Source organism: Serratia sp. FGI94 (assembly GCF_000330865.1).
GTDB classification, from domain to species: domain Bacteria; phylum Pseudomonadota; class Gammaproteobacteria; order Enterobacterales; family Enterobacteriaceae; genus Serratia_B; species Serratia_B rubidaea.
Genome location: NC_020064.1, coordinates 692,058 through 807,400, shown reverse-complemented (window position 1 = coordinate 807,400; position 115,343 = coordinate 692,058). Strand labels below are relative to the sequence as shown.

The following is a 115,343-nucleotide window of genomic DNA, read 5'->3' as shown; positions in this document are numbered from 1 at the left end:
GCTGTCGGTCAGCACCACGATATTGCGGGTAAAATAGGCGCCGTGGGCGCCGCCGATATTCAGCAGCATGCTGTCATAGCCAGCGACCGGGATCACGCGCATGGCGGTGATGGTTGGCGTACTCTGCGTATCGCTCATCATGCCTCCCGCGTCATTGGTTGCAGTTCGATGCGTTTGATTTCACCGACGATAAACAGATAGCTGACCACCGCCAGCAGCGCATGGATACCAACGTACAACAGCGCGCCGTTGAATGAGCCGGTGGTGCCGATGATGTAGCCGATGGCGATCGGCGTGACGATGCCGGAAATATTGCCGAACATATTGAACAGCCCGCCGCTCAGGCCGCTGATCTCCTTCGGCGCGGTATCGGCCATCACCGCCCAGCCCAGCGCCCCCAGCCCCTTGCCGAAGAACGCCACCGCCATAATGCCGACCACCATCCATTCGGCACTCACGTAGTTACAGAAAATCATCGACATCGACAGCAGCATGCCGATCACGATCGGCGCCTTGCGCGAGAAGGTCAGCGAGTTGGTGCGGCGCATCAGATAGTCGGAGATCACCCCGCCCAGCACGCCGCCGGCAAAGCCGCAGATGGCCGGCACCGAGGCGACAAAGCCGGCTTTCAGGATCGACATGCCGCGCGCCTGCACCAGATAGACCGGGAACCAGGTGATAAAGAAGTAGGTCAGCGCGTTGATGCAGTACTGGCCGATATAGACGCCGACCATCATGCGCGAGCGCAGCAGCTGTTTGATCTGCTGCCATTTCTCACCTTTCACCGGCTGCACCTGCGGCTGTTGCTGATCCATATTGGTCAGCGCGCCGCCGGCCTCGATATAGTCCAGCTCAGCCTGATTGATGCGCGGATGATCCTTCGGGTTGTGCACCACCTTCAGCCAAACAAAGCTCAGTACGATCCCCAGCCCGCCCATAAAGAAGAACACGTGCGACCAGCCGACGGCGTGCGTCAGCCAGCCCATAATCGGCGCGAAGATCACCGTGGCGAAATACTGCGCCGAGTTGAAAATCGCCACCGCGGTGCCGCGCTCATGGGCGGGGAACCAGGCGGCGACGATGCGGCTGTTGCCCGGGAACGACGGCGCCTCCGCCAGCCCGACCAGAAAACGCAGGGCAAACAGCGCCACCACGATGCCGAAGCCGCTGAAGATATCGACAAAGCCCTGCAGCAGGGTGAACAGCGACCAGATAAAGATGCTCCAGAAATAGACGCGCTTTGAACCGAAGCGGTCAAGCAGCCAGCCGCCGGGGATCTGGCCGATAACATACGCCCAGGAAAAGGCGGAGAAGATATAGCCCATCCCGACCGGATCCAGCCCGATATCCTGAGCCATTGACGAGCCGGCGATCGACAGCGTGGCGCGGTCGCCGTAGTTGAATGACGTGACGATAAACAGCATCACCACAATCCAATAGCGCGTATTGGTTCTTTTTATTGCGCCGGTTGCGGAACTGATTGTTGACATGGTGTTCTCCTGAATCTAGCGGGTGCTATCTTCATCCTGAACTGCATGAATATCTCAGAACGAATATGGGTTGAATTAAATAAACCTCACCTGTGAGCAGTGCGATTAATTCCGTTGCGGTAATATCAAAGCCCAATAATTTTGCTCTGCGAAAAGTATATGCAGCTCATTTACGAAGCTCATCGGGCAATATTCCAAGGATCGGCACGATATGGCCGTTAGTTTGGGGCATCTGCCCAAGATAACGCCGGACGGCTCACGAAACCCCGCCGGGCCGTGATCGGCCTCACGCACCGTTGGCACAATGCCAAAGAATTGAGCGCCGTCGCCGCGTAATACCGGTCATTTGCATAATGTCGCCGTCTGATAGCTAAACCTATACTGATTAGGTGAGCACATCTGCCGATTAATCTCGTAGCAAAAATAATAATGAAGGCAAGTGAGGTTGGAATGTCTGAAATAAATACCCGTCACGACGCGCCGTTATATATAAAGGTTCACGCCAATGATAATGTCGCCATCGTGGTTAATCCGCAGGGATTAGCCAAAGGCACGCTATTTCCCTGCGGCTTACGGTTAATTGAACACGTGCCGCAGGGACACAAGACGGCATTAATTAATATCGCCGCCGGCGAGGCGATTATTCGCTACGGCGAGACGATCGGCTATGCGCAGCGCGATATCCCGCGCGGCGGCTGGATTGATGAATCGCTGGTCACGCTGCCGGCGGCGCCGGCGCTGGACAGCCTGCCGCTGGCTAACCGCGTGCCGCCGCCATTACCGCCGCTTGAGGGCTACACCTTCGACGGCTACCGCAACGCCGACGGCAGCGTCGGCACGAAAAACCTGCTGGGGATTACCACCAGCGTGCACTGCGTCGCCGGCGTGGTCGACTTCGTGGTGAAAATCATCGAACGCGACCTGCTGCCGCAATACCCCAACGTGGACGGCGTGGTGGCGCTGAATCACCTCTACGGCTGCGGCGTCGCCATTAACGCGCCCGCCGCGGTGGTGCCGATCCGCACCATCCATAATCTGGCGCTCAACCCCAATTTCGGCGGCGAAGTGATGGTGGTCGGCCTTGGCTGCGAAAAGCTGCAGCCGGAGCGGCTGCTACAGGGCACCCCGGATGTGCAGCCAATTTCGCTGGACGCCGGGCAGATCGTGCGCCTGCAGGATGAGAAGCACATCGGCTTTAAATCGATGGTGGACGATATTCTGGCGCTGGCGGAACGGCACCTGCGCAAGCTCAATCAGCGCCGACGCGAGCCTTGCCCGGCGTCAGAGCTGGTGGTCGGTATGCAGTGCGGCGGCAGCGACGCTTTCTCCGGCGTCACCGCCAACCCGGCGGTGGGCTTCGCCTCCGATCTGCTGGTGCGCTGCGGCGCGACGGTGATGTTCTCGGAAGTGACGGAGGTGCGTGACGCCATTCATCTGCTGACGCCGCGCGTCGCCGACCAGGAAGTGGGCCGGCGCCTGCTGGAGGAGATGCGCTGGTACGACGATTACCTCAGCCAGGGCCAGACCGACCGCAGCGCCAATCCGTCGCCCGGCAATAAAAAAGGCGGGCTGGCGAACGTGGTGGAAAAGGCGCTGGGGTCGATCGCCAAATCCGGCGCCAGCGCGATTGTCGAAGTGCTCTCCCCCGGCCAGCGCCCGAGCAGGCGCGGCCTGATCTTCGCCGCCACGCCCGCCAGCGACTTCGTCTGCGGCACCCAGCAGCTGGCCTCCGGCATCACCCTGCAGGTGTTCACCACCGGACGCGGCACGCCGTACGGCCTGACCGCCGTGCCGGTCATCAAAATGGCGACCCACAGCGCGCTGGCCGAACGCTGGCACGATCTGATGGATATCGACGCCGGCAGCATCGCCAAGGGCGAGGCCACCATCGAGCAGGTGGGCTGGCAGCTGTTTGAGCTGATATTGGCCATCGCCAGCGGGCGCAAGAAAACCTGGTCGGATCGATGGGGATTACATAATGCGCTGGCGGTGTTCAACCCGGCGCCGGTCACCTGAGCTATTCGTCCAACTGCAGGCCGATATACAGCAGTAAGCGGGCGTCAAAGCTCGACAGGTTGAGACCGGTCAGTTCGGAGATGCGGTTCAGGCGGTATTCCAGCGTGTTGCGGTGAATGTACAGCGCCTTGGCGGTGGCGCTCGGCTGCACGTTATTCAGAAACCAGGCGCTGAGGGTGCGCCGCAGCAGGCCGTTGCCGTCCATCGCCTTCAGGCGCGCCAGCGGCCTGACCAGCTCGTCCGCCTGCCAGCCGCCGCGCAGGCTGTCCAGCAACACCGGCAGCATCAAATCCTGGTAGTAGTAGGCGCGCTGCTCGAACATGCGCTGCTTACCCACCGCCATGGTGGTGCGCGCGGTGCGGTAGGAGCGGGCGATACTGCCCGGCCCGGTAAAATAATTGCCCAGCGCCACCCGCACCCGCAGGCGGCTGCTCTCTTTCATGCGCGACAGCAGGTTTTCCACCCGGCGGCGGTGGTCTTCGGCGTCCCAGCGGCCGTGGCCGTTAAGCGCCGGCTTCAGCACCACCATTTCGCTGAGCGAGACGATGGCGATCAGGTTGTCGCGCTCCGGCAGCGTCAGCAGCGCCTGCAGCTGCTGCAGCTCCGCCATCGCGCTGTCGACGCCCAGCTGTCCGCTATCCACCTCAACCACCGCCGCCACCCGCGGCTCCTCCGGGTCGATGCCCAGCCGCTGCGCCCACTCCATCAGCGCCGGCGACAGCGCCTCCGCGCGGATCAGGTTCAACACCAGCTCTTCGCGGAAGCGGCTGTCCTGCGCCAACAGGTGCATCAGCCGCGCCTGCTCCAGCATCATTTCGGCCGCCATGCACACCAGTTCGCCGTATTGGCGCAGCTGCGCCGGATTGCCGGTCAGGCCGATAACCCCGACGATGCTGCCGTCGATGCGCAGCGGCAGATTGATGCCCGGCCGCACGCCGTGCAGATGGCGGGCCACGGCCTCATCAATATCCACCACCCGGGCCTGCGACAGCACCAGCAGCGCCCCTTCGTGCAGCTCGCCGACCCGTTCACGGTCGCCGCTGCCGATGATTCTGCCGCGCGCGTCCATCACATTGACGTTGCCGTCAATGATTTGCATGGTGCGCGCCACGATGTCCTGCGCCAGCTTGCCGTCAAGATGGTATTCCGCCATTCAATTCGCCCCAACCCGATTTTAGATAATCGCCCAGCATACCGACGCGCCGAGAGCGGCACATTGTGCAGATGCCCAAAGCGTTTCGGCAGCGCCGGGAGTTGTGGCAGGCTTCACAATTTAGCAACACGAAAAAGGCACGCCGTAGCGTGCCTGTTTGAAAAAAAAACGGAGACGGATTACTGCATCAGCAGGTACAGCGTGCTGTCACCGCGCAGGATGTTCAGCGCCAGAACCGGCGGCTTGCTGTCGATGATTTTGCGCAGCTCGCCCAGGTTCTGCACCGGCTGCTGGTTGACCCCCAGGATCACATCGCCTTTCTTCAGGCCGATGCTGGCGGCGGCGCTGCCGGCCTTCACGCTGTCGACCCTGACCCCTTTATGGTTGCCGGCCTGCACGTTGCTCAGTTCGGCCCCTTCGATGCCGGCGTTGATATTGCCGGCGTCTACCTGCGTCTGTTTGCTCTGCTCCAGCGTCACATCCACGGTCACCGGCTTGCCGTCGCGGATAATCCCCAGCGACATTTTACTGCCGGCCGGCAGCGTACCAATCTGCGCACGGAACGAGGCGAAGCTGGAGATGGCTTTACCGTTCATGGTAACGATCACATCGCCCGCCTTGATGCCCGCCTTGGCGGCAGAGGACTTCGGCATCACCTGGCTGACAAAGGCGCCGCGCTGGGCGTCAACCTTCATCGCCTGCGCCAGCTCCGAGTTCAGCTCGGTGCCCATAATGCCCAGCTCGCCGCGTTTGACCTGGCCGTATTGCACCATCTGCGCCGCCAGGCTTTTCACCATATTGCTCGGAATGGCGAAGCCAATACCGATATTGCCGCCGTCCGGTGCCAGAATCGCGGTGTTGATGCCGATCAGCTCGCCGTTCAGGTTCACCAGCGCGCCGCCGGAGTTACCGCGGTTGATCGCCGCATCGGTCTGGATAAAGTTTTCGTAGTTTTCCAGGTTCAGGCCGCTGCGCCCCAGCGCCGAAACGATGCCGGAAGTGGCGGTTTCACCCAGACCATAAGGGTTGCCGATCGCCACCGTGTAGTCGCCGACCCGCAGCTGATCGGAATCCGCCATTTTGATCGCGGTGAGGTTCTTGAAATTCTTCAGCTGGATCAGCGCAATATCGGATCGCGGATCCTTGCCGATGATCTTGGCGTCAAAGCGACGGCCATCGCTCAGCTGCACCTGGATCTTGTTGGCGTTGTCCACCACGTGGTTGTTGGTCACCACGTAGCCCTTCGCCGCATCGATCACCACCCCGGCCCCCAGCGCCTTAAAGCTCTCTTTGGCGCTCTCGCCGCCCGCCCCGCCCTGACACATCGGCGAGCCCTGGAATGGCGACCCGTCCTGGCAGAACGGCGAATCCTCGCCAAAGAACTGTTGGAACTGCTGCGGCATACGCGGCGTATTAACGGCGGCGCTGCCTTCCACGTTGATGCTGACCACCGACGGCATCACCTTTTCCAGCATCGGCGCTAGGCTTGGCAGCTGCGCCGACGGCGTACTGGCGGAGGCCGTCTCTGCGGCGGAAGCGTTTGCCGGGCCAAGGGCCATGCCCATGCTGAAAGCCAGGGCGCTCAGAACTAATGCGGTTTTTTTCATCTGTGTGTCTCTATAAAGTCGGTCAATGCAGGGACATACCCCATTCAGCAGGCGCCGTAGGGTATCGCGCTTGTTGTACACAATGAGAACCTATTAATAACCTGAAGTTCAGCCGCGGAGTATTGAGAAGCGTAAAAAATTATTCCTCGCCTTTACACTTCTCTAAATAATAAACCGCGCCGGCAAGGACGCGGCCGGATAAGGCAGAGGGTTGCGCCGGCGTTATTCCGCCGCCATTAAACGGCGATATTCATCATAGGCATAAAGGTCGGTCATACCGCTGATATAATCCTGCAACAGCCGCGCGCGGAAATAATACTCGCGAATCTCCCGTTGCTCCGGGGATAAATACTGTATCCTCTCGACGGCTTCGATATAAGCCAGCCGATGCTTGGTGGAAAGTTTATGGAACAACCGCGTCTCCATTCGGAAATCACGGTGGCTGTCTTCCCGCACCAGCTGGCTGAAGTCTGCCTGCGACATCGCCAGCAGCGGGCTGTAGATATCCAGCAGGCCGCTGATAACGCGGTAGCCCTGCAGCTCCAGCTGCTCCACCTCCGGGTGGTTGAAGACGTATTTAAACGCCACCTTTTTAAATACTTTCAGCAATCGGTACGCCGGGCTGGAATCCTCCAGCAGCGCCTGATTAAAGTTGCCCTGATAAATGGCGTCCAGATTATCAATAAAACGCCCGGCGGCATGAGGCACCAGTTTAGCAACGGTAAATACCCGCAGGTACATAAAGAACTGATCTTCCGAACTGCGTCGCGCACCGCCCTGCGCTATTTTGCCAAACGCGCCGGCCACTGTTTTATCAAACAGATCGCCCGGTTCTATCGCCCCCCACTCCTGGCTCAAATAATGGTAAAGCTGCTCGACGGTGAAAATGTTTTTTTCCACCGCGTCTTCCAGATCGGCGATGCAATAAGAAATATCATCGGCGGCCTCCATGATATAGGTCAGCGGGAAGCGGTCGAACTCGCCCATCTGCAACTCACGCCGCAGGCGGTCGACAAACGCCTCCTCCGCCAGATAGAAACCCGGTTTTTTCATCAGGTAGCTGTGGCTGGCGGGGATAGCCTGCGCCCAATACGCCGGGCGGGTATATTTCAGGATGCAGCCCACCTGGGCATAAGTCAGGTTCAGTTTCAGCAGCGTATGCACCAACCGGATCGCCTGCGCGTTGCCTTCAAAATGGCTCAGATCGTGGCGGATGCGACTGCGCAGCCGGTTCAGATCGCCGTCCCCTTCACGCAGGCGCAGCACCTCAACCTGGCAGCCGTCCTGGCTGCTCGGCTCGCTGCCGCAGCTGTCCGGGTCGAGGCGCTGGCTGAACCAGTCGTTGATCGCCGACTCCCCGAAGTGGCCAAACGGCGGGTTGCCGATATCATGCATCAGGCAGGCCATTTCAACGATGCTTTCAAACGGATCCAGCAGGTTGGTCAGGCCGAGCGCATCAATACGCTGCTCTTGCTTAAAGCGGTTGAGGATCTCTTTGGCAATGTGCCGCCCCACCTGCTGCACTTCCATCGAGTGGGTTAACCGGCTGCGCACCGCTGCGTTGCGCTCCAGCGGGAAGACCTGAGTTTTCTGCTGCAGCCGGCGAATCGCCGCCGAGTTGACGATCCGCCCGCGATCGCTTTCGAACTGGCGGACAATATCGTACTCCTGCTCCGCCGAGATCGGATCGCCGAACCGGCGCTGAAAGCTGATTTTCTGTTTAAAGTCGATCCCGGACATCTGCGGCTCTCCTGTTTTGGCCCTGGCGCGTCTGCCTCCGTGATAGCAATTCCGCACGGCGGATGCAATGGATTATCTCTGTTTAACAGCCATGATAGACTATGCGGCACTTCTTCCCCCTACCAGCGAGTATTATTTATGAAAGTAGGCATCATTGGCGCCATGGAGCAGGAAGTTACCCTGCTGCGCGATCAAATCGAAAACCGTCAGACCATCCAGCGCGCGGGCTGTGAAATTTACACCGGCCAGATCAACGGGGTGGAGGTCGCGCTGCTGAAGTCCGGCATCGGTAAAGTCTCTGCGGCGATGGGCACCACCCTGCTGCTGGAGCATTGCCAACCGGATCTGGTGATCAACACCGGTTCCGCCGGCGGTCTGGCCGCCACGCTGAAAGTCGGCGATATCGTAGTGTCCGAAGAGGTCCGCTACCACGATGCCGACGTCACCGCGTTCGGTTATGAACCAGGCCAGATGGCGGGCTGCCCGGCGGCGTTCGTCGCCAACGATGCGCTGATCGCCCTGGCGGAACACTGCATCCGCCAGCTGGATCTTAATGCGGTGCGCGGCCTGATCTGCAGCGGCGACGCCTTTATCAACGGCGCCGAACCGCTGGCGCGCATTCGCGCCACCTTCCCGAGCGTGGCGGCGGTAGAAATGGAAGCGGCGGCGATCGCCCACGTCTGTCACCAGTTCGGCACGCCATTTGTGGTGGTGCGCGCCATCTCCGACGTGGCCGACAGCGAATCGCACATGAGCTTCGACGAGTTCCTGACCGTGGCCGCCAAACAGTCCTCGTTGATGGTCAACGCCATGCTGCAGATGCTGGCCAAGCGCGACTAAGGTGAAACGACGTTTTTGCTGCCTGCCGTGGCTGCTGGCGCTGGCGCTTTCCCTGCCCGCCGCGGCCGCGCAGCGGGTGATCAGCCTGGCGCCCAATACCACGGAGCTGGCGTACGCCGCCGGCATGGGGGATACCCTGCTGGCGGTCAGCGCCTTTTCCGATTATCCGCCGCAGGCCAAACGGCTTGAGCAGGTGGCATCGTGGCAAGGGGTCAACCTGGAGCGGATCCTGGCGCTCAAGCCGGATCTGATCCTGGCCTGGCGCGGCGGCAACCCGCAGCGGGTGCTGGATCAGATCGCCGCGTTCGGCATTCCGATCTTTTACGCCGACGCCAAAACGCCGGAGGAGATCGCCGGCCTGCTGGACGATCTGGCCGCCTACAGCCCGCACCCGGCGCAGGCGCATCAGGCGGCCGCGCAGGTGCGCCAACAGCTCGCCCGGCTGAAGAGCCGCTATGCCGATAACCCGCCGCGCCGCGTGCTGCTGCAGTTCGGCACCCAGCCGCTGTTCACCAGCTCCGCCGCAACGCTGCAAAGCCGGCTGCTGAGCCTGTGCGGCGGCGAGAACATTTTTGCAGACAGCCGCGTGCCCTGGCCGCAAATCGGCCGCGAGCAGGTGCTGGCGCGTCGGCCGCAGGCGATCGTCATCAGCGGCGGCGCCGAACAGATCGCCAGCGTCAAGGCGTTCTGGGCGCCGCAGCTGCAGGTGCCGGTCATTGCGCTGAATGAAGACTGGTTCAACCGCGCGGGGCCGCGCATTATGCTGGCGGCGCAGCAGCTGTGCAGCCAGCTGGCGGAGATCCGCTGATGCTGGTGTTCTGGCTGGATATTCTCGGCACCGCGGTGTTTGCCATCTCCGGCGTGTTGCTGGCCGGCAAGCTGCGGATGGACCCTTTCGGCGTGCTGGTGCTCGGGGTGGTGACCGCCGTCGGCGGCGGCACCATCCGCGATATGGCGCTGGCTAACGGCCCGGTGTTCTGGGTGCAGGACCCCACCGATTTGGTGGTGGCGATGATCACCTGCGTGATGACGCTGATGCTGGTGCGCCAGCCGCGCCGCCTGCCGAAGTGGGTGCTGCCGGTGCTGGACGCGGTCGGGCTGGCAGTGTTCGTCGGCATCGGCGTCGACAAGGCCTTTGCCGCCGGCAGCGGCGCGCTGGTGGCGGTGTGCATGGGCGTGATTACCGGCGTCGGCGGCGGCATTATCCGCGACGTGCTGGCGCGCGAAATCCCGATGATCCTGCGGACGGAAATTTACGCCACCGCCTGCATTGTCGGCGGCATCGTGCATGCTACCGCGTTCTCCACCTTCGGCATGCCGCTGCAGCAGGCGATGATGCTGGGCATGACCATTACGCTGCTGATCCGGCTGGCGGCCATACGCTGGCACCTGAAGCTGCCGGCGTTTATTCTCGAACAATAGATTTAACCAATAAAAAACCCGCCGTTTGGCGGGTTCTTCTTAAGGTCAGACGGCCGATCAGATGCTGAACGACGAGCCGCAACCGCAGGTGGTCTTGGCGTTCGGGTTGGTCACCACAAAGCGTGACCCTTCCAGACCTTCGGTATAATCCACCGAGCCGCCAACCAGATATTGCAGGCTCATCGGATCGACCACCAGAGCCACGCCCTGTTTTTCGATGGTCATATCGCCTTCGTTGACCTTATCGTCAAAAGTGAAGCCGTATTGGAATCCGCTGCAGCCGCCACCGGTGATGTAAACCCGCAACTTCAGGTTCGGATTTTCTTCATCAGCAATCAGGAATTTCACCTTGTTTGCTGCTGCCTCGGTAAATTGCAGGGGCAGTGCTGTCTCTTCACTCATACTCTTAACTCCCAACATGATTCAGCATCAGGCTCCCTGGTATGACTTCGGGTGGGTGCCGGCAACCTGATTAATACTCGTGATTATCCAATACCTGAGTGTTGCGTTCAAGTATTCACCGCATTTGTTGTATTTTCTTTGCCTGTTTTCTCCGCTGCACGCTGCTTTTCCAACGTGCGCGCCAGCAGCGACGAATACAGCGGCTGACCGCCGAGGAACTGCGCCACCAGCGTCGCGCCCAGGCAGGTAATGATCATCGGCAAAATCAGCTGATAGTTGTCCGTCATTTCCAGCACCAGCACGATGCCGGTCAGCGGCGCACGCACCGTCGCGGCGAACAGCGCCCCCATGCCGGCGATGGCGAACGTCCCCGGCTCGATGCCGTACTGCGGGAAAAGATGGCTGCTCGCCAGGCCAAAGGCGGTGCCAAACAGCGTGCCCAGCGCCAGCATCGGCGCAAAAATCCCGCCCGGCGCGCCGGAGCCGAAGCACAGCAGCGTGGTGACGATCCGGGCGATAAAGATAAACATCAGCATGCCGACGGTATAGTTGCCCGCCGCCGCAATCGGAATCAGGCCGAAACCGCCGCCGGCGGCCTCCGGCTGAATCAGCGCCAGAACGCCGCACAGGCCGCCCAGCCCGCCGCCCATCAGCACAATTTTACGCAGTTCGCCGCCGTGCAGGCGGGCAAACATGTCCTGCGTCCGGAAGATCAGCCGGTTAAACATCACGCCGACGCCGCCGAACACCGCTCCCAACACCAGATACAGCCACAGAGTGTTGGTGGGCGCCGCAGAAAGCTTGCCCACCTCAATCACCGCATGCTGGCCATTGCACAGCTGGTAGACCACGGTCGACATAATCACGCCGATAAATACCGCTTTAATCGAGATCAGGTTATAGCGGAACTGCGGGCGCATCTCTTCGATGATAAACAGGATCCCTGCCAGCGGCGCGTTAAACGCGGCGGACAACCCGGCCGCCGCCCCGGTCGCCAGCAGCGAGTGGCGCGCCTCAGCGCCGCGGATACGGAAGATATCCAGCACCATGCGCCCGACGTTGCCGCCCATCTGCACCGTCGGCCCTTCCCGTCCCAGTACCATGCCGGCGCCCAGCGTGCCCATGCCGCCGACAAATTTTACCGGCAGCACCCGCCACCAGCGTACCGGCCGCAGCTCTTCCAACGCGCCCTCGATCTCCGGAATTCCCGACCCGCCGGCCTCCGGCGCAAAGCGTCGCACCAGATAATAGCCCAACATCGCCAACGCGGCGGACAGCAGAAACGCCAGCGGCCACACCAGATACCAGGCATCGGCGACGTACGACAGCGCAGAAAAACGCTGCTGCTGCACCCAGTCCACCGACTTTTCAAACGCCACGCCCAGCAGCCCGGCCAGCGCGCCCACCAGGGCCGCCATCAGCAGGATCGCCACCGGCGTTTTATCGCGACGAATAAATTGACGAACGCTGTCAACGCGCCTCACGCGCGGAGTAAGTACTAACGGGGGTTGTGATTGATGCTCGCTCATAAGGGGTTGATTACCACCGGCAAGAATAAGTCATAAATAGCCGTCATACTTCAAGCTGCAGGTTTGTTGGCTGCGCTCAGCCACCCGAATCACTTAGCCAAGTAAGCTCATCGGAATGCCCTCCCTTGCCGCTTTCCTGCAACTCGAATTATTTAGGGTATAAATCTCAGAACTTTCCATTCTATACCCAAAAAAGCGAGCAGAGCATCTTTCTGAGTAAACGGCGAAACGCGGCATCCGCCCGTATTGCACAGCGGCGATCGTTTCATAACGGCGCGCACTCCACTAGAATAGCCCGGTAAAATACATTCAATATTCATTCCTGGAGCCGATTTATGAGCTTACACAGCAAGTCCGAAAGTCTGTACGCCGAAGCGCAACAGCTGATCCCCGGCGGGGTTAACTCCCCGGTGCGGGCGTTTACCGGCGTCGGCGGGGTGCCGCTGTTTATCGAACGTGCCGACGGTGCCTACCTCTTTGACGCCGACGGCAAAGCCTATATCGATTACGTCGGCTCCTGGGGCCCGATGGTGCTGGGCCATAACCATCCTGCCATTCGCAACGCCGTGATTGCCGCCGCCGAACGCGGCCTGAGCTTTGGCGCGCCAACTGAAATGGAAGTGAAAATGGCCGCGCTGGTGACCGAACTGGTGCCGACGATGGATATGGTACGCATGGTGAATTCCGGCACCGAAGCCACCATGAGCGCCATCCGCCTGGCGCGCGGCTTCACCCAGCGCGATAAAATTATCAAGTTTGAAGGCTGCTACCACGGCCACGCCGACTGCCTGCTGGTCAAAGCCGGCTCCGGCGCACTGACCCTCGGCCAGCCGAACTCGCCGGGCGTGCCGGCGGACTTCGCCAAACACACCCTGACCTGCACCTATAACGATCTGGATTCGGTGCGCAGCGCCTTTGAGCAATATCCGTCAGAGATCGCCTGTATCATCGTCGAGCCGGTGGCAGGCAATATGAACTGCGTACCGCCGCAGCCGGACTTCCTGCCGGGGCTGCGCGCCCTGTGCGACCAGTACGGCGCGCTGCTGATTATCGATGAGGTGATGACCGGTTTCCGCGTGGCGCTGGCCGGCGCGCAGGCTTACTACGGCGTAGAACCTGACCTGACCTGCCTGGGTAAAATCATCGGCGGCGGTATGCCGGTGGGCGCCTTCGGCGGCCGTCGCGACGTGATGGAAGCGCTGGCGCCGACCGGCCCGGTTTACCAGGCCGGGACGCTGTCCGGCAACCCGATCGCCATGGCGGCGGGCTTCGCCTGCCTGAGTGAAGTGGCGCAGCCGGGCGTCCATCAAACGCTGGGCGAGCTGACCGAAATGCTGGCGGACGGCCTGCGCCACGCCGCGCAGGCGGAGAACATCCCGCTGGTGGTGAACAACGTCGGCGGCATGTTCGGCCTGTTCTTCACCGACGGCGAGACGGTCACCTGCTATCAGGACGTGATGAAGTGCGATGCCGAACGCTTTAAGCGCTTCTTCCACCTGATGCTGGATGAAGGCGTGTATCTGGCGCCGTCGGCCTTCGAAGCGGGCTTTATGTCCGTCGCCCACAGCAAAGAAGATATTCAGCGCACCATCGACGCCGCGCGTCGCTGCTTCGCCAAGCTGTAACCGCGAACGCTGCGCATACAACAAGGGCTGAACCTGGGTTCAGCCCTTTTTTACTGCGCGATAGCGGATTACAGCAGGGTGCCGTAAATGGTCAGCACCGCCACCACCACCACAATAATCATCGTCACCTTACGTGCCAGCACCACCGCGGCGCGCGGCGTCTGTACCGGATCGTCATGCGGTTCGCGCGCCAGCGCAAACTGCGCCAGACGCGTCAGCACCTGATACTGTGAAGTACGGCGGTCGCCCAACGAGGCAAACCAGGCCGGCAGCGCCCTTTCTCCGTGGCCGATCAGCGCATAGGCCACGCCCGCCAGCCGCACCGGGATCCAGTCCAGCCAGTGCAGCAGCGCATCAATCCCCGACTGCGAACGCTCCAGCGGCGTATTGTGCCGCGCCAGCCAGGTTTGGTAAGCGCGCAGGAACGCATAGCCGGCCAGCGCGATCGGCCCGTAGGGACCACAGGCCACAAACCAGAACAGCGGCGCCAGATAGTAACGGTAGTTAATCCACAGCAGCGCATTTTGCAGTTCACGCAGACGCTCTTGCGCGCTGCAATCCACCGGCAGGCCGTGGATCAGCGCCAGCTCTTCCGCCATAGCGTCCACCGCATGGCTGTCGCCCTGACGCGCCGCCTTCAGATAGGCGCGGTAATGCTTGCGCTTAATGCCCGCCCCGACGCACAGCAGCGCCACGGCAATCCACAGCAGCAGCGTCAGCAGGCCGAAAAACAGCCCGTGCGCCAGCCATAAAACTCCCCAGACCACCACCATCCAGCCGCAGGCCAGCGCCAGCGTCTGCAGCAGCGAAAAGCGGTGCAGACGGCGGAAAACCACTTCCAGCCGGTGATCCAACTGCCAATGTTCGCCCAGCTTGAATAAACGTTCCCACGCCAGAACCAGTAACAGCGAAAACAGCGTCATTTGTTATGCCTCTCCCTTGTCATTGCGCCCGAGCGCTCGCCGGGGCAAACCACGTTGTTCCACAGATGCCAGATAATGCTCGCCACCGGTATCGGATAATACCTGATTCCTTGTTTAGCGACAGCGCATGCCGGCTATCACTGCCAGTGGTACTTGCCTGCACAACAGAGTAGCATGTTTCCTCCACATTCTTAGTTCCCTTTTCGGAGCCTTCTATGTCGACACGCCGCTACAGCGCAGACAGCCGTCGTACCGAACTTCTTGAACGAATTGAACATGATATCCCCTTTGCCGTCGCCCAGGCGCTACGGGAAGATCTGGGCGGCGAAGTCAATGCCGAACGGGATATTACCGCCCAGCTGCTGCCGGCGGACAAGCAGGCCGAGGCCACGGTCATCACCCGTGAAGACGGCGTATTCTGCGGCCAGCGCTGGCTCAATGAAGTCTTTATTCAGCTGGGTAATCAGGTGCGCGTGGAATGGCTGGTTGCCGACGGCGACACGGTGACGCCGAACCAGCCGCTGTGCCGCCTGAAAGGCCCGGCGCGCACCCTGCTGACCGGCGAGCGTACCGCCCTTAACTTTGTACAGACCCTGTCGGGCGTGGCGACCGCCGTCAGCCGCTATGTCGCACTGCTGGAAGGCACACAGACGCGCCTGCTGGATACGCGTAAAACGCTGCCGGGGTTGCGCACCGCACTGAAGTACGCCGTGCTGTGCGGCGGCGGCAGTAACCACCGGCTGGGGCTGTCTGACGCCTTCCTGATCAAGGAAAACCACATCATCGCCTCCGGTTCGATCAAAAACGCGGTGGAGAAGGCCTTCTGGCTGCACGCCGACGTGCCGGTCGAGGTCGAAGTGGAGTCGCTGGACGAACTGCAGCAGGCGCTGGACGCCGGCGCGGACATCATCATGCTGGACAACTTCAGCGTGCCGATGATGAAGCAGGCGGTGGAACTGACCCAGCACCGTGCGCAGCTGGAAGTGTCCGGCAACGTCACCAGCGACACGCTGCGTCAGTATGCCGAAACCGGCGTAGACTATATTTCGGTCGGTGCGCTCACCAAGCACGTTACCGCCCTCGACTTATCCATGCGCTTTAAATAACCGCCGGCTCTCCCCGCGCCGCCGACCCGGCGGCGCCCTCCGCATTACTACGCTGCGATCTGCGCCGCATTATGCACTGCGAAAAAGGGTAACCACCCACATTGTGCGGGAAGCCATACGCAGAGCAGCCAACCGACGCTCGCTCCCCTGCCGGCCTGGCGCTACCGTTGCGGCTCCACAACAGGAGGAAGCAACGTATGGAAACACAACGCGGATTTACCCTGATCGAACTGATGGTGGTGATCGCCATCATCGCCACCCTGAGCGCCATCGGCGTCCCCGCCTATCAGCGCTATATCCAGAAAGCGGCGATGACCGATATGCTACAGGCAATGACCCCGTACAAGATGGCGGTAGAGCTGTGCGTGCTGGACAGCGGCGGCCCCGAGGCGTGCAATGCCGGCAGTCAAGGCATTCCGGCCGGCGCCGCTTCACGCTACGTCAGCGCCGTCAGCGTCAGCCAAGGGGTGATCACCCTCACCGGCGCCCAGACGCTGCAGGGGCTGACGGTCGCGATGACGCCGACGCCGGACAGCAACGGCCTGATGCGCTGGACGCGCAGCTGCAGCGCGGCGGACAGCAGTGCGCTGCAGGATACCTGCCGGGAAGTGTTCCGCTTTGACGATGCGGCGGAGCCATCCTGATGAGCCAGACTATCAACGCGGAAATACACGCCCTGTGCCGGCGCTATCAGGCGCTGGCGCTAAGCGAAGACCAACAGAGCCTGACCATCGCCCTGCACGGCGAACCGCCGGCGCCGCTGCTCAATGCGCTGCGCTTCGCCAGTGGGAAACGCATCACGCTGGAGCAGTGGCCGCTGGCGCGGCTGGAACAGGCGCTGTTTCAGTCGCCAGTGCAGCAGCCGGTTCAGGAAGAGGCCGCCGAAACGGGCGGCCCCACGCTGGATGACGATGCCGATGCGCCAGCAGTCAACTTTATCAACCAAACGCTGCGCAGCGCGATTCAGCGGCGCGCCTCCGACATTCACTTTGAGCCTTACCAGCAACAGCTCAGCATCCGCCTGCGCATTGACGGCGTACTGCAGACGGTCTCTCCGCCGCCGCTGGCCCTGAGCCAGCGCATTATCGCCCGGCTGAAGATCATGGCGCAGCTGGATATTGCCGAACGGCGGCTGCCGCAGGACGGCCAGCTCGGCGTTCAACTGGATCGCAGCCGCTACTCGATGCGCATCTCCACCCTGCCGACGCTGTATGGCGAAAAGGTAGTGCTGCGGATCCTGCAGACCGATCGTCAGGATCTGCCGTTGGAACAGTTGGGTATGACGGAGGACGATCGCGCGCAGTTCGCCGCCGCCCTCGCCGCCCCACAGGGGATGATTCTGGTCACCGGCCCCACCGGCAGCGGAAAAACCGTCACGCTGTACAGCGGCCTGCATCAGCTCAACGACCGGCAGCGCAACCTGTGCAGCGTTGAAGATCCCGTAGAGATCCCGCTGTTCGGCGTCAACCAGACGCAGGTCAACGGCAAAATCGATCTCAGCTTTTCCCGCGTGCTGCGGGCGTTGCTGCGCCAGGATCCGGACGTGATCATGATCGGCGAGATCCGCGACGGGGAAACCGCCGAGATCGCGGTAAAAGCCGCCCAGACCGGCCATCTGGTGCTGTCAACCCTGCACACCAACTCCACCAGCGAAACCCTGACCCGCCTGACCAATATGGGCATTCCCGGCTATCTGCTGGCTGCCAGCCTCAGGCTGGTGATCGCCCAGCGGCTGGTGCGGCGGCTGTGTCTGCATTGCCGCCACCGGCAAACGGAAACGCTGCACTTCCCCGCCGCGCTGTGGCCCCAGCCGTTGACGCCCTGGCGCGCCGAGGGCTGCGAGCACTGCTTCGGCGGCTATTACGGCCGCATCGGCATTTACGAACTCTTGCACATCACCAGTGAGATCCAGCACGGGTTGCTGCAACACCAGACGGCAGAGCAGCTGGATGAGATCGCGCAGCGCCAGGGGCAAACCTCGCTGCTGCAGGCCGGGCTGGCGCTGGTTGCGGAAGGCACCACCTCGCTGCAGGAGGTTTATCGCGTAATAGGCCATATGGAGCAGCAGCCATGACGTCGCGGCGGCTCTTTCTCTGGCAGGCGATTAACAGCCAGGGCGAGCTGACGCAGGGAGAGTCGCTGGCGGAACGTAAAGAGCAGGTTTATCAGCTGCTGATTGAGCAGAACCTGCAACCCTATCAGGTCGCACGCGGCAAGGCGATTAGCCGACGTCAATGGCGCGGCGAGGCGCTGATCCTGTTCACCCGCCAGCTGGCGACGCTGCTGCAGGCCGGACTGCCGCTGATGAACGCGCTGCAGCTGCTGGCGCAGCAGCACGCCTCCGCCCCCTGGCGCTGCCTGCTGCAGGAGATCGGCGAGCGCGTGGCCCAGGGCCAGCCGCTGTCCGAAGTGGCGGCTGGCTATCACTACGTCTTTCCGCCGATTTACCGCCAGCTCATCACCCTGGGGGAACTGACCGGTAACCTCGACCGCTGCTGCCAGCAGCTGGCGCAGCAGCAGGAGGAACAGCAGAAACTACGCAAGAAAGTGCTGAAAGCCATCCGCTACCCGCTGTTTATCTGCGCGGTGGCCATACTGGTCAGCCTACTGATGCTGCTGATGGTGCTGCCCGAGTTCGCCAAGGTGTATCAGTCGTTCGACGCGCCGCTGCCCTGGTTTACCCAGGGGTTAATGACGCTGTCGGCGCTGCTGATGAGCGCCGGCCCCTATTTATTGCTGGCCGGCGCCCTGCTGGCTGGCGGCTACTGGCGCTATTGCCATCCGCATGCCCGCTGGCGACGGCGGGAACAACGGCTCAGCCTGCGTCTGCCGCTGATTGCTCAGCTGATTAAAGGCGCCAGCCTGAGCCAGATCTTCCGCACGCTGCATATGACCCAGCAGGCGGGGCTGACGCTGCTCGAAGGACTGGACGCGGCGCTGCTGTCGATGGAGAACCTGTTTTTTCGTCAGGCGCTGGAGGCCGTCCGGCAACGGCTGAACCAGGGGCTGCCGCTGTATCAGGCGCTGGCGGAGCAGCCGCTGTTTCCGCCGCTGTGCCAACAGCTGGCGCGCGTCGGGGAAGAGTCCGGCACGCTGGACGTCCTGCTGGGCAAACTGGCGTTATGGCATGAACAACAGACGCATGAGCTGGCGGACGCCCTGGCGCAAACGCTGGAGCCGCTGCTGATGCTGGTAATTGGCATTATCGTCGGCGGTCTGGTGATCGCCATGTATTTACCGATTTTTCAGTTGGGGACGGTGCTGGGATAACACGGGAAGAAGAAGCGCCCCCGGCCGATACCGGGGGCGACAGGGAATTACTTACTGCCGAATACGCGGTTTTCCTGCTCCGCAACGCGGATAAAGGTGGTGCGCTTGGTCAGTTCTTTCAGACGCTCCGCCCCCACGTAGGTGCAGGCCGAACGCAGGCCGCCGAGGATATCGCGCACGGTGAACTCCACTTCGCCGCGCAGCGGCAGCTTCACGGTTTTGCCTTCTGCCGCGCGGTACTCCGCAACGCCGCCCACGTGGCGCTTCATCGCGGATTCAGAGCTCATGCCGTAGAACAGCATAAACTTCTCGCCGTTCTCTTCCACCACCGTGCCTTCACACTCATCGTGGCCGGCCAGCATGCCGCCCAGCATGACAAAGTCCGCACCGCCGCCGAAGGCTTTCGCCACGTCGCCCGGCACCGAACAGCCGCCGTCGCTGACGATCTGGCCGCCCAGGCCGTGCGCCGCATCCGCGCACTCAATCACCGCGGACAGCTGCGGATAGCCAACGCCGGTTTTCACCCGCGTGGTGCACACCGATCCAGGCCCAATGCCCACCTTCACGATATCGGCGCCGGACAGAATCAGTTCTTCGACCATTTCGCCGGTGACCACGTTGCCGGCGCAGATAACGTGCTGCGGACAGGCTTCACGTGCTTTCTGCAGGAAGGCGACGAAGTGCTCCGAGTAGCCGTTTGCCACATCGATGCAGATAAACTTCAGCGCCGGCGACAGCGCCAGAATTTGCTTCATCTTCACGAAATCGGCATCGGAAGTGCCGGTGGAAACCATCACGTGGCGCAGCGTCTCTGCCGGCACGCGCTGAACAAATTCAGCCCACTGCTCAACCGAATAGTGTTTGTGAACCGCGGTCAGTACGTCGAAAGACGCCAGAGCCTCTGCCATGCGGAAGGTGCCGACCGTATCCATATTGGCGGCAATGATAGGTACGCCAGACCAGCTCCACCCCGAATGTTTGAAGGTAAACTGGCGCTCCAGTTCAACTTCAGAACGGCTTTTCAGCGTGGAACGCTTCGGGCGAATCAGCACATCTTTAAAACCTAACTTCAAATCTTCTTCAATACGCATGACAACGGATTTCCTGGTTTATGGCGACGGATCGCAAGGGTGATCGAATCTTCTATCCCGCGGGTCTTCGCTAGCGCGACACCTGCGCAGAACAGCTTGATGCCAGTTCCAGTGACGTTATCATACGCCGGAATAATCACGCGGCAAGACTGCGATTTCGTCTTTATTTACGCTACAATCCCAGAAATTTACCTACGCAATTTCGATGTGATATTGCGCCCATTTTTCCCATTATGGCGACAGAAACGCCAGCCTGACGGCGCCGACTTGCACTTCTGCACGATCGCTTTATGATTCGTCTATTGTTTCTGGATAAATCTTAGGGTATCCCTGCACGCCATGACCTACATTGTTGCGCTGACCGGCGGCATCGGCAGCGGGAAATCAACCGTCGCCAATGCCTTTGCGCGTCATGGCATCGTGATTGTCGATGCCGACATCATCGCCCGCCAGGTGGTAGAGCCCGGTACGCCGTCATTAGCGGCCATCGCCGCCCATTTTGGCCAGGGGATACTACAGCCGGATGGCACTCTGGATCGCGCCGCGCTGCGCCAGCGCATCTTCAGCCAGCCGGATGAAAAACGCTGGCTGAATCAGCTGTTGCACCCGGTGATACAGCAGGAGACGCAGCGCCAGCTGACGCTGGCCGACAGTCCGTATGCGCTCTGGGTGGTACCGCTGCTGGTGGAAAACCAGCTCCAGTCGCGCGCCGACCGGGTCGTGGTGGTGGATGTCGACAGCGAGACACAATTGCAAAGAACCATCGCCCGCGACGGCGTCAGCCGCCAGCAGGCACTCAATATTTTATCGGCCCAGGCGACGCGCGAGCAGCGTCTGGCAGCGGCGGACGACGTGATCGACAACGGCGGCGCCGCACAACAGATAGAATCACACGTAGCCGCCTTGCATCGCCGCTATCTGGACCTTGCGGCATCAGCAAAACGACAGGATTGAACTGAATGAGCGACGCTTCTCCAACCGTTCTCTTTGAACACCCGTTGAATGAAAAAATGCGTACCTGGCTGCGAATCGAATTTTTGTTGCAACAGTTACATGGCCACCGGGCCTTGAGCGATACCGCCATCGCCCTGACCTTTTTCCGTACCGTCTCCGACCTGCTGGACGTGCTGGAGCGCGGTGAAGTCCGTACCGAGCTGGCAAAAGAGCTGGAACGCCAGCAGCAAAAACTGCTGCAGTGGGCCGACGTGCCCGGCGTTGATATGTCGCTGGTCGAGCAACTGCGCAGCCAGTTAAAAGAGCTGTCCTCACGCCTGATCGCCGCACCGCGCATGGGCCAGCCGCTGCGGGAAGACAAGCTTATCAGCCTGGTGCGCCAGCGTCTGGGCATTCCCGGCGGCTGCTGCAGTTTCGATCTGCCGACGCTGCATATGTGGATGCACGTGCCCCAGTCAGAGCGCGACGCCGACGTCGCCCAGTGGCTGGAAACCCTGGATCCGCTGCATCAGGCATTGACGATGATCCTGAGCCTGATCCGTCAGTCCGGGCCGTTCCGCAATCAAATCAGTCTGAACGGCTTTTATCAGGACAATGCGGAAGAGGCCGATCTGCTGCGCCTGCGTATCGATCTGTCACATCAGCTGTATCCGCAAATTTCCGGCCACAAGACGCGTTACGCGATTCGCTTCTTGTCGCTGGACGGCGATCATACTCAGGTGCCGGAACGCCTGACGTTCGATCTCGCCTGCTGTTAGTAATCAATAAAATGGCCCGTTGCAAAACCGGCTAAGGAAGAGTGATGACGACCGTAGTAAATTGCCCGACCTGTGGCAAAGACGTGGTTTGGGGAGAAGTCAGCCCGTACCGTCCGTTCTGCAGCAAACGCTGCCAGATGATCGATCTGGGCGAATGGGCGGCCGAAGAAAAGCGCATCCCAAGCAATGGCGATTTGTCCGACAGCGACGACTGGAGTGAAAAGGAAGACTTCTGACGCGCATGACGGCCTGGCAAGCCAGGCCGTTCGTTGGCTTACTGCGCCGCGCCAGCCTGCGCAACCAGCTGCCGGACGATGGCAGCATTGGCCGGCGGAAACTCATCTTCGCGCAGCTCCGCCTGTTTTACCCAGCGCATCGGCTGTCCTTCACGGCCAAACGGCTCGCCCTGCCAATTCTCCACCAGATAGAAATTCAGCGTCACAATACGGTCGGTAAAGCGGTGCTCCAGCACCTCCAGCAGCGCGGCCTGTCCGGCCTCGATGCCGGTTTCTTCCTGCAGCTCGCGGTACAGCGCCTGCTCGGCCGTTTCACCCGCTTCAATCTTGCCGCCGGGAAACTCCCAAAAGCCCGCCATATGGGAATCCGCAGCACGGCGGGTAATAAAGATCTCCTGCCGGGCATTACGAATAATGCCCACGGCGATGTTCAGATGTTTCATCGCTAACTCCTAACTGATTCCTGAACTGCGCCACCGGTCACAGGTAACGCCAGATATAGCTGGGGCCGGACATGTCCGGCCCCACGAGGCATTGATCGCCTGTTTAGCAACGGCTTACTTTTGCAGACGGCCGTGGCACTGCTTGTATTTCTTGCCGGAACCGCATGGGCACGGATCGTTACGTCCCACTTTACGCTCGGCTACCGCCGGCGCATTAGGATCGTTCGTTGCCAGCGCATTTTCATCCTGGTGGCTCAGCTGCTGCTGCTGCGCCAGACGCTCGGCTTCTTCGCGGCGTTGCTGCTCCAGCGCTTCCACCTCTTCCGGCATCCGCACCTGCACCTTGCTCAGCACGCTGATCACTTCATATTTCAGTGATTCCAGCATCGCGGCGAACATGGCGAACGACTCACGCTTGTACTCCTGCTTCGGATCCTTTTGCGCATAGCCGCGCAGGTGGATGCCCTGACGCAGGTAATCCATCGCCGCCAGGTGCTCTTTCCACAGCGAATCCAGCGTCTGCAGCATCACGCCCTTCTCGAAGTTGCGCATCATTTCGCTGCCAACCACGTCTTCTTTCAGCAGGTACTCTTCCTTGGCCTTTTCCAGAATGCGTTCACGCAGCGTCTCTTCGTGCAGCTCCGGCTCTTTGTCCAGCCACTCGGCGATCGGCATCTCCAGATCGAAGTCGTTTTTCAGACGCTCTTCCAGACCCTGCACGTCCCACATTTCTTCCAGCGACTGCGGCGGAATGTAGTTGTCGATGGTGGCCTTGAACACGTCCTCACGGATGCTGGCGATGGTTTCGCTGATGTCGGAAACGTCCAGCAGTTCGTTACGCTGGGTGTAGATCGCACGGCGCTGATCGTTCGCCACGTCATCGTATTCCAGCAGCTGCTTACGAATATCGAAGTTACGGCTTTCCACTTTACGCTGTGCGTTGGCGATTGCCTTGGTCACCCACGGGTGCTCAATCGCCTCGCCTTCTTTCATCCCCAGCTTACGCATCATGTTGGAGACACGGTCGGAGGCAAAGATACGCATCAGCGCATCTTCCATCGACAGGTAGAAGCGGGATGAACCGGCATCGCCCTGACGACCGGAACGGCCGCGCAGCTGGTTATCGATACGGCGGGATTCGTGGCGCTCGGTGCCGATAATATGCAGGCCGCCGGCGGCCAGTACCGCGTCGTGGCGTACTTTCCAGGCGTCTTTAATCGCCGCGATTTGCTCTTCGGTCGGTGCTTCCAGCTGTGCGACTTCCGTCTGCCAGCTGCCGCCCAGCACGATATCGGTACCACGACCGGCCATGTTGGTGGCGATGGTCACCGCGCCGGCCTGGCCGGCCTGTGCGACGATATCCGCTTCCATGGCGTGGAATTTGGCGTTCAGTACCTTGTGGTCAACGCCGGCCTTGGTCAGCTCGCGGGATACCACTTCCGATTTCTCAATCGAGATGGTCCCCACCAGCACCGGCTGGCCGTTGGCGGTACGTTCGCGGATGTCTTCGATAATTGCCGCAATCTTCTCTTGCTCGGTCATATAGACCAGATCCGGCATATCCTTACGGATCATCGGACGGTTGGTCGGCACCACAATGGTGTCCAGCTTGTAGATCGAGCTGAATTCAAACGCTTCGGTATCGGCGGTACCGGTCATCCCCGCCAGCTTCTCGTACAGACGGAAGTAGTTCTGGAAGGTGATCGACGCCAGCGTTTGGTTTTCGTTCTGGATTTCCACGTTTTCTTTGGCTTCCACCGCCTGATGCAGGCCATCAGACCAGCGACGCCCCTGCATGGTACGGCCGGTGTGTTCATCAACGATGATCACCTCGCCGTCTTTCACGATGTAGTCAACGTCGCGGGTGAACAGCACGTGCGCGCGCAGCGCGGCGGTCACGTGGTGCATCAGCATGATGTTGGTCGGCGAATACAGCGACTCGCCCTCTTCCATAATGCCCGCTTCCACCAGCATCTCTTCGATCAGGATCAGGCCGCGCTCGGTCAGGTGCACCTGACGCGCCTTCTCATCCACCGAGAAGTGGCCTTCACCCTGGAAGGTGTCGGAGTCTTCTTTTTCCTGGCGGATCAGTTTCGGGATCAGCTTGTCGACCTTGATATACATCTCGGAGCTGTCTTCAGCCGGGCCGGAGATGATCAGCGGGGTACGCGCTTCATCGATCAGAATGGAGTCAACCTCATCCACCAGCGCGTAGTGCAGTTTACGCTGCACGCGCTCTTCAGGGCTGAACGCCATGTTGTCGCGCAGGTAGTCAAAGCCGTATTCGTTGTTGGTGCCGTAAGTGATGTCGGCGGCATAGGCTTCACGCTTGGCCGGCGCCGGCATGCCCGGCAGGTTGATGCCGACGCTGAGGCCCAGGAACTCAAACAGCGGACGGTTGTTTTCAGCATCGCGCTGCGCCAGGTAGTCGTTGACGGTCACCACGTGCACGCCGCGCCCGCTCAGGGCGTTCAGGTATGCCGGCAGGGTCGCCGTCAGGGTTTTACCTTCACCGGTACGCATCTCGGCGATGCAGCGATCGTTCAACACCATGCCGCCCAGCAGCTGCACGTCAAAGTGGCGCATGCCGAAGACGCGCTTACTGGCTTCACGCACTACCGCAAAGGCTTCCGGGATCAGGCTTTCTACCGTTTCGCCCTTTTTCAGGCGCTCGCGGAATTCGTTGGTTTTCGCTTTCAGCTCATCATCGGACAGTTTTTCCATGTCCGGTTCCATGCGGTTGATCTGCTCAACCACTTTGCGCATGCGGCGCAGCGTACGATCGTTACGGCTACCAAAGACTTTGGTCAATAATTTAACTAACATGTGTTTAATATCTCGTTCATGACCGCCAAAACCGGCCGTCATCTTTGCTGTTTATTTATTGGTTATCGTTGCCCAGAGGGCGAAATCAGACCGCAACTGCGGGGCCGGCGCGAATGCCCTGCACCTGCGCCAGCCACAGCCCGATCTGGTGCCGGGCCAGCGGCGGATGAACGCGATGGTGCGTGTCGCGGATGATGGTCGGCGGCTTCGGCTCATGGGTTAACAGCGCATTGAGCGTAAACAGCAGCGCCAGCTGCGCCGCTTTTAGCGGCGGCTCGACGGGTTCAGCGTCGCTTTCCTGCACGCGCGCATATACCACCTGTGGCGCCAGGGCGAAAGAGAGGTGACGGATAACGGTGCGCAGCGCATGCTGCTGCCAATAGTCGACGCTGAAGTTCGGCCGGCGGTGAACGTCTTGCAGCAGAGCCAGGCCGCTGAAGGCATGGCTGATGGAATTTTGCCGGTTAAGGCTGGATGAGGTGCTCGGCAGCGCGGCTTGATCGGGGCCGCCGGTCAGATTTTGCGGTACGCCAAGCGTAGCCGCTACCATCCCCAACAGGAGATGCGGCCAGAAATAACGTCTGCCAAATTGTCGCCAACGATTTAGAATACCGATCACGAGTTTGTTAATCCGCCGGAGCCATTATGCGCGATAGCCGTCCACAATTATTAGATGTCCTGTTCTCCGAGTCGTCATCCGCGGACAAAGGGCCGTTGCATAACGTCCAGCAACGCGCTGCCGCCTTGCTGAAACTCAACCGTGCAGTCCGCGGGCTTTTGCCGGCCCAACTGCATCCCTGGTGCCGCGTCGCCAACTTCAGACAGGGCGTATTAGTGCTGGAAACGGCCAATGCCAGCTGGATGATGCGCCTGCGCTACGAACAGCCGAGCTTATTATCCGCACTACGAGCGCAAATTCTACCATCATTGTCATCGATCGACATCAGGATTAATCCTGCGTTAATGGTAAAAGGCGGCAATCAGCAGCAGAATTCGCTGCAAAAAACAACAGATGAACCTGCAGCAGCGCCAATGCGTCAGCTGAGCGAGGAAAGTGCGGAACAGTTACGGGGAGTGGCCAGCCGCAGCCCGGAAAAACTGCGCAAGACGTTAGAACGACTGGCAGCCCTGGCCGGAGAGGGTGCCAACACTACCAGTCGTGAGAAGTAACCAGCGATTCAGGCTTATGCTTATGCCAGTACGGCGGACGGCGCTTTGAATGCCAACGGCATTTCGGCTTCGTCCTGGAACGTGACGAATTCCCACGCTTCCTGTTTAGCCAGTACCGCCTGCAGCAACTTGTTGTTCAATGCATGGCCGGACTTGTAGGCAGTAAATGCGCCAATGATGTTATGGCCGCACATAAACAGGTCGCCGATGGCGTCCAGCATTTTGTGACGAACGAATTCATCTTCAAAACGCAGGCCGTCTTCGTTCAGGACGCGGTAATCGTCCACCACGATGGCACAATCGAAGCTGCCGCCCAGGGCCAGGCCGCGGGATTGCAGGTATTCGATATCGCGCATAAACCCGAAGGTACGCGCACGGCTGATTTGACGCACGAACGAGTCGGCAGAAAAATCCAGACGGTAGCGCTGCGCGCTAGAGTCAATAGCCGGGTGGTTGAAGTCAATGGTAAAGTCCAGGCGGAACCCGTTATGCGGGGACAGCTCGGCCCATTTATCACCATCTTCAACGCGAACGGTGTCTTTCAGACGCAGGAATTTCTTCGCTGAGTTCAGTTCCTCAATGCCGGCGTCCAGCAGCAGGAACACAAACGGACTGGCGCTACCGTCCATGATTGGGATTTCGGCCGCGTCAACTTCAATAATGATGTTGTCGATGCCAAGCCCAGCCAGTGCGGCATTAAGATGCTCAACGGTAGAAATACGCACGTCATGCTCATTCACCAGGCAAGTACAGAGCATGGTATCACGCACGGATTTTGCATCAGCCGGAAAATCAACCGGTGGATTCAAGTCAGTGCGACGATAGATGACCCCGGTATTGGCCGGCGCTGGGCGCATCGTCAGCGTGACTTTCTTGCCGGTATGCAAACCGACGCCAGTCGCCTGAACGATACGTTTTAATGTCCTTTGTTTGATCATCGTTTTATCTCGCAATGTTATCCATCCTACCGGCCAAGCATACAGCATGGCCGGCGGGACAGTTTAGCACAAAGAGCGGAGATGCCAAATTCTCAGGAAATTCTTAGTCAGCTTGCTTACGCAAGAAGGCCGGAATATCCAGATAGTCAGGCTCTTTGTTAGGCTGCGCGTTCTGATCGTTCACTACCTTGGCGGCAGGCTTCACTTCCTGCGGCAGCGGCGACATACCGTGCTGCTGGTAACGATGATCCATCACCGGCTGGCTGACCTGCTGCTGCTTGTTGGTCACCAGAGTGATTTCCGGACGCTTGTCCATACCGATACCGGTCGCAACGACGGTTACGCGCAGTTCATCGTTCATTTCCGGATCCAGAGAGGTACCGATCACCACGGTGGCGTTGTCAGAGGCAAACGCACGGATGGTGTTACCCACGGTCTCAAACTCGTCCAGACGCAGGTCAAAGCCGGCGGTGATGTTAACCAGTACGCCGCGCGCGCCGGACAGGTCGATATCTTCCAGCAGCGGGCTGGAGATCGCCATTTCGGCCGCTTCTTCCGCACGGTCCTCGCCGCAGGCAATGCCGGAGCCCATCATCGCGTAGCCCATTTCGGACATCACGGTGCGCACGTCGGCGAAGTCGACGTTCATCAGGCCCGGACGGGTGATCAGCTCGGCAATACCCTGCACCGCGCCTTTCAGCACGTCGTTGGCCGCGCCGAACGCGTCCAACAGAGAAATACCGCGTCCCAGAACTTTCAGCAGTTTGTCGTTCGGGATGGTGATCAATGAGTCCACGTGTTTGGACAGTTCTGCAATACCCTGCTCAGCGAACGCCATGCGCTTCTTGCCTTCAAAATTGAAAGGCTTGGTAACCACGGCCACTGTCAGAATACCCAGATCTTTTGCTACTTCAGCCACCACTGGCGCGGCGCCGGTACCGGTGCCCCCGCCCATGCCGGCCGCGATGAAGACCATATCCGCGCCTTCCAGCGCGGTACGCAGGGCTTCACGGTCTTCTTCCGCTGAATTGCGACCCACTTCCGGGTTCGCGCCCGCACCCAGACCTTTGGTAATGCAATTACCAATCTGGATGGTTTGGCCAACTGCCGTTTTACGGAGCGCCTGGGCGTCGGTATTTACGGCGAAGAATTCAACACCTTCGATGCGCTCGCGCACCATGTGTTCAACGGCGTTGCCGCCGCCACCGCCGACGCCGATGACTTTAATCACCGCGTCATTGGTAAGTTCCATTGGTTCAAACATAGTTTCTCTCCGTTTTGTGCCTGTCGCTGCGAGATCATAAAAATACGGATGCATGATCTCTTTGTTAAAACATTAAAACTCTTTTCTCAGCCAGCTGTTGATGCGTTTAAACCAACTGCCCACTGAGGCGCCTTTTTCTACTTCTGCCTCACCGCTCAGGTGAGACTCTTTTCCATAGTGCAGCAGACCTACCGCCGTCGAGTAGTAAGGCTCCTGCGCATAATCCGTCAGACCCGTGATGTTCAAGGGTTGGCCGATGCGTACCTGGGTGTGGAACACCCGTTGCGCACAGGCTGCCAGGCCATCAATCTGGGCGGCGCCACCGGTCAGCACGATACCCGCTGCCAGATGATGCTTAACCCCTTGCTGACGCAGTTGCTCCTGTAATTGCAAAATCTCATCGTTAACCAGATTCAGCAGTTCGGTGTAGCGTGGCTCAATAACTTCAGCCAGCGTCTGTCTTTGCAGACTGCGCGGAGGACGTCCCCCAACGCTAGGCACCTCTACACTCTCATCCTTGCTAACAATCGATCCAAGCGCACAACCGTGTCGAACTTTAATCGCTTCCGCATCCGTCGGCGGTGTGCCGAAGGCGTAAGCAATATCGCTGGTGACCACGTTGCCGGCATACGGGATAACCTTGGTGTGACGCAGCGCGCCACCGGTGTACACCGCCATATCCATGGTGCCGCCGCCGATATCCACCACACAGACGCCGAGCTCGCGCTCATCTTCGGTTAACACCGCGTAGCTGGCGGCAAGACCGGCGAAAATAAGTTGGTCAACTTTCAGACCACAACGTTCAACAGCTTTAACAATGTTTTTTGCCATATCGTTATGGCAGGTGATCAGGTGCACCTTGGCCTGCATACGCACGCCGGACAACCCTACCGGGTTTTTGATGCCTTCCTGATAGTCGATGGCGTATTCCTGAGGGATCACGTGCAGTACGCGGTGTTCATCCCGCACACGCACCGATTTGGCGGTATGCACGACGTTTTCCACATCCTCCATGGTCACTTCCTCTTCGGAAATAGGAACCATCCCGATTTCATTCTGGCAACTGATGTGTTTGCCCGATAATGAGAGGTAGACCGAAGAAATCTGGCAATCCGCCATCAGTTCCGCCTGATCGATGGCGCGCTGCACGCACTTCACCACCGACTCCAGGTCATTAACGCCGCCCTTATCCATGCCACGGGACGGACAGCTGCCCACCCCGATAATGTTGACCATGCCATCGGGCAGAACTTCCCCTACCAGTGCGGCGACTTTCGCCGTACCGATCTCCAGTCCAACTACCAGTTTTCTGTCCGTCGACTTGATCATCGTTGTTTTGCCTGTGCCTGATTCTGTTGCTGATTACTGTTTTGCTGTCCACGTGCCGCCTGCGGGTCGATTAACACCGGGCTCCATCCCACCGAGGCGCCTGAGTCATAGCGCAGGTCGACGTAGCTGACACGTTTGTTTTCCGCCTGGCCCTGTTGCTCCAGCACCGGATACAGCTCGATAAAGCGTTGCAGGCGTCCCATGCGATCGTCACGCCCCAGTTCCAGCCGAACATCGTTGTCCAAGGCCAGTTGCCAGGAGTGGCGCGCCGTCATCGCCGCCATCTTCAACGTAAACTTGTTGGCAGCCAGCGTGCTGCTCATGGTCCGATAGCCGTCCAGCACATCCTGCTCGCTTCCTTCCGGGCCATAAAGCAACGGCAATTTCTGCTTGCCGACGCGCTCTGCCGGCACGCTGAATGATTTGCCTTCGGCATCGACCATATGCAAATCATTCCAACGCGCCACCGGGACGTACTCCACCAGATGGATTTTCAGCTCATCCGGCCATTGCTTACGTACGCTGGCCTGCTTAATCCACGGCAAACGCTCAATCTGCTGCTGGATGACGTTCACATCCTGCGTCATAAACGTGCCCGGCGATCCCAGCGCCAGGACAGCCTGGCGAATATCATCGTTGGTGGTGTAGTGGCGTTCGCCGGTGACCACCAATCGGGAGAGCGGCAGACGGCTGGCGTCTTTCATCCAGCCAATCACCGCCCAACCACTCCACAACACGGTCCCCAGCACCATCAGCAGGAACAGTATTCCCGCCAGTTGGGTTCCATTGCTGCGCCGCGGGCTGTTGTTCTCCACCTCGCGGTCGCGTGCATTCAGGGCAGCTTGCGACATATCAGTCGGCCAATTCCAAAATTCTCGCCACCAGTTGCGAGAAGCTTAATCCATACTGACGTGCTGCCATCGGCACCAGACTATGACTGGTCATGCCCGGCGAGGTGTTCACCTCGAGCAGATAGAAGCTGCCATCGTTATCCTGCATTACATCGACGCGGCCCCAGCCGCTGCAGTCCAGCGCACGGTAAGCGCGTACCGCCAGCGCGGCCAGCTCGGCCTCCTGCTCGGCCGACAAACCGCTCGGGCAGAAATACTGCGTATCGTCCGCAATGTACTTCGCCTGATAGTCGTAAAATACGCCGGCCGGCTGAATGCGAATCGACGGCATCACGCTGTCGCCGATAAACGCCACGGTGTACTCCGGGCCGCTCAGCCACTTCTCCACCAGCACGTCGTCGTCGTGACGGAAGGCTTCGTCCAGCGCCGCCTCCAGCGCGCCGAAGGCTTCCACCTTGCTCATGCCGACGCTGGAGCCTTCACGGCTTGGCTTGACGATCAGCGGCAGCCCCAGGGCTTCGATGTCCGCCAGCGCCTGATGCTTGCCTGCGCCGTTAAACTGCGCGCGGTGCAGCGCCACGTAAGGGGCGATCGGCAGACCCAGCGACTGCCACACCAGCTTGGTGCGCCATTTGTCCATGGTCAGCGCCGAGGCCATTACGCCGCTGCCGGTATAAGGCAGCTCCAGGAACTCCAGCATCCCCTGCAGGGTGCCGTCTTCGCCGCCGCGCCCGTGCAGCGCGATAAACACTTTGCTGAACCCCTGCGCCTTCAGCTGCGACACCGGGACATCGCGGGTATCGACGCCGTGCGCGTCGATACCGGCTTCGCGCAGGCCGGCCAGCACCGCCGCGCCGGACTGCAGGGAAACTTCACGTTCCGCCGAGGTGCCACCCAGCAGGACGGCGACTTTGTCAGTCATGCGGCTGCTCCTCTTTGCTCTGCGGCTGTAGCTTCAGCTCCGCCAGGTTACGGGCGATTTTGCCGACGTTGCCCGCGCCCTGCACCAGCACCAGATCGTCGTCCTGCAGCAGCTGCGCCAGCGTTTCCGGCACGGTATCCGCGTCGGACACCAGAATCGGATCCAGCTTGCCGCGGTTGCGGATGGTGCGGCACAGCGAACGACTGTCCGCGCCCGGGATCGGCGCTTCGCCCGCCGGGTAAACCTCCAGCATCAGCAGCACGTCCACCTGCGACAGCACGTTGGCAAAGTCGTCGTACAGGTCGCGGGTGCGGGTGTAGCGGTGCGGCTGGAACACCATCACCAGACGCTTGTCCGGCCAGCCGGCGCGCGCCGCTTTAATCGTCGCGTCCACCTCGGTCGGATGGTGGCCGTAATCGTCCACCAGCATCGCGCTGCCCGCATTGCCGTTCACCGCATCCAGCGCGAACTCGCCCAGGAAGTCGAAACGGCGCCCGGTGCCCTGGAAGCCGGCCAGCGCGCGCAGAATAGCCTCGTCATCAATGCCCTCTTCGGTCGCCACCGCCACCGCTGCCGCTGCGTTCAGCGCGTTGTGACGACCCGGCGCGTTCAGGGTGACCGACATCAGCGGCTTGTCCTGACGGCTCAGGGTAAAGAGCCCCTGCGGGCCGACCTGGCTGTAGCTCTCAATGCGCACGTCGGCATCGTCGCTAAAACCGTAAGTGGTAATATGACGCCCGACGCGCGGCAGCAGCTCACGCACCACCGGATCATCAATGCACATCACCGCACGGCCGTAGAACGGCAGGTTGTGCAGGAAGTTGATAAACGTCTGCTTCAGGTTTTCGAAGTCGCCATGGTAAGTGTCCATGTGGTCGGCTTCGATATTGGTGACAATCGCCACCATCGGCTGCAGGTGCAGGAACGATGCGTCGCTTTCGTCGGCTTCCGCAATCAGATAGCGGCTGCAGCCGAGGCGCGCGTGAGTACCCGCCGCTTTCACCAGGCCGCCGTTGACGAAGGTCGGATCCAGACCAGCTTCCGCATAAATACTCGATACCATCGCGGTGGTGGTGGTTTTGCCGTGCGTACCAGCCACGGCGATGCCGTGACGGAAGCGCATCAGTTCGGCCAGCATCTCCGCGCGGCGAATCACCGGGATGCGCGCTTCACGCGCCGCAACGATCTCAGGGTTGTCGGAAGCGATGGCGGTGGACACCACCACCACGCTCGCATCCAGCACGTTCTCCGGACGATGATTAAAGTAAATCGTCGCCCCCAGCGCGCTCAGCTGCTGGGTTACCGGATTAGGCGCCAGGTCCGAACCGCTGATTTGATACCCTTCGTTAGCCAACACTTCGGCGATACCACCCATGCCGGCACCACCGATGCCGACAAAGTGAATGTGCCGGACGCGACGCATCTCGGGCACGATTGTACGTAGTTTCGCCAGTTGTTGTGTATTCATACTCTCTCTAATCCAGGGCCAGCGTAGCGCCCGACACATGATATTTCTTTATCTACAGGCCCGGCGAACCGAACCCCTGCAATCTCTATTTCGCGACGCGAACAAGTTCCGCCGCCACCCGTTCGGTAGCATCGGTGATCGCCACCGCGCGCGCTTTCTCCGCCATGGCCAACAGGGCCGGACGATCCCAGCTCGCCAGCAGTTCGGCCACCGTATCGGCGTTGAACTGCGGCTGTTCGATAATCGTCGCCGCGCCGGCTTCTTCCAGCGGGCGGGCGTTCCAATATTGCTGACGGTCTTTATGCTGGAACGGCACAAAAATCGCCGGCAGGCCCGCCGCGGCAATCTCGCTGACGGTCAGCGCGCCGGAGCGGCACACCACCACGTCAGCCCAGGCGTAAGCCGCCGCCATATCATCGATAAACTCAGTGACCTTGTGCTGCGTCTGCCCGACGCGGGCATACTCACGCTGGACCGTGTCCAACGCGCCTTTGCCCACCTGATGCCAGAGCGTAATTTTATCGCCCAAACGCGCCGCGACTTCAGGAACTGTCTGATTCAGCACGCGCGCGCCCTGGCTGCCGCCGACCACCAGTACGCGAATAGGTCCTTCGCGTCCGGCCAGGCGTTCAGCCGGCAGAGGCAGCGCCAGCACGTCGGTACGCACCGGGTTGCCCACCACCGCCGCCTGCGGGAAGGCGCCGGGGAAAGCCTGCAGCACCGTGGTGGCGATGCGCGCCAGCCAGCGGTTGGTCAAGCCGGCGATGCCGTTCTGCTCATGCAGCACCACCGGGACGCCGCACTGCCAGGCCGCCAGGCCGCCCGGGCCGGAAACGTAGCCGCCCATGCCCAGCACCACGTCCGGCTGATAGCTGCGCATAATCGCCTTCGCCTGACGCACCGCGCGCCAGATGCGCAGCGGCGCGCTCAGCTGCGCCATCACGCCTTTGCCGCGCAGGCCGGAAATACGAATAAAATCAATCTCGATCCCGTGCTTCGGCACCAGATCGGCTTCCATTCTGTCTGCGGTTCCCAGCCAGCGCACCTGCCAGCCCTGCGCCATCAGATGATGAGCAACCGCCAGCCCCGGGAACACATGCCCGCCGGTACCGCCTGCCATCACCATTAAACGCTTCGCTTTCCCGCTCATCCCTTACCTCTTAACAAACGCCTGGGCTTTCGCCAGACGCGTTTCATAATCAATACGCAATAACAGCACGATCGCCGTCGACATAATCAGCAGGCTCGAGCCGCCGTAACTGATCAGCGGCAGGGTCAGGCCTTTGGTGGGCAGCATGCCCGCCGCCGCGCCGACGTTAACCAGCGCCTGGAAGCTGAACCACACGCCGACCGAGCAGGCGAGAAAACCGGAAAAACGCTGGTCGATCTCCAGCGCCCGACGGCCAATCGACATCGCGCGAAAAGCGACGAAGAATACCATTAACAGCGCGAAAACCACACCGATATAGCCGAGTTCTTCACCTAAAATCGAGAAGATAAAGTCGGTGTGCGCCTCCGGCAAATATTCCAGTTTCTGCACCGAGTTGCCGAGCCCCTGTCCCCAGAATTCGCCGCGGCCGAACGCCATCAGCGACTGGGTCAGCTGGTAGCCGCTGCCGAACGGGTCGGCCCACGGGTTCCAGAATGAGGTCACGCGGCGCATACGGTACGGCTCGGCGATAATCAGCAGCACCACGGCGAACACGCCAGAGCCGATAATCGCCAGGAACTGCCACATCTTGGCGCCGGCCAGGAACAGCATCGCCAGCGTGGTGATAAACAGCACCACCACGGTGCCCAGATCCGGCTGCGCCAGCAGCAGCACCGCCAGCACCACCATCACGCCCATCGGCTTACAGAAGCCCCAGAAGTTGCTGCGCACTTCATCAACCTTGCGCACCAGATAGCTCGCCAGATAGCAGAACAGCGACAGCTTCGACAGCTCCGCCGGCTGAATACGCAGCGGCCCCAGAGCAATCCAGCGCGATGCGCCGTTTACCGAGCTGCCGACCACCAGTACGATCAGCAGCATAACGATCGACACCAGCAGCATCGCGGTGCTGTAGCGCTGCCAGACATCCATCGGGATGCGCAGCGTCACCAGCGACAGGCCAAACGCCAGCCCCAGATACAGCGCGTCACGCTTGGCGAACAAGAACGGATCGTCCGCCAGACGCTGACCGATCGGCATCGACGCCGAGGTCACCATCACAAAGCCGATAATCGCCAGACCAAACGTCAGCCACAGCAGCGTACGGTCGTACAGCACCAGCGTGGCGTTCTCGCTTTCACGCGAGCCCATCACCCAGTCTTTCAGTTTTTCCGCCAGGCCGAATGACGGCAGTCGTAGTTTCATCCGCCAAGCTCCTGTGCCAGACGGGCGAATTCGTCGCCGCGTACTTCAAAATTACGGAATTGGTCCAGGCTGGCGCAGGCGGGTGACAGCAGCACCATATCGCCGGAGCGCACGACGCCGGCAATCGCCCGCATCGCCTGTTCCATGGTTTCGGTCTGCAGCGCCGCATCGGGACGCAGCTGCGCCAGCTGTTCGCCGTCGCGGCCGAAGCAGTACAGACGGATATTGTCGCCCTGCAGATAGCGCGCCAGCGGCGAGAAGTCGGCCGATTTGCCGTCGCCGCCCAGCAGCAGGTGCAGCGTGCCGTCGACCTGCAGGCCGTTCAACGCCGCTTCGGTGCTGCCGACGTTGGTCGCTTTGGAGTCGTTGATCCAACGCACCCCGTTGTGCTCCAGCACCAGTTGGAAGCGGTGCGCCAACCCGGCATAGGTGGTCAGCGCCTTCAGGCTGGAGGCGCGCGGGATATTCACCGCGTCGGCCAGCGCCAGCGCCGCCAGTGCATTGGTCAGATTGTGCTGGCCGCTCAGTTTCATCTCACGGGTGTTCAGCACTTTTTCGCCGCGCACCCGCAGCCAGGTCTCGCCCTGCTGACGGTTGAGGTGGTAATCCCCCACGTCCACGCCGAAGCTGATGCAGCGCTCATCGGCGCCGCGCACCGGCATGGTCAGCCCGTCGTCCGCGTTGACCACGCAGGTTTTGGCCTGTTCGTAGATACGCAGCTTCGCCGCCCGATACTGCTGCAGCCCCAGCGGATAGCGATCCATATGATCTTCGCTGACGTTAAGTACGGTGGCGGCAGCGGCGCGCAGGCTGCTGGTGGTTTCCAGCTGGAAGCTCGACAGCTCCAGCACGTACAGCTCGCACGCCTGACGCAGCAGGCTCAGCGCCGGTAAACCGATATTGCCGCCGACGCCGACCGCCCAGCCGGCCGCCTGCGCCATCTCGCCCACCAGGGTGGTGACGGTGCTTTTGCCGTTGGAACCGGTAATCGCCACGATCGGCGCCTGCGCCTCGCGGCAGAACAGTTCGATATCGCCGACGATTTCCACGCCGGCTTCCGCCGCGCTGAGCAGGGCCGGCGTAGACAGCGCCACGCCCGGGCTAGCGACGATCAGGTCCGCCGACAGCAGCCAGTCTTCACGCAGATTGCCCAGGTGGCGCTCGACGCTCTCCGGCAGTTGATCCAGCCCCGGCGGAGACATGCGGGTATCCATAACGCGCGGCGTCACGCCGTGCGTTATAAAGAAATCAACACAGGACAGGCCGGTCAGGCCCAGTCCGATGATGACAACTTTTTTACCCTGATAATCCGCCATGATTAACGTACCTTCAGCGTTGCCAGGCCAATCAGCACCAGCATCAGCGAAACAATCCAGAAGCGCACGATTACGCGCGGCTCCGGCCAGCCTTTCAATTCATAGTGGTGGTGAATCGGCGCCATGCGGAAAATACGCTGACCGCGCAGCTTGAACGACCCCACCTGCAGGATCACCGACAGCGTTTCAACCACAAACACGCCGCCCATAATCACCAGTAAGAACTCCTGACGCAGCAGCACCGCAATAGTGCCCAGTGCGCCGCCCAGCGCCAGCGAACCGACGTCGCCCATAAATACCTGCGCCGGGTAGGTGTTGAACCACAGGAACCCCAGCCCTGCGCCGACAATCGCGGTGCAGACAATCACCAGCTCACCGGCATGCCGCAGATACGGAATATGCAGGTAGTTGGCGAAGTTCATGTTGCCGGTCGCCCAGGCCACCAGCGCAAAACCGGCCGCCACCAGCACCGTCGGCATAATCGCCAGGCCGTCCAGACCGTCGGTCAGGTTGACCGCGTTGCCGGTGCCGACAATCACAAAGTAGGCCAGCAGTACGTACAGCAGCCCCAGCTGCGGCATCACGTCTTTAAAGAACGGCACCACCAGTTCGGTGGCGGGCGTATCTTTACCGACCATGTACATGCTGAACGCCACCGCCAGCGCAATCACCGACATCCAGAAATACTTCCAGCGGGCAATCAGCCCTTTGGTGTCCTTGCGCACCACCTTGCGGTAGTCGTCGACGAAACCGACAATGCCGTAACCCACCAGCACAAACAGCACGCACCAGACGTACGGGTTGGACGGGTAGGCCCACATCAGCACCGAAATGGTGATGGAGGTCAGAATCATAATGCCGCCCATGGTCGGCGTGCCGCGCTTGCTGAAGTGCGACTCCGGCCCATCGTTACGCACCACCTGGCCAAAGGACATCTGCTGCAGGCGGCTGATCAACCGCGGCCCCATCCACAGAGAAATAAACAGCGCGGTCAGCAGGCTGACAATGGCGCGAAACGTCAGATAGGAAAAGACGTTAAAGCCGGAATAATATTTGACCAAATGCTCGGCCAGCCAAACTAACATGCTGCTTTCTCCTGTAACGCGCGTACTACCTGCTCCATCGCGGCACTACGTGACCCTTTGATTAACACGGTAATGACCGCATGTTCCTGCAGTAATTCCGCTACGCGCGCGATTGCTGCTGCTTTATCCTGAAAATGTTCGCCGTTGTTGGCGGCTGCGCTGAGCGCCTGGCTCAGTACGCCTACGCTCAGCACTTTATCCACGCCCGCCAGCCGGGCCGCTTCGCCGACCTGACGATGGCACTCTTCCGCATCATCGCCCAGTTCCGCCATGTCGCCCGCCACCATTACCCGGTAGCCCGGCATCTCCGCCAGCACCTGCGCGGCGGCGGTCATTGAGCCGACGTTGGCGTTATAGCTGTCGTCCAGCAGCAGCTTGCCTTCCGCCAGCGCAATTGGGAACAGACGCCCCGGCACCGCCTGCAGCTGCTGCAGGCCGCAGCGCACCGCTTCCAGCGACGCGCCTACCGACATCGCCAGCGCGGTAGCCGCCAGCGCGTTGGCCACGTTATGGCGTCCCGGCAGCGGCAGCGTAATGTCCGTGCGGCCAAACGGCGTGTGCAGAGTAAACTGCGTGCCGTTGCCGTTCACCGTGATATCGCTGGCGAAAAAGTCCACGCCTTCCGCCGCCTGCGGCGAGAAGCGCCAGACGGTTTGATCCGTCAGCAGATTCTGCCAGCGCGGCCAGTCGTTGTTGTCCGCGTTGATAATGGCAACGCCATCAGCCGGCAAACCTTGAAAAATTTCACCTTTCGCCTGCGCCACGCCGGCCAGTGAGCCGAACCCTTCCAGGTGCGCCGCCGCCAGGTTGTTGACCAGCGCGCTTTGCGGGCGCGTCAGCGCGGTGGTGTAGGCGATTTCGCCGATATGGTTGGCGCCCAGCTCAATCACCGCGAAATCATGCTGCGGCTGCAGACGCAGCAGCGTCAGCGGCACGCCGATATCATTGTTAAAGTTGCCGGCGGTATACAGCACGTCCCCGCACTCGCGCAGGATGGTGGCGGTCATCTCTTTTACCGAGGTCTTGCCCGATGAACCGGTCAGCGCCACCACTTTGGCCGGCACCTGCTGACGCACCCAACCCGCCAGCGCGCCCAGCGCCAGTCGCGTATCCGCCACCACCAGCTGAGGCACCTCTACCGGTAAGCGCTTGCTTACCAACAAAGCGCCTGCGCCGGCGGCAACCGCGTCGGCGGCAAAATCATGCGCGTCAAAACGTTCGCCTTTCAGCGCCACAAACAGGCAGCCTGCGGTCACCTGGCGGGTATCCGTCGTCACTTCGTGAATTTGGCCGTCTGCGCCGATCAACTCGGCGTGCAGCACATCGGCCAGAATGTTGAGGGAAACGGAAATCATGCCATCACCCCCAGCAAACGCGCGACGGTGGTGCGGTCGGAATAATCCAGACGGCGATTGCCCACCAGTTGATAATCTTCATGGCCTTTACCGGCCACCAGCACCACGTCCTGCTCTTTTGCCTGCATCACCGAACTGGTGACCGCTTCGGCACGCCCGTGGATCACCTGCGCCCGGCCGGCGTCCAGCAAGCCGCTCAGGATATCGGCGATGATCGCCTGCGGCTCTTCGGTACGCGGGTTGTCGTCGGTGATCACCACCCGATCGGCAAACTGCTCGGCAATGGCGCCCATCAGCGGACGCTTGCCTTTGTCGCGGTCGCCGCCGCAGCCGAAAACGCACCACAGCTGCCCGCGGCAGTGCAGGCGCGCGGCTTCCAGCGCTTTCTCCAGCGCGTCCGGCGTGTGGGCGTAGTCGACCACAACCGTCGGCTTGCCCGGCGCGTTAAACACTTCCATACGGCCGCAGACCGGCTGTAGTTGCTTCGCGCTGGCCACCAGCGCCGCCAGCGGATAGCCCAGCGACAGCAGCGTCGCCAGCGCCAGCAGCAGATTGCTGACGTTAAACGCGCCCATCAGGCGGCTTTCAATCTCGCCGTCACCCCAGCTGGAGCTGAAACGGAGGGTAGCGCCGTTGTCGTGATAGTCCACGGCGGTGGCCTTCAGCCAGCGGCCGTGGCAGCCCGGCTGCAGATTGTCCTGCATGGTGACCGCCACCGCATCCGGCAACTGCGCCAGCCAGCGCTGACCGACTTCATCATCGGCATTGATAATGGCCTGACCGACCTGATGGTCGGCAAACAGCGACCATTTCGCCGCTTCGTAGCTGGCCATGTCGCCGTGATAATCCAGATGGTCACGGCTCAGGTTGGTGAACACCGCCGCGGCAAACGGCAGCGCCGCCACGCGGCTTTGCACCAGACCGTGGGAAGAGACTTCCATCGCCGCCAGCGTCGCGCCGCGCTCCGCCAGGTCATTTAACACATGCTGTACATCCACCGCCGAACCGGTAGTGTTCTCCGTCGGACACACCTGGCCCAGCAGACCGTTGCCGACGGTGCCCATCACCGCGCTGGTTTCGCCCAGCAGCTGCCCCCACTGCGCCAGCAGCTGGGTGGTGGTGGTTTTACCGTTGGTGCCGGTCACGCCGATCAGACGCAGGCGCTCAGCCGGCTGGTGGTAAAAACGACCGGCCAGCGCCGACAGACGCTGATTCAGTTGGCCGAGATAAATCACCGGCACGCCGTGCATGGTACGAATTTCACCGTCTTCGGCGGCGCCTTCAGCTTCTGCGATCACTGCGGCGACGCCCTGGGCGATGGCTTGCGGAATATAGCGGCGACCATCCGTTTGGTGGCCGTTGACGGCGACAAACAGATCCCCGGCAGCCGCAATCCGGCTGTCTAATATCATTTCCCGCAGCGCGCGCTCGGGGGCCGTAGGCACCCACGGAGCGAGTAGGTCGCGCAAATTACGATCTGCCACCTGAACCCTCTTTTTTATTAATCACTAATTCGCTTTTATCACCGGTGGGCAACGCGTCCGGCTCAACGTTCATGGTGCGCAGTACGCCGCCCATGATGGCGCCAAACACCGGCGCGGAGATTGCGCCACCATAGTATTTCCCACCCTGCGGGTCGTTGATGACCACCACCAGGGCAAAACGGGGCTGACTCGCCGGCGCAACGCCGGCGGTATAAGCGATATAACGGTTGACGTATTTGCCGTCCGGGCCGACTTTCTTCGCGGTACCGGTTTTAATGGCGATACGGTAGCCCTTGATGGCGGCCTTCACGCCGCCGCCGCCCGGCAGGGCCACGCTTTCCATCATGTGCACCACGGTGCGCACCAGCGGTTCAGGGAATACCCGGGTGCCGGCAACCGGCGGATCAACCTTGGTAATCGACAGCGGGCGATAGACGCCCAGGCTGCCGATCGTTGCATAGACTCGCGCCAACTGTAACGGTGTTACCATTAGCCCGTAGCCGAAAGAGAAGGTGGCCCTCTCTATGTCAGACCACCGTTGTTTTTTTGGATATATGCCACTGCTTTCTCCGACCAACCCCAAATTGGTCGCTTTTCCCAGTCCAAAACGTGAGTAAGTATCTACTAACGCTGAGGACGGCATCGCTAACGCCAGCTTGGAAACGCCGACGTTACTCGACTTCTGCAAGATCCCGGTCACCGACAGTTCCGGATAACGCGCCACGTCTTTAATCTCGTGACCGTTAATGCGGTAAGGCACGGTGTTCAGCACGCTGTTTTCTTTCACTACCCCGTGCTGCAGCGCCGTCATCACCACCATCGGTTTTACGGTGGAACCAGGCTCAAAAATGTCGGTAATAGCACGGTTACGCATGGTCTCTTTCGGCGTACCGGCCATATTGTTCGGGTTATAAGACGGGCTGTTGGCCATCGCCAGCACTTCACCGGTGTTGACGTCAATCAGCACCGCGGTGCCGGACTCCGCCTTGTTGAATGCCACCGCGTTATTCAGCTCGCGGTAGACCAGCGCCTGCAGGCGCTCATCAATGCTCAGCGCCAGGTTGTGCGCCGCCTGGCTGTCGACCGAAGAGATATCCTCAATCACGCGGCCGTAACGGTCTTTACGCACCGTACGCTTGCCCGGCTGCCCGGTCAGCCAGTGGTCGAAACTCTTCTCAATGCCTTCAATGCCCTGACCGTCAATATTGGTCACGCCGATAATGTGCGAGGTGACCTGGCCGGCCGGGTAATAGCGGCGCGACTCCTGCCGCAGATAAATCCCCGGCAGCTTCAGCTTGTGAATGTACTCGCCGATCGCCGGATTAACCTGACGCGCCAGATAGACAAAGCGCCCGCGCGGGTTGGCGTTGATACGCTTGGACAGCTGATCGAGCGGAATGCCCAGCGCATCCGACAGCGCCTTCCAACGGTTGTCCAGCGTGATGCCGCCGCGCTCGTTCAGCTCCTTCGGATCCGCCCAGATGGCGTTCACCGGTACGCTGACCGCCAGCGGCCGCCCGGCGCGGTCGCTGATCATGCCGCGTGCCGCCGGCACCTGCTGTACGCGCAGCGAACGCATATCGCCTTCTTTCACCAGCCGATCCGGGCTGATGACCTGCAGATACGCCACCCGCAGCATCAGCCCGACCAGCGCCAGCAAAATACAGCCGCACAGCAACGCAAAACGCCAGCTGACAAAGCTGGCTTGATCTTCCTGGCGCTTCAACTTACCGGGGCGTGCTGCTTTCATGCGTTCCCTTTTTGCTCCGTTTCATTGCGTCGGTTAAACCACTCATTGTTTAACGATGATATTTTCTTGCGATGGATCGACGTGCTGCATCTGCAGCTTCTCAATCGCCGTGCGCTCCACGCGGCTGTGGTCGCCCAGCGCATTTTCTTCCAGGATCAGGTTGCGCCACTCGATATCCAGCGCATCACGCTCCAGCACCAGCTGCTCGCGCTCGGCGGTCAGCAGGCGGGTGCGGTGCGCGGTGGTCACCACCAAAATGGCGGAAACCAGCACGGCTATCAGCAAAATCAGCGGGATCTTGGCGTTACGCAGCAAATCGCCGCCGATAACCCCGACCAGCCCATGGCGCTCATTCCCAATCACTCGGACACCCTCTCGGCAATGCGCAGCACCGAACTGCGCGCACGTGGATTTTCAGCCACCTCTTCAGCCGGCGGCATCATCTTGCCCAGCGACTTCAGGCTGCGGCCGCCCAGCTCGCGCAGCTGCGCATCGGTCAGCGGCAGCCCCGCCGGCACCTGCGCGCCGCGGCTGTGGTGACGCATAAAGCGTTTTACAATCCGGTCTTCCAGCGAGTGGAAGCTGATGATCGACAAGCGCCCCTGCGGCGCCAGCACGTCCAGTGCGCCTTCCAGCGCGCGCTCGATCTCTTCCAGTTCGCTGTTGATATAAATACGGATGGCCTGGAAGCTGCGGGTCGCCGGGTGCTTGTGCTTTTCTTTGAACGGGCTGGCGGCGGCAATCAGCTCGGCCAGCTCTTTGGTGCGCGTCATCGGCTCGGTTTTATTACGCTCGACGATGGCGCGGGCGATACGCTTGGCGAAACGCTCTTCACCGAAGGTTTTCAGCACCCAGGCGATATCTTCCGCTTCGGCTTTCAGCAGCCATTCCGCAGCGGACTGGCCGCGCGAGGGGTCCATGCGCATATCCAGCGGCCCGTCACGCATAAAGGAGAAACCGCGCTCCGGATCGTCGAGCTGCGGTGAAGAGACGCCCAAGTCCAGCAGAACGCCGTCGATCTGCCCTTCCAGTCCGCGCTCCCGCACATAATGCGACAACTCGGAGAACGGGCCATGTACGATGTTAAAACGAGGATCTTCAATAGATTTGGCGGCTGCAATCGCCTGCGGATCGCGGTCAATCGCCAACAAACGTCCTTCCGGCCCGAGCTGGGACAGAATCAGACGAGAATGGCCACCGCGACCAAAAGTACCGTCGATATATATGCCGTTACTGCGGATGTTGAGGCCGTTAACCGCCTCATCCAACAGTACGGTAGTGTGTTTATAATTTTCCAACATGCTTATAGTGACAAGTCCTGTAGCCGCTCAGACAACGGTTCCTGAGACGACTGTTCAGCGTCAATATCATCCTTGACTTGTTGATACCAGGTCTGTTCATCCCACAGTTCAAACTTGTTGAACTGACCGACCAGCATCACTTCTTTCGTTAGCCCGGCGTGTTGGCGCAGCGTGCTGGCTATCAACAACCGCCCGGCATTATCCATCTGACACTCGCTGGCATGTCCCAACAGCAAGCGCTGTACGCGGCGCTCCGCAGGGTTCATGCTCGACAGACGGGATAATTTTTGTTCAATCACTTCCCATTCGGGCAACGGGTAAAGCAGCAGGCAGGGCTGATGGAGGTCAATGGTACAGACCATTTGGCCTTGCGATTCCTCGTTCAGCGAGTCCCGGTAACGGGTTGGTACGGCAAGCCGCCCCTTGCTGTCGAGGTTGACCGTCGTCGCCCCTCGAAACATTCCTGAGCTACCCCTTCGTGACCTTTTTCACCACTTTACCCCACAAATTCCCACATAAAGGAGTTTACGGAGGGTATTAAAACCTTGTCAAGCCAGAGCGGCGGTGCTTTGGCAATATTTCTCTGTCCGTTTTGGGAGCTGACTCGCGAAAGGAACTCTTTTTATTCGACAATAAAAAATTAACACCATGATAAACGAGGAGAATTTTTTGAAAGGAAAGTAGGCGGTTAACAATCTGACAAATTGGCGATTAATTAGCTCAATACTTTCTTCTGTAATCGAAGTCTCATTTTTCACTGATTATTTCTTCCCGCGGCCCCCTGCCCAAACCCGCGGCGGCGCAGGCCTGCGGCACGGCGCCTCCCCGCAGGCGCTGTCGTTAACGCCTGCTGTTAATTATCTCAGGCGGCCACAATCCGAACGCGGGGGCATTATTTTACTGCAATTAAACGGCGAATGCCGAGAGGGGAAAATAAAATAAATGTTTTGACGAATATCAGGCGGGCTAATTGCGATTTAAATCATATTGCTAAGATTATTCCCAAAAAAAACCTTGCAACACCACAGCATTTTCTTACATGTTTATTCCTATCGTTTTTGGCATTTCAATTAGAAAAACGCACGAAATTCACAACCCACTGTTTTGTATGGTATTTACTAAAGGATTGGGGAAGATGCGCCTGACGACAAGGGAACGGCACGCCGCTCCCCTGCCTTGGCGGTTACTTTCTGCTCAGGCTACCGCGACGGAACAGATTACGACGAATGCGCGTCAGGCCCGGCTTCGGCTTACGCGGCTCATCCAGGCTAGCCAGCACCAGTTCCAGCACCCGCTCCGCCACGTCGCGGTGACGCTGCGCCACCGCCAGCACCGGACACTCCAGGAAATCCAGCAGCTCATGGTCGCCAAACGTGGCGATCGCCAAATCGGTCGGCAGACGCCCCTGTTGCTTGAGGATGACGTCCATTACGCCCTGCAGCAACGAAAACGAGGTGGTGAACAGCGCCTGCGGCATCGGGTGAGTTTGCAGCCAGTTAGCGAACAACGCACCTGCGGCTTCGCGCTCATAACTGTTGGCATACAGGTAATCCACCTGGCGCTCATCGTCCTGCCAAGCCTGACGGAAGCCCTGCTCACGCAGGAAGCTGACCGACAGTTCCGGCAGCGCGCCCAGATACAGCACCGACTCTGCCGGGAAGGTACGCAGTTCCTGCGCCAGGGTAAAAGCGTCTTCCTGATCGGCGCCGACAACGCTGATGAAGTGTTCGCGATCCAGCGCGCGGTCCAGCGCAATGATCGGCAGCGAGCCGTTCGCCCAGCGCTGATAGAAGGGATGCTCCGGCGGCAGCGCGGTCGAGACGATAATCGCATCGACCTGACGCTGCAGCAGGTGCTCAATGCAGCGCATTTCGTTGTCCGGCTGATCCTCTGAGCAGGCAATCAGCAACTGGTAGCCGCGCTGACGCGCCTGACGCTCCAGATAGTTGGCAATACGCGTGTAACTGGTGTTTTCCAAATCGGGGATCACCAAACCGATGGAACGTGTCCGACCGGCGCGCAGCCCTGCCGCCACGGCGTTCGGATGATAATTATGCTCCCTGACCACGGCCATCACTTTTTCGACGGTTTTATCGCTGACGCGATACTGCTTCGCCTTGCCGTTGATGACGTAACTGGCCGTAGTGCGCGAAACGCCTGCGAGACGCGCGATTTCATCCAGTTTCACGTTAACCCCTTACTGATGCTGAAAATAGAGAGTGAAGGCTGCCCTCAGCAAATATCGCAGCCATGCGATGATTCAATCCGGCTTCACGATCTAACAGCAGAAACCTCTACCGGGCAACCGATTTTGCCGCCAGGCGCCGGTAAACGGGCAACTTTTACCACCGGATAACCTGAAGCGGGGCGCCGATGCCCCCGCTCCCGTCCTCTCAGCGCATGATTTTATCGCCGCGCGAGACGCCGACCACCCCGGAGCGCGCCACCTCAACGATTTCCGCCACCTCGCGCACCGTCCCGAGGAAAGCGTCCAGTTTGTCGCTAGTCCCCGCCAACTGCACGGTGTACAGCGTCGCGGTCACGTCAACAATCTGCCCGCGAAAAATATCGGCGCAGCGCTTCACCTCTTCACGGCCGTAGCCGCTGGCCTGCAGCTTGACCAGCATGATTTCCCGCTCGACGTGCGCACCCTGCGCCAGTTCGCTGACGCGCAGCACATCCACCAGCTTATGCAGCTGTTTCTCAATCTGCTCCAGCACCTTCTCGTCGCCGACGGTCTGGATGGTCATGCGCGACAGCGTCGGATCGTCGGTCGGCGCCACCGTCAGGCTTTCAATGTTGTAGCCGCGCTGGGAAAACAGCCCGACCACGCGCGACAGGGCGCCGGATTCGTTCTCCAACAATACAGATAAAATACGGCGCATGATCAGGTCCTCTCCGTTTTGCTCAGCCACATTTCGTCCATGCCGCCTCCGCGGATCTGCATGGGGTACACATGTTCGGTTTCATCGACGGTCACATCGACAAACACCAGTCGTTGCTTCTCCGCCAGCGCCTGCGCCAGCTTACTTTCCAGCTCATCCGGGGTGCGGATGGCGATGCCGACATGTCCATAGGCCTCGGCCAGCGCAACGAAGTCGGGCAGCGACTCCATATAGGACTGCGAATGGCGGCCGGAATAGATCATATCCTGCCACTGCTTCACCATGCCGAGGTAACGGTTGTTCAGGTTCACCACCACCACCGGCAGGTTGTACTGCAGCGCGGTGGACAGCTCCTGAATATTCATCTGGATACTGCCGTCGCCGGTTACGCACACCACGGTTTCCTCCGGCAGCGCCAGCTTCACCCCCAGCGCCGCCGGCAGGCCGAAGCCCATCGTGCCCAGGCCGCCGGAGTTGATCCAGCGACGCGGCTTGTCGAACGGATAATACAGCGCGGCGAACATCTGGTGCTGGCCGACGTCAGACGTTACATAGGCGTCGCCTTTGGTCAGGCGATGCAGCGTTTCGATCACCGCCTGCGGTTTGATGGTGTCGCCGTTCTTGTCATACCCCAGACAGTCGCGCGCGCGCCACTGCTCAATCGACTGCCACCAGTCGCGCAGCGCGTCAAAGTCCTGCGGCCTGTCGCTCTGCGCCAGCAGCTCCAGCATCTGCGCCAGCACCTGCTTCGCATCGCCGACAATCGGAATATCCGCATCCACGGTTTTAGAGATGGAGGTCGGGTCGATATCAATATGCAGTACGGTGGCATCCGGGCAGTATTTCGCCAGGTTGTTGGTGGTGCGATCGTCAAAGCGCACGCCGACGGCAAAAATCACATCGGCGTGGTGCATGGTCTTGTTAGCCTCATAGGTGCCGTGCATCCCCAGCATGCCGACGCTCTGGCGGTGCGTGCCCGGGAAGGCGCCCAGCCCCATCAACGTACAGGTGACCGGCAAATTAAGACGCTCCGCCAGCGTCACCACCTCCGTATGGCACTCGGCATTGATCGCGCCGCCGCCGACATACATCACCGGTTTTTTCGCCGCCATCAGGGTATGCAGGGCGCGTTTGATCTGGCCGCGATGCCCCTGCACCGTCGGGTTGTAAGAGCGCAGGCTGACTTCCTGCGGATAGGCGTAAGGCATACGCACCGCCGGGCCGACGATATCTTTCGGCAGGTCAATGACCACCGGGCCGGGACGGCCGCTGGCAGCCAGATAAAACGCCTTTTTCAAGACGCCGGGAATATCTTCGGTGCGTTTGACCAGGAAGCTGTGTTTCACCACCGGGCGTGAGATCCCCACCATATCGCACTCCTGGAAGGCGTCGTAGCCAATCAGCGAGCTAGGCACCTGGCCGGAAAGCACCACCATCGGAATGGAGTCCATATAGGCGGTGGCGATACCGGTAATCGCATTGGTCGCCCCCGGGCCGGAGGTGACCAGCACCACGCCGACCTCGCCGGTGGCGCGCGCGTAGCCGTCGGCCATATGCACCGCCCCCTGCTCGTGGCGCACCAGTACGTGGTCGATTCCGCCCACCGTGTGCAGGGCGTCGTAAATATCAAGCACCGCCCCGCCCGGATAACCGAATACATGTTTAACGCCCTGGTCGATCAGCGATCGCACGACCATTTCGGCTCCTGACAACATCTCCATGGGTTTGCCTCCAGGCTTACTTATACTTGTCTGGCGCCGGAACGTGGCGCCTGCTCATCGGGTGATAACCGACGTAATGCGTTTCCCGCTTACCCATCGCCGCGCAGAATAGGTCATGAATATAAAGCGGCCAACCGGCGCTCATGCCGGAAAATGGCGGGTATAGAATCCCTTAACATAACGTCAGTATATGAGGCAGGCAAACGACAATGCGGCGGCGAGAAACGGCCAAAATGGCTCTCGATCTGGCATTTGGCGGAGGGTTAAAACAATGCACTAGTCAACGGCGGATGTGGCTAGGCATTGTTTCATGAATGGCGGGAATTACAGAACTAAATCAGGCTGACTGTATGCCGCTTTTTTCAGCAGCGACGGCGATGCAACCACCGTCGACCAGAAGATTTACTGATACATAGCCTCAATTTCATGCTGATAACGCTGGGAGATCACCTTACGCCGCAGCTTCAGCGTCGGCGTCAGCTCTCCTAACTCCATCGAGAACGCCGCCGGCAGCAGGGTAAATTTCTTTACCTGCTCGAAACGGGCCAGCTCTTTTTGCATCTCGCGCAGTCGTGCCTCAAACATCTCGATAATCTGGCTATGGCGCAGCAGTTCCAGGCGATCGTGATATTTGAGGTTGAGCGATTTGGCGTACTCTTCCAGCGATTCAAAACACGGCACAATCAGCGCGGACACGAACTTGCGCGCATCGGCAATCACCGCCACCTGCTCGATAAAACGATCCTGCGCCAGCGTGCCTTCCAGCATCTGCGGCGCAATATATTTACCGCCAGAGGTCTTCATCAGATCCTTCAGCCGCTCGGTGATAAACAGGTTGCCCTGCTCGTCAACCGCGCCGGCGTCGCCGGTCTTCAGCCAGCCATCGGCGGTAAACGTCTGTGCGGTTTCCAGCGGTTTATTAAAGTAGCCGCGCATGACAACCGGGCCGCGCACCTGAATCTCGTTCTCTTCCGCGATACGCACTTCTACGTCAGGCAGCGGTTTGCCGATAGACCCGAAGCGGAAGTCGTGCTCTTCCCAGCAAGAAACGGTGGCGCAGGTTTCCGTCATGCCGTAGCCGTATTTGATGTTTACGCCCAAGGCCTGGAAGAACAGAATCACGTTATCGTCCAGCTTGGCCCCGGCGGCCGGCAGAAAGCGCACCCGCCCTCCCAGCAGACCGCGCAGCTTGCTGAGCACCAGCTTATCGGCCCAGCGGTGCGTCAGGGCGGACAGCCGGCCACAAGGCGTGCCGGCGCGCTCTTGCAAGAACTTGCGCTCGCCGCAGCCAATCGCCCAGCGGAACAGAAGCCGACGCCACCACGGCGCGCGAGCGACTTTCTCATGCACTGCGCTGAAGATCTTTTCATAAAAACGCGGTACGGCGCACATCACGGTCGGCCGCACCGCCGTCATCGCCTCACGCACCCAGTCGGTATTCGGCAGAAAAACATTCTGCGCGCCGGAATGCATGATAAAAAAGCTCCAGGCGCGCTCAAACACGTGCGACAGCGGCAGGAAGCTGAGTGAAACATCCTCTTCCCCCACCGTCAGACGATCATCATGCTGGCACAGCTGAGCCGCCATATTACGGTAGTCCAGCATCACGCCTTTTGGTTCGCCGGTCGTGCCCGAGGTATAAATCAGCGTGAACAGATCCTGCAGTTCACAGCCATTGATGCGCTCATCCAGCTGCGCCTGATAACGTTTGACATCCGCATCACGCTCCAGCTGGTTCAGGTAGCAGGCGATTTCGCACCCGTGCAGATCCACCGCCTCGTTAAAGACGATGATCTTCGCCAACTGCGGACAAACGCCGCGCAACGCAATGGCGGCATCCATTTGTGTCTGATCGCCGACAAACAGAATGCGGATATCGGCGTCATTCAGCACAAACGCCGCCTGTGCGGCGGTATGCGTGGCATACAGCGGTACGCTGACCGCACGCAGCTGCAAAATAGCCAGATCGGTTAATGACCAGGCCATGCTGTTATTGGCAAAAATTGCCACGCGCTCTTGCACTTCAACGCCTAACGCCAACAGGGCGCTGGCAATACTATCCATATGCACGCCGACCTGCCGCCAGGTCAGACGGGTTTCGCCCACCGGCGTCCATTGACGGAAGGCAATGCAATCGGCGCGCTGGCTGCGCTGCTGTTGGATGCGCTGAATCAGATGGTAATGCTGCAGATTTCTGGTCATAGAGCCTTAAGCCTAAAACGGGTCAATCGGTTAGCTGCAACGGGACATCGGTACCCACAAAATTTCAGCTTACACGTGTTTACTTTTTTCCGCGCAGTCTACCGGCTCTCTGAGCGAGGGGGAAGAAATTTCAGCGTCGATCTGTGAGCTTAAACACATGGGAGGTCTGCTGAGTGTGACGCAAAGCAGGGAAGCGGAGGCCCGTCCGCTGACGGCCGTTTCGTGAATGGCATGATAAAAGGCGCGGCACGCCATCCTTTATCAGAACAAAACTCCAGAACTTGATTGATTTTTGGTTTTTATATTTGAAAGAGTTAAAATGAATCATCACGAAAAAAAACAGGAATATTCTAAATAAAAAACACCCGATTACTTAATACATCGCCCTACAACCACCGAGATAAAAATTAACCCGAGGGCGATCCCTCGGGTTAATTATCCGTGTCTTAATGCAGCGCTTCTGATTCGCTTAGCACCGACTTCATCCACTGATGCCCTTTATCACGTTCGGCGGATTCATGCCAGGAGAGATAACAGGTAACCTGTTTTTTATCCAGCGGCAGGGCCAATAATTTCAGCTGCAGGCTCGACGCATATTGCTGGGCAAACCAACGAGGAACAATTGCCAGCATATCGGTACGGGAAACCAGATTCATCACGCTATATAAATCTGTGCACTGCTGTGAAACGATACGCTGCATAGCGTCTTCGATATAATGCGGCCGACTGAAAGAACAGAACCGCTCCAGAGAAACCACCGCGTGCTGCTCCTGCATCAGCTGTTCACGCGTAACGCCGTTGATTATCCGTGGGTGCGCTTGCGCAGCGACCACCACCAGCTCATCGTCAAATAATGCGTGGCGCTTAAATTCGCTGTGTTCAAAATGCGTATAACCAATAACAAACTCCATCTCCTGATAACGCAGCTGATGCTCAATGTTATTGTTGAGATAAGATTTTATTTGCAGGCGAACGTGGGGCGCCATTTCCTTCACGCTGTTGATGACTTTCGCCGTCAGGCGTAAATCTAACGGGCTACAAATGGAGATGGGGAAAATCCGCTCGCTGGTCAAGGCGTCAAACCCGGCCCCCGGCAGTTCGTTCTGCACCAGCTGCAGCGCCTGACGAATCGGCCCGAACAGCTGTCTGGCGCGCATCGTCGGCTGGATGCCGCGGCCAAAGCGCACGAACAGCTCATCGTTAAACATTACTTTCAACCGTGCAACGGCATTGCTTACCGCAGGCTGCGACATGCCAAGCACATTTGCCGCGCGCGTAATATTTTGCATTTGCATCACGGCATCAAACACGGTGAGCAGATTAAGATCGACGCTGCGCAGATGAATATCGCCGCCTTCCTTCCCCAAGACATTTCCCAAATCATATCCAGACATATCCAACTCCACTAAGTCCTATGTAGATAACTTCACCGACGCACCATTAAGAAACGATGTCAGAAATATCACTCCGTTTTCCCGATCGGTAAAGTTAGCCCTCTTGGTAAATTATCCTGCAAGAGATAAAAGCCAAGAATCATCCAATATAAATACGGCACTAAAATGTATGCCAACAAATTCACCGACCCATTACACCATTGAACACATCTTCAATAGTAATAAGCCGAGGCGGTGTTCAAAAAAACACCCACACCAGATAAATCAGAACATAAAAATAGACAACGGACAATCACACAGTATTAAAAGCTGTGATTTTTAGGACAGTTTCATTTCACACTTAATAACTCTAGTGCGCCAAGTCATTACACCATTCAATTTAATAAAATTAAAAATCAACACCGTGAATATATCATTCTTTCAGCATGTACCAAGCGCCTTAATTGGTTAACTTTACCCTAGCCTCACGCAGAATCAACGCCATATCTCACGACACGATTCATTTATGCTAACAGCATCCCAACTCCAATACTTTTTTAAACTGACAAGTGCGTTTTTTTCAACATTATCTGCTGACGAAGAGCGTGATGCCGCTGCTGGTTTCATTATATCCCGGGTTTTAAAATCAGATGTTGACATCGCCTTGGCGATAACGTATCAAATTAGACAACGCAAACATTGAGAGAAGTGGAATCACATGATCCGTATTACTCGTCTACTAGGCCTACTACTAAACGCATCTTCTTTGCGCGGTATGCCAGTGGGCGGCGATCGGTCCTGATTCAGCCACTCAGCTATAATAAACCCGCGCTACTGCGCGGGTTTTTTTTTGCCCGCTTAGCGTGAAAAACACGATAAGGAACCAAGCGATGAGCCAACAAGTCATTATCTTCGATACCACATTACGCGACGGCGAACAGGCGCTGCAGGCCAGCCTGAGCGTAAAGGAAAAGATTCAAATCGCAATGGCGCTGGAAAGAATGGGCGTCGACGTCATGGAAGTTGGCTTCCCGGTTTCTTCACCGGGTGATTTTGAGTCGGTGCAAACTATTGCGCGTCAAATCAAAAACAGTCGCGTCTGCGGCCTGGCGCGCTGCGTCGACAACGATATCGACGTCGCCGCCGAGGCGCTGCGCGTCGCCGAAGCGTTCCGTATTCACGTTTTCCTGGCCACCTCGACGCTGCACATCGAGTCAAAGTTAAAGCGTTCGTTTGATGAAGTGCTGGAGATGGCCGTACGCTCGGTGAAGCGCGCACGCAACTATACCGACGACGTCGAATTCTCCTGTGAAGACGCCGGACGCACGCCGATTGATAACCTGTGCCGCGTGGTTGAAGCTGCCATCAACGCCGGCGCCACCACCATCAACATTCCCGATACCGTCGGCTACACCACGCCGAACCAGTTCGGCGGCATCATCAGCACGCTGTACGACCGGGTGCCGAACATCGACAAGGCGATCATCTCCGTACACTGCCATGACGATTTGGGTATGGCGGTCGGCAACTCCATCGCGGCAGTGCAGGCCGGCGCCCGCCAGGTGGAAGGCACGATCAACGGCATCGGTGAGCGCGCGGGCAACACCTCGCTGGAAGAGGTGATCATGGCGATTAAAGTGCGCCAGGACATCATGAACGTGCACACCAATATCAACCACCAGGAAATCTACCGCACCAGCCAGCTGGTCAGCCAGCTGTGCAATATGCCGATTCCCGGCAACAAGGCGATCGTCGGCTCCAACGCCTTCGCACACTCCTCCGGCATTCATCAGGACGGCGTGCTGAAAAACCGCGAAAACTACGAAATCATGTCGCCGCAGACCATCGGTCTGAAAGACGTTCAGCTGAACCTGACCTCACGCTCCGGCCGCGCCGCGGTGAAACACCGTATGGAAGAGATGGGTTACAAGGATCAGGACTACAACCTGGACGACCTGTACGCCGCTTTCCTGAAGCTGGCGGACAAGAAAGGTCAGGTGTTCGACTACGATCTGGAGGCGCTGGCGTTTATCAATAAGCAGCAGGAAGAGCCGGAACATTTCAACCTGGGCTACTTCAGCGTGCAATCCGGCAGCAGCATTATGGCCACCGCCTCGGTCAAGCTGATCTGCGGCGATGAAGAGAAGGCAGAAGCGGCCACCGGCAACGGTCCGGTTGATGCGGTCTATCAGGCCATCAACCGCATTACCGACTTCCCGATCGAACTGGTGAAATATCAGCTGACGGCCAAAGGCCAGGGCCGCGACGCGCTGGGCCAGGTGGATATCGTGGTGTCCTACAATGGCCGCCGCTTCCACGGCGTCGGTCTGGCGACGGATATTGTCGAATCGTCAGCCAAGGCAATGATCCACGCATTAAACAATATTTGGCGCTCCCAACAGGTAGAAAAAGAAAAACAGCGTCTGCAGCAAAACAAACATCAAAATAATCAGGAAACGGTGTGAACATGACGAAGAGTTACCATATTGCCGTCTTACCCGGAGACGGAATCGGCCCCGAAGTAATGGCCCAGGCGAAGAAAGTACTGGAAGCCGTGCGCCAACGCTTTGATATCCGCATCACAACCAGCGAATACGACGTCGGCGGCATCGCCATCGACCGCCACGGCAGCCCGCTGCCGGCGGCGACGCTGAGCGGCTGCGAGCAGGCAGACGCTATTTTGTTCGGCTCGGTGGGCGGCCCCAAGTGGGAACATCTGCCACCGGCGGAACAGCCGGAGCGCGGCGCGCTGCTGCCGCTGCGTAAACACTTCAAACTGTTCAGCAACCTGCGTCCGGCCCGCCTGTATCAAGGGTTGGAGAATTTCTGCCCGCTGCGCGCCGATATCGCCGCCGCCGGCTTCGACATTCTGTGCGTACGCGAACTGACCGGCGGCATCTACTTCGGCCAGCCGAAGGGGCGCGAAGGCCAGGGCATGCAGGAACGCGCCTACGATACCGAGGTGTACCACCGCTTCGAGATCGAACGCATCGCACGCATCGCCTTTGAGTCGGCGCGCAAACGCCGTAACAAGGTCACCTCCATCGATAAGGCCAACGTGCTGCAAAGCTCGATCCTGTGGCGCGACGTGGTGAACGAGGTCGCCAAGGATTACCCAGACGTAGCGCTGTCGCACATGTATATCGACAACGCCACCATGCAGCTGATCAAAGATCCAGCGCAGTTCGACGTGCTGCTGTGCTCCAACCTGTTCGGCGATATTCTGTCGGACGAGTGCGCGATGATCACCGGCTCGATGGGCATGCTGCCTTCCGCCAGCCTGAACGAAGCGGGCTTCGGCCTGTACGAGCCGGCAGGCGGCTCCGCGCCGGATATCGCAGGTAAAGGCATCGCCAACCCGGTCGCCCAAATCCTGTCACTCACCCTGCTGCTGCGTTACAGCCTGGAGGCCGGCGAGGCCGCCGATGCGATTGAACGCGCAATCAACCAGGCGCTGGAACAGGGTTACCGCACCGCCGATCTGGCCGGCGACGGCCAGGCGATCAGCACCGATGACATGGGCGACATCATTGCCCGCTTTGTGGCACAGGGGGCATAACATGGCCAAGACGTTATATCAGAAATTGTACGATGCCCACGTGGTGTACGAAGCGCCGAACGAAACGCCGCTGCTGTATATCGACCGCCACCTGGTGCACGAAGTCACGTCGCCGCAGGCCTTCGACGGCCTGCGCGCCATGGGCCGCAAGGTGCGCCAGCCGGGCAAGACCTTCGCCACCATGGATCACAACGTCTCGACGCAGACCAAAGACATTAACGCCAGCGGCGAGATGGCGCGCATTCAGATGCAGGAACTGATCAAGAACTGTGCGGAGTTCGGCGTCTCGCTGTACGACCTGAACCACCCGTTCCAGGGCATCGTGCACGTTATCGGCCCTGAGCAGGGCATGACGCTGCCGGGAATGACCATCGTCTGCGGCGATTCCCACACCGCCACCCACGGCGCCTTCGGCTCGCTGGCGTTCGGCATCGGCACCTCCGAAGTGGAGCATGTGCTGGCGACCCAGACCCTGAAGCAGGGGCGCGCCAAGACCATGAAGATTGAAGTCACCGGCGAAGCGGCGCCGGGCATCACCGCCAAAGACATCGTGCTGGCGGTGATCGGCAAGACCGGCAGCGCCGGCGGCACCGGCCACGTGGTCGAGTTCTGCGGCAAGGCCATCGAAGCGCTGAGCATGGAAGGCCGCATGACGCTGTGCAACATGGCGATTGAGATGGGCGCCAAGGCCGGGCTGGTCGCGCCGGACGACACCACCTTCGCCTACCTGAAGGGCCGCCAGTTCGCGCCGACCGGCGATAACTGGGAACAGGCGGTCGCCTACTGGCGCACGCTGAAGTCGGATGACGACGCGCAGTTCGACAGCGTAGTGACGCTGCGCGCCGAAGATATCGCGCCGCAGGTGACCTGGGGCACCAACCCTGGCCAGGTGATCGCCGTTAATCAGATCATCCCGGCGCCGGAGTCGTTCAGCGATCCGGTCGAGCGCGCCTCCGCGGAAAAAGCGCTGGCCTATATGGATCTGCAGCCGGGTATCAAGCTGACCGAGGTGGCGATCGACAAGGTGTTTATCGGCTCATGCACCAACTCGCGCATTGAGGATCTGCGCGCTGCGGCGGCCATCGCCAAGGGGCGTAAAGTCGCCAGCGGCGTCCAGGCCATTGTGGTGCCTGGCTCCGGCCCGGTTAAAGCGCAGGCGGAGGCCGAAGGGCTGGACAAAATCTTTATCGAAGCCGGTTTTGAATGGCGTCTGCCCGGCTGCTCCATGTGTCTGGCGATGAACAACGACCGTCTGAACCCGGGTGAGCGCTGCGCCTCCACCAGCAACCGCAACTTTGAAGGGCGTCAGGGACGCGGCGGACGCACCCATCTGGTCAGCCCGGCCATGGCCGCCGCCGCCGCCGTCAGCGGCCACTTCGCCGATATTCGTGAACTGCACTAAGGAGCATCGCCATGGCTAAATTTACTCAACATACCGGCTTAGTGGTGCCTTTGGATGCGGCCAACGTCGATACCGACGCCATTATCCCGAAACAGTTTCTGCAGAAGGTAACGCGCACCGGCTTCGGCCAGCACCTGTTTAACGACTGGCGCTTCCTGGACGATGCCGGCCAGCAGCCCAACCCGGACTTCGTGCTGAACAAAGCGCGCTATCAGGGCGCCAGCATCCTGCTGGCGCGGGAAAACTTCGGCTGCGGCTCCTCCCGCGAGCATGCGCCGTGGGCGCTGACCGACTACGGTTTCAAAGTGGTGATTGCGCCGAGCTTCGCCGATATCTTCTACGGCAACTCGTTCAACAACCAGCTGCTGCCGGTCACGCTGAGCGAACAGGACGTGGATACGCTGTTCAAACTGGTGGAAGCCAACGAAGGCATTGAGTTTACCGTCGATCTGGAGCAGCAGACGGTCAACGCCGGCGGCCACAGCTACCCGTTTGAAATCGACAGCTTCCGCCGTCACTGCATGATCAACGGTCTGGACAGCATCGGTCTGACGCTGCAGCACGACGCGGACATCGCCCGCTATGAAGCCAACCAGCCGGCGTTTCTGAACTGATACGGTGACGCTGAAAAACAACAGGGGCGGATATTCCGCCCCTGCATTATCACCCCGTTCCCGCCGCGGTTACCAATATCCCAGCCACTTCCACCAGGCCGCGCCAAGCGTCAGCCAAATCAGCAGGTTGACCACGCTCATCACCAGGCCGGTTTTCCACCACTCGCCCAGCGTACTGTAGCCGGAGCCGAAAATAATCGGCGCGGTGCCGGTAGCGTAATGGGTCAGCGACATCATTAGCGAAGAAGAGAACGCCAGGATCAACCCGAGCAGCGCCGGCGGCGCGCCCAGCGCCACCCCAGCGGCGAAGAAAGCGGCAAACATAGCGGTCACGTGCGCCGTAGTGCTGGCGAAAAAGTAGTGGGAGTAGAGATAAACCAGCGTCAACAGCAGCGTGCCGCCCACCCAGCTCATCCCCATATGGGCAATACCGGCGCCAACCGTCTGCGACAGCCAGTTGATCAGCCCCAGCTTGCCCAGGTAGGTCGCCATCATCACCAATGCGGAGAACCAGACCACGGTATCCCAGGCACCCTTCTGCCGCAGGATGTCGTCCCAGCTCAGCACGCCGCTGGCCAGCAAAATCGCCAGACCGATCAGGGCGGCGGTGGTTGGGTTCACCGCCAGCGCCGGGCCGAAAATCATCGCCGGAATACCGGCCCACAGCACCAGCAGCAGCGCAAACACCGCCAGCGTAATCTTCTCCGGCAGCGTCACCGGCCCCAGCGCCTGCAGCTGCCGTTTGGCAAAGTCCGGCGCATCCGGGGTGCTTTTAATTTCCGGCGGATAGAGGAAATACACCACCAGCGGCATCACGATCAGCGAGCAGAGGCCCGGCACCAGCGCTGCCAGCGCCCACATGCCCCAGCTCAGTTCCACGCTGTCGTGCGTGCCTTTGGCGATCAGGCTGACCACCAGCGGGTTTGGCGCCGTGGCGGTGATAAACATCGCCGAGGTGATCGGGTTGATGTTGTAGTTAACCAGCGCCAGATAGCGGCCGATCTTGCCGCTGGTATTCAACCCGGGGCTAGAGCCGAAGCTGTCGGCGATAGACTTCATGATCGGGTGGATAATCCCGCCGCCGCGCGCGGTATTGCTCGGCGTCACCGGCGCCAGCGTGGTTTCCGCCAGCGTCAGCGCATAGGCGATGCCCAGCGTTTTTTTACCGAACAGCGAGATAAAGTAATAGCCGATACGCCCGCCCAGCCCGGTTTTATTCAGGCTGAGGGAGATCATGATAGAAAAGCCGATCAGCCAGATCAGCGGGTTGGAAAAACCGCTCAACGCATCGCCGAGCGCCGCGCCCGGCTTACCGGGGTTAGTGACGCCGGTAACCGCCACCAGCGCGATGGCAACCACCGATACCGCGCCAATCGGCATCGCCTTGCCGATAATGGCGATAATGGTGCCAATAAACAGCGCCAGCAGCTGCCAGGCATTGGGCTCGACGCCTTCAGGCACCGGAATGACAAACCAGATAAGCAGCGTGACGACAACGGCAATCAGGGAGGGAACAGGCTTGAGCGGCGTTAGTTTATCCATAACATACCCACGAAATTCAACGGAAAGGCGCGGCGTTCATTCTAAGGCACCGACGCCTTGTGTCCGTTTAGCTTGCGGCTACGGGGTAATGTTCTCAATGATTTACATCAATGTTAACGAAAGTAGCGGTTAAACCTCCCGCACGCGGGCGCACAACCCCCAGGAGAGCGCCGCCAGCGCCGTCGCCAGCCAGTACACCGCGTAGTGCCCCAGGTTCTCCACCAGCGCTCCCTGCAGCACCCCGGCCAGAATCACGCCGGTGGAGATACTGTTGGTGAACATGGTGGTCGCCGCACCGGGACGTCCCGGCATCAGGTCCTGAAAATAGAGCATGCCGATGCCGGCAATAATACCGATAAAGATCGCGTTGAACAGCTGCAGGCCAATCAGCGCCGGTTTCATGCTGAACTGCGTCAGTCCGAGATAGAACAGCAGCCCCGCCGCAACGGCAAACAGCATCATCCGGCGCTTGCCGAAGCGCTTGACCACATAGCCCGCCAGCAGCATGGCCGGGATCTCCAGCCCGGCGGCGATGCCCATCAAAATGCCGGCCAGCCGCTCCGGCAGCCCGAGATCGCGGGTGATATACAGCGGCATATCGATGATATACATGGTGTTGCAGGTCCACATCAGCGTCGAGGCGATAAACAGCCGGCGCACGTCACGGTTGCGCCAGGCGCTGGGCGGCGCGATCGGCGTCACGTTCAGGCTGCCGGTCTGCGCCTCGCGCGGCACCGAAGGCAGGCAGAACCCCACCAGCAGCGCGCTGACGACGAAGATCCCCGCGGCGATCAGGAACATGGTGGTAAAACCATAATTCAGCGCCAGCATAAACGACAGCGGCGGGCCGATCACCCAGGCCAGCGACAGCTGCGCGCGCATCACCGAGCTGAACATCACCACTTCGCGGCCGCTGCTGTCGGCATATTCCCGCGCCAGGGCAAAAATCTGCGGCATCGCGGTATTGGCCAGCGCCGCCATCAGCACGCCGGCGGTGATCAGCGTCAGGTAGTCGCGGTTAAAGGCGAACAGCAGGCAGTTGCCCACCGCCATCAGGCAGCAGCCTAAAATCAGTTTGCGCCTGTCGCCGCGAGTGTCCGAGCGTTTGGCCAGCATAAAGCTCACCACGATGCCGGCTACCGCATTGACGGTATAAAACAGCCCGACCCACAGCGGCCGCACTTTGACCTCCGAGGTCAGAAACAGGCTGAGCGTCGGCGTCTGCAGCGCCCCGGCGATGCCGGCCAGAAAGGCGACGGCGAGGAACGCGGCGAAAACGGGGTTAAAGCGGCGTAGTGACCAACGGTTATTCATAGCGGCATCCAGGAACAAGGCGAAAACGGCGCAGTAAAAAATCAGCGTAGAAGAAACCCACGAATAGTAAAATTACCGTCTGAGCACGGCAATCACCCGGCGCAAATAAAAATGCCAGTGGGTCGCCCCACTGGCTGGTGAAAAGCACCATTACTCAGAAACACTTGGTCTCCCCGAATTTTCAGGCAAGGCCTGAAAACCCACGGATAGCGGGATAAGGTCAGAGGCGCTTGCGGTAGGCTTCGTCGCTCAACGTCGGCATATCCCACTGGGTGACATGGGACAACATCTCCAGCCTGACCTGCTCCGGCACCAGTCGGGTCAGCCAGTCGGCCTGCTGGCGGCGAACGGCGGCGAAATAGCGCTGATAAAACTGTTTCGACAGCAAAACGTTCATAAGTTCGCCCTCCTCTCTTTCATCTGGGGAGATTATCGACGTAATATAGGGAAAGATAAATTGTCAGCTTACTGCCGGAGAGTTCCCCTTTTATGTCTACGCCACGTCTGCAACAGCAGTTTATCCGCCTATGGCAGCACTGCCAGGGCAAAACCCGCGACACCACGCTGCAAGACCTGGCCGACGCGCTCAGCTGTTCGCGCCGCCACGTGCGCTCGCTGCTGGGGGCCATGCAGCAGCAGGGCTGGCTGACCTGGCAGGCTGAGGCCGGGCGCGGCAAGCGTTCGCGGCTGGAGTTTCACTACACCGGTCTGGCGCTGCAGCAACAGCGGGCGGAGACGCTGCTGGAGCAGGATCGCATCGACCAGTTAGTGCAGCTGGTCGGCGATAAAAAAGTGGTGCGGCAGATGCTGCTGTCCCAGCTGGGGCGCAGCTTCCGTCAGGGAAAGCACATTCTACGCGTGCTCTACTACCGCCCGCTGTTCAACCTGCTGCCCGGCTCGGCGCTGCGTCGCTCGGAAACCCATCTGGCCCGGCAGATTTACAGCGGCCTGACGCGGATAAATGAGGAAAACGGGGAACTGGAATCTGATCTTTCGCACCACTGGCAGGCGCTGACGCCGCTGCACTGGCGCTTTTATCTACGCCCCGCAATCCACTTTCACCACGGGCGCGAGTTGGAGATGGAGGACGTCATCCAGAGTCTGACGCGCCTGACGTCGCAGCCGCTGTTCGCCCATATCGCACGCATCGACTCGCCAACGCCCCATGTCATTGACGTGCATCTGCACAGTCCCGACTACTGGCTGCCGTGGCTGCTTGGCAGCGTGCCGGCCATGATTCTGCCGCAGGAATGGCGTAGCCTGCCGGACTTCGCCCGGCACCCGATCGGCACCGGGCCGTACAGCGTGGTGCGCAACCAGCAGAGCCAGCTGAAAATCCAGGCGTTTGACGACTACTTCGGCTATCGCGCGCTGATCGACGAGGTCAATATCTGGGTGCTGCCGGACATCACCGAAGAGCTGATGTACTCCGGCGTGCAGCTGCAGGCCGACGATACCGGCAAAAACGAGCTGGAAAGCCGGCTGGAAGCCGGCTGCTACTTTCTGCTGTTTGACCGCCGCTCCCCCATCGGCGACGATCCGGACATCCGCAGCTGGCTGTGCGAACTACTCAACCCTATCGCCCTGCTGAACCATTCCGGGCCGGTCAGCCAGCGTTACTGGTCGCCGGCCTACGGCATTTTGCCGCGCTGGCACCACAACCGCGAACTGAGCCAGCGCCCCAAGCCCGCCGCGCTGCAACAGCTGACGCTGGCCTACTACGGCGAACACTCGGAGTTTCACGCCATCCGCGAGGCGTTGGAACCGCTGCTGGCGCAGCACGGCGTGGCTCTGACGGTCAATGTCGTCGATTACGACGTCTGGCACCGGGGAGAAGCGCAGAGCGATCTGTGGCTCGGCAGCGCCAATTTTACGCTGCCGCTGGAATTCTCGCTGTTCGCCACCCTGTATGAGCTGCCGCTGCTGCAACACTGTATGAGTGAGGATCTGGCGCAGGACGCCGCACTGTGGCGCGATAACCGTCTGCCGCTGGCGGAATTCTGCCGCCGTCTGGTCAGCCAGCATCAGTTGCATCCGCTGTTCCACCACTGGCTGCAACTGCACGGCCAGCGCAGCATGCGCGGCGTACGGATGAATACGCTGGGCTGGTTCGACTTCAAATCCGCCTGGTTCGCGCCGCCGGAGACATAAGCATCTTTCACCAGCGGCGCTAACTCTTTACAATAGCGCCGTCTCAACGGGGTGCGGAACATGGTTTTCGCTGAGAGCAGACCCGTCGAACCTGAACCGGCTAATACCGGCGGAGGGATTTGAGTGCAGCCCCCCGGCTCCCCTGGAGCCCCTCAGATGCCTTTGCTGCCCTAACAATCAGGAGTGCAAAGTGATCAAGAAATTCCTGCCTTGCCTGTTGCTGCTGGCCGCCGCGCCGGCGCTGGCGAAAGAAACGCTGACGGTTTACACCTATGACTCCTTCGCCGCCGACTGGGGTCCCGGCCCGACGATCAAAAAAGCCTTTGAAGCCGACTGCGGCTGCGAGCTGAAGTTTGTGGCGCTGGAAGACGGCGTCTCGCTGCTCAACCGTCTGCGGATGGAAGGGAAAAACAGCAAGGCGGACGTGGTGCTGGGGCTGGATAACAACCTGCTGCAGGCGGCGCGCCAGACCAAACTGTTCGCCGCCAGCGCGGTGGATACCACCGCGCTGAGCGTGCCCGGCGGCTGGCAAGACAACACCTTTATCCCTTACGACTACGGCTACTTCGCCTTCGTGTACAACAAAAACACGCTGAAAAACCCGCCGAAGAGTCTGAAGGAGCTGGTGGAAAGCGACCAACCGTGGAAAGTGATTTACCAGGATCCGCGCACCAGCACCCCGGGCCTCGGCCTGCTGCTGTGGATGCAGAAAATCTACGGCGACGCCGCGCCGCAGGCCTGGCAGAAGCTGGCGAAGAAGACCGTCACCGTCACCAAAGGCTGGAGCGAAGCCTACGGCCTGTTCCTGAAAGGGGAAGGCGATCTGGTGCTGAGTTACACCACCTCACCGGCCTACCATCTGATTGAAGAGAAAAAAGACGCCTACGCCGCCGCCAACTTCAGCGAAGGGCACTACCTGCAGGTGGAAGTCGCCGCCAAATTGCAGGCCAGCCGCCATCCGCAGCTGGCGGAGCGTTTTATGCAGTTTATGCTGACGCCGGCGTTCCAGAACGCCATTCCGACCGGCAACTGGATGTATCCGGTCATCAAGACCCCCCTGCCGGCCGGCTTTGCGCAGCTGCCGGTGCCGCAGACCGCGCTGCAGTACGGTGCGGATGAAGTGGCACAACAGCGAGGCAACTGGATCCGTTCATGGCAAAGCGCCGTCAGCCGTTAATCCCCCACTGGCTGTGGCCCGGCCTGCTGGCCGCCGGCCTGATTCTGCTGGTGGCCGCGCTGGCCTTCGGTTCGCTGCTGCGCCACGCGCCGCACAGCGACGCCCTGTCGCTGTGGCAGGACGACTACCTGTGGCACGTGGTGCGCTTCACCTTCTGGCAGGCGCTGCTGTCGGCGCTGATCTCGGTGCTGCCCGCCATCCTGCTGGCGCGGGCGCTGTACCGCCGGCGCTTTCCCGGCCGCGCGCTGCTGCTGCGGCTGTGCGCCATGACGCTGGTGCTGCCGGTGCTGGTGGCGGTGTTCGGCCTGCTCAGCGTCTACGGCCGGCAGGGCTGGCTGGCGGCGCTGTGCGCCTGGCTGGGGGTCGACTACCAGTTCTCACCTTACGGCCTGCAGGGGATCCTGCTGGCGCATATGTTCTTCAACCTGCCGCTGGCGACCCGCCTGCTGCTACAGGCATTGGAAAACGTACCGGTCGAGCAGCGCCAGCTTGCCGCACAGCTGGGCATGAATGGCTGGCAACAGTTCCGCTTTGTCGAATGGCCGGCGCTGCGCCGCCAGCTCCTGCCGGCCGGCGCGCTGATCTTTATGCTCTGCTTCGCCAGCTTCGCCACCGTACTCTCGCTGGGCGGCGGGCCGCAGGCCACCACCATCGAGCTGGCCATCTATCAGGCGCTGAGCTATGACTACGATCTCAGCCACGCCGCGCTGCTGGCGCTGATTCAGCTGGTCTGCTGCCTGGGGCTGGTGATGCTCAGCCAGCGGCTCAGTCAGGCGCTACCGGTGGGCGCAACGCAGGCGCTGCGCTGGCGCAACCCGGAGGACAGCCGCCGCCGCCGTCTGACCGACGCGCTGCTGATCGCCGCCGCCCTGCTGCTGCTGCTGCCGCCGCTGTTGGCGGTGGTGGTCGACGGCACCAATCAGGCGATCGCCAGCGTTCTGCAGCAGCCGGCGCTGTGGCAGGCGCTGTTCACCTCCCTGCGTATCGCCGTCGGCGCTGGCCTGCTGTGCCTGCTGCTGACCATGATGCTGCTGTGGAGCAGCCGCGAGCTGAAGCTGCGCCAACAGCCACGCCGTGGCCAGGCGCTGGAGCTGAGCGGCATGCTGATTCTGGCGATGCCCGGCATCGTGCTGGCCACCGGCTTCTTCCTGCTGCTCAACGACACCGTCGGGCTGCCGCAGTCACCCTATGCGCTGGTGATCCTGACCAATGCGCTGATGGCGGTGCCCTATGCGCTGAAAGTGTTGGAGAACCCGATGCGCGACGTGGCGGAACGCTATAACCCGCTGTGCCTGTCGCTGGGCATGCAGGGCTGGCGGCGGCTGCGCTGGATCGAACTGCGCGCCCTGCGCCGTCCGCTGGCGCAGGCGCTGGCCTTCTCCTGCGTGCTGTCAATCGGCGATTTCGGCGTGGTGGCGCTGTTCGGCAACGAACAGTTCCGCACCCTGCCGTTCTATCTGTACCAGCAGATCGGCGCTTATCGCAGCAATGACGGCGCGGTTACCGCCCTGTTACTGTTATTGTTGTGCTTCCTGCTTTTCACCCTGATTGAACGCTTACCGGGCCGCGATGATAGAACTTGACCAACTGACCTACCTGTATGAACACCTGCCGATGCGCTTTGACCTGCGCATCCGTCCGGGCGAACGCGTGGCGGTGCTCGGGCCGAGCGGCGCGGGGAAAAGCACCCTGCTCAGCCTGATCGCCGGCTTTCTCGCCGCGGACAGCGGCGGACTGCGCCTTGACGGCGCCGATCATACCCGCACGCCGCCGGCGCAGCGGCCGGTGTCGATGCTGTTTCAGGAAAACAATCTGTTTGCCCACCTGACGGTGGAGCAAAACATCGGGCTGGGGCTGGATCCTGGCCTCAGACTTAACGCCCGGCAAAAACAGCAGCTGGCGCAGATCGCCGAACAGGTTGGCCTGACGGAACACCTGCCGCGCCTGCCGTCGCAGCTGTCCGGCGGCCAGCGTCAGCGCGCAGCGCTGGCCCGCTGCCTGATCCGCCAGCGGCCGATTCTGCTGCTGGACGAGCCTTTTTCGGCGCTCGACCCGGCGCTGCGCGGCGAGATGCTGCAGCTGCTGGATACGGTGTGTCGGCAGCGCGCGCTGACGCTGCTGATGGTGTCGCACAATCTGGACGACGCCGCGCGCATCGCCCCGCGCACGCTGCTGGTGGTGGACGGCCGCATCTATTATGACGGCCCGACGCAGCCGCTGCTGGACGGCAGCGCCCCCGAGGCCCGCGTGCTGGGTATTCGCGGAAAAGCGTGATCTGTCGCGCGTTTTTTATGCTGCGGCAATAAAGCGGTTGTGCGAATTTCGCACCTGTGCTTTTATAAAATCCTGAATTTTTTTACTGATGATAAGGTTCCCTGTGATCGCATCCTCGCTGACTTCGACCCTACTAGTTACCGCGCTACCAGCCGCGGTGGTCGTCGTGCGTGTGGTGGTGGTCGTCGGCAATGCGCCGTAGGGTCCGAATCAACGCATCGATTCCCAAACCCCGCCGGCGCAAACCGGGCGGGGTTTCTTGTTTTAGTGCCCTGCCCGCCAAAGCTCACCGGCCTTGAGAAAGGACAGGAACATGGCAATTACGGGCACGCCTCACGCAGGCACACGCTTTACCGGCGCGCAGCTGATCGTTCATCTGCTGGAGCGTCAGGGCATCACCACCGTCGCCGGCATTCCCGGCGGCGCCGCGCTGCCGCTGTATGACGCGCTGAGCCAGAGCACCATCATCCGCCACGTGCTGGCGCGTCACGAGCAGGGTGCCGGCTTTATGGCGCAGGGCATGGCGCGCGCTACCGGTAAGGCGGCGGTATGCATCGCCTCCAGCGGCCCGGGCGCCACCAACCTGGTCACCGCCATCGCCGACGCCAAGCTCGACTCCATTCCGCTGGTGTGCATCACCGGCCAGGTGCCCTCCTCGATGATCGGCACCGACGCCTTTCAGGAAGTAGACACCTACGGCATGTCGATCCCAATCACCAAGCACAACCATCTGGTGCGCGATATCAGCGAGCTGCCGCAGGTGATCCACGATGCGTTCCGCATCGCCGAGTCCGGCCGCCCCGGCCCGGTATGGATCGACGTGCCGAAGGATATCCAAACCGCCGAGATTGAGCTGGATCGGCTGCCGCCGATAGCGCAGCCGGACGCCGCGCCGGCGTTCAGCCCCGCCGACGTCGCCCAGGCGGCGGCGATGATCAATCAGGCCCAGCGGCCGGTGCTCTATCTGGGCGGCGGCATCATCTGCGCCGACGCGCACCGCGCCGCGCTGCAGCTGGCCGAGCGCGCCAGCCTGCCAACCACCATGACGCTGATGGCGCTGGGCGCCATGCCGGTCGACCATCCGTTATCGCTGGGGATGCTGGGCATGCACGCCGCACGCAGCACCAACTTTATTCTGCAGGAAGCCGACCTGCTGGTGGTGCTGGGCGCGCGCTTTGACGACCGCGCCATCGGCAAGACCGAGCAGTTCTGCCCGAACGCCAAAATCATTCACGTGGATATCGACCGGGCGGAACTGGGCAAGGTGAAGCAGCCGCAGGTGGCGATCCACGGCGACGTCGGACAGGTTCTGCAGCAGCTGCTGCCGCAGATCGACGCCCAGCCGCGCAGCGCCTGGCTGAACACCGTCAACGACCTCAAGCGCGAGTTCCCGTTCAGCATGCCGCACGCCGACGATCCGCTCAGCCATTACGGCCTGGTGCTGGCCGCCGCGCGCTGCGTGGATGAAAACGCCATCGTCACCACCGACGTCGGCCAGCATCAAATGTGGGTGGCGCAGGCCTACCCGCTGCGCCGTCCGCGCCAGTGGCAGACCTCCGGCGGCCTCGGCACCATGGGTTTCGGCCTGCCGGCGGCGATCGGCGCGGCGCTGGCCGAGCCGCAGCGCAAGGTGCTGTGTTTTTCCGGTGACGGCAGCCTGATGATGAACATTCAGGAGATGGCCACCGCGGCCGAGCATAATCTGGACGTCAAAATCATCCTGATGAACAATCAGGCGCTGGGGCTGGTGCACCAGCAGCAGACCCTGTTTTATCAGCAGCGTATCTTTGCCGCCGCCTATCCGCAGCGTACCGATTTCCTGACCATCGCCGCCGGTTTCGGGCTGGACACCTGCGATCTGAACGCCGCCGCCGATCCGCAGGCCGCGCTGGCGGAGGCCATTGCGCGTCCCGGCCCTTGCCTGATCCACGCGCTGATCGATACCAACGAAAAAGTATTCCCGATGGTGCCGCCGGGCGCCGCCAACATCGATATGATTGGAGAATAAGCCATGCTACACGCTCAACAGAAATCACAGGTCATTCTCGAACTGGCGGTTCGCAACCACCCCGGCGTGATGTCGCACGTCTGCGGCCTGTTCGCCCGCCGCGCGTTTAACGTGGAAGGGATTTTGTGTATGCCGCTGAAAGACGGCAAGCAGAGCCGCATCTGGCTGCTGGTGGCCGATGACCAGCGGCTGGTGCAGATGATAAGCCAGGTGGAAAAGTTGGAAGATGTGCTGCAGGTGAAGCGCCACAGTGAGGATCTGCGGGTCTTTGAACAGCTGGAGGCATTTTTCCAGTAACCGTGCGGGGCGGCCAGCGCCGCCCCTCCCGATCACCCGGCCAGCACCTGCCACAGCAGATGACGGTATACCGGCATCAGCGGCTGCTGGCTCATCAGGTAACCGCAGCCAACGGCGGCCATCCAGCCGAGCACGCAGGCAACGCGCAGCCGCAGCGGCGTCAGCCAGCGGCCCAGCCGGTCGCTGCCGCGCTTCTTCTCCCGCCACCAGCGCCAGCTGAGCCAGCCGGCCAGCCACAGCAGGACGATCGACCCGAACAGCAGCCATTTAAACAGCGCGCTGCCCTGTGAGGACGGAATATCAATCGCCACCCCCGCCAGAATGCCGGGAAAGAAATAGACCGGCGGCCAGGTGATACAGCCGATAATATTCGGCAGCGCGAACTTGTACGGCGGTAAATCAAGCATGCCGGCCACCATCGGCACCAGCGGCCGCGTCGGCCCGACGAAGCGCCCCAGCAGTACGGTAAACATGCTGTGCTGATGCAGCGCATGCTCGGTGCGATCGAGCATCGCCTTATGCTTTTTCAGGAATGACCAGCGGTGCAACGGCCCTTTAAACGCCCGGCCGATAAAATATGAGATCCAGTCGCCGAGGAAACAGCCGATGCCGCCGGCCGCCCAGGCCAGATACAGATCCACCTGACCGCTGCCGATCAGCGCACCGACGCTGGCCATCATCACGGTGCCCGGCAGCAACAGCCCCACCAGCGCCAGCGATTCCAGAAAGGTCACCAGAAAAATGACCATCAGAGTGAAAGCCAATGATTGCGCGATCAAATGTTGTAAATAGGCTTCCATCAAACCTCTGTGTGTTATCTCAAGCGTCTGGGCGAGGGATTGTCCGGTGAGGATCAGAGTGAGTCAACTCCTGAATTGTATGCGTTTTTGGCAGCGTGGAGATATAGGACGCAATACTGTATAAAAAACCATGTTATACTTGGGTTCTGACACCGCATCGGCGCAGCCGTCCGATGCCTTCCTATTCGGCTACGCAGATAAATACCGCCTTGAACGATAACGCCGCATCCCCGATGCAGGGTTTCCTGCTCACCTGCCACTGGCGCGATACGCCGGCCGGCACCGAAGTCGAATTCTGGCTGGCGACGGATCGCGGCCCGCAACGGCTGCGTCTGCCGCCGCAGACCTCGGTGGCGTTTATTCCCGCCGAGCAGCGCCAGCGGGCGGAGCTGCTGCTGCGCGGCGAACGGCTGTGGGAACTGAAAGCGCTGCCACTGCAGGATTTCCACGCACGGCCGGTGCTGGGGCTGTATTGCCGCCAGCATCGTCAGCTGATCAAACTGGAAAAAATGCTCAGGGAGGGCGGCGTCAGCGTCTACGAGGCCGATATCCGTCCGCCGGAGCGCTATCTGATGGAGCGCTTTATCACCGCGCCAGTCTGGTTCAGCGGGCGGCCCGGCGGCGACGGCGTCTGGCTTGACGGCCAGATGAAGCCGGCGCCGGACTACCGTCCGCGGCTGAAACTGGCGTCGCTGGACATTGAGACCACCGCCCACGGCGAGCTGTATTCCATCGCGCTGGAGGGTTGCGGCCAGCGGCAGGTGTATATGCTCGGCCCGGCCAACGGCGACGACGAACCGCTGGATTTCGCGCTGGAGTACTGCACCAGCCGGCCGCAGCTGCTGGAGCGCCTGAACCAGTGGCTGGAGCGTCACGACCCGGATGCCATTATCGGCTGGAACCTGATCCAGTTTGATCTGCGCGTGCTGCAAAAACACGCCGAACGCTACCAGATCCCGCTGCGCTTCGGCCGTGGCGGCAGCCCGCTGGAGTGGCGCGAACACGGCTTTAAGCAGAACCACTTCTTTTGCTCCGCCGCCGGCCGGCTGATTATCGACGGGATTGAGGCGCTGAAGTCCGCCACCTGGAACTTCCCCTCCTTCAGTCTGGAATATGTCTCGCAGACCCTGCTGGGGGAAGGCAAATCCATCGATAATCCCTACCAGCGCATGGCGGAAATCGACCGGCAGTTTGCCGAGGACAAGCCGGCGCTGGCGCGCTATAACCTGAAAGACTGCGAGCTGGTGACGCGGATTTTCGCCGCCACCGAACTGCTGCCCTTTTTGCTCGAGCGCGCCACCGTTACCGGGCTGGCGGCGGACCGCAGCGGCGGCTCAGTGGCGGCCTTCAGCCACCTGTATATGCCGCGCATGCATCGCCAGGGCTACGTGGCGCCCAACCTCGGCGAGCTGCCGGAAGAACACAGCCCCGGCGGCTTTGTGATGGATTCGCAGCCCGGCCTGTATGACTCGGTGCTGGTGCTGGATTACAAAAGCCTCTATCCCTCGATCATCCGGACTTTCCTGATCGATCCGGTCGGCCTGGTGGAAGGCATGCTGCACCCGGACGATGCCGATTCGGTGCCCGGCTTCCGCAACGCGCGCTTCTCGCGCAGCAAACACAGCCTGCCGGCGATCGTCAGCCAGATCTGGCAGGGGCGCGAACAGGCGAAGCTGCATAACAACAAACCGCTGTCGCAGGCGCTGAAAATCATTATGAACGCCTTCTACGGCGTGCTCGGCGCCAGCGGCTGCCGCTTCTTCGATCCGCGGCTGGCATCGTCTATCACCCTGCGCGGCCATGAGATCATGCGGCAAACCCGAACGCTCATCGAAGCCCGCGGCTATCAGGTGATTTACGGCGATACCGATTCCACCTTCGTCTGGCTGAAACAGGCGCATGACGAGCAGCAGGCGACGCAGATCGGCCGCGAGCTGGTGCAATACGTCAATCAGTGGTGGCAGCAGCATCTGCAGCAGCAATATCAGCTGACCAGCGCGCTGGAGCTGGAGTTTGAAACCCACTACAGCCGCTTTCTGATGCCCACCATCCGCGGCGCGGAGCAGGGCAGTAAAAAACGCTATGCCGGCCTGATCGCCAGGCCCGGCGCCGAACCGCAGATGGTGTATAAAGGGCTGGAAACGGTGCGCACCGACTGGACGCCGCTGGCGCAGCAGTTCCAGCAGCAGCTGTATCAGCGCATTTTCCTGCGCCAGCCGTATCAGGCGTTCGTGCGCGACTACGTCGCCAAAACGCTGGCCGGCGCCTTCGACGACCAGCTGGTGTACCGCAAACGCCTGCGCCGCAAACTGGACGACTATCAGCGCAACGTGCCGCCGCACGTCCGGGCGGCGCGCATCGCCGATGACTATAACCGCCAGCAGGGTCGCCCGCTGCAGTACCAAAACGGCGGCTGGATCAGCTATGTGATCACCCTGGCCGGGCCGGAGCCGCTGGAAACGCAAAGTTCACCGCTCGACTACCAGCATTACCTGGAGCGCCAGCTGCAACCGGTGGCAGACGCTATACTTCCCTTCCTGCACGATGATTTCACCACCCTGATCACCGGGCAGCTTGGATTGTTCTGACGCGACGACGGAGCGAGAAGAAACCCTATTAAACGGGCGTGTTAGGACAGAATGCGGGAAGCGAAAATTCCTCCGGTTTTGCAGGTGACGAACGCGCCGCCTTCCATTACCATAGCGCCCTTCCCAAATTCTTAACCACTGGCCATGCCGTCTTGCGACGTCCGCATGGAGTGTACAGCTATTGCCCGCCCAATCAGAATAACCGGGTATGAACAGGTGCTGCGCCGCAGCGAGAAGACTTACTTAAAAGAATCGAGCCGATAATATATGCCTTTTACTCTTGGTCAACGCTGGATCAGCGATACGGAAAGCGAATTAGGTCTGGGTACCGTCGTGGCGCTGGATGCGCGCATGATCACCCTGCTTTTCCCCGCCACCGGTGAAAACCGTCTCTACGCCAGAAATGATTCCCCGATCACCCGCGTGATGTTCAACCCGGGCGATACCATCACCAGCCATGAAGGCTGGCAGCTTCAGGTAGAGGAAGTGAAAGAGGACAACGGGCTGCTGACCTATATCGGCACCCGCACGGACACGCAGGAAAGCGGCGTGGCAATGCGCGAAGTGCTGCTGGACAGCAAGCTCACCTTCAGCAAACCGCAGGACCGCCTGTTTGCCGGTCAGATTGACCGTATGGATCGTTTCGCGCTGCGCTTCCGCGCGCGCAAATACCTCAGCGAACAGTATCGCCTGCCGTTCGCCGGCCTGCGCGGCATGCGCGCCAGCCTGATCCCGCACCAGCTGCATATCGCCTATGAAGTCGGCCAGCGCCATGCGCCGCGCGTATTGCTGGCGGATGAGGTCGGCCTGGGCAAAACCATCGAAGCCGGCATGATTATCCACCAGCAGCTGCTGGCCGGCCGCGCCGAACGCGTGCTGATCGTGGTGCCGGAAACGCTGCAGCATCAGTGGCTGGTGGAGATGATGCGCCGCTTCAACCTGTACTTCTCGCTGTTCGACGACAGCCGCTACGCCGAAGCCAAGCTCGACAGCAGCAACCCGTTCGAGACCGAACAGCTGGTGATCTGCTCGCTGGACTTTGTGCGCCGCAACAAACAGCGCCTGGAAGAGCTGTCCGACGCCCAGTGGGATCTGCTGGTGGTCGATGAAGCCCACCACCTGGCCTGGAGCGAAGACGCCCCGAGCCGTGAATACCAGGTTATCGAACAGCTGGCGGAACACACCCCCGGCGTGCTGCTGCTGACGGCGACGCCGGAACAGCTGGGTCAGCAGAGCCACTTCGCCCGCCTGCGCCTGCTGGATCCGAACCGCTTCCACGACTATCAGGAGTTCGTCACCGAGCAGCAAAAATACCGGCCGGTAGCCGATGCCGTCACCCTGCTGCTGAGCGGTGAGCATCTGGCGAACGACAAGCTGAACCTGCTGGGTGAACTGATCGAAGAACAGGATATCGAACCGCTGCTGCAAGCGGCCAATGGCGACGGCGAAAACAGCGAAGCCGCGCGCCAGGAGCTGGTCACCATGCTGATGGACCGCCACGGCACCAGCCGCGTGCTGTTCCGCAACACCCGTCAGGGCGTTAAAGGCTTCCCGCACCGTAACCTGCACCAAATCAAACTGCCGCTGCCCGATCAGTACCAGACGGCGATCAAGGTGTCCGGCATAATGGGGGCGAAAAAGAGCCTGGAGGCGCGCGCGCGCGACATGCTGTATCCGGAGCAGATCTATCAGGAGTTCGAAGGCGAAAACGCCACCTGGTGGAACTTCGACCCACGCGTAGAGTGGCTGCTGAACTACCTGATCGCCAACCGTCATGAAAAAGTGCTGGTGATCTGCGCCCAGGCGACCACCGCCCTGCAGCTGGAGCAGGTGCTGCGCGAGCGGGAAGCCATCCGCGCCGCGGTATTCCACGAAGGGCTGAGCATCATCGAGCGCGACCGCGCGGCCGCCTACTTCGCCTCCGAAGAGGATGGCGCCCAGGTGCTGCTGTGTTCTGAAATCGGCTCCGAAGGGCGCAACTTCCAGTTCGCCAGCCAGCTGGTGATGTTCGACCTGCCGTTCAACCCAGATCTGCTGGAGCAACGCATCGGCCGTCTGGACCGCATCGGTCAGCTGCACGATATCCAGATCATGGTGCCGTATCTGGAAAACACCGCGCAGGCGGTGCTGGGCCGCTGGTTCCATGAGGGACTCGACGCCTTTGAGCACACCTGCCCGACCGGCCGCACCATCTACGACAGCAGCTATGAGCGCCTGATCGGCTATCTGGCCGCACCGACCGAGCAGGCCGGACTGGATGAATTTATCCACGAGTGCCGTCAACAACACGATCAGCTGAAATCCCAGCTGGAACAGGGTCGCGACCGCCTGCTGGAGATGCACTCCAACGGCGGCGACAAGGCGCAGGCGCTGGCCGACGCCATCGCCGAGCAGGACAACGACGTCAATCTGGTGAGCTTTGCGCTCAACCTGTTTGATATTGTCGGCATCAATCAGGAAGACCGCAGCGATAACCTGATCGTGCTGACGCCGTCCGACCATATGCTGGTGCCAGACTTCCCGGGCCTGCCGCAGGACGGCTGCACCGTCACCTTCGACCGTGAGCAGGCGCTGTCGCGCGAAGATGCGCAGTTCGTCAGTTGGGAGCACCCGATTATCCGCAACGGGCTGGATCTGATCGTCTCCGGCGATACCGGCAGCTGCGCGGTATCGCTGCTGAAGAACAAGGCGCTGCCGGTCGGCACGCTGCTGGTGGAGCTGGTGTACGTGGTCGAGGCGCAGGCGCCGAAGCACCTGCAGCTGACGCGCTTCCTGCCGCCAACGCCAATCCGCATGCTGCTGGACCGCAAGGGCACCAACCTGGCGGGACAGGTGGAGTTTGAAAGCTTTAACCGCCAGCTGAACGCCGTGAACCGCCACACTTCCAGCAAGCTGGTCAACGCCGTCCAGCAGGACGTGCACGCCATGCTGCAGCAGGCGGAAAGCCTGGTAGAGGCCGAAGCGCGGACGCTGATCGAGCAGGCCAAGCAGGAAGCCGACGACAAGCTGAGCAACGAACTGGCGCGCCTGGAAGCGCTGAAAGCGGTCAACCCGAACATCCGCGACGACGAAGTCGAAACGCTGGAGTTCAACCGCAAACAGGTGCTGGCGAACCTGAACGACGCCGGCTGGCGTCTGGACGCCATTCGTCTGGTGGTTGTCACCCATCAGTAACGTCCACGCACGGGGAGCCGCCGCTCCCCGTACGCCTTTCTCCGCGGAGCCTATATGGAACCCTATAATCCCCCTACCGACCCGCTGCATATCCTGTATCAGGATGCGCATATTATCGTGGTCAACAAGCCCAGCGGGCTGCTGTCGGTGCCGGGACGCGCGCCGGAAAACAAAGACAGCCTGATGACGCGCATCCAGGCCGATTATCCCGAGGCCGAATCGGTGCACCGGCTGGATATGGCCACCAGCGGCGTGATCGTCGTGGCGCTGAACAAAGCGGCGGAGCGCGAGCTGAAACGCCAGTTCCGCGAACGCGAGCCGAAAAAATCCTACGTGGCCCGCGTATGGGGCCATCTGGCGCAGGATGAAGGATTGGTGGATTTACCGCTGATTTGCGACTGGCCGAATCGCCCGTTGCAGAAGGTGTGTTTTGACACCGGCAAGGCGGCGCAAACGGAATACCGGGTGCTGTCGCGCGACGCCGACGGCAGCACGCGGGTACTGCTGACGCCGATCACCGGGCGTTCACATCAGCTGCGGGTGCATATGCTGGCTCTGGGTCACCCGATCCTCGGCGACGGTTTCTACGCGCCGCCGGCGGCCAAAGCGATGGCGCCGCGTCTGCAGCTGCATGCCCAGGAGCTGCGTATCACCCATCCGGCGTTTCACACGCCGATGCACTTTCGCGCCGAAGCGGATTTCTGACGCGCTGCGCAGCTCCCCGGCGGCGGGCCAATCGCGCCCGTGCCGGAGAAACTGCGGCGGTTACTTAAAGCCTTTCTCGCGCTTGATCAGATCGTACGCCGACTGAATCTCCTGCGCCTTCTGCTTGGCCATCTCCATCATTTCCGGCGGCAACCCCTTCGCCACCAGCTTATCCGGATGGTGCTCGCTCATCAGCTTGCGGTAGGCGCGCTTGATGGTCGCCGCATCGTCGCTGCTGTTGACCCCCAGTACCTTGCAGGCGTCTTCCAGCGTCGGGCCGCGCTGCGCCCGCTGGTAACCACCGTGCGAATAGCCGCCCTGCTGTTGATAGCCGCCGCCGAACTGCTGGCCGCCTTCCATCATGCGCAGGAACTGGTCGAACTGGGCGCGCGAAATCCCCAACTCTTCGGCGATCACATACAGCACCTGACGTTCATTGGGGTGCAAGGAGCCGTCGGCAAACGCCGCCTGGATCTGAATTTCCAGAAACATCCGAATCAGATCGAAACGGCCGAAACAGATGCTGCGGAACTGCTGCAGCGCTTCGCGCAGCGGGAAATTGCTCTCCTTGCCTTCACGGAACGCCTGCTGCGCCGCGGTGCGCGATTCGCCGTGCAACTGCATGCGGTCCATAAACAGGCTGGCGACCTGAATATCCGCTTCGGTCACGCGCCCTTTTGATTTGGTAAGGTGCCCCATGACCTGAAAAGTGGTGCGGAAAAACAGCGTTTGCCGCGTTTGCTGACCGGCGAAAAAGCCCCGGCTGCGCTTATTGTTGCGCGCAGTATCGATCATATGGCCGATAATCAGCCCCAAAACTACGCCCCAGAAGCCCGCGCCAGCCCAAACGGCGACAATGACTCCGAGCAGTTTTCCCCAATACTGCATATACTCCTCAATTATATTACTTTCAGCACGCTGCCCGTCGCCGTAATCAGCTAAGGGTTAGGCGATTTTTCCCAAGATTTCGATTATCATACCTGTCATTTATTGCAGCACCTAACAACAGAGCAGTGAAACGGCAGGATTTTACAGTAGCGCAACGTAGATGAGTGATATAGTCTCTGACCGTTTGCCGGACATGACGCCTCTGATGACGGAACACCAAAACCGCGTATGAAAAAAAGTTTCCCAACACTGCTGGCCACGATGATTTGGACGGCACTTTACAGTCAGCACGCGCTGGCCGATCTCGCCGAACAGTGCATGCTCGGCGTACCGACGTATGACAAACCGCTCGTCAGCGGCGATCCCAACTCTCTGCCGGTCACCATCAACTCTGATGATTCCCGCGCCGATCAAGGCAACGCCGTTTTCAGCGGCAACGTCAAGATCGAACAGGGCAACAGCACGCTGACCGCCAAGCAGGTAGAGCTGAACCAGGTGCAGGCCGCAGGTCAGAACGATCCGGTACGCACCGTCACCGCCACCGGCGACGTGCACTATGACGACAACCAGATCAAACTGAAAGGGCCGAAGGCCTGGTCAAACCTGAACACCAAAGACACCGATGTCTATCAGGGCGACTATCAGATGGTCGGCCGTCAGGGGCGCGGCGACGCAGACAAAATGAAGATGCGCGGCCAGAACCGCTACACCATTTTGGAAAACGGCTCCTTCACCTCCTGCCTGCCGGGCGACAACAGCTGGAGCGTGGTCGGTTCCGAAGTGATCCACGACCGTGAAGAGCAGGTGGCGGAAATCTGGAACGCGCGCTTTAAAATCGCCGGCGTACCGGTGTTCTACAGCCCCTATCTGCAGCTGCCGGTGGGCGATAAGCGCCGCTCCGGCTTCCTGATCCCGAATGCGAAATACGGCAGTAACAACGGCTTCGAATTTATGCTGCCGTATTACTGGAATATCGCGCCGAACTTCGACGCCACCATCACGCCGCACTATATGACCAAACGCGGCCTGCAGTGGCAGAACGAATTCCGCTACCTGACCCAACCGGGCAGGGGCACCATCGAACTGGACTGGCTGCCGAGCGATAACGAATACAACAAGGATCATCCGCAGGATGACGACACCCGCTGGCTGTTCTACTGGAACCACAGCGGCGTAATGGATCAGGTGTGGCGCTTCAACGTCGACTACACCAAAGTCAGCGACTCGCAGTATTTCAACGATCTGGACTCTCAGTACGGATCCACCACCGACGGCTACGCCACGCAGAAATTCAGCGCCGGTTACGCCGATGAAAACTTCGACGCCACCATCGCTTCCAAGCAGTTCCAGATCTATGACGACGTCAACCGCACCAGCACCGAGTCCTACAAGGTGCTGCCGCAGATCGATCTGAACTACTACAAAAACGATCTGGGGCCGTTCGATCTGCGCGTGTATGGTCAGGCGGCCAAATTCGTCAATATCAACCCGTACAGCCCGGACGCCACCCGTCTGCACCTGGAACCGACGCTGAGCCTGCCGATGACCAACGGCTGGGGCTCGCTGAACAGCGAAGTCAAACTGCTGGCGACCCACTATCAGCAGGATATTCCGGACGGCTTCAAGGCCAACTATAAAAACCGCACCGGCCGTGACGCGCCGGAGCTGGACGACTCCGTCAACCGCGTGATGCCGCAGTTCAAGGTTGACGGCAAGATGGTGTTCGACCGCGATATGAACTGGGCGCAGGGCTACACCCAAACGCTGGAGCCGCGCTTGCAGTACCTGTACGTGCCGTACCGCGACCAGAGCAATATCTACTCCTACGACTCAACGCTGCTGCAGACCGACTATTCCGGCCTGTTCCGCGACCGCAGCTACAGCGGCCTGGACCGCATTGCCTCGCAGAACCGTCTGGCGACCGGTTTGACCTCGCGCATTTATGATGACGCGTTGGTTGAACGTTTCAACGTATCCGTGGGTCAAATCTATTACTTCAGCCGTTCACGTACCGGAGATAACAATTCCGGTTACGACAAGAATGATGACACCGGCAGCCTGGTATGGGCCGGCGACACCTATTGGAAGATCGACGATCGCTGGGGCCTGCGCGGCGGCGTACAGTACGATACCCGCCTTGACAGCGTAGCCCTCGGCGACGCGGTGCTGGAGTACCGTCAGGACAGTGAACGCATGGTGCAGCTGAACTACCGCTACGCCAGCCCGGAATATATTCAGGCCACGCTGCCGCAGGTCACCAGCCCTGGCTATCAGGACGGTATCTCGCAGGTGGGCGTCACCGCCAGCTGGCCGATTGCTGACCGTTGGGCCGTGGTTGGCGCGTATTACTATGATACCCGTGCGCAGCAGTCCGCCGATCAGCTGGTCGGCCTGCGTTATAACACCTGCTGCTGGGCGGTTAACATCGGTTATGAACGCAAGATCACCGACTGGGATCGCGGCAATCAAACCAGCAAATATGACAACAAAGTTTCATTCAACATCGAACTGCGCGGTCTGAGCAGCGACCACAGCCTCGGCACCGGCGAAATGCTGCGTTCGGGTATTCTGCCGTACCAGCGCGCATTCTGATGCTTTGTAATGCTTTGAAAAACGAGAACTTTAACCCGCACTTGCGGATTACATAATGGGAAATGTATGAATAACTGGAGAACGCTTATTCTCGGATTGGTGGTCTGCGCCAATACCGCGTTCGCTGCACCCCAAGAAGTTGATAAAGTCGCCGCCGTCGTGGATAACGGCGTAGTACTCGAAAGCGACGTCAATGGTTTACTGCAGTCGGTCAAGCTCAATGCCCAACAGGCCGGACAACAGCTGCCGGACGACAAAACGCTGCGTCATCAGATCGTTGAACGTCTGATCATGGACAACATCCAGCTGCAGATGGCGCAGAAGATGGGCATCAGCGTCAGCGATGCCGATCTGGACAAGGCTATCGCCAATATCGCGGCGCAAAACCGTATGACACCGGATCAGCTGCGCAGCCGTCTGGCGTACGAAGGCCTGAACTACAACACCTACCGTTCGCAGATCCGCAAAGAGATGCTGATCACCGAAGTGCGTAACAACGAAGTCCGCCGCCGCGTCACCATCCTGCCGCAGGAAGTAGACTCACTGGCCAAACAGGTCGGCGCGCAGAACGGCAGCGATACCGAAATGAACATCAGCCACATCCTGATCCCGCTGCCGGAGAACCCGTCGCAGCAGCAGGTTGACGAAGCAGAAACGCTGGCGAAACGCCTGGTGGGCGAAATCAACGGCGGCGCCGACTTCGGCAAGCTGGCGATCACCTACTCCGCCGACTCGCAGGCGCTGAAAGGCGGCAATATGGGCTGGGGCAAACTGCAAGAGATCCCGACGCTGTTTGCCGAGCGTCTGGTCACCGCCAAAAAAGGCGATATCGTCGGCCCGATCCGTTCCGGCGTGGGCTTCCACATTCTGAAGGTGAACGATGTGCGCGGCGCCAACCAGTCTATTTCCGTGACTGAAGTGCACGCGCGCCATATTCTGCTGAAGCCGTCCGTGGTGATGACGGACGATCAGGCGCGGACCAAGCTGCAGGAAGTCGCCGCGGCGATCAGCAGCGGTAAAGCGAAGTTCGCCGACGAAGCCAAACAGCTGTCGCAGGATCCAGGCTCTGCCCTGCAGGGCGGCGATCTGGGCTGGGCGTCTCCGGACATCTACGATCCGGCGTTCCGCGACGCGCTGCTGAAGCTGAAAAAAGGCGAAATCAGCAAGCCGGTGCACTCTTCCTTCGGCTGGCACCTGATTCAGCTGGTAGATACCCGCAAGGTGGACAAAACCGACGCGGCGCAAAAAGAGCGCGCCTACCGCATGCTGTTCAACCGCAAGTTTGCCGAAGAAGCGCAGACCTGGATGCAGGAACAGCGCGCGGCCGCCTATGTCAAAATTCTTGATGGCAGCAATGCACAATAAACGTATCGTGATAACCCCCGGCGAACCTGCCGGGGTGGGGCCGGATTTGGTCGTAGCACTGGCGCAACAGGCGTGGCCCGTTGAACTGGTAGTCTGCGCCGATCCGGCCCTGTTGCTTGAGCGCGCGCGGCAGCTGCGGCTGCCGCTGACGTTGCGCGACTATCAGCCGGACGCGCCGGCGCAGCCGCAGGCGGCCGCGACGCTGACCGTGCTGCCGGTAACGCTGGCGACGCCGGCGGTCTGTGGCCAGCTTAACGTCGCCAACAGCGCTTACGTGGTGGACACCCTGGCGCGCGCCTGTGACGGCTGCCTGAGCGGGGAATTTGCCGCGCTGATTACCGGGCCAGTGCACAAGGGCGTAATCAACGACGCCGGCGTGCCGTTCAGCGGCCACACGGAATTTTTTGCCGACCGCAGCCGCTGCGATCGGGTAGTGATGATGCTGGCGACCGAAGAGCTGCGCGTCGCGCTGGCGACCACCCACCTGCCGCTGCTGGCGGTGCCGGGCGCCATCAGCGAGCAGAGCCTGCACGAAGTCATCACCATTCTCGACCATGATTTAAAAACCAAATTCGGCATCGCGCAGCCGTGCATCTACGTCTGCGGGCTGAACCCGCACGCGGGAGAAGGCGGCCATATGGGCCGTGAAGAGCTGGATGTGATTATTCCGGCGCTTGAAACGCTGCGCGCGCGCGGCATTAACCTGATCGGGCCGTTGCCGGCCGATACGCTGTTCCAGCCCAAATATCTGCAGCATGCCGATGCGGTGCTGGCGATGTATCACGATCAGGGGCTGCCGGTGCTAAAATACCAAGGGTTCGGCCGCGCGGTGAATATCACCCTCGGCCTGCCGTTTATTCGTACCTCGGTGGATCACGGCACCGCGCTGGAACTGGCCGGTACCGGTACCGCCGATGTGGGCAGTTTTAAAACCGCCTTAAATCTCGCCATTAAAATGATAAATAACTGTAATGAACAATAGAGTCCACCAAGGGCATTTTGCCCGCAAACGCTTTGGACAAAACTTTTTAACCGATCAGTTTGTCATCGATAGCATCGTCTCGGCCATTCATCCCCAGCCGGGCGAAGCCGTAGTAGAAATCGGCCCCGGCCTCGGCGCCCTGACCGAGCCGGTCGGCGCGCGCATGGACCGCATGACGGTGGTGGAGCTGGACCGCGATCTGGCGGCGCGTCTGGAGAATCACCCGCAGCTGAAAGACAAACTGACCATTCGTCAGCAGGACGCCATGACGGTGGATTTCGCCGAGATGGCCGAACAGGCGGGCCAGCCGCTGCGCGTGTTCGGCAACCTGCCGTACAATATCTCCACCCCGCTGATGTTCCACCTTTTCAGCTATACTCAGGCTATCCGCGACATGCACTTTATGTTGCAAAAAGAGGTGGTCAACCGCCTGGTTGCCGGCCCGAACAGTAAGGCGTACGGCCGTTTATCGGTGATGGCGCAATACTACTGCAACGTGATCCCGGTGCTGGAAGTGCCGCCGACCGCCTTCGCGCCGCCGCCGAAAGTCGATTCCGCCGTGGTGCGCCTGGTGCCGCACCGTGAGATGCCGCACCCGGTCGACGACGTGCGTATGCTGAGCCGCATCACCACGCAGGCCTTCAACCAGCGTCGGAAAACCATCCGCAACAGCCTGGGCGATTTATTCACCCCGGAACAGCTGAGCGAGCTGGGGGTCGATCCGGCCCTGAGAGCAGAAAATATTTCTGTGGCGCAGTACTGTAAGCTGGCAAACTGGCTATCGGCCAATCCGGCGCCGCAGCAGTAAGGAGTAAGTGGTCATGATTGATTCACCCCGCGTATGTATTCAGGTCCAAAGTCTGTATGTGGAATCCCAGTCGCTGCCTGAGGAGGAACGCTACGTCTTTGCCTATACCATTACCATCCGCAATCTGGGGCGTTTCAACGTGAAACTGCTGGGCCGTTACTGGCTGATCACCAACGCCAACGGCCGCCAAACCGAAGTCCAGGGCGAAGGGGTCGTCGGCGAACAGCCGCTGATCCTGCCCGGCGGTGAGTTCCAATATACCAGCGGCGCGGTGCTTGAAACGCCGCTGGGTACCATGGAAGGCCACTATGAAATGGTTGACCACCTGGGTCAGCCGTTCCGCACGGCGATCCCAGTCTTTCGCTTAGCCATCCCAACGCTGATTCACTAATATGTCGACATATCTTATCGGCGACGTTCATGGCTGTTTCGATGAACTGCAGTCGCTATTAGCCCAGGCTTCTTTCGACCCGCAGCAGGACACGCTGTGGTTAACCGGCGACCTGGTGGCCCGCGGCCCGGATTCGCTGGACGTGCTGCGCTACGTGCGCTCGCTCGGACCGGCGGTGCGTATGGTGCTGGGCAATCATGATTTGCATCTGCTGGCGGTATACGCCGGCATCAGCCGCAACAAGCCCAAAGACCGCATTACTCCACTGCTGGAAGCGCCGGACGCGGATGAGCTGGTCAACTGGCTGCGCCGTCAGCCGGTGCTACAGGTCGATGAACAGCAGAAGCTGGTGATGGCCCACGCCGGCATCACACCGCAGTGGGATCTCGACACCGCCAGAATGTGCGCGCGCGAAGTGGAAGCCGTGCTCAGCAGCGACAGCTATCCGCTGTTCCTCGACGCCATGTACGGCGATATGCCGAATAACTGGACGCCGCAGCTGAGCGGCCTGGCCCGCCTGCGCTTTAGTACCAACGCGCTGACGCGGATGCGTTACTGCTTCCCGCACGGCCAGCTGGATATGATCAGCAAAGATGCCCCCGGCACCGCGCCGGCGCCGCTCAAGCCCTGGTTTGATCTGCCGCGCCTGCTGGATGAGCAGTACACCATTATTTTCGGCCACTGGGCGTCGCTGGAAGGCAAAGGCACGCCGCAAGGCGTTATCGCGCTGGATACCGGCTGCTGCTGGGGCGGCGATCTGACCATGCTGCGCTGGGAGGATAAACGCTACTTCACCCAGCCGTCGACGCGACGCGCGGAGAAAGGCGGCGATAAGCGGGCAGCATCATAAAGAAAGGGCGGAAAAGATTCCGCCCTTTTATTTTGTCCGCCGTCAGGCGCCAATCACGCCGCCGTCTTTGCGGGTAATCATGATCACCGATGAGCGCGGCCGCGGGCTGTTATGCGGGAAGTGTGAGTCGCCCTCTTCGCCCGGGTGCTGCACGTTGACGAACAGCGTCTTGTAGTCCTGGGCAAAGGTGACCCCGGTCAGCTCGCAGGACTTCGGCCCGACCATAAAGCGGCGGATTTCACCGCTCTGCGGATCCCCCACCAGCATCTGGTTGTTCCCCTGCCCCTGATAGTCGCCCTTATTGCTGTACTTGCCGTCGGTCAGGATCCACAGGCGTCCCGCGCTGTCGAACCCCAGCCCGTCCGGGCTGTTAAAGGTATTCTCGGCGGTGATGTTCGGCGTGCCGCGATACATGCCTTCCGGGTGGGCAATCGGGTTACCGCACAGCGCGAACATATCCCAGGAGAAGTGCTCCGCGGTCGCGTCGCCGCCCTCATCCCAGCGGATAATCTGGCCGTAGATATTTTTCGGCCGCGGGTTGGCCGGGTTCAGCGGCATGCCTTCGTCGCCGCGCTTGCTGTTGTTAGTCAGGGTACAGTAGGCGCGCCCGTCGTGCGGGTTCACCGCTATCCACTCGGGGCGATCCATCTTGGTGGCGCCGACCTGCGCCGCAGCCTTACGGGCAAAGATCAGCACTTCGGCGGCATCGCGGAAGCCGTTTTCCGGCGTCAGGCCGTTCTTGCCGAACTCCAGCGCAATCCAGCGCCCTTTGCCCTTCAGCGGCGTGCCGTTGGCGTCGCCGTCGAACTGCGCCACAAACAGCGTGCCCTCATCCAGCAGGCTGCGGTTATTGGCCGGGTTGGCGCTGTCCACTTTGCCTTTGGAGACATATTTATAGATATGCTCGCCGCGCTCGTCATCCCCCATATACACCACCAGGCGACCGTTCTTCGCCACCGTCACCGCCGCGTTCTCGTGCTTGAAGCGCCCCAGCGCGGTATGTTTGATCGGCGTGGAAGTCGGGTTCATCGGATCAATTTCCACGATCCAGCCGTGGCGGTTAAATTCGTGCGGGTTTTTCGCCACGTCAAAACGCGGGTCAAAATCCGGCCAGTTGCGCTCCGGCTCGTTGGCCTTCAGCGTATAGCGCTGTTGCTCCGGCGTGGTTTGGTAATCCGCCTGTTGGGTGCCGAAGTAGGTATCGAAGTTCTCTTCGCAGGTCAGGTAGGTGCCCCATGGCGTTTTGCCGTTGGCGCAGTTGCCGAAGGTGCCCAGCACCTGGCGACCGCTCGGGTCGGCGGCGGTTTGCAGCAGCGGGTGGCCGGCGGCCGGGCCGCTGAACTGCATCGGCGTATTGGCGGTAATGCGGCGGTTATAGCGCGACGGGCGCTCGACTTCCCAACGTGGCGTATCACCAACGCGTTTTACCGCAACGATCGACACGCCGTGCGCCGCCTGCGATTTACGCACGTCTTCCAGACTGGTGGCCTTATCGCCGCCGTGGGCGAACAGATACTGCTCGTTGACGTATTCGTTGTTAATCGCCATCACGCCGTGGTTATCGTCAATCGGAAAGAAGCTCATGCCGTCATTATTGTCGCCGAACTGCTTCTCCTGCTCGGCCGCGCTGTTGCCGCCGTTCGGATCGAACGCCGCCGCGCCGTCAACCAGCGGTTCGCCCCAGGAAATCAGCACCTCGGCGTTATAGCCTTCGGCAATGGCGATATCGTCCGCGGTCGAGGCGGCAATGCCTTTGAAGCCCAGCAGCTTGTTGGCCGGCAGATCCGCCGCCAGCGCCTCGCCGGAAACCGACCAAATCCCGCCGCCGAGAAAGCCCGCCAGCCCGACCGCGCCGGCGCTGCCCAATAATAATTTACGGCGGGTCGGATCGATCAGGCGGTCGGCATTTAATTGCTCAATATTATTCGTCATGATTTCGCTTCCTGTTAGCTGACGCCGCGGTCCAGGGTCACCAGAGTGGCCGGGCGCTCAAAGTTGGGCTTCATACTAATCAGGAAGTGTGACGAAAATGTTACAATCGCGGGGCGGCAAAAAATTTGCGCGCCAAAACCAGCCAGGGCGCAATACATTACGCCCTGGCTGCGGAGATCATCAGATAGCGGGGAATTAACGGCGCTCTAAAATCTCGAAGCAGTAGCTGTGAGAATTCTGCGCGTCTGCATCATGGAATTCGCTGAATGAGGTTTCCCACTCGTCAGGCTCATAATCCGGGAAATGCGTATCGCCGCCGATTTCGGCATCAATATGCGTCAGGTACAGACGATCGGCGCGCGGCAGAAACTGGGTATAAATATGCCCGCCGCCCATCACCATCACTTCTTCCACATTGCCGGCCGCCGCCAGGGCCTCGTCCAGCGAGGTCGCCCAGGTCACGCCGCTTTCGCTGCCCGGCCGGCTGCTCAGCACGATATTGTGACGGCCCGGCAGCGGGCGGCCAATCGACTCAAAGGTCTTGCGACCCATAATGACCGGTTTATTCAACGTGTTACGTTTAAACCACGCTAAATCCGCCGGCAGGTGCCACGGCATGGCGTTTTCCATGCCGATTACGCGATCCGCCGCCAACGCAGCGATCAGGCTAATGATCATTATTTAACCCTGTATAAACCTAATGGATATTCTGCAGCAGGCCGGGAGCAACGCGGTAAATCGCCGGCAATCAGCCGGTTATCTTCCCTGTCGTCTGTGCTTAACAATCCCCAGCCGCTCAAATTGGACACACTATACGGAAAGCCCCATCGGCCGTCGATAGGGTAAACAAGCAATATGAATATATAAGATAGCTCTTATCAGAATTGCTAATGACACCGCATAATAAACTACACGCCGGGCCGTTTACGATATAACCACAGCCCCGGCAGCGACAGCCCGATCGATAGCGCCCCGACGATAAAGCAGGCCTTGAGAAAATGGCTGACCATCACGCCCATCAGCGCCTCGCTGTAGCCCTGATGGGACAGCTCCACCACCGAGATCATCGCGGTATAGGCCGGAATGCCGGGGAACATCGGGATCACCGCCGCCACGGTAAAGACTTTCGGGTGCGCCAGCAGCCAGCGCGACCAGGAGATGCCGATGATGCCGATCAGCACCGCCGCCAGAAACGAGGCCCACTCAATATTCATCCCCAGCCACATCAGCAACATGCGCGCACCGTGGCCAACGCCCCCCAGCAGCGCACAATAGCGCAGCGCGCGGCGCGGCACATTAAACACCATCGCAAACCCCAGCGCCGGCACGGCGGCCAGCAGCATGTCCTGCGCTAACGCCCACAGCAAGCTTATGCCCATCCCCGCAGCCCCCACAGCGACATCGCCATCACCACGCCGATACAGGTCGCCAGCGTCAGCAGACTGGCCATCGCCCAGCGCGCCAGGCCGGTATTCACATGGCCCTTGAACATATCCGCCACCGCGTTGATCAGCGGGAATCCCGGCACCAGCAGCAGCACGCTGGCGGCCATCGCCACCCCCGCGGTCTGGCTGAACAGCGGCAGGCGCAGCAGCAGGCCGGATACCGAGGTGGCGACAAACGCCGTCAGGCAGAAATTAATCAGCGGATTCATCTGCCGCTGCGTCAGCCACTGCCGCACCCACATCGCCAGCCCGCTGGCGAGAAAGGTGACGGCAAAGGCGTCCCGGCCGCCGCCGTTCAGCATGCTAAAGCAGCCGCAGGACAGCGCCACCATCAGCACCACCAGCGGGCGCGGATAGCGCAGCGGCCGCAGTTTGGCAAAGCGCCGGGCCACGTCCTGCGCGTCCGCCAGCCGGTGCTCGGCCAATATCACAATATGCTGCACCTCGGTCACCATCTGCATATTGATGCCGCGATCGACGTTTTTACGCGTGCTGGTCAGGCACTCGCCGTGGCTAATGGTGGTCAGGACGATGGCGTTCGCCGAGATCGAACTCTCCACCCGCTCCATCCCCAGCGCCAAACCCAGACGGCTGGATAACTGCTCCACCAGCATGCTTTCCGCGCCGTGCTGCAACAGCAACAGCCCGCACTGAATGCACAGGCGCGTCACCTCCCGTTGCCGCTGCCCGCTTATCTTCTCTTCCTGTCTCATACCGCCCCGTTTACTCTGCACCATGAATATTCATCATATTGCTGAAGATAGCGGCGGTGGATTGATGCGCATCAGGGTCGGCGGCGTTATTATCAGCACTGTCCTCGTTTTTTCTTGAGATCGTGAACATGCTTGAAACCTCGTTATTTGTCGCCGGCATCGCCACGCTGGGCATGCTGTCGCCGGGGCCGGATTTCTTTCTGGTAATAAAAAATGCGGCGCGCTATCAGCGGCTACCCGCGCTGCTCACCGCGCTGGGCGTGATCTGCGGCGTCGCCACTCATATGTCCTACTGCGTCGCCGGGCTGGCGGTGGTGATTACCACCACGCCCTGGCTGTTTAACCTGCTGAAGTACGCCGGGGCGGCGTATCTGATTTGGGTCGGCGTGCAGGCGCTGCTGTCGCGCGGCGGCGGCAAGATGAACGTCGGCAATCTGCCGCAGCAGCAGGTCAGCCTGAAAAGCGCGTTTGTGCAGGGCTACCTGTGCAATCTGCTTAACCCCAAGGCGACACTGTTTTTCCTGGCGGTGTTTACTCAGGTGCTGCAGATAGACTCCGGCATCGGCGAAAAGCTGTGGTACGCGGGGATTATTTTAGGGCTGTCGGTTCTGTGGTGGCCGCTGCTGGTGTTTCTGATCCAAAGCGGCCCGGTACGCCGCGGGCTGGAAAAAGCGCAGAAGATCGTGGATAAACTGCTCGGCGGCATGTTGATTGCCCTTGGCATTAAGGTGGCGCTCAGCTAAGCCGCCGCAGAGCGCGGAGGCCGCCGGATGGCCTCCGTCATGCTCATCGCGCACGTTACGCCTCCGGCGGCCACTTCACCCCCAGCGCGATCATCTTGTCGCGCAGCTGCAGACAGTTCTGGTGGTATTCTGTTCCCGGCCGGCTGTCTTTAATGCCGTCTTGCACCAGAGAAGCAAATATCCAGCCCTTCTTATTTACCGGATTTGGGTCTGCGCCGTGATCCAACAAATAATTGGCGTGCTCAAAGCTATTGCTGAAAAAAGCTGCCATTAGCGGCGTTTGACCTAAAGAATCCCGCGCATCAACATCAGCACCGCGCACAACTAATAATGCCAACGTATCGGTCGTCTTGGCATAAATGGTTTCATAGATTATAGGATCATCATTGTCCTTATCTCTGGCATCCGGAGATAGACCACCGTCCAGCATTGCCTTAAGCCAGATATCCTTATCGCCCTTGGCCATCCATAAAGCCGGCTTGTTCCCCCTTTGTGGTAAAGGATCCGCGCCAGCACTGACCAGAGCCGTAATAATTTCCAGTCGATTGGCCGGATTATCGTTATACATCGCCTCGTTGAGGGAGAAAAACAGCGGGGTTAAGTCCTGTTCGCCGGGGGTATTCAGATCCGTTTCCGGCGCCAGTTGCTTTACCCTGTTCAGGTCGCCCGCCTCAATAGCCTTGGCCAAAACCAGCTGTTGGCCGGTAAAGTAGTCTTCCGGTTCAATTTTTTTCATGCCGTTGCATCCTGCCAGCAAGATTAGCCCGCAAAAAACAACGGCGATACCGATCCATGGGTTACGCATGATCGTCCTTTTGCCGAACGCCGACCAGTCTATCGCCACCATACCCGTTAGGTCTCCGGCGGCCACTTCACCCCCAGCGCGATCATCTTGTCACGCAGTCGCAGGCAGTTCTGGTGGTATTCAGTATCTGGTTGGCTTTTATTAAGGCGCCTTTGTACCAATACAGCAAAACTCCGACCATTTTTATTCACTGGATTAGGATCAGCGCCGTGGTCCAGTAAATAATTGGCGTGCTCAAATTTACTGCTGAAAAAAGCCACCGTTAGTGGCGTTTCACCTAAAGAATTACGGCTATTAATATCAGCCCCACGCATAACTAATAATGCTAACGTATCGGTAGTCTTAGCATTAATAGTTTCATAGATCATGGGATAGTCAGTGTCCTTATCTCTGGCGTTCGGAGATAGACCACCGTCCAGCATTGCCTTCAGCCAGATATCCTTACTGGCCTTGGCCATCCATAAAGCCGGCTTGTCCCTACCCTGCGGTAAAGGATCCGCGCCAGCACTGACCAGCGCCGTAATAATTTCCAGTCGATTGGCCGGATTATCGTTATACATCGCCTCGTTGAGGGCGAAAAACAGCGGGGTTAAGTCCTGTTCGCCGGGGGTATTCAGATCCGTTTCCGGCGCCAGCTGTTTTACCCTCTCCAGGTCGCCAGCCTCAATAGCCTTGGCCAAAACCAGCTGTTGGCCGGTAAAGTAGTCTCCCGGTTCAATTTTTTTCATGCCGTTGCATCCTGCCAGCAAGATTAGCCCGCAAAAAACAACGGCGATACCGATCCATGGGTTACGCATGATCGTCCTTTTGCCGAACGCTGACCAGTTCATCGCCCAGCCCCCTCTATGTCTCCGGCGGCCACTTCACCCCCAGCGCGATCATCTTGTCGCGCAGCTGCAGGCAGCTCTGGTGGTATTCCGTTTCCGGCCGGCTGTCCTTGATGCCGTTTTGCACAAGCGAAGCAAATACCCAGCCCTGTTTATTTACCGGATTAGGATCCGCACCGTGATCCAGTAGGTAATTTACATGTTCAAAGCTATTGCTGAGAAAGGCTGCCATTAACGGCGTTTGCCCTAGAATATCACGCGCATCGACATCAACCCCGCGAATGATCAATAATGCTAGCGTATCCGTATTCTTGGCTTGTAACGTATTATAAATAATCGCTTCATTATGATTTCGGTCTCTGGCGTTCGGATCCAAACCACCATCCAATAGTGCCTTTAGCCAGATATCCTTATCCCCCATTGAGACCATTTCCGCCGGACTGGCCATCCCATCAGACTGTGGTTGAAGGGGATCAGCCCCTGCTTTAACCAGCGCGGTCACAATTTGCAAACGTGGCTTGGGGTTATTGTTGTAGTACGTCTCATTCAAAGCGAAGAATAATAAGGTTAAATCCTGTTCGCCCGGGGTATTCAGATCCGTTTCCGGCGCCAGCTGCTTTACCCTCTCCAGGTCGCCCGCCTCAATAGCCTTGGCCAAAACCAGCTGTTGGCCGGTAAAGTATTCTTCCGGTACAATTTTTTTCATGTCGTTGCATCCTGCCAACCAAATTATTCCAAACATCATTATGGCAATACCTAACCATCGTGTACGCATACGCATAGTTATAACCTGTTAGTAATGGTGGTCATATCCGCCTCTTTCTGCTCCTCCAGGCTGTCGATCACCTGCTGCATACCGTGCTTATCAATGGCGCCACCCTCACCGCCTGGCAGCCATTTCGCGGCGCCCGCCGCGCTCGGTAATAGCTCAGAGAGCTGCCGCTTCGCCATTAGCAGCGGAATATCGTAGTTCACACTCTGAAGATCATCCAAGAGGTGGAATTCCTGCAGCTTCGTTAATACCTCGCCATGCACCCGGTAGGCGGCAATTTTTGAACCGTCACCGATGGCCGTGCCGCCATATTTCTCTACCGTGCCGGCATTGAGGCCTGCGGCATTAAACGTCCAGGCGGGCTTACCGCTGGCAATGGCCGCCGCAGAAGCAAGACCACCGCCTAATGAATGTCCGGCAATACTAACCTTTCCAGGAAAATTTTTTAAATTATTACCGATTGATACTGATTTTTTATAATAGGTCGAGTTAATCCCCATCCCTTGCTGACCATTGTTTAGCCAATCTTTCATCTTTTCCATCCGAGTCCCCCTGAAGACCACGGTTGGCGCCATCTCATTACCAAATACCAATTTATCTGGGGCATATACTCGGGAGAAAAAATCAGGATCATTTGCACTGCTATATAACATAGTGGATTTTAAACCCAACTTTTGTAGCGCATTGTCATCATTACTAATATCGCGCCACCCTTCGGGCACGTTCGGCATCGTTTCCAATACCCTAACCGGTCGCCCATCTACGCCGTAAACATTTTGCGCCAGTTTGGCATACTCAACGGCGATATTGTTCTCACCCAGCCGCGTCGCGGCAATGCGCGCATCGGGGTAAATGCTGCGCTGCCCGCGGCCGATCAGATTTTGCCGGGCCTGCCAGCGTTCGCGCTTGCTCATATCCCGCATCGCGGCCAGCGGATCCTGGCGCACCGCCATCGCGCTGGCCGCCGCGACGACTGCCGGCGATTTCTGTTTCGGCCGGTAGCTGGGGGGCAGTACCGTTGCCGGCGGACGGACGTGATAGCGGGCAACCATCGCTTCATAGCGCTGAATTATCCGCTCCGTCGGGTAGAGAGGCGGCAAAATGGCCGGGTACTGCACCAGGCGGCCGGCTTGGTCGATAAAGAACAGGTGCCGCGCCGGTGACCAGCCAAAACAGTTGTCATCAATGGCAAGCAGCTGCCCCGATTCCAGCTCGGCCAGCACCTGATTTTTTATCTGCCGGTCTTCCCGGAACTGCGACACACCCACGCCGGAAATCTCACGGCGGCTGACCGGATAGCGACGATTGATCGAGGGCATCGATGACGCCCCGAACAGATATTTTGACTCCAACTCATAACGTGCCGAACTGGGATGAAAAATACGGGAAAATTGAAAAGGTTCGAGCTCTTCCGTTGATAGTGAAATCAATCTCATTAGCGCCGTCCTGTGCTTGTGCTAAGTATATAAACTTGATAAGCAGCGGCCAGATTAGCCTCTGACGTAGCTACGATATTACACCATCAGGCAGGCTCTGCCAGCATTCGGGCAGGGCCTGCCTGTCATTTAGGATAGTTAGCAATCCGGATCCGCCAGCCGGTGTTCGGCCAATATCACAATATGCTGCACCTTGGTCACCATCTGCATGTTGATGCCGCGATCGACGTTTTTCAGTTAAGCCGCCGGATGGCCTCCGTCATGCTCATCGCGCGCGTTATGCCTCCGGCGGCCACCTCACCCCCAGCGCGATCATCTTGTCGCGCAGTCGCAGACAGTTCTGGTGGTATTCTGTTCCCGGCCGGCTGTCTTTAATGCCGTCTTGCACCAGAGAAGCGAATACCCACCCCTTCTTAGTTACCGGATTTGGATCAGCGCCGTGGTCCAGTAAATAATTGACGTGCTCAAAGCTGTTGCTGAAAAAAGCCACCGTTAGCGGCGTTTCACCTAAAGAATTACGGCTATTAATATCAGCACCGCGCATAACTAATAATGCTAATGTATCGGTAGTCCCTGCATAAATAGTTTCATAGATCATGGGATAGTCAGTGTCCTTATCTCTGGCGTTCGGAGATAAACCACCGTCCAGCATTGCCTTCAGCCAGATATCCTTACTGGCCTTGGCCATCCATAAAGCCGGCTTGTCCCCTACCCCCCTCGGTAAAGGATCCGCACCAGCACTGACCAGCGCCGTAATAATTGCCAGTCGATTGGCCGGATTATCGTTATACATCGCCTCATTGAGGGCGAAAAAAAGCGGGGTTAATTTCTGCTCGCCGGGGGTATTCAGATCCGTTTCCGGTGCCAGTTGTTTTATCCTACCCAAATCACCTGCCTGGATAGCCTTGGCCAAAACCAGCTGTTGGCCGGTAAAGTAGTCTTCCGGTTCAATTTTTTTCATGCCGTTGCATCCTGCCAGCAAGATTAGCCCGCAAAAAACAGCGGCGATACCGATCCACGGGTTACGCATGTTCATCCTTTTGCCGAACGCCGGCCAGCCTATCGCCACCATACCCGTTAGGTCTCCGGTGGCCACTTCACCCCCAGCGCGATCATCTTGTCGCGCAGTCGCAGGCAGTTCTGGTGGTATTCAGTATCTGGTCGGCTTTTTTTAATACGCCTTTGCACCAATGCTGCAAACCCCCGCCCATTTTTATCCACCGGATTAGGATCAGCACCGTGGTCCAGCAAATAATTGACGTGCTCAAAGCTGTTGCTGAAAAAAGCCACCGTTAGCGGCGTTTCACCTAAAGAATTACGGCTATTAATATCAGCACCGCGCATAACTAATAATGCTAATGTATCGGTAGTCCCTGCATAAATAGTTTCATAGATCATGGGATAGTCAGTGCTCTTAACTCTGGCATCCGGAGATAGACCTCCGTCCAGCATTGCCTTCAGCCAGATATCCTTACTGGCCTTGGCCATCCATAAAGCCGGCTTGTCCCTCCCCTGCGGTAAAGGGTCCGCGCCAGCACTGACCAGCGCCGTAATAATTGCCAGTCGATTGGCCGGATTATCGTTATACATCGCCTCGTTGATGGCGAAAAACAGCGGGGTTAATTTCTGCTCGCCGGGGGTATTCAGATCCGTTTCCGGTGCCAGCTGTTTTATCCTACCCAAATCACCTGCCTGGATAGCCTTGGCCAAAACCAGCTGTTGGCCGGTAAAGTAGTCTTCCGGTTCAATTTTTTTCATGCCGTTGCATCCTGCCAGCAAGATTAGCCCGCAAAAAACAACGGCGATACCGATCCATGGGGTACGCATAATCGTCCCTTTGCCAAACGCCGGCCAGCCTATCGCCACCATACCCGTTAGGTCTCCGGTGGCCACTTCACCCCCAGCGCGATCATCTTGTCACGCAGCTGCAGACACTTCTGGTGGTATTCAGTATCTGGCTGGCTTTTATTAAGGCGCTTCTGCACCAGTGAAGCAAATACCCACCCCTTCTTATTTACTGGATTAGGATCAGCACCGTGGTCCAACAAATAATTTGCGTGCTCAAATTTACTGCTGAAAAAAGCTGCCATTAATGGGGTTTCACCTAAAGAATCTCGCGCATCAACATCAGCCCCGCGCATAACTAATAATGCTAACGTATCGGTAGTCTTGGCATCCATAGTTTTATAGATTATGGGATCATCATTGTCCTTATCTCTGGCATCCGGAGATAGACCACCGTCCAGCATTGCCTTAAGCCAGATGTCCTTACTGGCCTTGGCCATCCATAAAGCCGGCTTGTCCCTCCCCTGCGGTAAAGGGTCCGCACCAGCACTGACCAGCGCCGTAATAATTGCCAGTCGATTGGCCGGATTATCGTTATACATCGCCTCATTGATGGCGAAAAACAGCGGGGTTAATTTCTGCTCGCCAGGGGTATTCAGATCCGTTTCTGGCGCCAACTGTTTTACTTTCTCCAGGTCCCCCGCCTCAATGGCCTTGGCCAAAACCAGCTGTTGGCCGGTAAAGTAGTCTTCCGGTTCAATTTTTTTCATGCCGTTGCATCCTGCCAGCCAAATTAAGCCAAACACCATGATGGCAATACCGATCCATCGTATTCGCATGGTTATAGCCTGCTAGTAATGGTGGTCATATCCGCCTCTTTCTGCTGCTCCAGGCTGTCGATCACCTGCTGCATACCGTGCTTATCAATGGTGCCGCCCTCTCCGCCCGGCAGCCATTTCGCGTTGCCCGCAGCGCTGGGCAATAGCGCAGAGAGCTGATGTTTCACCATCAGCAGTGGAATGTCATAGTTAACGCTCTTTAAATCCTCTAACAGGTGGAACTCCTGCAACCGCGTCAGCACCTCGCCCTGCACCCGGTAGGCGGCAATTTTTGAACCGTCGCCGATAGCAGTGCCGTCATACTTTTCCACCGTGCCGGCATTAAGCCCTGCTGCATTAAACGTCCAGGCGGGCTTACCGCTGGCAACGGCCGCCGCAGAGGCAAGACCGCCGCCTAATGAGTGCCCGGCAATAGCTACCTGGCCTGGGAAATCTATCAACTTATTGCCAATAGCGACCGATTTCTCATAATAATCAGAATGGACACTAACTCCTTGCCCCAGGTTGTTTTTCCAATCAACCATTTTCTCCATCCGGGTTCCCCGGAATACTACGGTTGGTTCCATAGCGTTACCGAACACCGTCGGATCTGGCGCATAAACTCTGGCAAAAAAGTCCGGCATGTCCTCCTTGTCATACAACATTCCTGGTTTTAGCCCCAGTCGGTCTAAAGCATTTTTATTATTACTAATATCACGCCACCCTTCGGGTACGTTCGGCATCGTTTCCAACGCGTTAATCGGTCGCCCGTCAACGCCGTAAACATTTTGCGCCAGCTTGGCCTTCTCAACGGCGATATTGTTCTCACCCAGCCGCATCGCGGCGATGCGCGCATCGGGGTAGATGCTGCGCCGCCCGCGGCCGATCAGATTTTGCCGGGCCTGCCAGCGTTCGCGCTTGCTCATGGCGCGCATCGCGGCCAGCGGATCCCGGCGCACCGCCACCGCGGTGGCCGCCGCGGCGACTGCCGGCGCTTTCTGCTGCGGCCGGTAGCTGGGGGGCAGCACCGTCGCCGGCGGACGGACGCGATAGCGGGCAACCATCGCCTCATAGCGCTGTATTATCCGCTGCGTCGGGTAGAGCGGCGGCAAAATGGCCGGGTACTGCGCCAACCGGCCGCTTTGGTCGATAAAGAACAGGTGCCGCGCCGGCGACCAGCCAAAACAGTCGTCATCGATGGCAAGCAGCTGCCCCGCGTCCAACTCGGCCAGCACCTGATTTTTTATCTGCCGGTCTTCCCGGTACTGCGACACGCCCACACCGAAAATCTCGCAGCGGCTGACCGGATAGCGACGACAGATCGACGGCAGCGATGAGGCCCCGAACAGATATTTCGCCTCCAGCGCATAACGCGCCGAGCCGGGATGAAAAATACGGGAAAACTGATAAGGTTCGAGATCTTCCGTTGATAGTGCAATCAATCTCATTAGCGCCGTCCTGTGCTAAGTCTATTACCCGTCATACTTCAAGCGGCAGAGGCGTTGGCTGCGTTCAATCACCCGAATCACTTACCGCTGTAAGCTTATCGGGATGCCTGCCCTTGCCGTCTTCCTGCAATTCGAATTATTTAGGGTATAAAATTGATATCTGGCTTTAATTAAATATAAGCGGCCGCACGATGATCGACTGACGACCATCGCCTGAGTGCAGAGCTGCTGCTTATTTCGTCCGATATTACACCATACGGAGCGGGTTTCCAGTTATTTCGGCTGATAAATACAAAAAACACCAGATATATTACTGAAATATGTAACGTATACGCCTAAATAAATCATGGGCGGGGCCGGGAAATTAATAAGGCAATTAAATAAAACCGCTAATAAAACATCCTTGTTATTTTTTAGCGTGGTTATTTCCCGTTAATTGATTCGTTAATAAAAAAAGCCTGATCGCCTTCTTTATTTTAGCGGCCCCTCGCCGTCGCGGAGAGGGGCAGAATGATTACCCTTTGGCTTCCACCACCTCATCTTCCGGCGCTTTACCGTCAATACTGCCGCGCCAGCCGGTCTCCTGCTCCCGCGACAGGCGTGAACGGTCCTGTTCGATGGCATTGCTGAGCATCTCTTTCGCGCGCTGCAGGCTGGCGATGCGGAATTCAGTGTCCTCGTAATGCTCCACCGTGCTTTCCAGCATCTTATGGTTGTAACAGCGGAAGATATCCGCCTTTTCCCGCGCCTCGTAGGCGTCCATCCCCAGCAGCTCCAGCGCTTCACGGCCGATGCGCAGCGAACTTTCAAAGGTTTCGCGCTCCGGCTTCTCCACCCCGAGACGCCGCAGCTGATACCAGTGGTCGACGTCGCGAGCGCGCGCCACTACCTTCAGGTGCGGGAAGTGGCGCCTGGCCAGCTCGGTCAGTTGCAGGTTGGCCTCAACGTCGTCAATGGCGTTAATCAGCACCTGCGCCTTTTCCGCCCCGGCAGCCTCCAGCAGGTCGGCGCGGGTGGCGTCGCCGTAAAACACTTTGGTGCCGAACTTGCGCAAGGTTTCGATATGGTCCGGATCGTGATCCAGCACCACGGTGCGCACGCCGTTGGCCAACAGCATACGGCCGGCAATCTGGCCGAAGCGGCCGAAGCCGGCGATGATCACGCTGGCGTTATCTTCGTCGATCACATCCGCCGGGCGATCGTCCTGCGGCGCACGCTTCTCCAGCCACGACGCCAGCACCAGCAGCAGCGGCGTCACGGCCATCGACAGCGCCACCGCCAGCGTCAGCGATTTGGTCCATGCCAACGGCAGAACGCCGGCCGTCTGCGCCGCGCCAAATACCACAAAGGCGAACTCACTGCCCTGCCCCAGCAAAATGGCAAACAGCCCGCGCTGACGCTTCGGCACGCCCAACAGCGGCGCCAGCAGCCACAGCATCGCCGCTTTCAGCAGCATAAAGCCGAGCAGCAGCGTGGCGATCAGCAGCGGATGGCTGAACAGCGTGCCAAAATCGATCGACATGCCGACGCCGATAAAGAACAGCCCCAGCAGCAGCCCCTTAAACGGCTCAATATCGCTTTCCAGCGCATGACGGTATTCCGAACTGGCCAGCAGCACGCCGGCCAGAAACGCCCCCATTGCCATCGACAGGCCGGCCATCTCCAGCAGGATGCCAAAGCCGAATACCAGAAACAGCGCCACGGCGCTGAAGACCTCACGCATGCCGGAACGGGCGACAAAACGCAGCAGCGGCCGCGTGACATAGCGGCCGAGCAGCACCACCAGCGTCAGCGCGGCCACCACCTTGGCGGCGGAGATGGAAAAGGCGCCGAGCGACGTCGAGGCACCGCTGTTAGCCAGCAGCGGGATCATCGCCACCAGCGGGATCGCGGCGATATCCTGAAACAGCAGCACCGCAAACGCGCTGCGTCCGGTCGGCGACGACGTCAGGTTGCGTTCATTCATCGCCTGCATGGCGATGGCGGTGGAAGAGAGCGCCAGCGTCAGGCCAATCAGCAGCGCCACCTGCCAGCTCAGCCCGAGGAAGTAGCAAAAGGCGCTGAGCACCAGGCCGCAGCCGGCCATCTGCATGCCGCCGCCGCCGAAGACCGAAGCGCGCAGCGTCCACAGCCGCTTCGGATCCAGCTCCAGGCCGATGACAAACAGCATCAGCACCACGCCGATCTCGGCAAAGGTCAGGATCGATTCGGCGTCGGACACCAGCTTCAGCCCCCACGGCCCGATAATGCAGCCGGCGATCAGGTAGCCCAGCACCGATCCCAACCCCAGGCGCACCGCTATCGGCACCAGCAGCCCGGCCGAGCCCAGATAGATCAGCCCTTCGATCATCATGCTGTGGTTATCCATGCGGGTTCTCCTGTGTTTGCGGCGGCTGCGCCAGTAGATAGTCGATAAGCCGCTGCCGGTAGGCCTCCCCCGCCTCCAGCAGCGCCGTCTCATTACAGGTAAAGGTGTTATGCAGCGCAAAGTAGGGCTGCCAGCGCATGCCGCAGTACAGCGCCGTCGCCTGCAGCGGCTGCCCCAGCACGGCGAAGTCCGGGTAGTCGCCCAGCTCAAAGTGGTGCCGGTCGCCGCCGCTGGTCACCGCCCACAGGCAGTCTTTCCCCACCAGCGCGTTGCCGTCATGGCCGTAGGCCCAGCCGTGCTCCAGCACCTTATCGATCCACAGCTTCAGCAGCGGCGGCAGGCCGTACCACTGCATCGGGTGCTGCAACACCACCATATCGGCGCGCTCCAGCGCCTGCTGTTCCGCATGGATATCGATGCTGAAATCGGGATACAGCTCATACAGCGAGCGGACTTCCACCTCGGGAATATCTTTCACCGCCTGCAACAGCCGCCGGTTGGCGTGCGAATGCCGGGGATAGGGATGCGCATAGATTATTAGAATCATGTTGATCTCGTCGTTCCTTGCCAATACATCAAGCATATACCAGCCGTCTAGCATGACAGCGGGCAAATAGATTGATAGCGGAAATTTTTAATCTGAACCAACAGGCAGGCTGAATAACTTTGGCCGGAAAGCACGCATAAAAAAGGCCCTGCATGCAGGGCCTTGTTCAGCGTAACGAGCGTGCGGCTTATTTGCCGATGCGCGCGTGCATCTCCTGCACCGAGGTGACCTGCTCGGTCGGGTCGGCCTTCAGCGCCATCGCGGTGGCAAAGCCGCCGTTCAGCGTGGTGTCGTAATGCACTTTATACTGCAGCGCGCTGCGGCGAATCAGCTTGGAGTCTTCAATCGCCTGGCGGCCGGCGGTGGTGTTCACGATGTAGGTGTACTCGCCATTCTTGATACGGTCCTGAATGTGCGGACGGCCTTCGTGCACCTTGTTGACCAGACGCGGGTTGATGCCCGCTTCGCCCAGCACTACCGCGGTGCCGTGGGTCGCATCCAGCTCGAAGCCCTGCTTCAGCAGGCTGGCGGCCAGATCGACCACCCGCGCCTTGTCGCCTTCACGCACCGACAGCAGCGCGCGGCCCTGTTTGCGCATGCCGGAGTTGCTGCCCAGCATCGCCTTGGAGAAGGCTTCGGCAAAGGTGCGGCCAACGCCCATCACTTCCCCGGTGGAGCGCATTTCCGGCCCCAGAATCGGGTCGACGCCCGGGAATTTGTTGAACGGCAGCACCACTTCTTTCACCGAGTAATACGGCGGGATCACCTCTTCCGTCACGCCCTGCTCGGCCAGCGTCTTGCCCGCCATCACGCGCGCCGCCACTTTCGCCAACGGCACGCCGGTGGCTTTGGAGACGAACGGCACGGTACGCGCGGCACGCGGGTTGACTTCAATCAGGTAGACTTCGTTGTCTTTCACCGCAAACTGCACGTTCATCAGGCCGCGCACCTGCAGCTCAAACGCCAGTTTTTCCACCTGCTGGCGCATCACGTCCTGAATGTCTTTGCTCAGGGTGTAGGCCGGCAGTGAACAGGCGGAGTCACCGGAGTGCACGCCGGCCTGTTCGATATGTTCCATGATGCCGCCAATCAGCACGCGCTCGCCGTCGCAGATCGCGTCGACGTCGACTTCCACCGCGTCGTCCAGGAAGCGGTCCAGCAGTACCGGCGCATCGTTGGACACGCTGACCGCGGTCTGGAAGTAGCGGCGCAGGTCGGCTTCATCATAGACGATCTCCATCGCGCGGCCGCCCAGCACGTAAGAAGGGCGCACCACCAGCGGATAGCCAATGCCCGCCGCTTTCTCTACCGCCTGCTCAATCGCCGTAACCGTGGCGTTGGCCGGCTGCTTCAGGCTCAGACGGTTCACCGCCTGCTGGAAGCGCTCGCGGTCTTCCGCGCGGTCGATGGCGTCCGGGCTGGTGCCGATAATCGGCACGCCGGCTGCTTCCAGGTCGCGCGCCAGCTTCAGCGGCGTCTGGCCGCCGTACTGGACAATCACCCCTTTCGGCTGTTCGATGCGCACGATTTCCAGCACGTCTTCCAGCGTTACCGGCTCAAAGTACAGACGGTCGGAGGTGTCGTAGTCGGTCGAGACGGTTTCCGGGTTGCAGTTGACCATAATGGTCTCGTAACCGTCTTCACGCAGCGCCAGCGAGGCGTGTACGCAGCAGTAGTCGAATTCAATGCCCTGGCCGATACGGTTCGGCCCGCCGCCCAGCACCATCACCTTCGGCCGGTCGCTGTTCGGGTTGGATTCGCACTCTTCTTCATAGGTGGAGTACATATAAGCGGTGTCGGTGGCGAATTCCGCCGCGCAGGTATCCACGCGCTTGTATACCGGATGCAGGCCGTAGCCCTGACGCAGTTTGCGCACCGCGCCTTCGGTCACGCCGGCCAGTTTCGCCAGGCGCGCGTCGGCAAAGCCTTTGCGCTTCAGCGTACGCAGGAACTCCGGCGTCAGGCCGTTGATGCCGCTCGCCGCCACTTCTTCTTCCAGACGCACCAGCTCTTCAATCTGCACCAGGAACCAACGGTCGATATTGGTCAGGTTGAACACGCCGTCCACGGACAGGCCGGCGCGGAAGGCGTCAGCGATATACCAGATGCGGTCCGCACCAGCGTCTTTCAGCTCGCGGCGGATCTTGGTCAGCGCTTCCGGGTCGTCCAGGCTGACTTTCGGGTCGAAACCGGTGGCGCCCACTTCCAGACCGCGCAGCGCTTTCTGCAGCGACTCCTGCTGGGTGCGGCCAATCGCCATCACTTCACCGACCGACTTCATCTGCGTGGTCAGGCGGTCATTGGCGCCGGCAAACTTCTCAAAGTTGAAGCGAGGAATTTTGGTGACCACGTAGTCGATGGACGGCTCAAACGACGCCGGGGTGCGGCCGCCGGTGATGTCGTTCATCAGCTCATCCAGCGTATAGCCGACCGCCAGCTTGGCGGCGATCTTGGCGATCGGGAAGCCGGTGGCCTTCGACGCCAGCGCCGAGGAGCGCGATACGCGCGGGTTCATTTCGATCACGATCAGGCGGCCGGTTTTCGGGTTCACCGCAAACTGCACGTTGGAGCCGCCGGTTTCCACGCCGATTTCACGCAGTACCGCCATCGAGGCGTTACGCATGATTTGGTACTCTTTGTCGGTCAGGGTCTGCGCCGGCGCGACGGTAATCGAGTCGCCGGTGTGGATGCCCATGGCGTCGAAGTTTTCAATCGAACAGACGATGATGCAGTTGTCGTTCTTATCGCGCACCACTTCCATCTCGTACTCTTTCCAACCGATCAGCGATTCATCAATCAGCAGTTCGTTGGTTGGCGACAGATCCAGGCCGCGCTCGCAGATCTCTTCAAACTCTTCGCGGTTATAGGCGATGCCGCCGCCGGTGCCGCCCATGGTGAAGGACGGACGGATGATGCACGGGAAACCCACGTCGGCAGCCACCGCCAGCGCTTCTTCCATGGTGTGCGCAATGCCGGAACGCGCGGTGTCCAGGCCGATTTTCTTCATCGCCACGTCGAAGCGGCGGCGGTCTTCCGCCTTGTCGATCGCATCGGCGGTTGCGCCGATCATGGTCACGCCGAACTCTTCCAGCACGCCCTGACGCTCCAGCTCCAGCGCGCAGTTCAGCGCGGTCTGGCCGCCCATGGTCGGCAGCACCGCATCCGGGCGCTCTTTTTCGATGATTTTACGCACCACTTCCCAGTTGATCGGCTCAATGTAGGTTGCATCGGCCATTTCCGGGTCGGTCATGATGGTTGCCGGGTTGGAGTTCACCAGAATAACGCGGTAGCCCTCTTCGCGCAGCGCCTTACACGCCTGCGCGCCGGAGTAGTCAAATTCACAGGCCTGGCCGATAACGATCGGGCCAGCGCCGAGGATCAGGATGCTTTTTATATCAGTACGTTTTGGCATGGTTGTTATGGCTCCTGATTATTTAGCGTTGGAACGGTAAGACGCGATCAGCTCGATAAAGTGATCGAACAGCGGCGCCGCGTCGTGCGGGCCAGGGCTGGCTTCCGGGTGTCCCTGGAAGCTGAACGCCGCCTTGTCGGTGCGGTGAATCCCCTGCACCGTGTGGTCGAACAGCGACTTGTGCGTCACGCGCAGGTTGGCCGGCAGGTTGTTCTCATCTACCGCAAAGCCGTGGTTCTGCGCGGTGATCATCACCGTGTTGTGGTCCAGATCCTTCACCGGGTGGTTGCCACCGTGGTGGCCGAGCTTCATTTTCACCGTCTGCGCACCGCTGGCCAGCGCCAGCAGCTGGTGACCCAGGCAGATGCCGAACAGCGGAATGTCGGTGGTCAGGAACTGCTGGATAGCGGCAATCGCGTAGTCGCAAGGCTCCGGGTCGCCCGGGCCGTTGGACAGGAAGATGCCGTCCGGATTCATTTTCAGCACTTCATCCGCCGGGGTCTGCGCCGGCACCACCGTCAGGCGGCAGCCGCGATCGACCAGCATGCGCAGGATGTTGCGCTTGGCGCCGAAGTCATAGGCCACCACGTGGAACGGCAGCTCGGATTCCGCTTTGGCTTCCGGCAATTCACCGGCCAGCGTCCAGCTGCCCTGACGCCAGCCGTAGGCTTCCTGCGTCGTCACTTCTTTTGCCAGGTCCATGCCCTTCAGGCCCGGGAAGGCTTTGGCCTTCTCCAGCGCCAGCGCGGCGTCCGGCGCGTCGCCGGCGATGATGCAGCCGTTCTGCGCGCCTTTTTCACGCAGCAGACGCGTCAGCTTACGGGTATCAATATCGGCAATCGCCACAATATTGTTGCGCTTGAGGTAGTCGGACAGATTTTCTTCGCCGCGATAGTTGCTGGCAACCAGTGGCAGGTCGCGAATGACCAGGCCTTGAGCGTGAATAGCGGAGGATTCTGCGTCGGAAGCATTGGTGCCGACATTGCCGATATGAGGATAAGTAAGAGTAACGATCTGGCGGGAATAGGAAGGATCAGTGAGGATTTCTTGATAACCGGTCATCGACGTATTGAAGACCACTTCCCCCACTGCCGTACCCTCTGCCCCAATGGCCCGACCGTGGAATTGGGTTCCGTCTTCCAGAACCAATAGCGCTGACTTAATCAAAACACCCTCCGAGGAATAATAAATCACAATATTTGCATATTAATTCAGATATCGCGATCTAAATCAATGCAAAAACCGCCCTCAAGGCTAATTTTTGGCAAATTGGGCGCATTTTAATGATGGGCACCCCGTTTGTCTACTTAAAGTGCCTTTTTTTCACTGTTTTTTACTGATTACGCGGTTTAATGGGCTTCACAGCCATAAAAACAGGGCTAAACCTGGGTGAGTAAACGGTTGCCAAATGGTGAGAGTAAAAAACGGTGATTTAATAAGCAAAAAATAGGTTTAAATCGCTTAACAGTGAAAAAAATGGCGAAAATAGGAATAAAGACAACTAAAAAAAAATAACCTTAACTAAAAATACCGACAAATACCTCATTTTTAATGTTAAAAAAAAGGACAATAAAAATATTGCCCAAGTATCATAACCATACGATCAATATAACCACATCACACAGCTATAAAAACGATTACAAACGGTCTAATTCCAGCACGTCGCGCATATCAAATAGCCCATTTTGATGCTTAGACAGCCAAACCGCCGCGCGAACGGCGCCATTAGCGAATGTCATCCGGCTGGAAGCCTTATGGGTGATCTCCACCCGCTCGCCGATATCGGCGAACATCGCGGTATGCTCACCGACAATATCGCCGGCGCGGATGGTGGCAAAGCCGATGCTCTGCGGATCGCGCTCGCCGGTGTGGCCTTCGCGCGCATAGACGGCGCACTGCTTCAGGTCACGCCCCAGCGCGTCGGCAATCGCTTCGCCCATTGCCAGCGCGGTGCCGGACGGCGCATCCACCTTGTGGCGGTGGTGAGCTTCAACAATTTCAATATCGGTATAGTCGCCCATCACTTTGGCGGCTTTTTCCAGCAGCTTCAGCACCACGTTCACCCCGACGCTGAAGTTGGCGGCGAACACGATGCCGATGTGCTGCGCCGCAGCGGCGATCGCCGCCTTGCCGGCGTCGTCAAAACCGGTGGTGCCGATCACCATCGCCTTGCGCTGTTGCACGCAAAACGCCAGATGCGCCAGCGTGCCTTCCGGCCGGGTAAAGTCGATCAGCACGTCAAAATCATCCGCCACCTTGGCCAGATCGTCGTTAACGATCACGCCAAGCGCGCCAACGCCGGCCAGTTCGCCCGCGTCCGCCCCGACCAGCGAGGAACCGGCACGCTCCAGCGCCGCGCCCAACACCACGCCCTGCGCCTGCTGCACCGCCTGAATCAATTGACGCCCCATACGGCCGCCGGCGCCCACAATCGCCATGCGGATCTGTGAATCAGTCATACTTCGCTCTCTTATCAATGAAATGCCTATCCCAGGCTATCGGATCAGGTTAACCGCCCCGCCGGTTCATCGCCAGAGGATTTCCATCATGATAAGAAATTTATGATATCGCCGGTTGGTTATCAGTAACGCTATATCACCGCGACTACATAATCATGCAGTTTGCGACGGCGCCGTCAGGGGCTTGTTCACCCGCCCCGGCAGCGCGCTGCCGCTAAGGGTGAAGGCGGCAATCACGGTAAACAGCAGCGCAATGCCGCCCAGGATCAGGTAGGCGGTTTTAAAACCGTATGCCGCATACATCATCCCCGCCGCATAGGACATGCCGATGGCGGAAAACTGCTTAAAAAAGCAAAAGCCGAACAGGTAGATCGAGGCGGACAGCTTCACGTCGAACTGGGTGGTGATGTATTTGAAAATGCCCACCAGCAGGAACGGCACCTCAAACATATGCAGCATCTTGAGCACGATCACCGCCGTCACCGAGTCGGCAAATGAGGAACCGATAATGCGCAGCGACATGATCGCCCCGGCAATCAGCAACGCGTTCTTGCCGCCGATGCGGTTAATAATCAGCGGGGCGAAAAACATGATAAAGGCGTTGAGGAATTCGCCCAGCGTGGTGACATAGCCAAAGGCCTGTGTCCCGCTGTGGCGGTCGCGGAAGAAAGAGGTAAAGAAGTTGGCGAACTGCTGATCGAACACGTCATACACGCAGGCAACGCCGACGATATACATCACCAGGAACCAGAACTTGCGCATCCGCAGCAGCCGCAAGGCCGAACGCAGGCTGACCGGGTTCTTGTTCAGCGCCAGCCCTGCCGCCACGGTAACCGTGCCGCTTTTTTCCGGCCGGAACAGGCACAGCAGCAGCGCCAGAACCAGCGTACAGCCGGACGCCAGCCACAGCGAAAACTGATTATTGATGGTGAAGCTGTAGCCGACGATCGAGGCGCAAATCGCCCAGCCGATACAGCCGAACAGCCGTACGCGCCCGTATTCAAACTGGCTGCGCCGGCTGACCTTTTCCACATAGGCTTCAATCGCCGGCGAACCGCCGCTGGCCACCAGCCCCAGATAAAGGCCGCACAGCAGCGCGCCGGCGATAAAATGACTCTGCAGCAGCGGTGAAATCACGTAGATAAACAGCGGCGCCAGAAACATCAGCAGTACGATGATCATCCACAGCAGGTGTTTCTTCAGGCCGAAGCGGTCGGTAATAAAGCCGAACACCGGCTGGCACACCAGCGCAAAGAACGCCATAAAGGAGAACACAATGCCGGTTTGTCGCTGGTCAAGCTGGTTGACGTCATGCAGCCAGAGCGGGAAGAAAGGCAGGACAGAACCCAAGATAAAAAAGTAGAAGAAGCAAAAGCCGCTGAATATCCAGAAATTCTTGTTTTTCAGATAAAACATAGCTCGCCATCCCTTTGTGCCCGGACGCGCCGCGCGCCCGGGATATTATTGGTGGAAGTGATGCTCCGGATAAATTAGTGGTAGGCCGGCAGCCAGTCGCCGTGCGCCTCGATCAGCGCATCGCACAGCCGGCGGGTATCGTCGATCGACAGTTCCGCCGAGGTATGCGGGTCGAGCAGCGCGGCATGGTAGATCGCCTCGCGTTTGTGCGTCACCGCCGCCTCAATGGTCAGCAGCTGCGTGTTGATGTTGGTGCGGTTGAGCGCCGCCAGCTGCTCCGGCAGGTTGCCCACGTAGCACGGCGTAATGCCCTGCCCGTCCACCAGACAAGGCACCTCGACGCAGGCTTCGTTCGGCAGATTGGTGATAAGGCCGCTATTGAGCACGTTGCCGCCGATCTTGTACGGGCGGTCGGTTTCCATGGCTTCGATAATGTAAGAGGCGTATTCGTGGGTACGCGTATGGCTGAGATGGGCGTCGTGGGTCAATTCCTGCTTTTGCTGCTCCCACTGGGCAATCTGCTCAATACAGCGGCGCGGATACTCATCCAGCGGAATATTGAAGCGTTCGATCAGCTCCGGGTAGTTGCGCTTGATCCAGTACGGCATATATTCGGCGTTATGCTCTGAGGATTCGGTGACGTAATAGCCGAAGGTTTTCATGATCTCATGGCGCACCATATCGTCATGCTTGCCCTGCAGCGCCGCGGCGCGCCGTTTGATTTCCGGATAGAGATCCTGCCCGTGGCGGCGGATATCCAGCAGCCAGGCCATATGGTTGATGCCGGCGATATGGAACTGCACGTCGTCGGTCGGCATATCGACGCTTTTCAACAGCGTATCGGCGCACACCTGCACGCTGTGGCACAGGCCGACGGTCTTTACGCCGGTATGACGCAGCATCGCGCCGGTCAGCGAGGCCATCGGGTTGGTGTAGTTAAGCAGCCAGGCGTCCGGGCATACCTCTTCCATATCGCGGGCGAAAGAGAACAGCACCGGAATGGTGCGCAGCGCGCGGAAAATACCGCCAATCCCCAGCGTATCGGCGATAGTCTGCCGCAGGCCGAATTTCTTCGCGATTTCAAAGTCGGTGATGGTGCAGGGATCGTAGCCACCGACCTGGATGGCGTTCACCACATAGTTGGCGCCCTGCAGCGCCGCGCGGCGCTTCTCCTCCCCCAGATACGGGGTAATGATCGCCTTACCGTCGTTGACGTTCTGATTGATATTATTGAGCATCGTCAGCGACTCGTTCAGACGGTTGCTGTCGATATCGTACAACGCAATATCCACTTCCCGCAGCGCCGGCGTACACATGATGTCGCCCAACACATTCTTCGCGAAAATTGTGCTGCCTGCGCCCATAAACGTCACTTTAATCATACTGTTTCTCCACATGCCTGAACGGGGTTAACGATAGGTCTGTAGTGAAAGTAGTGGCTGCACGCCGGGCTGTATATGTAGAAATGTGACCTCATTATGGGTAAAAACGACGGTCAAAAAAAAGTGTGAACTGGCTCCTACTCCCGGCCGGCATGCACGCTGCAAAAGCCAGAGTACTGCTATCCTGTAGCTAAATTAGGCGTAAAACGGCGGCAAACGGCGATGCACAAGAGCTTTACCCTGGCCAATACCTCCGGTATCGAACTGAACGTGTTTCAGTTCGGCCACGAGGATTGTGCGCCCGGCCACCGTTTCGGCCCGGCGGTGCGCCAGCATTACCTATTTCATTATGTGATATCCGGCTGCGGGACGCTGTATACCGACAGCGGCGAGTTTGTGATTCGCCCCGGCGAGGGCTTTCTGATCTATCCTCACGATGTCACCACCTATTGCGCGGACCCGCAGAATCCCTGGCACTACATGTGGATTGAGGTCGACGGCCTGATGGCCGCCACGCTGTTTCAGCAGTGCCGCCTCAGCCGCCTGAGGCCGGTTTACCGGCCGCAGCGCTACCGGCAGGATGCCGAGGAACGGCGCTGTCTGGCGGAGATTGTCGCCCACGAACAAAACGACGCCTGGCTGAAAATCATCGGCTTAAGCTACCAGTTCTTCGCCGCGCTGATCGCCAATGCCCAGCAGGAGCAGCCGGCCGCGCCGGCGGAAAAGACCCGCCATCTCAGCAAAGCGGTGAAATACCTGGAAAGCCGCTACCACGAACCGCTCTCTATCGGCCAGTTGGCGGCCTACTGCAACCTGAACCGCAGCTATCTGAGCCGTCTGTTTAAAGCGGAGTTTGGCCTGGGGCCGAAAGAGTATTTGCTGCAGGTGCGCATGAGTGTCGCCGCCAGCCTGCTGCGCCACGGCAGCGCGGCGATTAAGGTGGTGGCGCTGTCGGTGGGCTATGACAACCAGCTGCACTTCTGCAAGGCGTTTCGCCAGTTTTACGGCGTCTCCCCCAGCGCCTGGCGCAGCGGTGAAGGCGACCTTACCCCCAGCATTGAGCCGCGCCTGATGGCTACGCTGCGTGTCGATAGCGACATCGCGCAGTCACGCGGCTAAAAAAAACGGGGAGCCGCAGCTCCCCGTTTCATCTGATAGCGTCAGTCTTAATCGACCTGCTTGATATCGACCCGCAGCTCTTTCGGCACTTCGAACACGATATTCTCTTCACGGCCGCTGATTTCCTGCACGTTCTTACCGCCCAGGGCCTTCAGTCGGCTGATGACTTCCTGCACCAGCACGTCCGGCGCCGAAGCGCCGGCGGTCACGCCGATATTGCTGGCGTCCTTCAGCCACTGCTCCTGAATATCCATCGCTGAATCAATCAGGTAAGCCGGCTTGCCGACCCGCTGCGCCAACTCCGCCAGACGGTTGGAGTTGGAGGAGTTTTTCGACCCCACCACCAGCACCACGTCCGCATCGCCGGCCAGGTTACGCACCGCTTCCTGACGGTTGGTGGTGGCGTAACAAATATCGTCTTTACGCGGCCCGATAATTTTCGGGAAGCGTTGACGCAGGGCGTCGATCACGTCCGAAGTATCATCCACCGACAGCGTGGTCTGCGTCATAAAGCACAGGTTGTCTTCGTTCTTGACCTGCAGCTGCCATACGTCGTCCGGCGATTCGACCAGATACATGCCCCCTTGCGGGTTGCTGTACTGGCCCATAGTGCCTTCTACTTCCGGGTGGCCCGCATGGCCGATCAGAATCGCTTCTACGCCTTTGCGGCTGGCGCGCGCCACTTCCATATGCACCTTGGTCACCAGCGGACAGGTGGCGTCAAACAGCATGGTCAGATCGCGCGCCTTGGCCTCGGCGCGCACCGCCTGCGACACGCCGTGCGCCGAGAAGATCAGGATCGAGCCGTCCGGCACTTCCGCAATCTCTTCGATAAACACTGCGCCGCGCGCGCGCAGGCTGTCGACCACATAGCGGTTATGCACCACTTCGTGACGCACGTAAATTGGCGCGCCGTAAATCTCCAGCGCACGTTCAACGATGCTGATTGCGCGATCGACCCCGGCGCAGAAGCCGCGCGGGTTAGCCAGCAGTATTTGCATGCGTCTCCTCCTGCTGCGGATCGATCTCCAGCACTTCAATGTCGAAGGTGATCGGGTGCCCCGCCAGCGGATGGTTAAAATCAACGGTGACCGACTCTTCGGCCACTTCGCGCACGACGCCCGGCATCTCTTTGCCGTCCATTGAGGTGAACAGCATGATGGTGCCCACTTCCGGCACGCCGGTTTCGGCAAAGTCGCGGCGCAGGAAGAACTGGATCAAATCCGGGTTGTTGGCGCCGAATGCGTCTTCCGGCTGCAGCGTAAAGGCGCGCTTGTCGCCGGCGCTCAGGCCGAGCAGCTGCTGCTCCAGCGGCGCCGACAGGCTGCCGTCGCCAAGGCGGAACAGCGCCGGTTTACCGTTGCCGCGGGTGGATTCCGCCGTTGAACCATCTTCCAGTTTCAGCGTGAAATGCACCAGCACTGCGCTGTTAGGTTGTACCTGGGCCGTCATGTTACTCACCTTTACTCGTTGCACGCTTGCCGGAAGGCAGGAAGCCTTCCAGTACGATCATCGCCGCCCCCACGCAGATAAAGCTGTCTGCGAGATTGAAGGTCGGGTAATGCCAGTTGCCGACGTAGAAATCGATAAAGTCGACTACAAAGCCGTGCCACAGGCGGTCAAACAGGTTGCCCAGCGCGCCGCCGATAATAAACGCATAGGCGATGTTGTTCAGCTTTTGCTGCGCCTGGCTGCGGTACATCATCACCAGCAGCACCGCCACGATGGCGACGGCGATGCCGGCGAAGAACCAGCGCTGCCAGCCGCCGTGGTCAGCCAGGAAGCTGAACGCCGCGCCGTAGTTACGCGCGTAGTACAGGTTGAAGAACGGCACCAACGGCTGGGAGTGGCCCAGCGCGAAATGGCTCAGAATCCACTGTTTGCTGACAAAATCCAGCGCCAGCACCACCACCACTAACCACAGCCAACGCAGGCCGGTCGAACAGATCGGTTTACTCATCAGGCAAATTTACGTTTTTCGCCGTCGCCGGCTACGTTGCTCACACAGCGGCCGCAAAGATCTGCGTGCTCCGCCACCTTGCCGATATCCGTGGTGTAATGCCAGCAGCGCGGACATTTTTCACCTTCAGCGCTGTCAAAGGCGATTTTCAGACCCTTCAGCTGTTCGCTCTGCTGCGCATCCGCCGGCGCATCCGCCAGCGGCGCAACGCGTGCGCCGGAGGTCAGCAGCACGAAGCGCAGCTCATCCTGCAGGTTGTTCAGGTGCGCGGCCAGCGCATCGTCGGCGTACAGCGTGACGGACGCTTCCAGCGAACCGCCGAGACGCTTGTCGGCGCGCGCCTGCTCCAGCACCTTGTTGACTTCGCCGCGCACTTTCAGCAGCTCGGCCCAGAACTCGTCGTTCATGCTTTCGCCTTCGGCCAGGCGGAACAGACCGTCGTACCACTCTTCGGTAAACACGAACTGCGCGCGGTCGCCCGGCAGGAAGCCCCAGATTTCATCGGCGGTGAACGACATGATCGGCGCCATCCAGCGCACCAGCGCTTCCGCAATGTGGAACAGCGCGGTCTGGCAACTGCGGCGCGCGTTGCTGTCGCTCTTGGCGGTGTACTGACGGTCCTTGATGATGTCCAGATAGAAGGAGCCCATCTCAACCGAGCAGAACTGCATCAGACGCTGCACCACTTCGTGGAAGTCGTAGTTGGCGTAGGCGTGCTCAATGTCTTTTTGCGCCGCCATGGCGCGGCCGACCGCCCAGCGATCCAGCACCACCATATCTTCCGGATCCAGGCAGTCGGTGCTCGGATCGAAGCCGCTCAGGTTCGCCAGCAGGAAGCGTGCGGTGTTGCGGATACGGCGATACGAGTCGGCGGCGCGCTTGAGGATCTCATCAGATACCGCAATCTCGCCGGTGTAGTCGGTAGACGCCACCCACAGGCGCAGAATGTCGCCGCCCAGCTTGTTCATCACGTCCTGCGGGCTGACGGTGTTGCCGATCGACTTGGACATCTTGCGGCCCTGACCGTCAACGGTAAAGCCGTGGGTCAGCACTTCTTTGTACGGCGCCTTGCCCTTCATCGCGGTGGAGATCATCAGCGATGACATAAACCAGCCGCGGTGCTGGTCGGAACCTTCCAGATACATGTCCGCACCGTGGCCCTGGAATTCAGGACGCACGTCGACCACCGACGCATGGGTGGAGCCGGAGTCGAACCAGACGTCCAGCGTGTCCGGCACTTTCATATAGTTGTCGGCGTCTGCGCCGAGGATGTCCGCCGGGTTCAGATCCCACCACGCCTGGATGCCGTCCTGCTCCACGCGCTTGGCGACCTCTTCCATCAGCTCCACGCTGCGCGGGTGCAGCTGTTCGCTCTCTTTATGCACGAACAGCGCCATCGGCACGCCCCAGGTGCGCTGACGCGAAATGCACCAGTCAGGACGGTTGGCAACCATGGTTTCGATACGCGCCTGGCCCCAGTCCGGGATCCACTTCACGCCTTTGATCTCTTCCAGCGACTGCTGACGCAGCCCCTTCTGATCCATGCTGATAAACCACTGCGGCGTGGCGCGGAAGATGATCGGCGTTTTATGACGCCAGCAGCACGGGTAGCTGTGCTGCAGCTTTTCCACATGCAGCAGCGCGCCCTGCTCGCGCAGCATCTCGACGATCAGGTCGTTGGCCTTGAAGACGAATTTGCCATCCAGCTGCGGATGGGTGCCGGTCAGGTAGCAGCCGTTCGGGCCGACCGGGTTGGCGATCTCCAGACCGTATTTCTGGCTGATGACGAAGTCGTCCGGGCCGTGGCCGCCGGCGGTGTGCACCGCGCCGGTACCGGCGTCCAGCGTTACGTGGTCGCCCATGATCGCCGGCACGTCAAAGCCCATAAACGGATGCTGGAAGCGCAGCAGCTCCAGATCTGCGCCCTTGCAGCTGCCCAGCACCGTCCAGTCGGTGATGCCGGCGCGTTTCATCACGCTGGTCACCAGATCTTCGGCCAGGATCAGGCTCTGGCCGTCAACCTGCACCAGCTGGTAGGTGAATTCCGGGTTCAGCGAGATTGCGCGGTTGGCCGGCAGGGTCCACGGCGTGGTGGTCCAGATCACCAGCGAAATCGCGCCGCTGAAATTGCTGACGCCGAACTTGGCCGCCACCGCCGCCGCATCGCTGGCGTGGAAGGTCACGTCGATCGACGGCGAGGTTTTGTCGTAATACTCAACTTCCGCTTCCGCCAGGGAAGAGCCGCAGTCGGTACACCAGTGAACCGGCTTGGCGCCCTTCAGCAGGTGGCCATTGTCGATGATTTTCCCCAGCGCGCGGATGATGTTGGCTTCGGTCTTGAAGTCCATCGTCAGGTATGGGCGGTCCCAGTCCCCCAGCACGCCCAGGCGGATAAAGTCCTTCTTCTGGCCTTCTACCTGCTCTTTGGCGTATTCACGGCACTTCTGACGGAACTCGGCGGCGCTCAGCTTCTCGCCCGGCTTGCCGTACAGCTGCTCGACTTTCAGTTCGATCGGCAGACCGTGACAGTCCCAGCCCGGCACATACGGCGAGTCGTAACCGGCCATCCCTTTTGACTTGATAATAATGTCTTTGAGAATCTTGTTAACCGAGTGACCAATGTGAATGTTGCCGTTCGCATACGGAGGGCCGTCATGCAGAATGAAGGTTTTTTTACCCTTTTTGGCAGCACGAATAATCCCGTACAGATCCTGTTCATACCAACGTTGCAGCATGCCAGGTTCGCGCTTGGCGAGATCGCCGCGCATCGGGAACCCTGTTTCCGGCAGGTTCAGGGTGTTCTTATAGTCACTCATGAGATTCTCGTTTCCGTTTTCGGCTATTTAGGTAGCGCGATTAAACCAGTGTCTTTGGCCCGAAGAATTCCCGGGCGCTCACCACATCATTGGCGATTTGCTGCTTCAGCGCGTCGAGCGAAGCAAAACGCTGTTCATTGCGCAGTTTTGCGCGGAGCACCACATCAATATGGCGCCCATAAAGATCCATTGTGACATCCAGCAGATGGACTTCCAGCTGCTGGCGCACGCCGGCGACGGTCGGGCGCGTGCCGATATTGGCCACGCCCGGCAACGGCTGCAGGCCAAGGCCGTATACCTCAACGGCATACACGCCTTTCACCGGCGCAACCAGCCGCTTCAGCGGCAGATTGGCGGTCGGGAAACCGATGGTGCGCCCCAGCTCATCGCCGTGCACCACGCGCCCGGAAATACTGTAGGGATGGCCCAGCAGCGTTTCCGCCAGCGGCAGATCGTCATCGCGCAGCGCGTTGCGGATCGCCGTGCTGCTGATGCGCTGCCCGCCTTCGCGGAAGGTCGGGGTGCTGACCACCTCGAAGCCGTATTCCGCGCCGGCTTTCTGCAACAGCGGAAAATCACCGAGGCGGTTGGCGCCAAAGCGAAAATCGTCCCCCACCATCAGGAACTTCACCCCCAGTTTTTGCACCAGCAGCTCGGCAACAAAGGACTGCGCGGTATGGGCGGCGAAACGCGGATCGAACTTGACGCACAGCAGGTAATCTACCCCGGCCTGCGCCAGATACTTCGCCTTGTCGCGCAAGCGCGTCAGGCGGGCCGGCGCCTTGTCCGCCGCAAACAGCTCCAGCGGCTGCGGCTCGAAAATCATGACGATCACCGGCAGCCCGAGGCGTTGGCCCTCTTGCTTTAGCTGCTCCAACAGCGCCTTGTGACCGCGATGCACGCCGTCAAAATTGCCGATGGTGAGCACGCAACCATGGTGGCGCGCCCGAATGTTGTGAATGCCGCGAATTAGCTCCATAGCTGGCTCAAAACAGTGGAAATCGGCGGATTATACCTTGTACAGCGGTTAAGGTTAACCCGCGATTGCTTCCTTGGATGTAATAGTCACACCATACCGAAGATTGTCGGCGGGAGAAACGCCTAAAGCGCAGTTTATCCGGCAAAGAACAGCCTGCGGAGGCGGGCGCGCGTCGCCTTGTCGCCGTCATGGCGCAAAAGCGGGCGAATTTTATCGTGAAACACTGTATTCCCATGGACGAAGCTGGTAAAATCCTGCGCCATCACAACGTAGCGAGTGCCGACCGTACAAACGGCGCTTATTTGCACAAATCCATTGACAAACGAAGGCTAAAAGGGCATATTCCTCGGCCTTTGAATTGTCCTCAATAGAATATATTTGGGAGTTGGACCTTGGCTAATATCAAATCAGCTAAGAAACGCGCCGTACAGTCTGAGAAACGCCGCAAGCACAATGCTAGCCGTCGCTCAATGGTGCGT

Annotated in this window: 98 protein-coding genes, 1 pseudogene and 1 riboswitch (2 of these 100 cut by a window edge); of the genes and pseudogenes, 36 read left to right on the top strand and 63 right to left on the bottom strand. The window is 59.7% G+C overall.

Annotated features, from left to right (window positions below; genetic code table 11):
- Positions 1-138 carry the start of a glucarate dehydratase gene (locus D781_RS03565; RefSeq protein WP_015670948.1) on the bottom strand. Its footprint begins 1,200 nt before the window's first position, so the window shows 138 of its 1,338 coding nt (coding positions 1-138); its start codon is at positions 136-138; the stop codon falls past the left edge of the window.
- Positions 138-1,490 (bottom strand): MFS transporter, encoded by a 1,353-nt coding sequence (locus tag D781_RS03560; RefSeq protein WP_015670947.1) that lies wholly within the window; start codon positions 1,488-1,490, stop codon positions 138-140. The genes D781_RS03565 and D781_RS03560 overlap by 1 nt, the downstream gene beginning before the upstream one ends.
- Positions 1,491-1,940: 450 nt before the next feature.
- On the opposite strand from D781_RS03560, the gene garD reads away from it, so the two are divergent.
- Positions 1,941-3,506 (top strand): galactarate dehydratase, encoded by a 1,566-nt coding sequence (gene garD, locus D781_RS03555; RefSeq protein ID WP_015670946.1) that lies wholly within the window; start codon positions 1,941-1,943, stop codon positions 3,504-3,506.
- 1 nt (position 3,507) lies between these two features.
- On the opposite strand, the gene D781_RS03550 is transcribed toward garD, so the two are convergent.
- The 3 genes from D781_RS03550 to dgt form a co-directional block, all read right to left on the bottom strand.
- Positions 3,508-4,659, bottom strand: coding sequence for a CdaR family transcriptional regulator (locus D781_RS03550; RefSeq protein WP_015670945.1), 1,152 nt, complete (start codon positions 4,657-4,659; stop codon positions 3,508-3,510).
- A 179-nt stretch (positions 4,660-4,838) separates the two neighbouring features.
- Positions 4,839-6,266 (bottom strand): serine endoprotease DegP, encoded by a 1,428-nt coding sequence (gene degP / locus D781_RS03545; protein ID WP_015670944.1) that lies wholly within the window; start codon positions 6,264-6,266, stop codon positions 4,839-4,841.
- Positions 6,267-6,488: 222 nt separating this feature from the next.
- Entirely contained in the window at positions 6,489-8,006 is a 1,518-nt protein-coding gene (gene dgt, locus D781_RS03540; RefSeq protein ID WP_015670943.1) for a dGTPase, read from the bottom strand.
- 138 nt (positions 8,007-8,144) lie between these two features.
- Here dgt and mtnN point away from each other — a divergent pair, with 138 nt between their 5' ends.
- The 3 genes from mtnN to D781_RS03525 are packed head-to-tail and all read left to right on the top strand — an operon-like array spanning position 8,145 to position 10,268.
- On the top strand, positions 8,145-8,846 hold the full coding sequence (gene mtnN, locus D781_RS03535) for a 5'-methylthioadenosine/S-adenosylhomocysteine nucleosidase (RefSeq protein ID WP_015670942.1): 702 nt from the start codon (positions 8,145-8,147) through the stop codon (positions 8,844-8,846).
- Between the two features lies 1 nt (position 8,847).
- Positions 8,848-9,654 carry a vitamin B12 ABC transporter substrate-binding protein BtuF gene (btuF, locus tag D781_RS03530; RefSeq protein WP_015670941.1) on the top strand — a complete coding sequence of 269 codons (807 nt, stop codon included), beginning with the start codon at positions 8,848-8,850 and terminating at the stop codon, positions 9,652-9,654.
- Complete coding sequence (locus D781_RS03525) at positions 9,654-10,268, top strand: TRIC cation channel family protein (RefSeq protein WP_015670940.1); 615 nt, start codon at positions 9,654-9,656, stop codon at positions 10,266-10,268. Before btuF ends, D781_RS03525 begins: the two co-directional genes overlap by 1 nt.
- Before the next feature lie 57 nt (positions 10,269-10,325).
- Here D781_RS03525 and erpA read toward each other — a convergent pair whose 3' ends face one another.
- Together erpA and clcA are read right to left on the bottom strand one after the other, a co-directional pair.
- A complete protein-coding gene (erpA, locus tag D781_RS03520; protein WP_015670939.1) occupies positions 10,326-10,670 on the bottom strand; it encodes an iron-sulfur cluster insertion protein ErpA in 345 nt (114 codons plus the stop codon).
- A 107-nt stretch (positions 10,671-10,777) separates the two neighbouring features.
- Positions 10,778-12,199, bottom strand: coding sequence for a H(+)/Cl(-) exchange transporter ClcA (clcA, locus tag D781_RS03515; RefSeq protein ID WP_015670938.1), 1,422 nt, complete (start codon positions 12,197-12,199; stop codon positions 10,778-10,780).
- Positions 12,200-12,534: 335 nt separating this feature from the next.
- Here clcA and hemL point away from each other — a divergent pair, with 335 nt between their 5' ends.
- Positions 12,535-13,824 carry a glutamate-1-semialdehyde 2,1-aminomutase gene (gene hemL, locus D781_RS03510; protein WP_015670937.1) on the top strand — a complete coding sequence of 430 codons (1,290 nt, stop codon included), beginning with the start codon at positions 12,535-12,537 and terminating at the stop codon, positions 13,822-13,824.
- Between the two features lie 68 nt (positions 13,825-13,892).
- Here hemL and ampE read toward each other — a convergent pair whose 3' ends face one another.
- Positions 13,893-14,747 carry a beta-lactamase regulator AmpE gene (ampE, locus tag D781_RS03505; RefSeq protein ID WP_015670936.1) on the bottom strand — a complete coding sequence of 285 codons (855 nt, stop codon included), beginning with the start codon at positions 14,745-14,747 and terminating at the stop codon, positions 13,893-13,895.
- A 215-nt stretch (positions 14,748-14,962) separates the two neighbouring features.
- Here ampE and nadC point away from each other — a divergent pair, with 215 nt between their 5' ends.
- The 4 genes from nadC (at position 14,963) to hofC (ending at position 19,123) form a co-directional block, all read left to right on the top strand.
- Complete coding sequence (nadC, locus tag D781_RS03500) at positions 14,963-15,853, top strand: carboxylating nicotinate-nucleotide diphosphorylase (RefSeq protein WP_015670935.1); 891 nt, start codon at positions 14,963-14,965, stop codon at positions 15,851-15,853.
- Positions 15,854-16,050: 197 nt separating this feature from the next.
- Entirely contained in the window at positions 16,051-16,497 is a 447-nt protein-coding gene (gene ppdD, locus D781_RS03495; RefSeq protein WP_015670934.1) for a prepilin peptidase-dependent pilin, read from the top strand.
- Entirely contained in the window at positions 16,497-17,927 is a 1,431-nt protein-coding gene (gene gspE / locus D781_RS03490; protein WP_015670933.1) for a type II secretion system protein GspE, read from the top strand. The genes ppdD and gspE overlap by 1 nt, the downstream gene beginning before the upstream one ends.
- Positions 17,924-19,123 (top strand): protein transport protein HofC, encoded by a 1,200-nt coding sequence (gene hofC, locus D781_RS03485; RefSeq protein ID WP_015670932.1) that lies wholly within the window; start codon positions 17,924-17,926, stop codon positions 19,121-19,123. Before gspE ends, hofC begins: the two co-directional genes overlap by 4 nt.
- Before the next feature lie 47 nt (positions 19,124-19,170).
- Here hofC and D781_RS03480 read toward each other — a convergent pair whose 3' ends face one another.
- A complete protein-coding gene (locus tag D781_RS03480) occupies positions 19,171-20,214 on the bottom strand; it encodes a GMP reductase (RefSeq protein ID WP_015670931.1) in 1,044 nt (347 codons plus the stop codon).
- A 339-nt stretch (positions 20,215-20,553) separates the two neighbouring features.
- Between D781_RS03480 and coaE the strand changes: the two genes are divergently transcribed.
- The 3 genes from coaE to yacG are packed head-to-tail and all read left to right on the top strand — an operon-like array spanning position 20,554 to position 22,162.
- Positions 20,554-21,168: a dephospho-CoA kinase gene (gene coaE, locus D781_RS03475; RefSeq protein WP_015670930.1), complete on the top strand. Its 615-nt coding sequence runs from the start codon at positions 20,554-20,556 to the stop codon at positions 21,166-21,168.
- A 5-nt stretch (positions 21,169-21,173) separates the two neighbouring features.
- Complete coding sequence (gene zapD / locus D781_RS03470) at positions 21,174-21,926, top strand: cell division protein ZapD (RefSeq protein WP_015670929.1); 753 nt, start codon at positions 21,174-21,176, stop codon at positions 21,924-21,926.
- A 44-nt stretch (positions 21,927-21,970) separates the two neighbouring features.
- A complete protein-coding gene (gene yacG, locus D781_RS03465; RefSeq protein ID WP_015670928.1) occupies positions 21,971-22,162 on the top strand; it encodes a DNA gyrase inhibitor YacG in 192 nt (63 codons plus the stop codon).
- Positions 22,163-22,200: 38 nt separating this feature from the next.
- On the opposite strand, the gene mutT is transcribed toward yacG, so the two are convergent.
- From mutT to secM, 3 genes are all read right to left on the bottom strand, one after another.
- Positions 22,201-22,605: an 8-oxo-dGTP diphosphatase MutT gene (gene mutT, locus D781_RS03460; RefSeq protein WP_015670927.1), complete on the bottom strand. Its 405-nt coding sequence runs from the start codon at positions 22,603-22,605 to the stop codon at positions 22,201-22,203.
- 114 nt (positions 22,606-22,719) lie between these two features.
- Positions 22,720-25,431, bottom strand: a complete 2,712-nt coding sequence (gene secA / locus D781_RS03455; protein ID WP_015670926.1) for a preprotein translocase subunit SecA — start codon at positions 25,429-25,431, stop codon at positions 22,720-22,722.
- An 85-nt stretch (positions 25,432-25,516) separates the two neighbouring features.
- Positions 25,517-26,050, bottom strand: a complete 534-nt coding sequence (secM, locus tag D781_RS03450; RefSeq protein ID WP_015670925.1) for a secA translation cis-regulator SecM — start codon at positions 26,048-26,050, stop codon at positions 25,517-25,519.
- Between the two features lie 26 nt (positions 26,051-26,076).
- Between secM and D781_RS03445 the strand changes: the two genes are divergently transcribed.
- The gene (locus tag D781_RS03445) at positions 26,077-26,601 is read left to right on the top strand and encodes a DUF721 domain-containing protein (RefSeq protein ID WP_015670924.1); all 525 of its coding nucleotides are present in this window, start codon (positions 26,077-26,079) and stop codon (positions 26,599-26,601) included.
- Positions 26,602-26,621: 20 nt separating this feature from the next.
- Here the strand turns inward: D781_RS03445 and lpxC are convergent, their stop codons facing one another.
- The 21 genes from lpxC to leuO form a co-directional block, all read right to left on the bottom strand.
- Positions 26,622-27,539, bottom strand: coding sequence for a UDP-3-O-acyl-N-acetylglucosamine deacetylase (gene lpxC / locus D781_RS03440; RefSeq protein ID WP_015670923.1), 918 nt, complete (start codon positions 27,537-27,539; stop codon positions 26,622-26,624).
- Between the two features lie 103 nt (positions 27,540-27,642).
- The gene (gene ftsZ, locus D781_RS03435; protein WP_015670922.1) at positions 27,643-28,803 is read right to left on the bottom strand and encodes a cell division protein FtsZ; all 1,161 of its coding nucleotides are present in this window, start codon (positions 28,801-28,803) and stop codon (positions 27,643-27,645) included.
- Positions 28,804-28,875: 72 nt separating this feature from the next.
- Positions 28,876-30,132, bottom strand: coding sequence for a cell division protein FtsA (ftsA, locus tag D781_RS03430; protein WP_015670921.1), 1,257 nt, complete (start codon positions 30,130-30,132; stop codon positions 28,876-28,878).
- The gene (gene ftsQ, locus D781_RS03425) at positions 30,129-30,983 is read right to left on the bottom strand and encodes a cell division protein FtsQ (RefSeq protein WP_015670920.1); all 855 of its coding nucleotides are present in this window, start codon (positions 30,981-30,983) and stop codon (positions 30,129-30,131) included. The genes ftsA and ftsQ overlap by 4 nt, the downstream gene beginning before the upstream one ends.
- Position 30,984: 1 nt before the next feature.
- Positions 30,985-31,905: a D-alanine--D-alanine ligase gene (locus D781_RS03420; protein ID WP_015670919.1), complete on the bottom strand. Its 921-nt coding sequence runs from the start codon at positions 31,903-31,905 to the stop codon at positions 30,985-30,987.
- Complete coding sequence (gene murC / locus D781_RS03415) at positions 31,898-33,373, bottom strand: UDP-N-acetylmuramate--L-alanine ligase (RefSeq protein WP_015670918.1); 1,476 nt, start codon at positions 33,371-33,373, stop codon at positions 31,898-31,900. Before murC ends, D781_RS03420 begins: the two co-directional genes overlap by 8 nt.
- 85 nt (positions 33,374-33,458) lie before the next feature.
- Positions 33,459-34,523 carry an undecaprenyldiphospho-muramoylpentapeptide beta-N-acetylglucosaminyltransferase gene (murG, locus tag D781_RS03410; RefSeq protein WP_015670917.1) on the bottom strand — a complete coding sequence of 355 codons (1,065 nt, stop codon included), beginning with the start codon at positions 34,521-34,523 and terminating at the stop codon, positions 33,459-33,461.
- A gap of 3 nt (positions 34,524-34,526) precedes the next feature.
- The gene (gene ftsW / locus D781_RS03405; RefSeq protein WP_015670916.1) at positions 34,527-35,729 is read right to left on the bottom strand and encodes a cell division protein FtsW; all 1,203 of its coding nucleotides are present in this window, start codon (positions 35,727-35,729) and stop codon (positions 34,527-34,529) included.
- Positions 35,726-37,045, bottom strand: a complete 1,320-nt coding sequence (murD, locus tag D781_RS03400) for a UDP-N-acetylmuramoyl-L-alanine--D-glutamate ligase (RefSeq protein WP_015670915.1) — start codon at positions 37,043-37,045, stop codon at positions 35,726-35,728. Before murD ends, ftsW begins: the two co-directional genes overlap by 4 nt.
- A 2-nt stretch (positions 37,046-37,047) precedes the next feature.
- On the bottom strand, positions 37,048-38,130 hold the full coding sequence (gene mraY / locus D781_RS03395) for a phospho-N-acetylmuramoyl-pentapeptide-transferase (protein WP_015670914.1): 1,083 nt from the start codon (positions 38,128-38,130) through the stop codon (positions 37,048-37,050).
- Positions 38,124-39,485, bottom strand: coding sequence for a UDP-N-acetylmuramoyl-tripeptide--D-alanyl-D-alanine ligase (murF, locus tag D781_RS03390; protein ID WP_015670913.1), 1,362 nt, complete (start codon positions 39,483-39,485; stop codon positions 38,124-38,126). Before murF ends, mraY begins: the two co-directional genes overlap by 7 nt.
- Positions 39,482-40,969: a UDP-N-acetylmuramoyl-L-alanyl-D-glutamate--2,6-diaminopimelate ligase gene (murE, locus tag D781_RS03385; protein ID WP_015670912.1), complete on the bottom strand. Its 1,488-nt coding sequence runs from the start codon at positions 40,967-40,969 to the stop codon at positions 39,482-39,484. The genes murF and murE overlap by 4 nt, the downstream gene beginning before the upstream one ends.
- A complete protein-coding gene (locus D781_RS03380; RefSeq protein WP_015670911.1) occupies positions 40,956-42,719 on the bottom strand; it encodes a peptidoglycan glycosyltransferase FtsI in 1,764 nt (587 codons plus the stop codon). The genes murE and D781_RS03380 overlap by 14 nt, the downstream gene beginning before the upstream one ends.
- Positions 42,720-42,761: 42 nt before the next feature.
- Complete coding sequence (gene ftsL, locus D781_RS03375) at positions 42,762-43,082, bottom strand: cell division protein FtsL (RefSeq protein ID WP_015670910.1); 321 nt, start codon at positions 43,080-43,082, stop codon at positions 42,762-42,764.
- Positions 43,079-44,020: a 16S rRNA (cytosine(1402)-N(4))-methyltransferase RsmH gene (gene rsmH, locus D781_RS03370; protein WP_015670909.1), complete on the bottom strand. Its 942-nt coding sequence runs from the start codon at positions 44,018-44,020 to the stop codon at positions 43,079-43,081. Before rsmH ends, ftsL begins: the two co-directional genes overlap by 4 nt.
- A gap of 2 nt (positions 44,021-44,022) precedes the next feature.
- Positions 44,023-44,481 carry a division/cell wall cluster transcriptional repressor MraZ gene (gene mraZ / locus D781_RS03365; RefSeq protein WP_015670908.1) on the bottom strand — a complete coding sequence of 153 codons (459 nt, stop codon included), beginning with the start codon at positions 44,479-44,481 and terminating at the stop codon, positions 44,023-44,025.
- Positions 44,482-45,203: 722 nt separating this feature from the next.
- Positions 45,204-46,208 carry a catabolite repressor/activator gene (gene cra, locus D781_RS03360; RefSeq protein ID WP_015670907.1) on the bottom strand — a complete coding sequence of 335 codons (1,005 nt, stop codon included), beginning with the start codon at positions 46,206-46,208 and terminating at the stop codon, positions 45,204-45,206.
- A gap of 205 nt (positions 46,209-46,413) precedes the next feature.
- Positions 46,414-46,905 carry an acetolactate synthase small subunit gene (gene ilvN, locus D781_RS03355; protein ID WP_015670906.1) on the bottom strand — a complete coding sequence of 164 codons (492 nt, stop codon included), beginning with the start codon at positions 46,903-46,905 and terminating at the stop codon, positions 46,414-46,416.
- A gap of 2 nt (positions 46,906-46,907) precedes the next feature.
- The gene (gene ilvI, locus D781_RS03350) at positions 46,908-48,626 is read right to left on the bottom strand and encodes an acetolactate synthase 3 large subunit (RefSeq protein WP_015670905.1); all 1,719 of its coding nucleotides are present in this window, start codon (positions 48,624-48,626) and stop codon (positions 46,908-46,910) included.
- A gap of 402 nt (positions 48,627-49,028) precedes the next feature.
- On the bottom strand, positions 49,029-50,828 hold the full coding sequence (locus D781_RS03345; RefSeq protein ID WP_015670904.1) for a long-chain fatty acid--CoA ligase: 1,800 nt from the start codon (positions 50,826-50,828) through the stop codon (positions 49,029-49,031).
- 446 nt (positions 50,829-51,274) lie between these two features.
- On the bottom strand, positions 51,275-52,222 hold the full coding sequence (gene leuO / locus D781_RS03340; RefSeq protein WP_015670903.1) for a transcriptional regulator LeuO: 948 nt from the start codon (positions 52,220-52,222) through the stop codon (positions 51,275-51,277).
- A gap of 869 nt (positions 52,223-53,091) precedes the next feature.
- On the opposite strand from leuO, the gene leuA reads away from it, so the two are divergent.
- The 4 genes from leuA to leuD are packed head-to-tail and all read left to right on the top strand — an operon-like array spanning position 53,092 to position 57,776.
- Positions 53,092-54,666, top strand: coding sequence for a 2-isopropylmalate synthase (leuA, locus tag D781_RS03335; protein ID WP_015670902.1), 1,575 nt, complete (start codon positions 53,092-53,094; stop codon positions 54,664-54,666).
- Positions 54,667-54,668: 2 nt separating this feature from the next.
- Entirely contained in the window at positions 54,669-55,760 is a 1,092-nt protein-coding gene (gene leuB / locus D781_RS03330; RefSeq protein WP_015670901.1) for a 3-isopropylmalate dehydrogenase, read from the top strand.
- A 1-nt stretch (position 55,761) separates the two neighbouring features.
- Positions 55,762-57,162, top strand: coding sequence for a 3-isopropylmalate dehydratase large subunit (gene leuC, locus D781_RS03325; RefSeq protein ID WP_015670900.1), 1,401 nt, complete (start codon positions 55,762-55,764; stop codon positions 57,160-57,162).
- 11 nt (positions 57,163-57,173) lie between these two features.
- Positions 57,174-57,776: a 3-isopropylmalate dehydratase small subunit gene (gene leuD / locus D781_RS03320; RefSeq protein ID WP_015670899.1), complete on the top strand. Its 603-nt coding sequence runs from the start codon at positions 57,174-57,176 to the stop codon at positions 57,774-57,776.
- Positions 57,777-57,845: 69 nt separating this feature from the next.
- Here leuD and D781_RS03315 read toward each other — a convergent pair whose 3' ends face one another.
- The 3 genes from D781_RS03315 to sgrT form a co-directional block, all read right to left on the bottom strand.
- On the bottom strand, positions 57,846-59,318 hold the full coding sequence (locus tag D781_RS03315) for a DASS family sodium-coupled anion symporter (protein WP_015670898.1): 1,473 nt from the start codon (positions 59,316-59,318) through the stop codon (positions 57,846-57,848).
- 129 nt (positions 59,319-59,447) lie between these two features.
- Complete coding sequence (locus D781_RS03310) at positions 59,448-60,632, bottom strand: MFS transporter (RefSeq protein ID WP_015670897.1); 1,185 nt, start codon at positions 60,630-60,632, stop codon at positions 59,448-59,450.
- Positions 60,633-60,852: 220 nt separating this feature from the next.
- Positions 60,853-61,029 (bottom strand): glucose uptake inhibitor SgrT, encoded by a 177-nt coding sequence (gene sgrT / locus D781_RS22480; RefSeq protein WP_015670896.1) that lies wholly within the window; start codon positions 61,027-61,029, stop codon positions 60,853-60,855.
- Between the two features lie 92 nt (positions 61,030-61,121).
- On the opposite strand from sgrT, the gene sgrR reads away from it, so the two are divergent.
- The 7 genes from sgrR to ilvN (D781_RS03280) all read left to right on the top strand — a co-directional run bounded on the left by sgrR (position 61,122) and on the right by ilvN (D781_RS03280) (position 68,539).
- Positions 61,122-62,783, top strand: a complete 1,662-nt coding sequence (sgrR, locus tag D781_RS03305) for an HTH-type transcriptional regulator SgrR (RefSeq protein WP_015670895.1) — start codon at positions 61,122-61,124, stop codon at positions 62,781-62,783.
- 37 nt (positions 62,784-62,820) lie between these two features.
- Positions 62,821-62,919: riboswitch (TPP riboswitch) on the top strand.
- 54 nt (positions 62,920-62,973) lie between these two features.
- Positions 62,974-63,960, top strand: a complete 987-nt coding sequence (gene thiB, locus D781_RS03300) for a thiamine ABC transporter substrate binding subunit (RefSeq protein ID WP_015670894.1) — start codon at positions 62,974-62,976, stop codon at positions 63,958-63,960.
- Complete coding sequence (gene thiP, locus D781_RS03295; RefSeq protein WP_015670893.1) at positions 63,936-65,543, top strand: thiamine/thiamine pyrophosphate ABC transporter permease ThiP; 1,608 nt, start codon at positions 63,936-63,938, stop codon at positions 65,541-65,543. Before thiB ends, thiP begins: the two co-directional genes overlap by 25 nt.
- Positions 65,530-66,234 (top strand): thiamine ABC transporter ATP-binding protein ThiQ, encoded by a 705-nt coding sequence (thiQ, locus tag D781_RS03290; protein ID WP_015670892.1) that lies wholly within the window; start codon positions 65,530-65,532, stop codon positions 66,232-66,234. Before thiP ends, thiQ begins: the two co-directional genes overlap by 14 nt.
- A 103-nt stretch (positions 66,235-66,337) precedes the next feature.
- The gene (gene ivbL / locus D781_RS23350; RefSeq protein WP_099785722.1) at positions 66,338-66,436 is read left to right on the top strand and encodes an ilvB operon leader peptide IvbL; all 99 of its coding nucleotides are present in this window, start codon (positions 66,338-66,340) and stop codon (positions 66,434-66,436) included.
- A 111-nt stretch (positions 66,437-66,547) separates the two neighbouring features.
- Positions 66,548-68,242: an acetolactate synthase large subunit gene (ilvB, locus tag D781_RS03285; protein ID WP_015670891.1), complete on the top strand. Its 1,695-nt coding sequence runs from the start codon at positions 66,548-66,550 to the stop codon at positions 68,240-68,242.
- Positions 68,243-68,245: 3 nt separating this feature from the next.
- Positions 68,246-68,539: an acetolactate synthase small subunit gene (gene ilvN, locus D781_RS03280; RefSeq protein ID WP_015670890.1), complete on the top strand. Its 294-nt coding sequence runs from the start codon at positions 68,246-68,248 to the stop codon at positions 68,537-68,539.
- Between the two features lie 32 nt (positions 68,540-68,571).
- On the opposite strand, the gene D781_RS03275 is transcribed toward ilvN (D781_RS03280), so the two are convergent.
- The gene (locus D781_RS03275) at positions 68,572-69,339 is read right to left on the bottom strand and encodes a DedA family protein (protein ID WP_015670889.1); all 768 of its coding nucleotides are present in this window, start codon (positions 69,337-69,339) and stop codon (positions 68,572-68,574) included.
- A 233-nt stretch (positions 69,340-69,572) separates the two neighbouring features.
- Between D781_RS03275 and D781_RS03270 the strand changes: the two genes are divergently transcribed.
- From D781_RS03270 to rluA, 3 genes are all read left to right on the top strand, one after another.
- Positions 69,573-71,927 carry a DNA polymerase II gene (locus tag D781_RS03270; protein WP_041411990.1) on the top strand — a complete coding sequence of 785 codons (2,355 nt, stop codon included), beginning with the start codon at positions 69,573-69,575 and terminating at the stop codon, positions 71,925-71,927.
- Between the two features lie 267 nt (positions 71,928-72,194).
- Entirely contained in the window at positions 72,195-75,101 is a 2,907-nt protein-coding gene (rapA, locus tag D781_RS03265) for an RNA polymerase-associated protein RapA (RefSeq protein WP_015670887.1), read from the top strand.
- Between the two features lie 54 nt (positions 75,102-75,155).
- On the top strand, positions 75,156-75,806 hold the full coding sequence (rluA, locus tag D781_RS03260; RefSeq protein WP_015670886.1) for a bifunctional tRNA pseudouridine(32) synthase/23S rRNA pseudouridine(746) synthase RluA: 651 nt from the start codon (positions 75,156-75,158) through the stop codon (positions 75,804-75,806).
- A 60-nt stretch (positions 75,807-75,866) separates the two neighbouring features.
- Here rluA and djlA read toward each other — a convergent pair whose 3' ends face one another.
- Positions 75,867-76,694 (bottom strand): co-chaperone DjlA, encoded by an 828-nt coding sequence (gene djlA / locus D781_RS03255; RefSeq protein ID WP_015670885.1) that lies wholly within the window; start codon positions 76,692-76,694, stop codon positions 75,867-75,869.
- A 228-nt stretch (positions 76,695-76,922) separates the two neighbouring features.
- Between djlA and lptD the strand changes: the two genes are divergently transcribed.
- From lptD to apaH, 6 genes are all read left to right on the top strand, one after another.
- Positions 76,923-79,286, top strand: a complete 2,364-nt coding sequence (gene lptD / locus D781_RS03250) for an LPS assembly protein LptD (protein ID WP_015670884.1) — start codon at positions 76,923-76,925, stop codon at positions 79,284-79,286.
- Between the two features lie 66 nt (positions 79,287-79,352).
- A complete protein-coding gene (gene surA / locus D781_RS03245; RefSeq protein WP_015670883.1) occupies positions 79,353-80,651 on the top strand; it encodes a peptidylprolyl isomerase SurA in 1,299 nt (432 codons plus the stop codon).
- On the top strand, positions 80,641-81,633 hold the full coding sequence (gene pdxA, locus D781_RS03240) for a 4-hydroxythreonine-4-phosphate dehydrogenase PdxA (RefSeq protein ID WP_015670882.1): 993 nt from the start codon (positions 80,641-80,643) through the stop codon (positions 81,631-81,633). The genes surA and pdxA overlap by 11 nt, the downstream gene beginning before the upstream one ends.
- Positions 81,623-82,441: a 16S rRNA (adenine(1518)-N(6)/adenine(1519)-N(6))-dimethyltransferase RsmA gene (rsmA, locus tag D781_RS03235; RefSeq protein WP_015670881.1), complete on the top strand. Its 819-nt coding sequence runs from the start codon at positions 81,623-81,625 to the stop codon at positions 82,439-82,441. Before pdxA ends, rsmA begins: the two co-directional genes overlap by 11 nt.
- Positions 82,442-82,454: 13 nt before the next feature.
- The gene (gene apaG, locus D781_RS03230) at positions 82,455-82,832 is read left to right on the top strand and encodes a Co2+/Mg2+ efflux protein ApaG (protein ID WP_015670880.1); all 378 of its coding nucleotides are present in this window, start codon (positions 82,455-82,457) and stop codon (positions 82,830-82,832) included.
- 1 nt (position 82,833) lies between these two features.
- The gene (apaH, locus tag D781_RS03225; RefSeq protein ID WP_015670879.1) at positions 82,834-83,682 is read left to right on the top strand and encodes a bis(5'-nucleosyl)-tetraphosphatase (symmetrical) ApaH; all 849 of its coding nucleotides are present in this window, start codon (positions 82,834-82,836) and stop codon (positions 83,680-83,682) included.
- A 42-nt stretch (positions 83,683-83,724) separates the two neighbouring features.
- Here the strand turns inward: apaH and D781_RS03220 are convergent, their stop codons facing one another.
- The 4 genes from D781_RS03220 to D781_RS03205 form a co-directional block, all read right to left on the bottom strand.
- On the bottom strand, positions 83,725-85,614 hold the full coding sequence (locus D781_RS03220; RefSeq protein ID WP_015670878.1) for a PhoX family phosphatase: 1,890 nt from the start codon (positions 85,612-85,614) through the stop codon (positions 83,725-83,727).
- Between the two features lie 195 nt (positions 85,615-85,809).
- Positions 85,810-86,289 carry a type 3 dihydrofolate reductase gene (gene folA, locus D781_RS03215; RefSeq protein WP_171020784.1) on the bottom strand — a complete coding sequence of 160 codons (480 nt, stop codon included), beginning with the start codon at positions 86,287-86,289 and terminating at the stop codon, positions 85,810-85,812.
- 233 nt (positions 86,290-86,522) lie between these two features.
- Positions 86,523-86,993, bottom strand: a complete 471-nt coding sequence (locus tag D781_RS03210; RefSeq protein ID WP_015670875.1) for a threonine/serine exporter — start codon at positions 86,991-86,993, stop codon at positions 86,523-86,525.
- On the bottom strand, positions 86,984-87,772 hold the full coding sequence (locus D781_RS03205) for a threonine/serine exporter ThrE family protein (protein WP_041411712.1): 789 nt from the start codon (positions 87,770-87,772) through the stop codon (positions 86,984-86,986). The genes D781_RS03210 and D781_RS03205 overlap by 10 nt, the downstream gene beginning before the upstream one ends.
- A gap of 128 nt (positions 87,773-87,900) precedes the next feature.
- Here D781_RS03205 and D781_RS03200 point away from each other — a divergent pair, with 128 nt between their 5' ends.
- Positions 87,901-88,515 (top strand): LysE family translocator, encoded by a 615-nt coding sequence (locus tag D781_RS03200; protein ID WP_015670873.1) that lies wholly within the window; start codon positions 87,901-87,903, stop codon positions 88,513-88,515.
- A gap of 55 nt (positions 88,516-88,570) precedes the next feature.
- Here the strand turns inward: D781_RS03200 and D781_RS03195 are convergent, their stop codons facing one another.
- The 16 genes and pseudogenes from D781_RS03195 to D781_RS03125 all read right to left on the bottom strand — a co-directional run bounded on the left by D781_RS03195 (position 88,571) and on the right by D781_RS03125 (position 107,990).
- A complete protein-coding gene (locus tag D781_RS03195) occupies positions 88,571-89,362 on the bottom strand; it encodes an ankyrin repeat domain-containing protein (protein ID WP_015670872.1) in 792 nt (263 codons plus the stop codon).
- 5 nt (positions 89,363-89,367) lie between these two features.
- Positions 89,368-90,117: an ankyrin repeat domain-containing protein gene (locus D781_RS03190; protein ID WP_041411988.1), complete on the bottom strand. Its 750-nt coding sequence runs from the start codon at positions 90,115-90,117 to the stop codon at positions 89,368-89,370.
- Between the two features lie 46 nt (positions 90,118-90,163).
- A complete protein-coding gene (locus D781_RS03185) occupies positions 90,164-90,853 on the bottom strand; it encodes an ankyrin repeat domain-containing protein (RefSeq protein ID WP_015670870.1) in 690 nt (229 codons plus the stop codon).
- A 77-nt stretch (positions 90,854-90,930) separates the two neighbouring features.
- On the bottom strand, positions 90,931-92,355 hold the full coding sequence (locus D781_RS03180) for a hypothetical protein (protein WP_015670869.1): 1,425 nt from the start codon (positions 92,353-92,355) through the stop codon (positions 90,931-90,933).
- Between the two features lie 150 nt (positions 92,356-92,505).
- Positions 92,506-92,589: pseudogene (locus tag D781_RS23550) on the bottom strand (threonine/serine exporter); the annotation flags it as partial.
- Positions 92,590-92,632: 43 nt separating this feature from the next.
- Positions 92,633-93,385 carry an ankyrin repeat domain-containing protein gene (locus D781_RS03175; protein WP_041411985.1) on the bottom strand — a complete coding sequence of 251 codons (753 nt, stop codon included), beginning with the start codon at positions 93,383-93,385 and terminating at the stop codon, positions 92,633-92,635.
- A gap of 47 nt (positions 93,386-93,432) precedes the next feature.
- Positions 93,433-94,182 carry an ankyrin repeat domain-containing protein gene (locus tag D781_RS03170; RefSeq protein ID WP_041411984.1) on the bottom strand — a complete coding sequence of 250 codons (750 nt, stop codon included), beginning with the start codon at positions 94,180-94,182 and terminating at the stop codon, positions 93,433-93,435.
- Between the two features lie 47 nt (positions 94,183-94,229).
- Positions 94,230-94,910 (bottom strand): ankyrin repeat domain-containing protein, encoded by a 681-nt coding sequence (locus tag D781_RS03165; protein WP_124014428.1) that lies wholly within the window; start codon positions 94,908-94,910, stop codon positions 94,230-94,232.
- Between the two features lie 71 nt (positions 94,911-94,981).
- Positions 94,982-96,406, bottom strand: a complete 1,425-nt coding sequence (locus D781_RS03160) for an Mbeg1-like protein (RefSeq protein WP_015670865.1) — start codon at positions 96,404-96,406, stop codon at positions 94,982-94,984.
- Between the two features lie 514 nt (positions 96,407-96,920).
- Entirely contained in the window at positions 96,921-98,774 is a 1,854-nt protein-coding gene (gene kefC / locus D781_RS03155; protein WP_015670864.1) for a glutathione-regulated potassium-efflux system protein KefC, read from the bottom strand.
- Positions 98,767-99,321: a glutathione-regulated potassium-efflux system oxidoreductase KefF gene (gene kefF, locus D781_RS03150; RefSeq protein ID WP_041411711.1), complete on the bottom strand. Its 555-nt coding sequence runs from the start codon at positions 99,319-99,321 to the stop codon at positions 98,767-98,769. The genes kefC and kefF overlap by 8 nt, the downstream gene beginning before the upstream one ends.
- Before the next feature lie 187 nt (positions 99,322-99,508).
- The gene (gene carB, locus D781_RS03145) at positions 99,509-102,733 is read right to left on the bottom strand and encodes a carbamoyl-phosphate synthase large subunit (RefSeq protein WP_015670862.1); all 3,225 of its coding nucleotides are present in this window, start codon (positions 102,731-102,733) and stop codon (positions 99,509-99,511) included.
- A gap of 18 nt (positions 102,734-102,751) precedes the next feature.
- Positions 102,752-103,900, bottom strand: a complete 1,149-nt coding sequence (gene carA, locus D781_RS03140; protein ID WP_015670861.1) for a glutamine-hydrolyzing carbamoyl-phosphate synthase small subunit — start codon at positions 103,898-103,900, stop codon at positions 102,752-102,754.
- A gap of 470 nt (positions 103,901-104,370) precedes the next feature.
- A complete protein-coding gene (dapB, locus tag D781_RS03135; protein ID WP_015670860.1) occupies positions 104,371-105,192 on the bottom strand; it encodes a 4-hydroxy-tetrahydrodipicolinate reductase in 822 nt (273 codons plus the stop codon).
- A gap of 153 nt (positions 105,193-105,345) precedes the next feature.
- Positions 105,346-106,608: an MFS transporter gene (locus D781_RS03130; protein WP_015670859.1), complete on the bottom strand. Its 1,263-nt coding sequence runs from the start codon at positions 106,606-106,608 to the stop codon at positions 105,346-105,348.
- A 74-nt stretch (positions 106,609-106,682) separates the two neighbouring features.
- Positions 106,683-107,990 carry an alpha-glucosidase/alpha-galactosidase gene (locus D781_RS03125; RefSeq protein WP_015670858.1) on the bottom strand — a complete coding sequence of 436 codons (1,308 nt, stop codon included), beginning with the start codon at positions 107,988-107,990 and terminating at the stop codon, positions 106,683-106,685.
- A 222-nt stretch (positions 107,991-108,212) separates the two neighbouring features.
- Here D781_RS03125 and D781_RS03120 point away from each other — a divergent pair, with 222 nt between their 5' ends.
- Positions 108,213-109,109, top strand: a complete 897-nt coding sequence (locus D781_RS03120; protein ID WP_015670857.1) for an AraC family transcriptional regulator — start codon at positions 108,213-108,215, stop codon at positions 109,107-109,109.
- Positions 109,110-109,156: 47 nt separating this feature from the next.
- Here the strand turns inward: D781_RS03120 and ispH are convergent, their stop codons facing one another.
- The 5 genes from ispH to ribF are packed head-to-tail and all read right to left on the bottom strand — an operon-like array spanning position 109,157 to position 114,864.
- The gene (ispH, locus tag D781_RS03115; protein ID WP_015670856.1) at positions 109,157-110,110 is read right to left on the bottom strand and encodes a 4-hydroxy-3-methylbut-2-enyl diphosphate reductase; all 954 of its coding nucleotides are present in this window, start codon (positions 110,108-110,110) and stop codon (positions 109,157-109,159) included.
- Positions 110,091-110,561: an FKBP-type peptidyl-prolyl cis-trans isomerase gene (gene fkpB / locus D781_RS03110; RefSeq protein ID WP_015670855.1), complete on the bottom strand. Its 471-nt coding sequence runs from the start codon at positions 110,559-110,561 to the stop codon at positions 110,091-110,093. The genes ispH and fkpB overlap by 20 nt, the downstream gene beginning before the upstream one ends.
- Before the next feature lies 1 nt (position 110,562).
- Positions 110,563-111,069 carry a signal peptidase II gene (gene lspA / locus D781_RS03105; RefSeq protein ID WP_015670854.1) on the bottom strand — a complete coding sequence of 169 codons (507 nt, stop codon included), beginning with the start codon at positions 111,067-111,069 and terminating at the stop codon, positions 110,563-110,565.
- On the bottom strand, positions 111,069-113,885 hold the full coding sequence (ileS, locus tag D781_RS03100; protein ID WP_015670853.1) for an isoleucine--tRNA ligase: 2,817 nt from the start codon (positions 113,883-113,885) through the stop codon (positions 111,069-111,071). Before ileS ends, lspA begins: the two co-directional genes overlap by 1 nt.
- 40 nt (positions 113,886-113,925) lie before the next feature.
- Positions 113,926-114,864 carry a bifunctional riboflavin kinase/FAD synthetase gene (gene ribF, locus D781_RS03095; RefSeq protein ID WP_015670852.1) on the bottom strand — a complete coding sequence of 313 codons (939 nt, stop codon included), beginning with the start codon at positions 114,862-114,864 and terminating at the stop codon, positions 113,926-113,928.
- 392 nt (positions 114,865-115,256) lie between these two features.
- On the opposite strand from ribF, the gene rpsT reads away from it, so the two are divergent.
- Positions 115,257-115,343 carry the beginning of a 30S ribosomal protein S20 gene (gene rpsT / locus D781_RS03090; protein WP_015670851.1) on the top strand. Its footprint extends 177 nt past the window's final position, so the window shows 87 of its 264 coding nt (coding positions 1-87); it begins with the start codon at positions 115,257-115,259; its stop codon lies off the right edge, out of view.

What these genes read in the sequence shown, in the direction of transcription:
- murD (WP_015670915.1), bottom strand. Translation starts at nt 37,045, where the DNA reads ATGGCGGATTATCAGGGTAAAAAAGTTGTCATCATCGGACTGGGCCTG.
- pdxA (WP_015670882.1), top strand. Translation starts at nt 80,641, where the DNA reads ATGCACAATAAACGTATCGTGATAACCCCCGGCGAACCTGCCGGGGTG.
- hofC (WP_015670932.1), top strand. Translation starts at nt 17,924, where the DNA reads ATGACGTCGCGGCGGCTCTTTCTCTGGCAGGCGATTAACAGCCAGGGC.
- D781_RS03195 (WP_015670872.1), bottom strand. Translation starts at nt 89,362, where the DNA reads ATGGTGGCGATAGACTGGTCGGCGTTCGGCAAAAGGACGATCATGCGT.
- apaG (WP_015670880.1), top strand. Translation starts at nt 82,455, where the DNA reads ATGATTGATTCACCCCGCGTATGTATTCAGGTCCAAAGTCTGTATGTG.
- rapA (WP_015670887.1), top strand. Translation starts at nt 72,195, where the DNA reads ATGCCTTTTACTCTTGGTCAACGCTGGATCAGCGATACGGAAAGCGAA.
- hemL (WP_015670937.1), top strand. Translation starts at nt 12,535, where the DNA reads ATGAGCTTACACAGCAAGTCCGAAAGTCTGTACGCCGAAGCGCAACAG.
- carB (WP_015670862.1), bottom strand. Translation starts at nt 102,733, where the DNA reads ATGCCAAAACGTACTGATATAAAAAGCATCCTGATCCTCGGCGCTGGC.
- murC (WP_015670918.1), bottom strand. Translation starts at nt 33,373, where the DNA reads ATGAATACACAACAACTGGCGAAACTACGTACAATCGTGCCCGAGATG.
- D781_RS03190 (WP_041411988.1), bottom strand. Translation starts at nt 90,117, where the DNA reads ATGCGTAACCCATGGATCGGTATCGCCGTTGTTTTTTGCGGGCTAATC.
- D781_RS03220 (WP_015670878.1), bottom strand. Translation starts at nt 85,614, where the DNA reads ATGACGAATAATATTGAGCAATTAAATGCCGACCGCCTGATCGATCCG.
- D781_RS03165 (WP_124014428.1), bottom strand. Translation starts at nt 94,910, where the DNA reads ATGAAAAAAATTGAACCGGAAGACTACTTTACCGGCCAACAGCTGGTT.
- ispH (WP_015670856.1), bottom strand. Translation starts at nt 110,110, where the DNA reads ATGCAAATACTGCTGGCTAACCCGCGCGGCTTCTGCGCCGGGGTCGAT.
- ribF (WP_015670852.1), bottom strand. Translation starts at nt 114,864, where the DNA reads ATGGAGCTAATTCGCGGCATTCACAACATTCGGGCGCGCCACCATGGT.
- ftsQ (WP_015670920.1), bottom strand. Translation starts at nt 30,983, where the DNA reads ATGTCGCAAGCTGCCCTGAATGCACGCGACCGCGAGGTGGAGAACAAC.
- D781_RS03310 (WP_015670897.1), bottom strand. Translation starts at nt 60,632, where the DNA reads ATGAATAACCGTTGGTCACTACGCCGCTTTAACCCCGTTTTCGCCGCG.
- dapB (WP_015670860.1), bottom strand. Translation starts at nt 105,192, where the DNA reads ATGACTGATTCACAGATCCGCATGGCGATTGTGGGCGCCGGCGGCCGT.
- clcA (WP_015670938.1), bottom strand. Translation starts at nt 12,199, where the DNA reads ATGAGCGAGCATCAATCACAACCCCCGTTAGTACTTACTCCGCGCGTG.
- leuC (WP_015670900.1), top strand. Translation starts at nt 55,762, where the DNA reads ATGGCCAAGACGTTATATCAGAAATTGTACGATGCCCACGTGGTGTAC.
- erpA (WP_015670939.1), bottom strand. Translation starts at nt 10,670, where the DNA reads ATGAGTGAAGAGACAGCACTGCCCCTGCAATTTACCGAGGCAGCAGCA.
- leuO (WP_015670903.1), bottom strand. Translation starts at nt 52,222, where the DNA reads ATGTCTGGATATGATTTGGGAAATGTCTTGGGGAAGGAAGGCGGCGAT.
- coaE (WP_015670930.1), top strand. Translation starts at nt 20,554, where the DNA reads ATGACCTACATTGTTGCGCTGACCGGCGGCATCGGCAGCGGGAAATCA.
- D781_RS03270 (WP_041411990.1), top strand. Translation starts at nt 69,573, where the DNA reads ATGCAGGGTTTCCTGCTCACCTGCCACTGGCGCGATACGCCGGCCGGC.
- surA (WP_015670883.1), top strand. Translation starts at nt 79,353, where the DNA reads ATGAATAACTGGAGAACGCTTATTCTCGGATTGGTGGTCTGCGCCAAT.
- ftsZ (WP_015670922.1), bottom strand. Translation starts at nt 28,803, where the DNA reads ATGTTTGAACCAATGGAACTTACCAATGACGCGGTGATTAAAGTCATC.
- D781_RS03170 (WP_041411984.1), bottom strand. Translation starts at nt 94,182, where the DNA reads ATGCGTACCCCATGGATCGGTATCGCCGTTGTTTTTTGCGGGCTAATC.
- thiQ (WP_015670892.1), top strand. Translation starts at nt 65,530, where the DNA reads ATGATAGAACTTGACCAACTGACCTACCTGTATGAACACCTGCCGATG.
- garD (WP_015670946.1), top strand. Translation starts at nt 1,941, where the DNA reads ATGTCTGAAATAAATACCCGTCACGACGCGCCGTTATATATAAAGGTT.
- ftsW (WP_015670916.1), bottom strand. Translation starts at nt 35,729, where the DNA reads ATGAAACTACGACTGCCGTCATTCGGCCTGGCGGAAAAACTGAAAGAC.
- ilvN (WP_015670906.1), bottom strand. Translation starts at nt 46,905, where the DNA reads ATGCGCCGTATTTTATCTGTATTGTTGGAGAACGAATCCGGCGCCCTG.
- leuD (WP_015670899.1), top strand. Translation starts at nt 57,174, where the DNA reads ATGGCTAAATTTACTCAACATACCGGCTTAGTGGTGCCTTTGGATGCG.
- D781_RS03205 (WP_041411712.1), bottom strand. Translation starts at nt 87,772, where the DNA reads ATGAGACAGGAAGAGAAGATAAGCGGGCAGCGGCAACGGGAGGTGACG.
- D781_RS03125 (WP_015670858.1), bottom strand. Translation starts at nt 107,990, where the DNA reads ATGATTAAAGTGACGTTTATGGGCGCAGGCAGCACAATTTTCGCGAAG.
- zapD (WP_015670929.1), top strand. Translation starts at nt 21,174, where the DNA reads ATGAGCGACGCTTCTCCAACCGTTCTCTTTGAACACCCGTTGAATGAA.
- murG (WP_015670917.1), bottom strand. Translation starts at nt 34,523, where the DNA reads ATGAGCGGGAAAGCGAAGCGTTTAATGGTGATGGCAGGCGGTACCGGC.
- thiP (WP_015670893.1), top strand. Translation starts at nt 63,936, where the DNA reads ATGGCAAAGCGCCGTCAGCCGTTAATCCCCCACTGGCTGTGGCCCGGC.
- D781_RS03120 (WP_015670857.1), top strand. Translation starts at nt 108,213, where the DNA reads ATGCACAAGAGCTTTACCCTGGCCAATACCTCCGGTATCGAACTGAAC.
- yacG (WP_015670928.1), top strand. Translation starts at nt 21,971, where the DNA reads ATGACGACCGTAGTAAATTGCCCGACCTGTGGCAAAGACGTGGTTTGG.
- D781_RS03175 (WP_041411985.1), bottom strand. Translation starts at nt 93,385, where the DNA reads ATGCGTAACCCGTGGATCGGTATCGCCGCTGTTTTTTGCGGGCTAATC.
- ileS (WP_015670853.1), bottom strand. Translation starts at nt 113,885, where the DNA reads ATGAGTGACTATAAGAACACCCTGAACCTGCCGGAAACAGGGTTCCCG.
- leuB (WP_015670901.1), top strand. Translation starts at nt 54,669, where the DNA reads ATGACGAAGAGTTACCATATTGCCGTCTTACCCGGAGACGGAATCGGC.
- D781_RS03185 (WP_015670870.1), bottom strand. Translation starts at nt 90,853, where the DNA reads ATGAAAAAAATTGTACCGGAAGAATACTTTACCGGCCAACAGCTGGTT.
- lspA (WP_015670854.1), bottom strand. Translation starts at nt 111,069, where the DNA reads ATGAGTAAACCGATCTGTTCGACCGGCCTGCGTTGGCTGTGGTTAGTG.
- ilvI (WP_015670905.1), bottom strand. Translation starts at nt 48,626, where the DNA reads ATGGAGATGTTGTCAGGAGCCGAAATGGTCGTGCGATCGCTGATCGAC.
- nadC (WP_015670935.1), top strand. Translation starts at nt 14,963, where the DNA reads ATGTCGACACGCCGCTACAGCGCAGACAGCCGTCGTACCGAACTTCTT.
- apaH (WP_015670879.1), top strand. Translation starts at nt 82,834, where the DNA reads ATGTCGACATATCTTATCGGCGACGTTCATGGCTGTTTCGATGAACTG.
- rsmA (WP_015670881.1), top strand. Translation starts at nt 81,623, where the DNA reads ATGAACAATAGAGTCCACCAAGGGCATTTTGCCCGCAAACGCTTTGGA.
- mraY (WP_015670914.1), bottom strand. Translation starts at nt 38,130, where the DNA reads ATGTTAGTTTGGCTGGCCGAGCATTTGGTCAAATATTATTCCGGCTTT.
- D781_RS03525 (WP_015670940.1), top strand. Translation starts at nt 9,654, where the DNA reads ATGCTGGTGTTCTGGCTGGATATTCTCGGCACCGCGGTGTTTGCCATC.
- D781_RS03345 (WP_015670904.1), bottom strand. Translation starts at nt 50,828, where the DNA reads ATGACCAGAAATCTGCAGCATTACCATCTGATTCAGCGCATCCAACAG.
- D781_RS03315 (WP_015670898.1), bottom strand. Translation starts at nt 59,318, where the DNA reads ATGGATAAACTAACGCCGCTCAAGCCTGTTCCCTCCCTGATTGCCGTT.
- lpxC (WP_015670923.1), bottom strand. Translation starts at nt 27,539, where the DNA reads ATGATCAAACAAAGGACATTAAAACGTATCGTTCAGGCGACTGGCGTC.
- D781_RS03160 (WP_015670865.1), bottom strand. Translation starts at nt 96,406, where the DNA reads ATGAGATTGATTGCACTATCAACGGAAGATCTCGAACCTTATCAGTTT.
- D781_RS03210 (WP_015670875.1), bottom strand. Translation starts at nt 86,993, where the DNA reads ATGGGCATAAGCTTGCTGTGGGCGTTAGCGCAGGACATGCTGCTGGCC.
- ampE (WP_015670936.1), bottom strand. Translation starts at nt 14,747, where the DNA reads ATGACGCTGTTTTCGCTGTTACTGGTTCTGGCGTGGGAACGTTTATTC.
- D781_RS03550 (WP_015670945.1), bottom strand. Translation starts at nt 4,659, where the DNA reads ATGGCGGAATACCATCTTGACGGCAAGCTGGCGCAGGACATCGTGGCG.
- gspE (WP_015670933.1), top strand. Translation starts at nt 16,497, where the DNA reads ATGAGCCAGACTATCAACGCGGAAATACACGCCCTGTGCCGGCGCTAT.
- secA (WP_015670926.1), bottom strand. Translation starts at nt 25,431, where the DNA reads ATGTTAGTTAAATTATTGACCAAAGTCTTTGGTAGCCGTAACGATCGT.
- rluA (WP_015670886.1), top strand. Translation starts at nt 75,156, where the DNA reads ATGGAACCCTATAATCCCCCTACCGACCCGCTGCATATCCTGTATCAG.
- sgrT (WP_015670896.1), bottom strand. Translation starts at nt 61,029, where the DNA reads ATGAACGTTTTGCTGTCGAAACAGTTTTATCAGCGCTATTTCGCCGCC.
- D781_RS03130 (WP_015670859.1), bottom strand. Translation starts at nt 106,608, where the DNA reads ATGTTTTATCTGAAAAACAAGAATTTCTGGATATTCAGCGGCTTTTGC.
- fkpB (WP_015670855.1), bottom strand. Translation starts at nt 110,561, where the DNA reads ATGACGGCCCAGGTACAACCTAACAGCGCAGTGCTGGTGCATTTCACG.
- sgrR (WP_015670895.1), top strand. Translation starts at nt 61,122, where the DNA reads ATGTCTACGCCACGTCTGCAACAGCAGTTTATCCGCCTATGGCAGCAC.
- mtnN (WP_015670942.1), top strand. Translation starts at nt 8,145, where the DNA reads ATGAAAGTAGGCATCATTGGCGCCATGGAGCAGGAAGTTACCCTGCTG.
- djlA (WP_015670885.1), bottom strand. Translation starts at nt 76,694, where the DNA reads ATGCAGTATTGGGGAAAACTGCTCGGAGTCATTGTCGCCGTTTGGGCT.
- ppdD (WP_015670934.1), top strand. Translation starts at nt 16,051, where the DNA reads ATGGAAACACAACGCGGATTTACCCTGATCGAACTGATGGTGGTGATC.
- D781_RS03445 (WP_015670924.1), top strand. Translation starts at nt 26,077, where the DNA reads ATGCGCGATAGCCGTCCACAATTATTAGATGTCCTGTTCTCCGAGTCG.
- D781_RS03480 (WP_015670931.1), bottom strand. Translation starts at nt 20,214, where the DNA reads ATGCGTATTGAAGAAGATTTGAAGTTAGGTTTTAAAGATGTGCTGATT.
- leuA (WP_015670902.1), top strand. Translation starts at nt 53,092, where the DNA reads ATGAGCCAACAAGTCATTATCTTCGATACCACATTACGCGACGGCGAA.
- ilvN (WP_015670890.1), top strand. Translation starts at nt 68,246, where the DNA reads ATGCTACACGCTCAACAGAAATCACAGGTCATTCTCGAACTGGCGGTT.
- mraZ (WP_015670908.1), bottom strand. Translation starts at nt 44,481, where the DNA reads ATGTTTCGAGGGGCGACGACGGTCAACCTCGACAGCAAGGGGCGGCTT.
- kefF (WP_041411711.1), bottom strand. Translation starts at nt 99,321, where the DNA reads ATGATTCTAATAATCTATGCGCATCCCTATCCCCGGCATTCGCACGCC.
- mutT (WP_015670927.1), bottom strand. Translation starts at nt 22,605, where the DNA reads ATGAAACATCTGAACATCGCCGTGGGCATTATTCGTAATGCCCGGCAG.
- D781_RS03180 (WP_015670869.1), bottom strand. Translation starts at nt 92,355, where the DNA reads ATGAGATTGATTTCACTATCAACGGAAGAGCTCGAACCTTTTCAATTT.
- D781_RS03560 (WP_015670947.1), bottom strand. Translation starts at nt 1,490, where the DNA reads ATGTCAACAATCAGTTCCGCAACCGGCGCAATAAAAAGAACCAATACG.
- D781_RS03380 (WP_015670911.1), bottom strand. Translation starts at nt 42,719, where the DNA reads ATGAAAGCAGCACGCCCCGGTAAGTTGAAGCGCCAGGAAGATCAAGCC.
- lptD (WP_015670884.1), top strand. Translation starts at nt 76,923, where the DNA reads ATGAAAAAAAGTTTCCCAACACTGCTGGCCACGATGATTTGGACGGCA.
- D781_RS03200 (WP_015670873.1), top strand. Translation starts at nt 87,901, where the DNA reads ATGCTTGAAACCTCGTTATTTGTCGCCGGCATCGCCACGCTGGGCATG.
- ftsA (WP_015670921.1), bottom strand. Translation starts at nt 30,132, where the DNA reads ATGATCAAGTCGACGGACAGAAAACTGGTAGTTGGACTGGAGATCGGT.
- D781_RS03275 (WP_015670889.1), bottom strand. Translation starts at nt 69,339, where the DNA reads ATGGAAGCCTATTTACAACATTTGATCGCGCAATCATTGGCTTTCACT.
- dgt (WP_015670943.1), bottom strand. Translation starts at nt 8,006, where the DNA reads ATGTCCGGGATCGACTTTAAACAGAAAATCAGCTTTCAGCGCCGGTTC.
- ilvB (WP_015670891.1), top strand. Translation starts at nt 66,548, where the DNA reads ATGGCAATTACGGGCACGCCTCACGCAGGCACACGCTTTACCGGCGCG.
- rsmH (WP_015670909.1), bottom strand. Translation starts at nt 44,020, where the DNA reads ATGTTGGAAAATTATAAACACACTACCGTACTGTTGGATGAGGCGGTT.
- degP (WP_015670944.1), bottom strand. Translation starts at nt 6,266, where the DNA reads ATGAAAAAAACCGCATTAGTTCTGAGCGCCCTGGCTTTCAGCATGGGC.
- kefC (WP_015670864.1), bottom strand. Translation starts at nt 98,774, where the DNA reads ATGGATAACCACAGCATGATGATCGAAGGGCTGATCTATCTGGGCTCG.
- D781_RS03420 (WP_015670919.1), bottom strand. Translation starts at nt 31,905, where the DNA reads ATGACTGACAAAGTCGCCGTCCTGCTGGGTGGCACCTCGGCGGAACGT.
- murF (WP_015670913.1), bottom strand. Translation starts at nt 39,485, where the DNA reads ATGATTTCCGTTTCCCTCAACATTCTGGCCGATGTGCTGCACGCCGAG.